This window comes from Pseudomonas sp. GW823-FHT02C02 (genome assembly GCF_058797635.1).
In genome coordinates this window covers 55,783-137,336 of sequence record NZ_JBXAJV010000020.1, presented here as the reverse complement: position 1 = coordinate 137,336, position 81,554 = coordinate 55,783, and the positions used below count along the sequence as shown (strand labels likewise).

Here is an 81,554-nt window from a genome sequence, read left to right as displayed (position 1 = left end):
CCCCCCCCCCCCCCCCCCCCCCCCCCCCCCCCCCCCCCCCCCCCCCCCCCCCCCCCCCCCCCCCCACTCCTACAGGGTTATGCGGTGTTTGATAGATTTACTTACGGGCCACGATGACGGCACGCATCGGCGCCGGCAGTCCTTCAATCGTTTTGCTGTGATCGTCCGGATCCAGGAAGTCACTCAACGACTGATACTTCATCCACTCCGTCCCGCGCTGTTCCTCGACCGTGGTCACGCTGACGTCAACGCAGCGAACGTCCGTAAACCCGGCACGTCGCAACCACAACTCCAGCGCCGGCACCGACGGCAGGAACCACACGTTGCGCATCTGCGCATATCGGTCTTCCGGCACCAGCACCTGCTGTTGATCGCCTTCGATCACCAACGTCTCCAGCACCAGTTCACCTCCCTTGACCAGGCAATCCTTCAGCGCCAGCAAATGTTCGATCGGTGAACGGCGGTGGTAGAACACGCCCATGGAAAATACCGTGTCGAAGCCTTCCATGTTCGGTGGCAGGTCTTCGAAAGGGAACGGCAGGTGCCAGGCATTGGGTTCTGACAAGTAACGCTGCACCGCCTGGAACTGGCAGAAGAACAGCCAGTTAGGGTCGACGCCGATCACGCTGTCGGCGCCAGCACCGAGCATGCGCCACATGTAATAACCATTGCCGCACCCCACATCGAGGATGCGTTTGCCCTTGAGGTCCAGGTGCGGCGCGACCCGAGACCATTTCCAGTCCGAACGCCATTCCGTGTCGACGTGCACACCAAACAGGTCAAACGGTCCTTTGCGCCATGGCGACAACCCCATCAACGCGGTGCGCATTTGCGCGCGGGTCTCAGGGTCGCAATCGGTGTCCAGTGTCAGACCGTTCAACAAGTCGACTTCACTCGGCTGAATCTTCGGCAACGCATCCAGCGCACTTTGCCAGCGCTCCAGGTCGCCGTGGCCCTTTTCCATTTTCTTGTCGAGTTGCGCTTGCAGGGTGTTGGCCCATTCGGCCAGCGGCGTGCCGGCCAGACGGCGGGCGAGGGGGGACAGATCAATCATGGCAAGGCAATCAACGAGGCAAAGTTAAGACACTGGAACCACGGCACGACTTTCGAGAAACCGGCCGCCAACAGGCGCTCGCGGTGTTCTTCGAGGCTGTCGGGCTTCATGACGTTTTCGATGGCGCTGCGCTTCTGGGCGATTTCCAGTTCGCTGTAGCCGTTGGCGCGTTTGAACGCGACGTGCAAATCAGTGAGCAACGCATGTTCTTCGAGGTCGTTGAAGCGCAGCTTCTCCGAGAGGATCAACGCACCGCCAGGCAGCAGCGATTGGCGGATGCGCGAAAGCAACGCGGTGCGCTGGTCCGGGGCGATGAATTGCAGAGTGAAGTTCAGTGCCACCACCGAGGCGGGCTGGAATTCGAGGGCGAGGATGTCACCTTCGATCACTTCCACGGGCAGCAACTCCTGGAACATCGAGTCTTGACCGTTGAGGTATTCACGGCAGCGCTCGACCATCGCGGCGGAGTTATCCACAGCGATCACTCGGCAACCGTCGGTGCGCACGTGGCGGCGCAATGCTTGAGTCACGGCGCCCAGGGACGAGCCGAGGTCGTAGAGCACGCTGTTGGGCTGGGCGAATTGCGCGGCGAGCACGCCGAGGTTCTCGACGATGGTCGGATAACCCGGCACCGAGCGCTTGATCATGTCCGGGAACACCCGCACCACGTCCTCGTTAAAGGCGAAGTCGGGCACCTGGGCCAAAGGCTGGGCGAAAAGGCGATCGGGTTCTTTGCTCACGGCGGTTCCAGCGGCGTAGGTGGAAAAGGCCGGCATTTTAGCCAAATTGACGGGGGGATGCGCGGGTTGTCTGACGAATTCAACGCGGTTTCGGTCCAAACGCAGACGCCGCAATCCCCCATTGCCCCAGCCAGTAACTGAGAATGATCACGTAGGGCGCCGCATTGAATGGCACAGCAAAGCGACTGATGCCAATCACGCTATCGGAAAATACAAACGCCACCGCGCCACCGCGCCACCCGCCGCCAGCAGCGCCGAGCGTTTTGGCACGTCGGTCCCGAGCCGGGCCAGCGCCCGCCAGAGCATCGCACTGATGGCCAAGCCGTAGACGATCACCGGAATCAACAGTGGGCCCAGTCCGTGGGAAATCAAAATCCCCAACAGAACCGCGCCAACTCCCAAGGCAATCACCAAGGGCAACAACGCCAACCGCCGGCAATCGCTCAAGTAAGCTTTCAGATACGCCAGGTGGGCGACCAGAAATGCCCCAAGGCCAAACACAAACAAATCCCCCGGCCACGCCAGCAACACATCGCCGAGCAGGGAAAAAATCAATCCAAGGCTGATCCAGCGCCGATACTCAGTGGGCGGTGCGTCGTGCAGCCAGCCGAGCAGCGCCAAGACCGGCAACGGTTTGACCAGCAGGCACAGCAGCGCAGCGTGCACGCTCAAGCCATACAGAAAGGTCACTGCGCCCATCAGCGCCAGAATCAGCCAGCCCACGATCAGTTAACCGCAATCGCGCAATCGAAGGTTTTCACGGCCGGCACTTCCGGGGCCCATGGCTGTGAGTAGGTCAGGCGCAAGCGGCCTGTACCGGTGGCAAATGCCTGGAAGCGCCAGGTCGAAATACCGGCGCTGCCGACGATCCCGGCGTCTTCCGGGTTGCTGTACACCTCGGGGCTGAGCGCATGCAGCACGCCACCAGCCGAATCCTGGATCGACCAGCGATAACCCGTGGTCGGGTTGCTTGGCAGGGTCAGGATGAGGTTCTGTCCATTGTGCATTTGCACCGGGCATTCGCCTTGTTTTTCCACGGTCACGTTCTGTTTCGGTTGCGTGGCGCAAGCGGCCAGCAAGGTGAGGGCGAGGGGGACAAACAGGCGAGTGGGGGACATAAGGTCAGTGGCTCCGGCATTCACGACGAACGGCGAGCATAACTGAAGATGAGACAAATTGTGACGGAAGGGACTACGGGCGCGATCTTCTGGTACCTGTTCAGCGCCCGTAGAGGTGCAGTCAGGCCTATTTCGCCGTGGTGTAAGTCATGTGGCTTTGAAATTCTCCGGAAAGATCAATGCTTTTACCGGTAGTCGACGACTCCAGAGTTAGATTGAAACCAGTGACAATATGACTGGTTTGATCAGGTGAGTTGTCCAAAAGAACCAGGTTTACCGTGCCGTTGGTTGCTTTGTAATGCTCGGGGGATTGCATGCCCAGTTGATTGTTAAGCACTTCATGGAAATTCGCCGCGAGGAAGGGGCCCGCTTGCGCAAGTTCGTGAGTGCCACTTTTAATGTCTTTGCTGAAAGTAAACGACAGGTGCTTTTCGGCAGGACGGTTCCGGTTCTGATAAAAACCAATCGTCGTTTCGTTCAGGATTAAAAGTCGAATCTCCAGATCATTCGATCTGAACTCAAGCCGACCGGGCCCCATGAACGTCATGTTGCCATCCAATGCGAATAGTTCTTCGGTAGAGGGGCTGATTTTATCTGTGGTCATGTGCTAATTCCTTTTGATGATGAGCCATTCTCGAGTGGGAAGTTTGGCGATCAATTCAATAGGAGGTAACTGTCATGTCTGACAGTTACTTAGCTTTATTAGGAATAAGAGTGGTTCGCCAGCACACCTGCAGTGCAGGCATGATGGCGAACATTCATTCAGAACAAAATCTTCGCCACATCCGCAAAGCGCTTGGCAAAGTGCACGGTAATCCCTTCCTTCAGGTAGTCCGGCAGTTCGTCAAAGCTGCCACGGTTCGGCTCCGGCAGGATCAATTCGAAGATTTTCTGGCGCCGCGCCGCAATCACCTTCTCACGCACCCCGCCAATCGGTAGTACATGCCCGGTCAGCGTGAGTTCGCCGGTCATGGCGATGCCTTTTTTCGGCGCCTGGTTTCGGGCGAGCGAGAGCAGGGCGCTGGCCATGGTCACGCCGGCGCTCGGGCCGTCTTTCGGGGTGGCGCCTTCCGGGACGTGCAGGTGGACGAAGGCTTCGTCGAAGAATTTCGGATCACCGCCAAACGACTTCAGATTCGAGCTGACATAGCTGTAGGCGATTTCCGCCGACTCTTTCATCACGTCGCCCAGTTGCCCGGTGAGTTTGAAGCCACGGTTGAGCGTGTGAATGCGCGTGGCTTCGATCGGCAACGTCGCGCCGCCCATGCTGGTCCAGGCCAGGCCGGTGATCACGCCGGTGCCGGACAGCACTTGCTCGTTGCGGAACACCGGATGGCCGAGCGAGGCTTCCAGGTCTTTCGGCCCGATTTTGATCACCGCTTTCGGCTCGTCGATCAACTTCACCACGGCTTTGCGCACCAGTTTGCCCAGTTGTTTTTCCAAGTGGCGCACCCCGGCTTCGCGGGCGTAACCATCGATCAGGGCTTTGAGCGCGCTGTCGCTGATGCTCAAGCTGCCTTTGGACACGCCGGCCTTTTCCAGCTGCTTGGGCCACAGGTGACGCTTGGCGATGGCGATTTTTTCTTCGGTGATGTAACCCGACAGGCGAATCACTTCCATCCGGTCCAGCAATGGGCCGGGAATCGAATCCAGGGTGTTGGCGGTGCAGATGAACAGCACTTTCGACAGGTCCATCCGCAGGTCGAGATAGTGGTCGAGAAATTCGACGTTCTGTTCCGGGTCCAGCGTTTCCAGCAGCGCCGAGGCCGGGTCGCCCTGGTAGCTTTGGCCCATCTTGTCGATTTCGTCGAGCATGATCACCGGGTTCATCACTTCGACGTCTTTCAACGCTTGCACGAGTTTGCCCGGTTGCGCGCCGATGTAGGTGCGGCGGTGGCCCTTGATCTCGGCTTCGTCGCGCATGCCGCCGAGGCTGAAGCGGTAGAACGGCCGGCCGAGGGATTCGGCGATGGATTTGCCGACACTGGTTTTACCCACGCCCGGCGGGCCGACCAGCAAGACGATGGAACCGCTGATCTCGCCTTTATAAGCACCGACCGCAAGGAATTCGAGGATGCGGTCCTTGATGTCGTCGAGGCCGGCGTGGTGTTTGTCCAGCACCTTGCGCGCGTGCTTGAGGTCGAGTTTGTCCTCGCCGTACACACCCCACGGCACCGAAGTCGCCCAGTCGAGGTAGTTGCGGGTGACCGCGTACTCCGGCGAGCCGGTTTCGAGGATCGACAGCTTGTTCATTTCCTCTTCGATGCGTTTCTGCGCCTGGCTCGACAGCACCTTGCCTTCCAGGCGCTGCTCGAACTGTTCGATGTCGGCGCTGCGGTCGTCTTTGGTCAGCCCCAGCTCTTGCTGGATGACCTTGAGTTGTTCCTTGAGGAAGAACTCGCGCTGATGCTCGCCGATCTTGCGGTTAACTTCGGCGGAAATCTCTTTCTGCAGCCGCGCAACTTCGACTTCCTTGCGCAGCATCGGCAGGACTTTTTCCATGCGCTTGAGCATAGGCACGCAGTCGAGCACTTCTTGCAGCTCGCTGCCGGTGGCCGAGGTCAGGGCGGCGGCGAAGTCGGTCAGCGGCGACGGATCGTTGGGGCTGAAGCGGTTGAGGTAGTTTTTCAGCTCTTCGCTGTACAGCGGGTTGAGTGGCAGCAGTTCCTTGATCGCGTTGATCAGCGCCATGCCGTAGGCCTTGACCTCGTCGGTCGGCTCGGTGGGCTGGTGCGGGTATTCGACTTCCACCAGATACGGCGGGCGATGGTGTTTGAGCCAGGTGCGGATGCGCACGCGGGTCAGGCCTTGGGCGACGAATTGCAGTTTGCCGTTTTCGCGACTGGCGTGGTGCACCTTGACCAGGGTGCCGTACAGCGGCAGGGCCGAGGTGTCGAAATGGCGCGGATCTTCCTGGGGCGTGTCCATGTAGAACAGGGCCAGGGAGTGGTGATCGGATTTACTCACAAGATCCAGCGTTTCAGCCCACGGTTCTTCATTGACGATGACCGGCAGCACTTGGGCCGGGAAGAACGGGCGGTTGTGGATCGGGATGATGTAGACCTTGTCCGGCAGGTTCTGGCCGGGCAGGGCGAGGCCTTTGCCGGTGGAATGGTGTTCGGCGTTCTCTGGGTCGGCGTATTCGCTCGGGTCTTCAGGGAATTCTTGCTGGTCGCTCATGGGGCACCTGCGCAATGGGGTATGGGTCTTAGATGGGGCAGGTGGGGGGTGGTTTCAATGGGGCAGGATATTTCTGGGTGTGTGTTCAGGGTTTGGACAGGTGCTTTTGACTTGGCGGCCTTTGGGCCGACCATGTTCTTGGGGGTTGGGTACATATCCGTTTCTGCGGCAACGGCCACTTATGGTTTCGCCCTTACGGCGAGTCCCTTTTGTCAAACGCCACAAAAGGAACCAAAAAGTCTCGCCCCAAGCGTCCGGCCCCTCGCTAAGGCTCGGCGTACCTTCGCTCCGGTATCCATCCGGGGACACTGCCCTCCGGTCTGCTTCGCGACGACCTACATGCAGCGTGTTCGACTGCGTCGAACGGCGCTACGCGCCACTCCCCGGATGAACACCTCCACTCAGCCTCCCGAAGGGGCGGGTGGATCAAGATCAAGAGCTGCAGGCGAGCTAACGCTCGGCCTGATGAGTGGTGAGAATCAAAAGCTGTACGCTGAATTCTTGTAGGAGCGAGGCTTGCCCGCGAAGGCGGCCTGACAGCCGACCAATCTCTTGCAGATACCCACATTCCACTGTAGGAGTGAGCCTGCTCGCGATGGCGGAGTGTCAGACGACATTGATGTTGAATGACACACCGCCATCGCGGGCAAGCCTCGCTCCTACAGGGGATCAGCAGTGTGGCGCAGGTTTTGTGATGGCGACGTTATCGAGCATCCGGTTCGCCGCCAGTTCCGCCAGCATCACGATCTGCTGAATCGCCATTGCCTTGTGCCGATGCGGGCCTTCCAGATAGTCCGCGAAATCACTCGCCATCACGCTGGCCTGGGCCAATGACTCGCAGGTGTGGGCCAGCAGGTCTTCGTCCTTGATATCCGGAGCAATCAAAAACATCGTGCTGGGTTTGCGGGTAGCAGGGGATTTGAGGGCTGCTGGGTTGAGGTAGTGATCCAATGCGCGCTCGGCGGCATCGTGGAGTTTTTTGGAGTCGAGGGATTCGTAGGGGGAAACGTCGTCGGTTTGCGGGGGATTCGGGGTTTCTTTGAACATGGTGAAGCTCCAAGTAAGTAATGGAGCCGCCACTGATCGCCGCGACGCGATGGTAGGTGGCAGCTGTACGCAGGTTCGCGGACCGAGCTACTTGGAAACCCGGCATACCCGAGGGTATCCCGCGCACAGCCACCATAAGACCAAACGACACGCACAGAAGGCTGGTCGGTTGAGGCGGGTGATTATGCACCAAGTAAGCTGATTCAGGCCGCGACGCCCGGTCGCTGATGTGCAGCGACTCCGAAAGCCTATCCCCCTGGCTTCCGACAAGACAACCGCCAGAACTTGTCGGAATCCTCCTCCATAAAAGTCACGGCTGTAGGACGCTGGCAAAAAAATTCAGGCCCGACACGACCCAATGTGGGAGCGAGCCTGCTCGCGAAGGCTGTTTAACATTCGACATTGAAGTCGTCTGACTCACCGCTTTCGCGAGCAGGCTCGCTCCCACAGGGAAACAGTTCACACCGGGGATCAGCAGTGTGGCGCAGGTTTGGGTACGGCGACGTTATCGAGCATCCGGTTCGCCGCCAGTTCCGCCAGCATCACGATCTGCTGAATCGCCATCGCCTTGTGCCGGTGCGGGCCTTCCAGATAGTCCGCGAAATCACTCGCCATCACGCTGGCCTGGGCCAATGACTCGCAGGTGTGGGCGAGCAGCTCTTCGTCCTTGATATCCGGAGCAATCAAAAACATCGTGCTGGGTTTGCGGTTAGCAGGGGATTTGAGGGCGGCGGGGTTGAGGTAGTGATCCAATGCGCGCTCGGCGGCATCGCGGAGTTTTTTGGAGTCGAGGGATTTGTAGGGGGAAACGTCGTCGTTTTGCGGGGGATTCGGGTTTTCTTTGAGCATGGTGAAGCTCCATTCGGGGACTGGAAGTTCGCCACGACTGCGACCAAGCAGTTGGGTGGCGAACCATACGCAGGTTGGTCGACCAGGGAATGGAACCCGGCAGGGCCGGAGCCCTCCCACGCACAGCTCGCCATGAAGCAAGCACGAAAAGTGCGCCATTCTAAACCCGGGCGACCAAACCCGGCCGCTGAATTTGCAGCGACCCCGAAAGCCTATCGAACGGGCTTCTGACACGCCAACCGATAGAACTTGTCGGAATCCTCCGCCAGAACAGCAACGGTTGTAGGGCGTTGGAAAAAATATTCAGGCCCGACACGACCCAATGTGGGAGCGAGCCTGCTCGCGATAGCTGTTTAACATTCAACATCCTGGGTGGCTGACAGCCCGCTATCGCGAGCAGGCTCACTCCTACATTTTGATGTGCAGCGATGCAAAAAAAAGGCGACCCCCTCGCAGGAGTCGCCTTTCCTTTAACCGCCGCTAAACCTTATTCGGACAGTTTGTACGCAATCACATAGTCACCTTGCTTGGTGCCCAGCGACCCATGACCGCCCGCAACGACGAGCACGTATTGCTTGCCGTCCTTGCCGGTGTAGGTCATTGGCGTGGTTTGTGCGCCGGCAGGCAGGCGGCCTTCCCACAGCTGCTTGCCGTTTTTCACGTCGTAGGCGCGCAGGTACTGGTCGAGGGTGCCGCTCAGGAAGCCAACGCCGCCAGCGGTGGTGAAGGTGCCGCCCAGGCTAGGCACGCCCATGCTCAGCGGGATCGGAACCGGTGAGCTGTCGCGCACGGTGCCGTTTTTGTGTTTCCAGATGGTTTTTTGGGTGGTCAGGTCGACCGCGGCCACATAACCCCAGGCCGGCGCCTGGCACGGCAGGCCCATTGGCGAGAGCAGGGCTTCGAGGACGACGCCGTAAGGCGCGCCTTTGTTCGGCTGCACGCCTTCGGTTTCGCTTTTACGCGGGCCTTGGGCGGCGATTTCGGCGGCCGGGATCATTTTCGATTTGAACGCCATGTAGCTCGGGTTCACGAAAGCGATCTGACGCACCGGGTCAACCGCGATGCCGCCCCAGTCGAACACGCCGAAGTTGCCGGGATAAACGATCGATCCCTGCAACGATGGCGGCGTGAACGGGCCGTCGTAGCGCATGGATTTGAAGTCGATCCGGCAGATCAGTTGGTCGAACGGGGTCACGCCCCACATGTCGCGCTCTTGCAGCGGCGGCGGCATCAGGTTGAGGTCGGATTTGGGTTGGGTCGGCGAGGTGTGATCACCAGCGACAGCGCCTTGGGGCACCGGCACTTCGTTGATCGGCACAATCGGCTTGCCGGTGCTGCGGTCCAGCACGTAAATGCTGCCTTGCTTGGTCGAAGCGAGTACCGCTGGCTTCACACCGTCAGCGGTTTTCAGGTCCATCAGGGTAGGCTGGCCACCGACGTCCATGTCCCACAGGTCATGGTGGGTGAACTGCATGTGCCAGCGCACCTGGCCGGTCGCGATGTCGAGGGCGGTCAGGCCGGCGGCGTGCAGTTCCGACTCAGGGGTGCGATCGCCACCGAACTGGTCCGGGGTCTGGTTGCCCATCGGCAGGTAAAGCATGCCGAGCTTTTCGTCGACGGCGAACATGGACCACATGTTCGGCGAGTTGCGCGTGTAGACCTGGCCTTCGGCAATCGGCGTGGTGTCGTCCGGGTTACCGCTGTCCCAGTTCCACACCAGTTTGCCGGTGTGCACGTCGAACGCGCGGATGACGCCGCTGGGTTCGTCGGTAGAAACGTTGTCGGTGACGTGGCCGCCGATCACCACCAGGTCTTTAGTGACCGCTGGAGGCGAGGTGGAGTAGTAACCGCCGGCATTGAAGCCGCCGATGTTGGCAGTCAAGTCGACCTGGCCTTTGTCGCCGAAGTCTTCGCACATCTTGCCGGTGTCGGCGTCGAGGGCGATCAGGCGGGTGTCGGCGGTCGGCAGGAAGATCCGGCGTGGGCAGACGGTGCTGACCGGCGCAGGGCTGGCGGTGCCGGTCGGGCTTTGCTCGGACGCGTAGACGGCGTCATCGTGATAGGTCACGCCACGGCATGTCATGTGCGCCCAACCCTTGAAGTTCGCCGCGTTTTGCGTGGAGAGCTTCGGATCGAAACGCCAGATTTCCTTGCCGGTGTCCGGGTCCAGCGCGATCACCTGGCTGTGCGGCGTGCACACGTAGAGCATGCCGTTGACTTTCAGCGGGGTGTTTTCGGCGGTGGTTTCACCCGGATCGTTCGGCCCTGGCAGGTCGCCAGTGCGATAGGTCCAGGCGGGAACGAGCTTGTTCACGTTCTGCGGGGTGATCTGCGCCAGTGGAGAGTAACGATCACCATGAGCGCTGCGACCGTAGGAATTCCAGTCACCGTCGGGCATGGCCGGGGCGGTGTTGGTCATGCCGGGCACGCTGTCGCGGTCCAGTTCGCCTTTGATTTCACCCGGGTTGGTGAACTGGCTGGCCAGTGCGGCAACGCCCGCGAGTACCACTGCCACGCTCAGTGCGCCAGTGCCCATCGGCGCAGGGCCGGTGATCAGCAACGGACGGCGGAACCACGGCAGCAACATGACGAGGCCCAGCGCAAACAGCATCGCCAGGCGCGGCACCAGTTGCCACCAATCGAGGCCGACTTCCCACAAGGCCCACACGGTACTGGCGAACAGCACCAGTGCGTAGAGGCCCAGTGCAGCGCGGCGGGCCAGGATCAGCAGCACGCCGGTCAGCGTCAGGCCGATACCGGCCAGCAGGTAATACAACGAGCCGCCGAGCAGGCTCAGCTTGATCCCGCCGGCCAGCATGGCCAGGCCCATTAGCAGAAGCAGAATGCCGAGCAGGGTCGGCAGTAGACGGCTTCGACTCAAAGCACCATCAGTGCTCATAGTGTGGTTCTCCGTGACGTTTCAAGTAGTCCCGCGCAAGTTCACTGTAGATGACGATCCTGTGCGGGCATGGTTCAGATAAAAAAGGTTCGGTTGGTGCGTTCCCTGCAGGAGCGAGCCTGCTCGCGAAAGCGATGGGACAGTCGGCATTGATGTTCAGGCTGACGGCCCTTCGCGAGCAGGCTCGCTCCCACAGGTTTTGTGTGTGTCTTAAAAGGACGAGGTGATTTTTATCCCGCCAATCAGCGCGTCATCGACCTTGTCCACGCCACCGGGGTGGCGGATGTATTGCAGGTTCGGGCGCACGGTCAGCCAGTTCGTGACGTGCACGCCGTAATAGAGTTCGGCGCTGTATTCGGTGTCCTGAGGCGGCAGGAACGAGGGATCGTCGTAGTCATGGACGACGCGGGCCTGGTTGGTCGCTTCGGCGTTCTTGCGATAGGCCGGGTTGACGTGAACCCGGGCGAGGGCAAAGCCGATGTCGTCCTTGGCGCGCGCATCGAACAGGCCTTTGTAGACGACGCCGGCCTGGACATAGTTGTCGATGGCGTTGGTTTTCTTGTCGTGCATCGTGCCGTTGGCGAACACGCTCAGGCCGCGCGAATTGTCGCTGGCGCGGCTGGTGATCTGCTGCTGCACACCCAGCCACACGCCGTGCTTGCTCGATGCGCTGCGGTAAGCCTCGCCGCTCAGGGCTGCCGGCTGACCATTGCTGTCCTTGTAGGCATCCGTGGCCTTGGCGTTGCTGTAGTAATAACCGGCGCGGTATTCGCCCGGCAGGCCGTTGAGTGTTGGTGACCACACCAGTTCGACCGGCAGAATCGCGCCCTGGGTGCCGCTGCCGCTGAGCTTGAAGCCGTTGCCGCGATCAAGGTTCGACGGGTTTTGCTCATACGCGCCGATTTGCGCGTAGAGCTCCGGCGTCAGGTGATATTTCACCCGCATTGCCCACTGGCTGACGGGCCAGTTGTACCAGATGCCGCCGACCCAGTTACCGACCTGCGAGCCACAAAACGCCAGGTTCTGGAAGTCGCATGGGAAGCTGTTGAAGTCTTCGCCTTCGCCGAAGCGGCCGACTTTGATGTCGAGTTTCTGGTCGAAAAATTTCTGCTGGTACCACATCTGCGTCAGGCGCCAGGTTTGCCCACGGCCCCAGACTTCCTGCGCCGAAGTGAAACCGCCGACACGCGGATCGTTGATCCGGTCGTTGCTGATGTTGTTGCCATTGCGCTCGGTGATGGTCAGCTGAAATTCAGCGTCGTCCCAGCCGAGGATTTTCTGCAAGTCCAGGTGCGTGCCGAAACCGAACTGGTCGCTGTAGCGTGCGGTGCGGTCGTGGTCGTAGCCGCCGTGCAGATTGCTGCCCATTTCGCCGGTGTAATCGACTTTGAAGTCGTAGCCTTTTTCCGAAAGTTCGGTGCGCGTGCCATTCCAGTCGCCGAGCATCCAGGGCGATTCGCTATCGAAGGCGGGCGCGGCCTGGGTGCAGGTAGCCAGGCCAAAAGCAGTGAAACCACCGATCAGGTTCAGGGCTTTTCGACTGGCAATAGCGATGCAGACAGCGCTGTCTCGCGGAGTTGGGAAATCAGGCATAGAGAAGGAATTCTTGATCTTTTCTGGGGGGTGAACTGAAAGCGGCACTATGTCGCGCCTGGATGAAGCGTTTCAGCTTGACGGGCGCAAGGATAATGTTCTGTTACAAATAGAGAAAGCGCTTTTCGTGACATGAATTATTTCGTATTCGGTAACAGTGCCGGACAGCGATCGGTTCAAGTTCACCTACATTTACCAGAGAGCGCACAGAGCGCTTCCACCCGGCGACACCCTCGGCTAAGGTGCGCGGCTTCCAATCCCCTTCATCGCTCAAAGGCCCGGCATGACCGAACAGAACAACAACCCGCTGCACGGCGTGACGCTGGAGCAAATCCTCAACGCCCTGGTGGAACATTACGAATGGTCGGGGCTGGCCGAGCGCATTGATATCCGCTGTTTCAAGAGTGACCCGAGCATCAAGTCGAGCCTGACCTTCCTGCGTAAAACCCCATGGGCGCGGGAGAAGGTTGAACGCTTGTACGTGAAGCTGATGCGCACCAAGCGCCCGCTCTGAACATGGGCTTTCTGTCGACGCCAGGTTCTGCCGCGAGGCGTCGTTTTGTGGCAGTGGCCGCTGTGCTGGGCTGGGCCGGGCTGGCCATTCAGTTGTACCTGATTCTGTACTCGCGCTGGACACTGGAAGCGAGCTTGATCGGTGGGCTGCTGAGCTTTTTCAGCTATTTCACCGTGCTGACCAATACGTTGGTGGCGACCGTGTTGACCTGCGAATGGACGTCCCGTGAGTCGGCGGCGCGACGCTGGTTCTTGCAGCCGTGGGTCAGTAGCGCCATTGCCGTGAGCATCGTGGTCGTCGGTCTGGCGTACAGCCTGTTGTTGCGCCATTTGTGGCATCCCGAAGGCTGGCAGTTTCTGGCCGATGAGTTGATGCACGACGTCATGCCGCTGCTGTTCCTGGCGTATTGGTGGTGGTGCGTGCCCAAGGGCACGTTGCGCCTGCGGCATCTCGGGTTGTGGGTGATCTATCCGCTGGTGTATTTCGCCTATTCATTGCTGAGGGGGCATGAGTTGGCGGTTTATCCCTATCCGTTCATTGACGTCGGCACCTTGGGTTATCCACAGGTGTTTTTGAATGCGGGTGGATTGTTGGCGGGGTTTGTGGTGATTGCTCTGATAATGATCGCATTGGACCGGTGGCGCGGTCGGTGAATACTGAGGGTGATGTGAAGGGCTTTTGTGGCGAGGGAGCTTGCTCCCGCCGCGCCGCGAAGCGTCGCTAAAACCTGCAACCGAGTTTTAACCAGTACACCGAGTGAGCGGATTTTGGGCGGCGTTGCAGCCCGGCGGGAGCAAGCTCCCTCGCCACAGGAAGGTTGCCAGCCTTCGGTCACTCCTCGTCGCTGCCCTCCGCCCGCCAGTACCCCACGGCCTTGACGAATTGTTCATTCAAACCGTGCTCATCAAGCAGCACACGACGAATCTGCCGTGACACCTTGGTCTCGGTCGCCACCCACGCATACAGGTTGCCGCTCGGCACTTGCAGCTGCTTCACGGTGGTCAGCAAGTTGTCTTTGCCACCCTCGCGCAAGACCCAGATCACATTGACCTGCGCGGCGCTTTCCAGGCGTTGCTGCTCGGCGCCGTTCTCCACTTCCACAATTACCAGCGCACGACGATTGGCCGCCAGACCTTCGAGCCGGCGGGCGATGGCGGGCAGGGCGGTTTCGTCACCGATCAGCAAATAGCTGTCGAACATGTCCGGCACGATCATCGAGCCACGCGGCCCGCCGATGTGCAGGAACTGGCCGGGCGTGGCCTGCTCGGCCCAGGTCGAGGCGGGGCCGTCGCCATGCAGGACAAAATCGATGTCCAGTTCCAGGGTGTCGAGGTCGTAGCGACGCGGCGTGTAGTCGCGCATCGCCGGCATCGGCCCGTTGTCTTTGCCGGCACCGAGTACCAGGGTTTCCAGCGCGGCGTGTTCGGCTGCGTTTTGCGGGAACAGCAGTTTGACGTGGTCGTCCGTGCCCAAGCTGACGAAGCCGGCCAGCTCCGGGCCACCCAGGGTGATCCGACGCATCCGCGGGGTCAGGTCAACCACCCGCAGCACTTGCAGACGACGGCGTTTGATCTCGTGCATGACACGGTGAATGGTGTGCACAACTTCAGTCATTCGGCTTTCTCCTGGACGGGTTGAACGGCAGGGCCATCGACGATGGCTTTGGCGGTGTTGTTGAGCAGGTCGCGAACCCGCAGGATTTCTTCCGGGCTCCAGCGGCCGTGATGCATTTGCAGGGCGTGACGCAAGTTGTGCACCGCCTCGTGGATCTCGGCCGGACGATCATGGCCGCGCAATGAGCGCTTGCTGACCTCGATGCGCATTCGCACGCCGTCCAGCGCAATAGCCTGTTCGGTCAATGACAGACGTCCGGCGTCGGTGATGGTGTAGCGTTTTTTGCCGCCCTCGGCATCGCCCAGGATCATTTCGCTTTCTTCGAGAAAGGTCAGGGTCGGGTAGATCACACCGGGGCTGGGGCAGTAGGCGCCGTCAAACATGCTTTCGATCTGGCGGATCAGGTCATAGCCGTGGCAGGGCTGCTCCGCGATCAACGCCAACAGCAGCAGTTTCAGGTCGCCGGGGGCGAACACCCGGGGGCCGCGGCCGCCGCGTTCACGGCCGGGGCCTGGGCGTTTTTCGAAGCCGTCGCGGCTGTCGCTGTGGTCGCGATGGGAATGATGGTCTCTCATTTCTGCGTCTTCTCTCGTCGTGTTTAGATACAACTTAAGATATATCTTTAGGCTGGCGCAACCGTTCTGGACCAACGGTCGTTCTCGGCCACCGCTGGAGGTCCAGACGCGATCAGCGATGAGGAATGCGGTATCGGTTGCTCTTTTAGAGCAATTGAACTAATCATGAAAGTTCATCGATTGATAATTATTCCACTGTCGCAAAGATAAGTAGTCTTCGTCTGACGGAATTCAACTAGTTCGTATCTGTGTGCTTTTTCAGTTAGAACTGTGTGTAGTCTTTCTCTGAGGGTAAAACAATCGAGTTAGCGTTTTTTCAATGTTTTTCCTATTGTTCGAACGCCATTGTTACTACATGTTCTTGGGAAGTTGCGTACTTACTTTTTCAAGGGATTGGACGATCATTCTTCGGCGTCGAAAGTTAAGTGAAATCGCCATCACCGTATGGAGAGATGTCGGCTTTCCAGACTTTCCTCGGCCCAATCCTTTGAAAAAATACAGGTACTCAATAATGTTCAAGACGTTTGCAATCGCCGTTCCCATGACCCTCCTGGCCCTGAGCACTTCGATGGCGTTCGCGGCGGAAGAATCGCGCACCTCCATCAACATTACCGCTGATATTCCGAGCAAGGTCTTCCACGCTCAGCCTGTAGACAAAGACTTCGGGAAAGACGAGAAAATGCAGTATCTCGTCGGCTCCGGCACCCTGACGGAAGTCCGTGGCACCTATGATATTCAACACACCAACGGCTCGGTCGGCGCTTATGTCGTGGGCGGTCCTACTCCGCTGTTCAACGGTAATCCAGCCTTGAACATTCCTCTGACCTATACCTTCAATGGCACGGAGTTGACCGCTGATTCTCAGGAAGTGGTCGGCGACACCGAGTCCAACGGCGGCATGCGCGCCGACCTGGTGATTACCGCAGAGAAGCCGGGCAACAGCCAGGTGGGGATCTACACCGCCAACCCGGTCGTCATCTTTGATGCCATTCCGCGCATCTGAAGCAAACGCGTGCTGTAAGTAAGTTCTGTCTTACTTGGCAACGTTCACCGATCGCCAGGGAGGTTGTGCCTGTCGATCGGGTTTCAACGAATTTATCTTCAGAGTATTTCGTTCATGTTCCCGATGACTCCCATCGCGACGGCGCTTGCCCTATGTTTTTGTGCGACTGCCCTGGCTGCGCCAGCGGACAACGGCCACACACCCCGAAGTCTGCTTGCGCAAGCCAAGGGATTACCGAGCGAGTTCGAAGAGCACTTCTTTGATGTGCCGCTGGCGGTGCGCGTGGAACTTGATCAGCAGTTTCTCGGTGAGGCGATGGTTGTGCTGACCCGCGACGATCGCATCACCCTCGTTGACTTCACCGATGTCAGCGATAGCACGATCAAAGCCAGCGAGCGCGACATCTGGGCCAACTACCTCAAACATGGCGTGGTGCTGGGCGCCTGCCAGGCCAATTGCCCCGAACAACTGCTGGCCGTGCACTACAGCCTGGAAAACTCGCTGGTGTCGATCCTCACGGAAAACGCCGAGCACGATGATCAGGTGCAGCGCTATTACAACCAGCCCGAAGACGGCAGCACCGGGTTGATCGTGCGCAACCAGCTGAACCTCAATGGCGGCCAGAACCAGGACCTCGGTGGTCGATACGGTCTGGAAGCGAGCAGCAGCCTGGGCAACTGGACCCAGGCGGTGAACATGCAGTTGTCCCGCCTGGGCGGTGTGGACAATCAGCTCTATCACGCCGTGCATGAGCTCTTTACCCAGCGTGAACTGGAAGGCAACTTCCTGCGCCTGGGCTTGTTCACGCCCACCTCGGAAGGCCTGACGCGCCAGCCGCGCTCCTTCGGCGCCAGCCCTGACACCGCGCTCGGCGTCATGTACGGCAGCTCCGACAGCCTGGCCATCAATAACCCGAAACCGGCGGTCTACCCGATCTACGTCACGGCCAATCGCCAGGGCTCGGTGGAAATCTATCGCGACGGTTTGCTGATCAATACTCAGGCGATACCGGCTGGTTTGCAGACCCTCGATACGCGGCCATTGCCCGGCGGCATCTATGAAGTGGAAGTGCGGCTGATCGAAGACGGCCAGATCACCTCCAGCACGCAGGAGCTGGTCTACAAACCCAACAACTGGCGCAATCATGACGAGCGCTGGCGCTACAACCTGTTTGCCGGGCGTGAATCGAAAATGCTCAGCAACTGGGATGAGCAGGCCGATGGCGACATGACTGCCGGCGCCGCCTTCAACTTCCTGCTGCACCCGCGGGTGATCCTCGGCTTGTCGGGTCGGCAAGTGAAAGACACCCTGCAATACGGCACGTCGGTCGATTGGGCCATCGTCAACAACGCCAGCGTCTTCGCCAACGTCTACAAGACTCAGGACTACGGCACCGGTTTCGACGTGCAGGGGCTTTATTCCTACGGCAGCGGCAGCCTCGTCGCCAGCCATAACCGCAGCTGGCTCGACACCACGCGGCTCTACGACACCTTGCCCGACGGCACGCGCGTGCGGCAGCGCAATGTATTTATCGGCCAGACCAGCAACTCGTCCTTGTCACTCAATCATCGCCTCACCAGCAAAAGTTCGGTCAATGCCCGGGTGTCCCACAGCGAAGGCAACACCGAAGGGGTCGGCGTGGATCTGGGCTGGACTCAACGCACGCAACTGTTCGGCAGCGACGCCAATTGGCGCCTGTCGCTGTTCGACAGGCCGGGCAGCTTCAGTTCGGGCAATGATCGAAATCGCGGCCTTGACCTGAGCGTGAGCGTGGCGCTGGGTGGCCCGGGAGAGCAGCTCTCCGGCAGCATCGGCACCCGCACCGATCGCGATGGGGGGCGTGATAACAATGCCTCGATCACTTACCGCAAAGACTTGCAGGACCACCTGCTGCAAAGCGTTTCCGCCACGGCCATCACCGACACCTATGGCCTCGGTTTGAATGCGCTGGCGACGATGCAATCGGACCGGGTCAACGGCGACGGATTTATCCAGCGCTCGTCCTACAACAACGACCTCACCGGCGGTCTCAACCTCGACAGCACCGTGGCGGTCGGCGGGCAAAAGATGATCGTGACCAGCCAATACCACCGCAATGGCGCGGGCATGATCATCGATGTCGAGTCAGACATCGACGACATCACTTTACGCGCCGACGATCTGAGCGGTGGCAGCGCAGTCCTCAAGCCCGGACGCAATTTTGTGCCGATCACGGCTTACAAAAGCAGCTCCGTCAGTTTCGATTTCGAAGGCAATCACGTGCCTGCCGCGACCATCCAGCCGGCCCGTTCCAGTTATCACCTGAACAAGGGCGGCGTGGATTATCGCCAGATTCGCGTGATGCGAACCCTCACTGTCCTCGGTCGCCTGATCGACCCCCAGGGCAACCCGCTCAAGGGCCATCACATCATCAACCACGCCAGTCGCGGGGTCAGTGAGGTGGACGGCTTCTTCTCCATGGAAATGAACGCCGGTTCACCGACCCTGGAAGTGCGCCACGGCAACCAGTTGCTGTGCCAGTTCCGCCTCGACCCGAGCCGTGGCCACACGGAAAACAACGTGCTGATGATTGGTGATTTGCGTTGCACGCCGGACACGCTGGCGGACCTGACGCTTGAGACGCCGACGGCAGGCTGATGCCCGGCACCCCGCATTTTTTTATGAGGTAAATGACGATGAAACGTCGGTTGGCACTGATTGGTTTTTGTTTGTTCACCCAGACGGCACACGCCGGGCCGAACATCAATATCGGCACGGTCTACGACTACCTGGACGGCGACAAAAGTACCTTTTTGAAACGCGTCTATAACGGCGGCGACAGCACCGCTTTCGTCAAGGTCAACATCCTTGAAATTCTCTACGACGCCGATGGCAAGTCGCGGGAGGTGCCGCTCAAATCCAATGCCGAGGGCAATTCCCGGGATGGCTTGATGGCCAGCCCGGCGCGACTGATCGTGCCCGCCAGTGGCATGCAGGGCACGCGGTTGCTGTACATGGGCGAGCGCGATAAAGAGCGCTATTTCCGTGTGCGTTTCATACCGGTGGTGCCCGAGAAGGAAGACGAATTCGCCGTCTCCGGCGAGGAGCGTGAGCAGTACAGGAAAGCCCTGTCCGCCGGGGTCACGGTGCTGGCCGGGTATGGCGCGGTGTTTTTCGTTCGCCCCAAGGACCCGCGTTACGCCAGCGTGATCGAAAACGAGGCGGCCAGGTACCGGATTCGCAATACCGGCAACACCGTGGTGGTGATCGATGAGTTCAAGGATTGCTCGGTCAAGAACGACCAGGACTGCCAGCCGACCACCAAGCATCATGTTCTGGCCGGCCGCCATTTCGAGTTCGAGAAACAGGCTGGCCGCGAGTACCGCTTCACCCTGGTTGAAGGCGAGAGCCGCAAGAAACTCGATGTGAAGGGCTGATGACTATGTTCAGACAACTGACGGTCCTGATGGTGTCGGCGATGGCCTGCCATGGTGCGTTCGCGGCCCGCGAAGTGCAGCACTTTGAAGTATTCGTGACGATCCCGAGCCAGGCGTTCTACGTCATTCCCGCAGACCCCGGCTGGATTCACCGCGAACAGTCATTGCCATGGAATCTGACGACCTCGACCCTGGGCGGCTTGCGCAAGTATTTCGATGTGAAGAGCGAAGCCGGTTCCATCGAAGCCCGCCTTGAGGGCCGGCCTTACTTGTCTAACGGGACGCAGGCCCATGACATTGGATTGCGCGTGCTGTTCAACGAAAAGTTGTTGAGCGAGGGGGAAAGCCGCGAGGTGGTTTCGCTGGTCGACGCCGCGCAGGGCAAGCGGGTTTTACTGGAAGTGCTGCCTGTGCCACCCGCCGATGGGGTTTACAAACCCGGCAACTATTTTGGAAGCGTCAACATGGTCTTCAACGCGGTGTTGCCCAAATGATGAATTTATTGAATAAGCGATCAGCCCGGACGTTGAAGGGTGCTGCATCGGCCAGCCTGCTGTGTGCGGTGTTTGCCCTGCCCATACAGGCCGCTGTGATGGACATCGAAGCGGTATTCGAGCCGGATTCCTCGAATCCGAATAATAACGTGTTCGTCAACATGACCCCGTCCGAAGGTTTTTGCCGGCAGATTCCACAGGCCTGTGCGCCCTATAAGCTGTTCAGCCTTATTGCGCCTATTTCCTTCACGGCGAATGCGCCAATCCTGGCCAACCATGCGGACCCGCGGCAAGGAGGAATGGCCCGCGTTCCCTCGGACTGGAGAGAGGTGGTGGTCACCCACGAGTCGGGTGATACCGAGGTGCTTTCCATTCGTATCGGCGGGATCGGGCACGAAGCCGCAACTCCCCGCCCTGTCACTGAACTGACCGGAGGAGGTTGGTGGGATGACTTGTGGGTAGGTGGCGGTTGGGCCTATGCGCCTATACCCTGTTCAAGTGTGGGTTGGCACTCGGCAGGGCCCTCGGGCTACAACAGTTTCTGGCGAGTCGCCAGAGGAGTGGGCGTGTGCAGCAAGACGGCGAGGTTCGATATTCCGCTTTCCTTTCGCTACCTGTACTTCGTGTTCGCTTATGAGCTGCGCACGCCTAACCCCCTGACCATGAAGACGGGCAAATACACCGGCACCATGCCGTACACCGTCGGTCCGCGTCAGGACTTCGACATGGGCGATGTCATGATCCCCAGTGACAACCAACTGACCCTCAACTTCTCTCTGGATGTTCGGCACACCCTCAAGGTCGAGATTCCACCCGGTGGCAATCGCGTTGAACTGGTTCCGCAGGGCGGCTGGCAAGCCTGGCTGACCCAAGGGCGCAAGCCCACACGGCTGTTTCGTGATCAGACGTTCAATGTGTCTTCATCGAGTCGCTTCAAGATGAGCCTGGACTGCCAGTACAGCACCGATGGCAACCGCTGCTCGGTGCGCGACCCGGCTTCAGGCCATGTCGTGCCGCTCGACGTCAGCGTGACCCTGCCCAATGGCTTGGTGGATGCCACCGATCAACCGGTCAGCCGTCGGCTGTTACGGCGCGACGGCAGTGGTACCGAGCTGTTCCAGCCGCGCTTTTATGTCGATCGCAAACCGGGCACGTTGCACTTCGAGATTGCGCAGGATGAGGTCGAGGAAATGATCAAGCCCGGTGTCGCCAGAACGTACTCGGGCACTGTCACGGTGGTTTGGGATTCGGAAGTGGGTTAAGCGTGACCCCTGATACATCACCCGATGCATCAGGGGTTGCCGATTACGACTGTGCGTCTTTTTGCAGCGCTGCGCGGGTGAGTTTTCTGCTCAGCTCTTTTTCTTCGTAACCCATGTCGTGCAGCAATTGGCCGTAGACCTCATCGGTCATGTCCTGGTCCGTCAACACCACACTGTCATCGATATTCAGGCGCCGGGCGAGGTCTTGCAGACGCTGTTTGAGGGCGCGTCGTTGTGCAATTTGCTGGCCCTTGGAACTGGCCCAGGTGTGTTGGACTTCGCGTAACTCATCGAGCAAGTCGCTCTTGGTTTCGTAAAACCGGGTATTGCGCCGGAATTCGTTCGGATAAGTGTCCTGCAGGTATTTCTGCCAGAACGGCTGTTCGATCATGTCGTTGACCAACCCATCGCCGGCCTCCATCGACATCACCGTCTCGAAGGCGGTGTCGATGGTTTTGGTGTTCACACCGGCGATGGTGCGAAACAGCATCGTCTCCGATTGCCACGGTAAACCGAGGCGTTGAGCCAGGCCGGTTTCGTAGGCAAGGTACACCTCGACCTCATCCGGATTGCCCGGGCGGCTGCCGAAATCGGCACGGGCAATGTCATCCACGCGCGCGAGGCGAGCGGCACCTCTGGCCAGGTTCACCAGTTTGCTTTCAAGCACGGCGTTGGACGTCGACAAGGCATAGGCTTCGGAGGCGAGCACCTTGATGCCCATGTGGTTGAACACCTGGGCCCCGGCATCGGCACAGGTGGTAGGCGCCCTGGCCATTTCGAACAGATCCTTGCGCAGCTCGGTGTCCAGGTCGATGGCTTCAATCATGCGCCATACCCGGCTGCTGAGTTGTTGGCGCAATTCACCACCGGCCTTGTAATCGGCCGAACGGGTCTGCTTCTGGATCAATGCAAAGAAATCCTTGGCGCCGGGCTCGGTCATCAATTCGTGCCAGGCTTCCTCGCGGAAGGTCCCCAACCCTGAGACCTCGGCACTCCACCAGACCGAATCGTCTTGCATCGGCCACAGTTCTATCGCGTCACGCGCCGCGTCGATGTAGACCTGCTCGGGCGCGAGGCCGACTGACCGTCGATACGCCTTGAAGGTGATCAGGTTGGCGTCCGAGAGCTGCTCTTCGTACAAGCGGGTCCGGGCCAGGAGGAAGGCATCTTCCGAGCCGGGCACGACTTTCGGAATGACCCTGATCGGGTTCTCCTGCATATCCAGAAAGAAGCCGCGCGGTCGACGTTTGTTGGAGGGCCCGAACAGGCCGTCGGGCCAGGTGGTAGCGCCCGTGTTGCTCAAGCTCAGGATTCTCAGCCTGGGCATGCGTCCGACGTCCGGAAGCAGGCCCAGCTTCGCGTTGTCATCGAGCCTGAGGGTTTCCAGGCGGGTCAGATTTCGCAGTTGCTCGACAGCGGAGGGGGTCAACGTGATGTCGTTGTTCATCAGTCGCAACGTGCGCAGGTGGTGCATCTTGCCGATGGTGTCGGGAAGTCGCGTCAGGCCGCAGCTACGGGCGCTCAGTTGTCGCAGATGAGGGAAGGCGCCCAAGAGGCCGGAGGTGGTTTCGGAAAAGGTCGTGCGGTCCAGATTCAAGGTGCTGATCTGATCGAGGTAGCGTTTGATATCCGGCAGTTCCTTCCACCAGCGTTCGAGGTCGAGCACCTGGAACTCTGTGGACAGGTCCAGCGCATACCCGCCGTCGGCCGTGATGCTGCGTTCACCAAAGACCGTGGGCTTGCGTTTGAAACAGTCGATAAAGCGTTCGGCAATGTGCAACCCGCCACTGTTGACGAACCCGCGCTGATCCGGCCCCCAGTTATCCGGCTGCTGGTAGCGCCAGCGATTCAACAGTACTCGCAGGTCGTCCAGTTCGCGGTCCAGTCGGGTCAGTGTCTGGTGCCCTTGCTCCTGCGAACCGAGGGATCGAACGAAGGTATTGACCTCGCGGTCGTTGAAGTGAGGGTAAATGTCCTGCACCCGTTGGGTGAGCGTGGGGGCGACTGTGGAGAAGCCGGGACCGCGCAACAGGATCATGTCTTCATGGTCAGCCAGCGGACGGATCGGCGGGGCGGCGAGCGCCGTGCGGCGCTGCGCCGGTGTCTCGGTCTTGGCCATCACCCATTGCTTGAAGAACCCCCCCTGGCCTGGCCGATAACCCAACTGCGCCAGTTTGTTTTTCGGCAGGGCGTTGAGAACGGCTTCGTAAAAGTCAGTGGCGTCGTGCAGTTTTCGGTTGTCACCGTCCCAGACTTCGAACCGGTTGCCATCGTCCTTGACCAGCACCCGGACCATCGACGCGTCTTCGGCCCCTACACGGCTACGCAAGGGACCGGCATCGTTGCCTTCACGAACCTCGATGCGCAATTGCGCGAACGTGTCGGTATGAATCCTCAAGGCGTTCAGCACCAGGCTTTCGGTTTGCGCCACCCACTGCGCGCCGTCCTGGAAGCCTTCATAGGCGTGGTTGGTCCGGGCTTCGAAGGCCGCCTCACGGGCGCGGCTCTTGAGGCTCAAGGGCAGTCGTTGCGTTTGGGTCATGCGCTTGAGGTCGGCAGCGTCAGTGGTGTTCAGCAGCGTCGCGGCGGCACGGGACGGTAACTCGGGAAAGGTGTGGCGCATGAGTCGCAGCGGCGGATCGTCGAACGCCTGGGCCCCTTGGTAAAGCTGATTGATGATGTCTGGGGTCAGCCGATCGGCTTCGTCCGCCAGTCGATTGCGCAAGGCTTGCACCCGTTCACGTTGGGCGGTGGACCGACCGAGCACGGCGTGCAGTTCTTCTTCGTTGAGAAACTCGACAAGGTCTGGCGCAAATTGCTCGCTCATGAGGTTGGACAAACTGGTGGACAGGGTCTGTTCGGCCGTCGCATCGGCATTGCCGTACTGGCGGAACCGGCCGCTCATGTCGGCGTTTTCGTAGACCTTCAGGGCTTTGTCCGCGGGCCAGCCGTCCAGGTAAGTCGCCAGCGGTTCAAACCAGTAGGAGGAGGGATCCAGAGGCTGGCCTGAACGAATCCTCTCGATGGCCTGGCGGGTCTGGCGCTGGATGTTCAAGCGGGTGAGGCTGTCGTCGAGTAACGGTGGCGGGGCCGTGTTGTCGACGTACATCCGGCGCAGCGCACCGTCGTCGGTACCGCTGGCGATGCGAACGGCTTCGAGTTCCGCGTCGCTGAAGCCCTCCACGGTGTGGCCGAGACGGCGCATCAACGTCGGACGATTCCAGGCTCGCGGGTTCTCGGCTTCATGGGTCCAGGCGCCGAGGCCGTTGTGTTTCAACTCGGGCAGGTAAGCATTGTCGCGATGCGGGTGTTTGACCCGGTAGTTGCCGGTTTGCGGATCCTTTTGCACGGCGTAGTGCTTGTCATCCAGCGGCAGAACAGCCTCGCCCTCGTGAGCGTGCAGCCCCAGCGCGTCAGGTCTGGAGTCCGGCGATAACTGCACATCCGGCCATTCATAAGGTTTGAGGTCGGGGTGCCACAGCCGGGGTTCGCCATTGGGCAGGGTGACCGGTTTCATGCCTTCGATCAGCGGCGACAGTTTCAGGCGTGCCAGCGCACCGATCTGCGCACCGGCGGCGAACGCTTCCAGCTGAAGAACATCGGTGACCAGGCCGACAATGTGTTCGGTGGCTTCAGTCCACAGTCCCAGGGTCATGTCGACGAGGCCTTCGATGGCGTCGCTGGCCATCTGATAAGCCATGTAGCCCATCATCAGCTGGCCCAGTCCGGGCACGAACGGCGTGACGACCATCAGGGCGATGTTGAAGATGTCCGAGACGATTTTCTTGAAGTTCTCCCACCAGGCCCATCGTGCATGGGTATCGGCATCGGCGGTGGACACGGCGATGTGACGGGCGTCATTGAGGACCTTGTTGAGCTTTTGCTCGAACAGGTACTGCCACAGTTCGCCGCTGATCGGTGCGGTGTTGAACTGCAGACGAGGGGCAGTGATAGCCTCTTCGCGCCAGCTCGGCCTCGGGTCAAGCGGCTCTTTGCGATGCCATTTCACTTGGAACAGGCGTTGTTGCAACCCGCCGAAAAAATGCCCCCGATCGGATTGATCGACGAACCGGCTGAAGAATTGCTGGTAGGTCATGCCGGTGGAGGAGATGACAGCGTTGTCGCGCAGCTGACGCGTCAGCTCTTTCATCAGCGCGAGGGTCGAGGGGTACTCTTTCAGCGGGTGCTCGGGGTCTTGTGGGACATACGCGAAGATCGGCACTACCTTATGGACCCGGTTCAGATCCGGCGTAATCAAGACGATGCCGGTCAGCAGGCTGTCGAGCATGGACAGTTTGGCGAACTGCATGATTCGGCCTTTGCGGGTGAGGTTGCGCTGGCCATCGAGCATCATCAGGATCAGGTCACCGGCATCGGCGTCGATGTCGCCCTTCAGGACGGCCAGCTGAGCGGCCGCTTTAAACGCGGCTTTCTCGTTCTCGATGATCTTGTGTTTCAAAACCACTTGGGCGAGGCCATCCCTGGGCCGCAATTGTTCTTCGAGGTATTTCGTGTAGCGCGCGCCAATGTCCAGCGTGCGACACAGGGTCTGGAACTGGGCGATGGACATTTTGCGTTTGATCGCCAGGGTGTCGAAATGCCCGCGGGCATCGGGCTGGCTGATGAAGTTCGAGTCCGCCTCGCAGGTTTCGCGGCTCGCGAAGTTATGCAAGGCCGCGTCCAGCAGCGAAACGGTGCGGGTCACCACGCCGTTGAGGTTGCTGGCATACCAGGGGAGCTGTTTGGGTAGATAAAGGTGCAGGTAAGTGGTCTTTACATCGACGTCGACACCGAACTGTTCCAGCAACGCCCTGGTCAGCAACGGTTCGGCGAATTCGTAAACGCCTTGGATCTTGTCCATGACCCGGTCGACAGTGTTTTGAGCGGACCAGAGTTCGAGGTTGGCGTGTTGTAGCGGGGTGTGATCGAAACCCTTGGTGCTCTGTACCCAATACCCTGAAGCCGTTTGCGTGAGGCTCAGTTCCCGGATCCGTCGCAGTGACGCGTCCTTGAACGTGGGGTGGATACGGCTTTTGATGAAATCGTAGTGGCGACCTTTATTGTCATCCGCCCCCCGTGTCGGTCGCGCTGATATACGTCCGTGTAAGTCAGTCATGCTTTTAATAAACCTTGAGCGTTAAGTGGAATGACCAGCCTAACGCCCGAGGCTCAAAGTAAAAGCCTGAATTACCGCTGCTTAATCAGTGTCAGCCGCCCATAAACATTGGAATTACCAATGCCGAAAATAGGTAATTACCGCCTTTTTTCAGCGCCGTGCGACCTCCACCGGCAGGCATTGTGTATGCGCACCCGGTTGCAGATAGGGCGTGAGAATCGGTGCCATGCCTTTGAGCACTTGCACGGGCAGCGCCGAGGTGAACTTGAAGGCCTCGGCGGTGCGCCCGGGCACGAAGGCAGTCAACGTACCGAAGTGGCTATCACCGATATAGAACACGAAAGTGGCGGTGCGGTTGATCGACTTCGAACTCAGAATCCGCCCGCCGGAACCAATGGCTTCGATGCGGTTATCCCCGGTCCCGGTCTTGCCGCCCATCGCCAGGGGTTTGCCATCGGGGGTGATGAAACTGCCGGACACCCGTTTGGCCGTACCGGCATCCACAACCTGCGACAACGCCTCGCGCATGGCCGTGGCCACTTCGGACGGCATCACCCGTTTGCCGGCGACCGGGTCATTGATCAGTTTGGTTTCGTACGGGGTGTTCGCCGCGAAATGCAGGGTGTCGATGCGCAGTGTCGGCATGCGCACACCGTCGTTGAGGATGGTGCCGATCAACTCGCCCAAGGCGGCCGGGCGATCGCCGGAACTGCCGATGGCGGTGGCCAGCGACGGTACCAGGTGATCGAACGGGTAACCGACTTTCTGCCAGCGCTGATGAATGTCGAGGAACGCTTCGATTTCCAGCATGGTGCGAATACGGCTGTCGCGGGCGCCCTTGTGACGACTCTTGAACAGCCAACTGTAGACTTCCTGACGCTCGAACTGGCTGGCTTTGACGATCTGGCTCCACTTGGCATCCGGGTTGTTCAGCAGGTAGCCCATGAGCCACAGGTCCAGCGGGTGAACCTTGGCGATGAAACCCTGATCCGGCAAGTCGTAGGCGCCGGGGCTGTAATTTTCGTAGAGCCGTTGCAGGCGTTCGTCGGTGAGTTTTTCGGTGAGCTTGGCGCCTTTGAGGTGTGCCCGCACGAAGGCATTGAAGCTTTCCTGGCTGGCCTGCGGCAGCAAATAGCGGTGCACCGCCGCCAGGCGAATCGGCGTCGGACGCATGCTGTCCAGAAAGGTGTCGAGTCGCGCCTGGGTGTCCTTGTTTTTGTATTTCTTCCAGAACTTGAGCAGGAACGAAGTCCCTTCGCGGTCGGCGAAACTGGCCAGGTATTCCTGACGCCGCGGGTCGCGATCGTCCTTGAGCAATTCGGCGCTGTTGTTGGGGCCGGAGTACGTGGTGTAGCGCACCAGGTCACGCATCAGGCGAATGAACGGCAGGTTGATCGACTCACGCAACGCATCACGCAGGGTCGGAATGCGACCGTTGTCTTCCTTGCGGAAGTTGACGAAGGTGTGCAGCCCGCCTCCGGTAAAAAACGCTTCGCCGGGGCTGGCCGAATATTTACGATCCAGCGCGGCACCGAGCATGGCCGGCAGGTTGCGGTCCTTGTTCTCAATCAGGTAGTCGATGGCCCAGCGGCTCAGGCGATCCTGATCCGGGATGTCGACTTTCTTCAGTTCCGGGACGGTCATTTCGGCATATTTATCGTGCAGCTCGGCCATGATTTGCAGGTAGGTGGTGAGCACGCGCATTTTCGCGGTAGAGCCCAGTTCCAGCTTGCTGCCTTCATTGATGTCGAACGGCTGGTCGGTGCTGTCGGTCTGTACCCGCACACGCGCGCCGTCCGGTGTCAGCTCAAACAATGTGAAGCTGTAGCGCACCTGAGTGGTGCTGGTGGGGGTGAGCAAGCGTTCGCCCATCAGCCCGATTTGTGTGGCGAACGCCGGGTCGGCCAGGCGCTTGAGATACTCGGTAGCCTGGCTTTGCAATTCACCTTGCAGGGTGCTGGTGGCGGAAAGGTCGAGGCGGTCGAGATCGTACAGCGGACGATTGAGCAACCCGCCCAGACGGCTGCGCGCCACGCTGATGCCTTTGTTGGTTTCAATCGGCTGGATGGTCGGTTGGGTCTGCCAGTCGCGGTAGGTCACCTGGCTGGCCAGGGCGGCGGCGGCGAAGGGTGCGTCGATCACGCCATTCGCCGCCAGCAGGCGGATGTGGCTGTCGGTGAGGTCGGCCAGTTCATCATGACCCTTGGTCAGGTAATGAGAAGGGCGGCGCTGGGCGATCATCAGCGAGAGCATTTCACGCAGCGCCAGGCCTTTTTCGGCCATGCTCTTGGGGTCCGTGTCGGTGCTGGCCAGCCGTTCGTTGGCCTTGTTGAAGTCGGCGCCGTACCAGACGCGCAACCCTTCGGCCATGCCATGCACTTCACCGTGTCCCGGTACCGCCGACAGCGGCACGCTATTGAGGTAATCGCGCACCACATTTTGCCGGACCTGCAAGGTTTCCGGCCCCGCTTGATAAGCACGCACGGTGGCGGAAATCATCTGCCGGATCTTTTCCGCGCCTGACACCGTCAGGCCATCGGGCGAGTGCCGGTATTTCTCCAGTTGCGTCGCCAGCGTACTGCCGCCCGCCGACTGCCCTGGTATATGCAGCAGCTTGGCAACCTGGGACCAGATCGCCATGCCGAACCGTGGCCAGTCCACGGCGGGGTTGGCCAGGGGCTGACGAGGATCGAGCAAAAAGCGGTTTTCAATAAACAGCAGGCTGCTGACCACCACGGGCGGAATCGACTCAAAGCTTGAATACAGTTGTTGGGGGTATTTGTACTGGTACAGCGGCGCCGCACGGCAATCGGTGATCGACAGTCCAGCCTGTATTTTCTCCGCGTAAGGCACGAAAAAGCCCTTGTCGGTGTAGTTCATCAGCTTTTCAGAGAAGCGGGTTTGCGACGCAATAACGTAGTCACGCTTGAGCAATCGCGGCAGAAACTCACCCAGCGAGCTGTAGCCCAGACGCAAGTCGAAAGGGCCTGCGCCTGGATAACGAATCGCGTCGCTGGGGCCGGGTTTCATTTCGTAACTCAGGGAGGCGGCGAATTTGCTGACCTCGCGGGATTGAAACTTCGAGGTACGCATTTCCTTGGCAGCGGCAAGCCCCAAGACAATCAGGATAATAATCAGCAACAACCAAAACGCCCCCCAGCCATGCTTTGTGCGACTGCCAGGGGGTTTTTCAGGAATAGGCGCTTCATCCACACGTTCAGTCGGGACCACAGTTTTACTCGTATCGGTTTGCCATAACGCGCCCATAGTCGACTGATCCATTCACGCAGATTGATCTGACTTGTCTGAAGCTTAGTCGGTGGTTGGCGATGGTGAAGAAATTGTGGACGCACAGATCTCAAATATTCCCCATTCCCTGTGGCGAGGGAGCTTGCTCCCGCTGGGCTGCGAAGCAGACCCGAATTTGCCATCTCGGTCTTTCAGCAGAACCGCGATCACCGGTTTTGCGACTGCTGCGCAGCCGAGCGGGAGCAAGCTCCCTCGCCACAGGCTAGTGCCTGCCTGAAATGCCCTTCCTAGACACGTCGAATAGCAAATAAGGCCCGCCCAGGGGCATGACGATGCACCAATGCTGTGCAATACTCGGCGGCGTTTCAGTTGGTGAAAGATCCTACAAAAGTCAGGTAATGCCCCTCCGCTAACCGGGCTTTTCCCGAGAGTTCTGGCTGAATGTTGTGGTTTATAGAGTGAAAAACCCTGTACGAAGCTTTTTATACTGCACGCCCCGCTGATCTTGCCGGTGTTGTCCTGCAAGACGGGTTTGCTCACGAAGCAGGCCCGGTTTCTCAGAAGCAATGGCTTACCGGTCAGCGCTTTGTTACTCGGTGGTCATATCCAATAACAAGACGAGGTTGTACCCCTATGCCAGTCGGCAATCATCTGCCCCATGGCGAGACCGCTCAGGGCGGCCCGCTTAAACGCGAACTCGGCGAACGGCATATCCGCTTGATGGCGCTCGGAGCGTGTATCGGCGTCGGTCTGTTCCTCGGTTCGGCCAAGGCCATCGAAATGGCCGGCCCCGCCATCATGCTGTCCTACATCATCGGCGGTCTGGCGATCCTGGTGATCATGCGCGCCCTCGGTGAGATGGCCGTGCACAACCCGGTCGCCGGCTCCTTCAGCCGTTACGCTCAAGACTACCTCGGCCCCTTGGCGGGCTTCCTGACAGGCTGGAATTACTGGTTCCTGTGGCTGGTGACCTGTGTCGCGGAAATCACCGCCGTGGCGGTGTACATGGGCGTCTGGTTCCCCGATGTGCCGCGCTGGATCTGGGCACTCGCCGCGTTGATCAGCATGGGTTCGATCAACCTGATCGCGGTGAAAGCCTTCGGTGAATTCGAGTTCTGGTTCGCCCTGATCAAGATCGTCACCATCATTGCGATGGTGATCGGCGGTATCGGCGTGATCGCGTTCGGTTTCGGCAATGACGGCGTGGCGCTGGGGATTTCCAATCTCTGGGCCCACGGCGGCTTCATGCCCAACGGCGTGCAAGGCGTATTGATGTCGCTGCAGATGGTGATGTTCGCCTACCTCGGTGTCGAGATGATCGGCCTGACCGCCGGTGAAGCGAAGAACCCGCAGAAGACCATTCCCAACGCGATCGGCTCGGTGTTCTGGCGGATTCTGCTGTTCTACGTCGGTGCGTTGTTCGTGATCCTGTCGATCTACCCGTGGAACGAAATCGGCACCCAGGGCAGTCCGTTCGTGATGACGTTCGAACGCCTGGGGATCAAGACCGCGGCCGGCATCATCAACTTTGTGGTAATCACCGCAGCGCTGTCGTCCTGCAATGGTGGCATCTTCAGCACCGGGCGCATGCTTTACAGCCTGGCGCAGAATGGCCAGGCCCCGGCCGGTTTTGCCACGACATCGAGCAACGGCGTGCCCCGTCGCGCGTTGCTGTTGTCGATCTTCGTGCTGTTGCTGGGCGTGCTGCTCAACTACATGGTCCCGGAAAAAGTCTTCGTCTGGGTGACGGCGATTGCCACTTTCGGCGCGATCTGGACCTGGGTGATGATCCTGCTGGCCCAGCTCAAATTCCGCAAAGGCCTGAGTGCCAGCGAACGTGCCGGTCTGAAATACAAGATGTGGCTGTACCCGGTCAGCTCGTACCTGGCGCTGGCGTTCCTGATGTTGGTGGTCGGCCTGATGGCTTACTTCCCGGAAACCCGCGTGGCGCTGTACGTCGGCCCGGCGTTCCTGGTGCTGCTGACGGTGTTGTTCTACGTGTTCAAGCTGCAACCGACCAATGTGTCGCAAGGTGCGGTGCGTTCGGCTGCGTAAGTCGTAACGCCTGAAACGCAAAAGCCCCGGTCCATTGGCCGGGGCCTTTTTATTGGCTGACGAAATCTCCGGTGGCGAGCGAGCTGGCTCGCCACAAAGGTGCGGTGTTTCTTAACGGACGGCGACCGGTTGAATCGGTGCGGTCAGGCGCTTGTTGAAATCCAGCCAAACCCCCAACAACCCCATCAATCCTGCACCCACCAGCGCGGTGAAGATTTGCATGGCAAACGCATCGTCGGTCAGGGCATTGATCATGTCTGCCAGCGGCGCGAGCAACACCCCGAGGCAGAACACTTCCAGCGAATAACGGCCCATGCGACTGCATTGCCGGGCCAGCCAGTTCTGCGTCCAGCCAGTGTCCGGCAACAGTTTCGCCGTGACATACGCCAGCGCCAGGAAGTGCAGCAGTCGCACCGGCGACAGGTCGGTCTTGCTGATCGGGTACAACAGATTGCTCAGGCTGGTCGGTACCATCGCATCATGCAGTTGCGGCCACCGCCACAATACGGTCAGTACACCGGCGACGCCTGCGTATAACGCCGCACTCACAAACAATGGCTGGCGCAGCAACGGGCGCCTGTCGGGCAAGCGTGGGCGCTGCGTGTGAATCGCAGCGGCACCGCCGAGTACAAACAACAGTTGCCAGGCGACGGGGTTGAAGTACCACACGCCGTCCTTGATGGCCGCCAGATTCCAGCCGAACAACGGCACCGTCAGGTACACCGCAAACGACATCGCCACCACCACCCATGGTTTGCGCACAAATATCGGCAGAACCAGCGGCAAACCGGCCAGCAGCACGATGTAGAGCGGCAATGGGTCCATCAGGTTCGGTTTGAAGCGCAACAGCAACTCATCGATCAAGGCTTGCTGCGGATTGCTGATGAAGTGGTGCATGCCCATCTCCTCCACCAGATCTCGGGTCTCCACATGGCTGTTGGCGAAGAACACGATGCCCATCAGCATTGCCAGCAGGAAAATATGCACCACATACAGCACCCAGGCGCGGCGCAGGATTTTCACGCAGGCAATCAGGTAACCGTCGCGGGCCAGGATCTTGCCGTAGGCCAGGACCGCCGCGTAACCGGCGAGAAACACGAAGACTTCGGCGGCATCGCTGAAGCCGACGTTACGCAGAGTGATTTGACCCAGCGGGTTGTGGGGCACGTGATCCCAAAAAATGAAGATCAGCGCCAGGCCTCGGAAAAAGTCGATCCGGTGATCGCGTTCAGTCGTCATGGCTGCGGGCTCTGGAACGGGGTTTGAAGTAGGAGCGCCGGCGACACAAAAGGTTGCGCGCTGTACATTGGCGGCGCGCAGGGTGCAGGGATTCGGCGGCAATTGCAAAGTGCGGATATTACGGAGTGTCTCTGTGCACTGCCGAGGCGACAACCGCCTGTCTAAAAGACACGCAGGTCGGCGATCTCTGACGACCGTCGAGGTTCAAAGCTTTATTGATTGAAGGCGGAATTCCCTTGAGGCGCCGGCATGCAGATCAGCGAATGGCTCGACAAAGAACTCACCGGCCGCCAAGTCTGGTTGTTGTTTCTTTTCGCGACGCTGGTGTACATCCTGCCGCTGATCCTCGCGGATTATCCCTACATCGATGACAACTGGCGTGCCCTGGCCGCGGGTACCGGCTGGGCGGAGGACGGCCGGCTGTTCGCGCAGTGGTTCTACAACCTGCTGACCTTCAGCGGCGCCGCGCCGAACATCTTCCCGCTGCCGCTGTTGATCGCCACGCTGGCGATGAGCTGGGCCCTGACCCGGCTGACGTTTCACTATTTCCCCGAACCGACGTTCGCCCATTGCCTGGTGGTGCTGCCGCTTTGGTACAACCCGTTCTTCCTGCAAAACCTGTCGTACCAATACGACGGACCGAGCATGGCGCTCAGCCTGGTGGCGGTGATCTACGCGATCACCTTTCAAAGCCCTTCTCGCGTTCAGCACCTGCTGATACCGGCCGCGCTGATCGCCTTGGCCATCGGGCTTTATCAGGTCAGCTTTAATGTGTTTCTCGGTCTGTGTTGTATGGAGTTGCTGCGGCGCACGGACGACCCATTGGCATGGCCTGCGTGGTGGCGATTGATCGGCTGCAAAGTTGTACAGGTGGGTCTGGCAGGGCTGATCTATTACGCCACCGCCTATTCCTTCATGACTCAGAAGCGCACCTCATTGTTGAACGGGGCAGCAGCGCCGTTGCAGCAAATTGAAACCAGCGCGGGCTGGGTGCTGGAAAAAATCGTGCTGCTGTTCCATGGCGGCTTTGCCTGGGTATTCGCCGCGCTGTTGCTGTGCGCCCTGTTCGGTGCCGTGCGCGTGGGACAGCGCGTGCTGGAGCGTGCCGGTACTGGGCTGAACAAAACCATGATCGGCCTGCTGTGCCTGTTGATCTTGCCCGTCCTGATGGTGCTGGTGCCGGGCGTCTCATTGTTTTTCCGCGACTTCAATGAAGGCGCCCGCACCTTGATGGGCTTTGCTGTCGTGCTCGTATTGCTGTTCTACCTGAGCCATCTGGCGCTGGCGTCGGTGCACGGAAAGCTGCCGCTGCTGTTGCTGGTTCCATTGTTGGCGATGCTTTCGCTTTCCTTCGCGTATGGACGGGTGCTGACGTTACAAAAAACCTTCGCGACGAATGCGCTGTACGCCTTGAGTGCCGACATTGCTTCGCGCCCGGCGTTGCGCGAAGCCAAGCGCATTTATATGTCGGTGACGTACTCCGATCACTGGCTGGTGGGGGCCGCCGGGTCGTTCAAGCAGATGCCGGTTTTGCATTACTTGTTGAACATCGATTTCTACATGCTCGCGGAAAATCTGCCGAAAACAGGTATCACTAATGTGGTCAGGGAAAAGGAACGGCGTAACGCGACGCTGGTGGGTTATCAGGGGTATCCACCGCTGGTGGACAGTCTGTTTTATCGGATTTATCTGCTGGGGGACTACGGCTTTATTGTCATGAAAGAACCCGCCCGGGTCCGCTCTCTCCAGTGGTGAACCCCGTGACCATTGGTCTGGAATGCCGCGCTACCTGTTAGTTCTTACAGTAGACGCGCACCTGTCCTCGACTTTAGGTTTGAGCCGCACCTGAAACAACGACAGTTCAAGGACCGAACATGAAAGCCTTATGGAAAGAGTTCTCCACGTATGCGGTTGTTGGCGTAGCCAATACGTTGATCCATTGGCAGATATTTTACGTACTCACCATCGCGGCCGACCTGAGTCAGGCCGCCAGTAATTTTTCGGCGTTTTGTGTGGCCGCGACGTTCTCATTCTATGTGCATGCGCTCTACACGTTTGAGGCCGGGGCGTCGGTACTTCGTTATCTGCTGTATGTGTTTTTCATGGGGGGCATGAGTTTCGTCGTCGGACATTACGCTGATGTCTGGAAAATCCACGGGCTGGTGACCGTAGGGTCGTTCTCGCTGTTGAGTCTGATCTGCGGGCTCTTTTTTTCGAGATTTGTCCTGTATGGCGAGCGCGAAGCGTAAACGGTTTTCAGCGCGCGGCGCACCCAATGAATCGACTCACCGTGCCGCCCCGACCGTTTGTTGTCGATCTGGATGGAACACTCCTAAGGTCCGATCTTCTGTTCGAAAGCGCCATGGCTTTTGTTCGTAGCAATCCCTGGCACTGCTTGAAACCTCTGGTTTGGCTATGTCGCGGCAAAGCGTTTTTGAAAGAACAGTTGGCCGAGGCGACGGATATCGACGTCACCTTGCTGCCCTTCGATCCTGAAGTGCTGGCCATGATCGAGGAGCAGCGCAAGCAAGGGCGGATAATTGTGTTGGCCACAGCCAGTCATCATTTACTGGCGATGCGTATCGCCGAGCACTTGAAGGTGTTTGATGACGTCCTGGCTACGAGCCTGGAGTGCAATCTATCGGGCACGCACAAGCGTGATTTGCTGGTCGCGTTGTACGGTGAGAGCGGTTTTGATTACGTTGGCAATGCTCTTGATGATCTGCCGATATGGCGTTCGGCAGAACGGGCCTATGTCGTCAATCCTCTGCCAGGCGTCGGGCTGGCCATCGAGAGTCTGGACAACGTCGTTGAAGTGGTTCGTTCAGGCGCGACGAATTTCAGGGATTGGTACAAGGCGATTCGCATTCATCAATGGGCGAAAAATGCCCTGATATTTGTACCGCTGCTGGCCGCGCATCAGATCAGCAATCCGCTCCTGCTCTTGCACAGTTTGTTGGCTTTCGTATTTTTCGGGTTATGCGCCTCCGGGGTGTATGTTCTGAATGACCTGCTGGACCTGGAGCATGATCGAAGACATCCGAGCAAACGCAATCGACCCTTTGCCAGTGGACGGTTGTCGATCAAGTCCGGCCTGGTCGCATTCCCCTGTTTATTGTTTATCTCTTTTGCTGGCGCCTGGTGGTGGCTGCCCCGGCAGTTTGCCGCCGTACTGGCCACTTACTACGTGTTGACGCTGATCTATTCGCTGGTGTTGAAACGGATCATGGCGTTGGATGTGATTGCTCTGGCCTTGCTTTATACCCTGCGGATCATTGCCGGCGGTGCGGCGCTCGAACTGGAGCTGACGGTCTGGATGCTGGCGTTTTCGATGTTCATGTTTTTGAGCCTGGCACTGGTCAAGCGTTATGCCGAACTCCAGGCGGCACTGCGTAATGGCATTACCGGGAAAACCGGTGGCCGTGATTACTATCCTGCCGACCTGGCGATGCTTTCCTCATTAGGGGCCGCGTCGGGATACCTGTCGGTGATGGTTCTTGCGTTGTACATCCATGACAACGCCACAATCGCGCTCTATGCCTTTCCGCGGATGATCTGGTTCGCCTGTCCATTGTTGCTGTTCTGGATCACCCGTATCTGGATGCTGACTCATCGCGGCAGGATGAACGACGACCCTGTGATCTTTGCGCTTAGGGATCGCCTGAGTCTGGCGATGGGCGCGATGTTTGGCCTGATTTTCTGGTTAGCGGCATGAAGCGCTGCTTTGGGCGTATGCGCGCTTGCTCGGCGGCGGTTTCCATTTTTACCGATGCCGGTTCGAACGATGAATGATCAATTGACCTCGTGGGGGCATTACCCTTCGGCACCGCAAACAGGCCATTCATGCGCATGGCGAAGTGATCTGGAACAACACCTGCAACGGTTGAACGATACCTACGGCACGACGTTGCCGTTTGGTAATGGTCGCAGTTACGGTGACAGCTGCCTGGCCAGCAGCGATCACGTGCTGCACCTGCGCTCCTTGAACCGTTTTGTCGAAGCGGACTGGCAAACAGGAGAGATTTGTGCCGAAGCGGGGGTCACGCTCGGTGAAATTTTGCAACTGTCGATCCCCCGTGGGTGGTTTCTGGACGTCACGCCGGGGACGCGCCATGTCACGCTCGGAGGCGCTCTGGCCAATGACGTTCATGGCAAGAATCATCACAGGCGCGGAACGTTTGCCTCCTCGGTGCTGAGCTTTGGCCTGCATCGTTCCGCGCAACCGCCCATGGTGTGCTCACCCGTGGAAAACCCGCAGTGGTTTGCCGCCACGATCGGCGGATTGGGCCTGACGGGCATCATCAGTTGGGTGAGCATCCGTCTGCGCAAAATCGAATCCAGTCTTATCGATACGATTCGGATGCGGTTTGATCATTTGGGCGAGTTTTTCGCGCTGTCCGCTGAACTGGATCCTGTGCACGAGTACAGCGTGGCCTGGATCGATTGCATGGCAAAGGGACGCGAACAAGGGCGTGGTGTCTTTACCGTTGGCACGCATAGCGAACAGGGGCCGCTCCAAGTCGAGTCGTCCCGCTCGTTGCGAATCCCGATCAGGCCGCCATTGTCCCTGGTCAACCCGCTTTTTCTGAATATCTTCAATCGCAGTTATTGGCATCTGCAGCCGGCGGGGCGAGAACGCCAAACCACTCCGTATAGTTCGTTTTTCTATCCGCTGGATCGTATCGAGCGCTGGAATCGAGTCTACGGGCGCAAAGGTTTTCAGCAGTTTCAGTGCGTATTGCCTGAATCAGTTGCCGAAGTCGCCTTGGCTCAGTTGCTCAAATCCATTGCCGCCAGCGGCACGGGATCTTTTCTCGCGGTACTCAAGCGCTGTGGCGATTTTGTTTCGCCGGGGCTGCTTTCATTTCCGATACCGGGGACGTCGCTGGCGCTGGATTTTCCACAGAACAGCGTGCTGACGAACACACTGCTGCCTCGTCTTGATGCCATCGTTCGGGAGGCGGGTGGCCGGCTCTATCCGGCCAAGGATGCGCACATGAGCGGCAGCGATTTTCGCCGGGCCTATCCGGCTTGGGAGCAGTTGGAGACGATGCGCGATCCAGCCCTCATTTCTCGCTTTTGGGAGCGAGTCACCCGATGAAAAAAATACTGATTGTGGGGGCTACTTCAGCCATCGCGACCGCTTGCGCGCGACTTTGGGCGGCAGACCACGGCGAGTTTTTTCTGGTCGCGCGCGATCCGCAAAAACTGCAGCATACCAGCGCCGACCTGTTGACTCGAGGCGCGAGGGGGGTGACGTCCTATTTGTTGGACGCCACCGACACTGCCGCGCATGCCGTCATGCTGGAATGCTGTCTGGATGCCTTGCAATCGATCGACATCTGCCTGATCGCTCACGGTACCTTGCCGGATCAATCCGCTTGCGAACAAAACGTCGAACTGGCACTGACGGAGTTTGCCAACAACGGCACTTCGGTGATTGCGCTATTGACGGTGTTGGCCAGGCAAATGGCCGTTCAGTGCAGCGGTACTCTGGCAGTTATTTCTTCCGTCGCGGGTGATCGAGGGCGTCCTTCCAACTACTTGTATGGTTCAGCCAAGGCGGCCGTCTCGACCTTTTGCGAAGGCTTGCGTGCACAGATGTTCAAGTTGGGTGTGCACGTGATGACCATCAAGCCCGGCTTTGTCGATACACCGATGACCCAGGGGCTGGCGTTGCCGACATTGCTGGTTGCGCAACCAGAGGTGGTCGCACAGCGCATTGTCGGGGGCATCGAGCGTCGGGTGTCGGTTCTGTATGTGCCGGGGTTCTGGGCCTGGGTCATGTGGCTGATTTGCCGATTGCCACAGCCATTGTTTAAGAGGTTGAACCTGTGAGCCAGGTGCTGTTCCTCTCCGGGTGGCGCTATCGGGTCTTGATCGGTTCGGTGGCCTTTTCGGCACTGGCTTACCTGGGCATTTCCCTTTGGGGCGGATGGCAGGCGGTGGGCGGTGCCGTGAGCCGAGTCGGGTGGCTCGGTGGGGCGCAGATTGCCGCACTCATCCTGATCAGCTATGGCCTGCGCTTCTTGCGTTGGCAGGTTTACCTGAATGCTCTGGGGCATCCTTTGCCGTGGCGACCTGGCCTGAAAATCTACCTCGCGGGGTTTGCCTTGACGACCACACCGGGCAAAGCCGGCGAAGCTCTGCGCGGGGTGTTGCTCAAGCGCTGGGACGTTCCTTACGGCAGCAGTTTCGCCGCGTTTGTCAGTGAGCGTCTTTCGGACCTGATGGCCATGGTGTTATTGGCCTTGCTGGGTCTTAGCCGCTATCCCGAGTGGCTTTCGATGATTGTCGCCTGTCTGGTGATGGTGACCTGCGGTTTGTTGCTCGTCTCTCGACAACAACTGATTGACGCTGTTGAACGGCGTATTTCCCGGGGACGCGGATGGATGTTTCGGCTGTTGCACAACGTTATTTACGTGCTGCGCCAATCCCAACGTTGCCACAGCCCTCAGCGTTTGATTGGCACAGTGGTGTTGAGCCTGTCGGCCTGGAGCCTCGAAGCGCTGGCGTTTTACTGGATATTGAATGCGATGGGCGTCGATGTTCCGCTGACGTTCGCGATGTTCGTTTATGCGGTTTCGATGCTGGCTGGCGCCTTGAGTTTTATGCCGGGCGGGCTTGGCAGTGCCGAAGCGGTGATGGTGACGTTGTTGGTGTCCAGTGATGTCGCGGTGGCTGATGCGATTGCGGCGACTGTTTTGCTGCGGTTGGCGACGTTGTGGTTTGCGGTGGGGTTGGGGAGTGTGGTGTTAATCAATATCAACAATAACAATAGGCGCCTATCGGATGAAGCTTAGATTGAACAGGGAAAGTTTGACGGTTTACATGATTTTGGTAGTGGCCATTATTTTTGGTGGTTACTTACGATTGCGTAATATTACGGTTGATGCTCTGTGGCTTGATGAGGTTTTCAGTGTTGCCACCAGTCATCCCGATAACAGTTTTCTTGAGGTCTATCAACGATCACTGGTGGACGTGCATCCACCTTTTTATCAGTTGTTTTTATGGTTTTTTTACAAGTTGTTTGGTTTTGGCGAGATGGTTGGAAGGTACCTGTCGGTTATTTTCGGGATCCTGTTGATCCCGGTTGCATTCCTTCTTGGAAGGCAAATGTTCAATTGTCGAGTAGGGTTGATTGCTGCCTGGCTTGTGGCAGTTAATTTCTATTTGATTACGTATTCTCAAGAGACACGCTCTTACGAATTGTTGGCTTTATTGACCACAGTTTCGTTCGTCACTTTCATCAAGGCGATTGGAGGCCTTGATGGACGTCACGTCGCTATTTATGCGCTATCGGCGGCACTGCTTGTCAATACGCACTATTTCGGATTTTTGGTGGTGACCGCCCAAGCGTTATTGGTGTTATCAAGATGGGTTGAGACGTCATTCGATAAAAGGCTTTTGTATCGCTTTGGCTTGGCAGGTTTGTTTATATTGCTGAGCATCGCACCGCATGTTTCGTATGTTTATTTAAATTTTCACCGTCAGGGATTTTGGGTCCCACCACCCAATAACCGGTTTTTTATCGATCTCTTCAACCTGTATTTTGGAAGTTTACCTTTGTCTGTGATGTGTGCCGCGCTGTTAATGATAGGCAGTGTGTGCCTGATGAAGGCAGAACGACACCGTGAAGTACTTCGACTAATTATTTTCTGGCTCGTGACGTGTACCGTCATTCCTTATGTGCGTTCCCTTTATGTTCAACCTGTTTTGACCATGCGAAGCTTGATAATCTTGCTGCCGGCGCTATTGATAGTGCTCGCGTTTGCCATCAGTCTTTTTAAAGATCAATGGGCTCAGGTGGCAGTTGGAGTTGTCGTGTTATGTTTTTCGATGACGCCGTTGTATACCCATGAGAGACCCATATTTACGCTTGAAAATCAGTTAAAGCCCGTCAGTCAAATGCGTGATCTGGTTAAGGATGTGATCGAACAGCAGATCCGTGAGCCACTCTATGCAAGCCAGTTTATAGAGTTTGATCAGTACTTCAGATTATTAGGCTCGTCAACAACAGTCAGAAGTTTCAAGCAGCTGGAAAGCGACTTGCTGTCGCCAGATCGTCCGGCCGTGTTTTATTTTCTCGGAACGCGTGAGGTACAACTTCCTGGCGAAAGGTTTATGAAGGAATACTGCGTTGATTTACTGAAGGAAACAAAAAAAGGTGATTCGGTCATACTTGAATTTCGGTCCAATCCTCCTTGTCTATGAAAAAGTAGGGAGAAGCTGACAGCCGCTTTAGCGACGCGGCTGACAGCGTGTGATTTACGCAGCAACCACCTCATTAGGCTCAAAACTATCCGCCCGCGCCATCTGCCACATCCGCGAGTAAAACTCGCCATTCACCTCACCGGTGAGCAATTCCCCCGGCTTCAAGAACACATGTAACTGCGAGAACAGCTTGATCTCGGTCGCCGACATGCGCCGTACCAGATGCTTGGCCGACAGTTGTGACGGATGATCGAGGCCGGCCGCCGCGAGCATTTCCGCCAGGGCCTTGAGTGTGTTGCGGTGGAAGTTGTAGACCCGCTGGGCCTTGTCCGGGACCACCAGCGCACGCTGGCGCAAGGTGTCTTGAGTGGCGACGCCGGTCGGGCATTTGTTGGTGTGGCAGCTTTGCGACTGGATGCAGCCGATGGCGAACATGAAGCCACGCGCCGAGTTGGCCCAGTCGGCGCCGATGGCCAGGACGCTGGCGATGTCGAAGGCACTGACGATCTTGCCGCTGGCACCGAGTTTGATTTTGTCCCGCAGGTTCAGGCCCACCAGGGTGTTGTGCACGAATAGCAGGCCCTCGCGCATCGGCACGCCGATGTGGTCGGTGAACTCTACGGGCGCGGCGCCGGTGCCGCCTTCTTTGCCGTCGACCACGATGAAGTCCGGAAGGATGCCGGTTTCCAGCATGGCCTTGGCGATGCCCATGAATTCCCACGGGTGACCGAGGCAGAACTTGAAGCCCACCGGTTTGCCGCCGGACAATTCACGCAACTGCTGGATGAACTGCATCAGTTCGATCGGCGTGGAAAACGCACTGTGCCGCGACGGCGAGATGCAATCTTCGCCCATCAGGATGCCGCGGGTTTCGGCGATTTCCTTGGTGACTTTGTGCTTGGGCAGGATGCCGCCATGCCCGGGTTTGGCCCCTTGCGACATCTTGATTTCGATCATCCGCACTTGCGGCGTTTGCGCTTGGGCGGCGAAGCGTTCCGGGTCGAAGCGGCCATCGGCAGTGCGACAGCCGAAGTAGCCGCTGCCCAGTTCCCAGGTCAGGTCGCCGCCGTTTTCCCGGTGATACGCACTGATGCTGCCTTCGCCGGTGTCATGGGCGAAGTTGCCGAGTTTGGCGCCCTGATTCAACGCGCGAATGGCGTTGGCACTGAGCGAGCCGAAACTCATGGCCGAGATGTTGAACACCGAGGCCGAGTACGGCTGGGTGCACTGTGGGCCACCGACGATGACGCGGAAATTGCTCGGATCGCTCAACGGCGCAGGGCGCATCGAGTGGCCGATGAATTCGAAACCCGATTGGTACACATCGATCAGCGTGCCGAAGGGTTTGTCAGCGCTTTCATTCTTGGCCCGGGAATAGACCAGCGAGCGCTGGGCCCGGGAGAAGGGCAGGGCGTCGCTGTCGGATTCGAGCAGGTACTGGCGGATCTCCGGGCGAATGCCCTCCACCAGATAGCGAATATTGCCCAGGATCGGGTAGTTGCGCCGCACTGCGTGAGGGCTTTGCAGCAGATCGAACAGGCCCACCAGACTCAGGACGCCCGTCACGGCGGTGATTGGCCAGAGCCAGTCGTGTTCCAGGAAGGGCAAGCTGGCGAGGGTGAAAATCACACAGGCAGCAAAGAAGGCGTAGCGGCTCAGGAGTGACAGGCTCATACGGGTTCCTTGGTTCGGACTCAATAATTTCAACGCAGCAGGTGCATGGATACACACAGATCCCTGTGGGAGTGAGCCTGCTCGCGATTGCGGTGGTTCAGTCGACATCAATGCTGAATGAAAGACCGCAATCGCGAGCAGGCTCGCTCCCACAGTAAAAAGCACTCCGCGTTGCAATCAGGCATTTTGCGCCTGGAGAAATATCGAAAACAGCTCGGACTGGGATTTGATCCCCAGCTTGCTGTACATGTGTTTCTTGTGGACTTTCACGGTTTCAACAGAGATTTCCAGCTTACGGGCGATTTCTTTACTGGAGCAACCGCTGAGCATCAAGCGCCCGACATCCAGTTCCCGGGCGGTCAGTTGCGCGCCCTTGAGTTGTTGCACCGAGGCTTCCAGCTGCACGCGCCAATCGCCCTGGATCGGTGCTGGCGCGAGGGCCACGGCCTCGTTGATTTCGTAGGGCAGGCGCTGGCGCAACAGGCCGAGCACCCAAGGCTGGATCAGCGACAGCAAGGCAATCTGCTGGCCGCTGAAACGCTGCTTGCTGCCCAATGACAGGCACAGCGTGCGGTCCCCTTCGAGCTGGCAATTGAACTGGATTTCGTCGGCCACCACATTCAGACGAAAGTATCGTTGGTAATACTCGGTCAGCTCGAAGTGCTCCGGCGCCACTTCCGACAGGCGATAGAGGCCGGTGCGCGATTGCTCGCGGCAGGCGATGTAGAACGGATCAAGCAGATAGAGCCCGCGCAGGTAATCCTGAAACAGCTGATCAGGGCTGCCGTCCTCGCCCGGGCACTCGGCGAAGACCTGCGGGTGCTGGTCCGCGCTGAAAAGCAGCGCCACCCAGCTGTCGAAGGTCACGTACTGATCCAGCAGGCGCACCAGCTGCGTCCAGAAGTTGGGCTTGTCGAGGGCGTCGATCAGTTGCCCGACCGAGCGGTGCCACGCGATGTCGTCTAACGAAAGTGTCATGCCTCTACCCCTATCGGGTTACCCCAGCGGCGTGATTCCCCGGCCGGTGGCTTGCTGCGCATACTGGCGCACAGACACAGACCGGGCAATCTTTCTGCCGCTCGGCCCAAAACAAGGAATACCCATGAAAGTCGAACTCGCCCAGTTGGCGGGCCGTGACAACGGCACAGCGTACAACCTCGAACGTGCCCTGGCGGCCATCGCTGCCTGCCACGCGGATACGCAACTGATCGTCTTCCCGGAAACCCACCTGATGGGCTTTCCGACTGCCGACACCGTGGCCCAGACCGCCGAACCGCTGGACGGGCCGACGGTCAGCGCCGTCGTGGCGGCTGCCCGCGAACGCAACATCGCCGTGGTGATCGGCATGGCCGAGAACGACAACGGCCGCTTCTACAACACCACGCTGCTGATTACCCCCGAAGGCATCGCCCTGAAATACCGCAAGACGCACCTGTGGGCGTCGGATCGCGGCGTGTTCGAGGCGGGCGACCGTTACGCCACTTGCGAGTGGAACGGCGTGCGCGTCGGTCTGCTGATCTGCTACGACATCGAATTCCCGGAAACTGCCCGCGCCCTGGCGCAACTGGGCGCCGAATTGCTGATCGTCACCAACGGCAACATGGACCCTTACGGCCCCACTCATCGCACCGCGATCATGGCCCGGGCCCAGGAAAACCAGGCCTTTGCGCTGATGGTCAATCGGGTCAAAGAGAGTGATGACGGATTGGTGTTTGCCGGTGGCAGTGCGCTGGTGGATCCGCTCGGCACCCTGTTGTTTGAGGCCGGACGCGATGAAGGGCAGTTTGCGGTTGAGCTGGATTTCAGCCGGCTGGAGGCGGCACGCAAGGATTACCGGTATCTGGATGACCAGCGGCTGAAGTTGCCGGGTGAGATTGTCGAGCAGGCTTCTGGTGTGCGGGAGTTGCTGATTCCTTCGCGCTGATCCGGATGTTGCATTGCTCCGAGTGGCCCTTTCGCGAGCAGACTCGCTCCCACATTGGATTTGTGTCCACTGCAGATCCCCTGTGGGAGCGAGCCTGCTCGCGAAGAGGTCCTGACAGACAACACACCTGTTTGACCGATCACCCAAAACAACAACGAAACACCCGAAATTTAGCGCCGAACTCGGCTCTGCCATAAATCTAATAAATTCGGAGTAGTCGCTCATGGCTCGTTTGCAACGCACCCTGTCATTGGGTTCGGTGGTGCTGTTCGGCATCGCCTACATGACGCCGATCATTGTGCTCGGCACCTTTGGCATCCTCGCTCAATCCACCACCGGCATGGTCCCGGCCGCGTATCTGGCGGCGTTGGTGGCGATGTTTTTCACCGCGATGAGCTACGGTCGAATGGCCTCGGCATTCCCCGTCGCCGGTTCCGCCTACAGTTATGTACGCAAGGCCATCAGCCCGAAGCTGGGGTTCATCGCCGGTTGGGCGGTGCTGCTCGACTATCTGTTCCTGCCGATGGCGATCTGGCTGATCGGTGCGGCCTACCTCAATTCCGCTTTCCCGGCCGTGCCGCAGTGGATCTGGGTGCTGGCGTTCATCGGCATCACCAGCGCGATCAACATCGTCGGCCTGAAACTGGCCAACGGCATCAATGCCTTGCTGATGCTGGTGCAGTTCCTGGTGCTGATCGCCTTCGTCGCGCTGTGCATCCACTACGTTGGGGGCGATGCGAGCACGCCGTTGTGGTCGATCAAGCCGTTCTTCAACGGCGACATGCAGATGCCGCTGATCATGAGTGGCGCGGCCATCGCCTGTTACTCGTTCCTCGGGTTCGACGCGGTCAGTACCCTGACCGAAGAAACCCGCGACCCACGTCGTACCATCCCGCGGGCGATCATGTTGATTACCCTGATCGGCGGCCTGATCTTCGTCAGCGTCTCGTACTTCGTGCAGATCGCCCATCCCTCGTTCCAGTTCGACAGCGTCGACTCGGCGGCTTATGAAATCGCCCGCAACATCGGTGGCGACCTGTTCGTGACGATCTTCCTGATCGGCCTGATCGTTGGCCAGTTCGCCTCGGGCCTGTCGGCTCAGGCCAGTGGTTCGCGTTTGTTGTTCGCCATGGGCCGCGACGGCGTGCTGCCTAAATCATTTTTCGGCAGCTTGCATGAGCGCTTTGGCACACCGGTCAACAGCATCCTGCTGTGCGCCGTGGTCGCGTTGCTGGCGCTGAAACTGGACGTCACCACTTCGACCTCGTTCATCAACTTCGGCGCGTTCCTGGCGTTCAGTCTGGTGAATTTGTCGGTGATCTTTCATTACTGGATCGGCGGTGCAAACAAAGGCCTGCGCGAGTTCGTGCTGTTCCTGTTATTCCCGTTCATTGGCCTGGCGGCAGATTTGTGGCTGATGGTCAGCCTCGATCACCTGGCGATTTACCTGGGCCTGAGCTGGCTGGCGATTGGCGTGGTGTACCTGGCGGTGCTGACCGGTGGCTTCCGCCGCCAGCCACCGGAGATGGATTTCCAGGAAGCCACCTGACCTCGGACCCTGCAAAACCCCCTGTAGGAGTGAGCCTGCTCGCGATAGGGCCATGTCAGTCCACATCAAGGGCGACTGACATACCGCCATCGCGAGCAGGCTCACTCCTACATTTTCCTGCATTTATTACGGTGTTCAGGTGGCTGAGTGTGTCTGGTGCACGGGCAGTTCGACTCGGAACGTGCTGCCCACGCCCACTTCACTGCGCACCGAAATATCCCCCCGGTGCTTCTTGACGATGCCATAGGACAAGGACAACCCAAGCCCTGTCCCCTGGCCCACCGGTTTGGTGGTGAAGAACGGATCGAAGATTTTCTGCAGGCTGTCCGGCGCGATACCGGAGCCGGTGTCGGCCACCTCAATCCACACCCGTTCACCCTCAAACCCGGTGCGCAGGGTGATGGTGCCCCGCTGTGGGCCCATCGCCTGGGACGCGTTGACGATCAGGTTCATGATCACCTGGTTGATTTGCGATGGCAGGCACTCGATGTCGGGCAATGGCTGATACTCCTTCAGCACATCGGCCTTGTACTTGAGTTCATTGGCGACGATGTTCAAGGTCGACTCGATGCCCTGTTGCAGATTGGTCCACTGCCATTCCTGGTTGGAATCCACCCGGGAGAAGTCCTTCAGGTCCTTGACGATCTGCCCCACCCGGTTGATGCCCTCCTTGGATTCCTTGATCAGCAACGGAATGTCCTCGCGCAGAAATTCCAGTTCGATGCGTTCCCGTAACTGACCAAGCCGCTCGATCACCTCATTTGAAGCAATCGCCTCTTCGGCCTCGCGATAGGCATCGAGCATGTCTTGCAGTTGCTTGAAGTAGCCATCAAGACTGCCAAGGTTGGAAGAAATAAAGCCGATGGGGTTGTTGATTTCATGGGCAACGCCGGCCGCCAATTGCCCCAGGGACGCGAGTTTTTCCGATTGCACCAGTTGCGATTCAAGCTGTTTGCGCTCGTCGATTTCCCGCTGCAACGCCTCGCTGGCCTGTTTGAACTGCGTGGTGCGCTGGTCCACCAGATGCTCCAGATGGCTCATCTGCACGGAGGCGCGTTCGGTCATCTCCCATTTGGTCAGCAGGGTGTTGGCCATCTGCTGGACTTCGATGTTGTCGAACGGTTTTTTCAGGATCAGCAACCGATCATGGGCTTGCAGTCGGTCCAACAGCTCATCCCAGGAATAGTCGGAATACGCGGTACACACCACCACTTGCAGGTGCGGATCTTCCTGCCACAGATGTTCGATGGTTTGCGCGCCGTCCCAGCCTTCAGGCATGCGCATGTCGACGAACGCGAGGGCGTAGGGCCGGCTTTCCTGCAAGGCCTGAGTGAGTTTGCCCAGGCCTTCCTGGCCGCCATACGCCGAATCCAGTTCGAACAGGGCCGTGGTGGTTTTGATTTCACGGCCAAACAGCGTGGCTTCCATCTCGTCCAGTTCCAGATGCTCCACCGGAACCGGGGTGAGGATCTTGCGAAAGTCGTCATGAATCGACGGTGTGTCGTCGATCAACAGAATGCGTCGGTTCGAATGCTCACTCATGCCTCCTCCGGGACGGTTTTCAGCGGAATCTGCAAGGTGAACTGCGCGCCCTTGCCGGGCCCGTCACTGTGGGCGCTGAGATGGCCGTTCATCTCTATCGCCGCGAGTGCGCAGCTGTGCAGACCAAAACCGTGGCCTTCCTTGCGGGTGGTAAAACCGTGGGCAAAGATGCGCGTCATGTTCTCCGGCGCGATGCCTTCGCCATCATCCTTGACGCTGATTTGCAGGGTGGAGTCTTCGACGATTTTCACCCCCAGGGTCATTTGTCGCGGACGATTGCTGAGGTCGGACATGGCGTATTTGGCATTGCTGATGAGGTTGATCAGGATCAGCAGCAACCGGTGTTTGTCGCCCATGACCTGCGGCACCTCGTTGTACTCCTTGACCACGGTGACGTGGTGCCGGGTCAGGGCACCGGAGTTCATGCGCAGGGCGTCTTCCAGCAGTTCACTGATGTGCAGCGGTTCCATCAGGCTGTTGGCGCCAGCGTAGGACTGCTGGGTGGCGACGATGTCCTTGATGTGGTCGACGCTTTTGGTCAGTTGGGCGAGTTCGTCGGTCATGCTTTGTTGTTCGAGCGCGATGGCGTCGACCAGTTGATTCAGATAGCCGGGCAGCAATTTGCCTTTCGCGTCCTGGGTCAGAAAGGCCCCGAGGTCGCCTTGATGCTCGTTAATCAGCTGCATCGCCTTGCCCAGCCCCTGGGCCTTGCTGCTGCGCAGTTTGCGGCTGACCAGGTCGGCGGAGATGTTCACGCTGTTGAGTACGTTGCCGACGTTGTGCAACACATTGGTGGCGATTTCCGCCATGCCGGCCTGGCGCGCGGTGTCCAGCAGTTCGCTCTGGGTATCCTTGAGTTCGCGGGTGCGTTCTTCGACCCGTTTTTCGAGGTCATCATTGGCGGTTTTCAGGGCCTTGTTGACGCGATTGATCACGGTGAAACTGCGCATCAAGTGAATCGCCAGGTACACCAGCAACAGCACCAGCAGCACCGAAAACACCAGCATGTAAAAGTGATAACGCTGGTCGACCGCATCGGTGCGCTGCTGATCGTTGTTCAGCAGATCGGTGATGCCGTCGAGCCGCTCGGCCACGGGAATCGCCTCGATGTTTTCCAGCAAGCGGTTGACCACCGGTTGCTCACGCAGAATCAGCTCAATATGGTTATTGAGCACATCCAGCGGACTGTGGAACTCCTCCGGCAGTCGCAGTTTGTTCACTTTCAGTTTGCTCAATCCCACCAGGATTTCGGCGGCCTTGTCGTCAGAGGTAACCATGGCGAACTCCATGGTGCTGAGTACCAGGTCATAGGTGTCGTTGGCGATGTTCTGCAGTTGCAGTTTGTCGCCGTCCTGCAACTGGGCGAGGGGTTCCTGAATGTCGTCTTCGGCGGTCGGCAGAAACGCCAGTGAGTTGCGCAACACAGCATTGTGGGACTTGAACTGCTCAACCAGCCGGATCTTTTCCTCGAAGGCGCTCAGGTACGCATCATGGCTGGTCAACCAGACGGGCGAGGTGTTGCGGCTGTGATTCGACGACATTGTGTCGAACCGTTCCCACAGGCGCGTCATCTCGGTCAGCGGTGTGACCAGCGGATCGTAGTTGTGGTTGATCGCAATCCTGGCCTTGAGGATTTCCGTTTCCCACTGCGCATTCAGCTGTTTCATCCGGGAAATCAGATCCCGGGATTCGGTGTAGGTCGACGTCTGATTGGAGTTGGATTTGAGGTACAGAAACAGCAGTGTCGAGGCCAGTATCAGGGCCATGATACCGAGGAGTGCCACACTGCGTCGGCGGGATATTTTCATAATGGTTTGCCCTCCCATTCACCGGTCAGGGTCTTGAGGAATTTGATGATCAGCACCTTGTCCTCGACAGAGGGGATGCGTCCCAGTTGAAATGAGAACATCACCTCCACGGCGTCTTCGAGGGTTTTGGCCGAGCCGTCGTGAAAGTACGGCGCGGTCACAGCGACGTTCCTAAGGCTCGGGACCTTGAACACGTAGCGGTCCTCTTCGTCCTTGGTCAGCAGGTAGCGGCCCAGGTCGGTGTCGGTCGGGTTGCCTCGTGTCTTGAAGTAATCGCCCATCACCCCGAATTTCTGGAACATGTTGCCGCCAATATTGATTCCCTGATGGCAGGCGATACAGCCGTAATCCTTGAAGCGTTGGTAACCGTATTTCTCCTCGCGGGTGAGAATGTCGGTGTCGCCCAGCAGGTATTGGTCGAAACGCGAGTTGGCACTGATCAACGTGCGCTCGTAGGTTGCCAGGGCGTTTTGCACATTGATCATGGTCACGCCATCCGGGTAGGCGTTGCCGAACGCGGTTCGATAAGCGGCGTCGGCGGACAGCGTCTGCACCACGTGTTCCCAGTTGCTGCCCATTTCACTGGGGCTTTGCACCACGGCGTGGACCTGGGTTTCCAGGGTGTCGGCGCGGCCATTCCAGAATTGCCGGAAGTTCAGGCTGGCGTTGAACACGCTCGGAGTATTGACCGCCACTGGCTGGCCGTTGAAACCGATGGAAAACGCCTTGTTATCGGCGCCACCGCTTTCCAGGCGATGGCAACTGGCACACGAGAGGCTGCCGTTGACCGACAAACGTGGCTCGTTGAACAACTGGCGACCGAGTTCGACACGCAGAGGGTTTTGCTGCGGCACGGCCGGCAGCGGTTTGAGTGGTTCGTCCAGTGGCGCGCCGCTGGCCGTCAGACAGACTCCGAGCAGAGGCATCAAGAGCAAGCGGTAGAGAAATGGCGACATCCTGTAATTCCTTGGCGGATAGCCCGTGTGTCGCTGCTTATCGGTCATGTGGCGGCAGGGGGAGGGGATTTCACCGACGTCAGGTAGTGCACGAAGTCATCCGGCGCCACGGCTTTGCTGAAGTAGTAGCCCTGGCCTTCCTCGCACTGATGGGCCTTGAGGAAATCCAGTTGTTCGAGGGTTTCCACCCCTTCGGCGATGATGGTCAGTTTCAGGCTCTTGCCCAGGCTGATGATGGCGCTGACCAGCGCTGCGTCGTTGATGTCACGGCTCAGGCCACGAATGAACGACTGATCGATTTTCAGCACGTCGATGGGAAAACGCCGCAGGTAACTCAGGCTGGAATAACCGGTGCCGAAGTCGTCGATGGCCAGCCGCACCCCCATGGCCTTGATCCGGTTCAGGGCGGTGACCGTGGCATCGACGTTCTGCATCAGCACGCCTTCGGTGATTTCCAGCTCCAGCAATGACGGGTCCAGACCGGTTTGTTTCAGAACCTGTTCAATGCCTTCGACAAAGCCTCGTTGGCGAAAGTCGATGGCCGACACATTCACCGACATGCACAGCCTCGGCAGCCCCGCCGCCTGCCAGGCGCAGGCTTGCCGACAGGCCTGGGCCAGCACCCATTTGCTCAACGGTACGATCAAGCCGCTGTCTTCGGCCACGCCAATGAAGTCCGTCGGGTAGACCCAGCCATGCCCCGGTTTCTGCCAGCGAATCAAGGCCTCTGCGCCGACTACCTCACCGGTGCCCAGGTCGAGCTTGGGCTGGTAATGCAGGACAAATTCGTCCCGCTCCAATGCCAGGCGAATGCCCGACTCGATGGTCTGCTGGTCCCGGGCGCGCTGGTTCATTTCTTCAATGAAGAAACGGAAGTCGTTGGGGCCGCTTTCCTTGACGTGACGCATCGCGGTTTCGGCTTTCTTGATCAGCGCGATCGCATCGAAGCCATCATCGGGGTAGATGCTGATGCCCAGGCTGGCGGTTACGCTCAGGTCATGGCCGGCGATGTGCTGGGTCGTGCCAATGGCGTTCAAGAGTTTTTCGGCGATGCCTTTGGTCTGCTGGGGATGGCGGATGTCAGCGAGGATCACCACGAACTCATCAGCGCCGTAGCGAAACACCGAATCGGATTCGCGCACCGTGGACACCAGGCTTTGCCCGACCCGTTTAAGCATCTCGTCACCGGCCGGATGGCCCAGGGCATTGTTGATGCGCTTGAAGCGATCAAGGCCCAGGAACATCACCGCCAGCTGCTTGTCATGGCGGCGCGACAACGCCAGGGACTGGTTCAGTCGATCTCCGAGCAACGTGCTGTTGGGCAGCTCGGTCAGTACGTCGTATTGCAACAGGTGGGACACCTTGAGCAGTTCGTGGACCCGCGCCTCGATGGTTTGCTCCAGGCTTTGCACTTTTGTCTCCGCGTCCTGGGTCATCTGCCATTTCCAGGTCAGGGCGCTGGCCATCTGGCGGATTTCCAGACTGTCGAAGGGTTTTTTCAACACCAGTAACTGGTCGCCGAACTCCAGCCGTTCAGCCATGTCCTCCCAGCTGTAATCCGAATAGGCGGTGCACAGCGCGATTTGCAGGTGCGGGTCGATCTTCCAGAGCTGTTCGATGGTTTCCAGCCCGTCCCAACCCGGCGGCATGCGCATGTCGGTGAACGCCATGGCGTAGGGGCGACCTTCGGCCTGGGCCCGCTGGACCAGCTCAAGGGCTTCCTGACCCTGGTAGGCGGAATCGAGCTGGAAGGTCAGCCGGGCCGGTTGTTGCGTGCCGAACAGCGCCTCTTCCGTGCCGGCCAGGGTCTGCTCATCTTCAGAGTCAGGGCCGAGGATCTTGCGAAAATCCTCATGAATCGAAGGCGTGTCGTCGATGATCAGGATGCGCCGGTTGGTCCGGACGGACGACGTTTTCATCACTTGTCCTCCGTGGCGTGCGGGTTGTCCAGGATCGGTCCGTGGCTTGCGGGCACGATGCTGCCGGCTTTGAGCAACTGGGCGGCTTGTTGGCTGCTGACCGCTTTACTGAAAAAGTAACCCTGTGCGTTCATTGGCGAGCCTGTGGCCATCAGCGAACTACGCTGTTCCTGGGTTTCGACACCTTCGGCGATGATTCCGATCCCTACTTCTCGAGCGAAATTGATGATTGCGCGCAACGTGTTGGCACTTGCCGGGTCGCGGGCAGCGGTGTCGATGAAAGCCTGGGCGAGTTTCAGGTGATTGACCTGGTAGGTCTTGAGGTAGTCGAACGAGGAGTATTCGGTGCCGAAGTCGTCGATGGCGATCTTCACCCCCAGCTCGCGCAAGCGCGGCAGCACGTCGTTGTGGGTCCATTTGGTCTGGGCCAGGGTGGCTTCGGTGACATCGAAGCGCAGGTCCCAGGCGCACAATTCCCAGCGCGCGGTGGTGCGCAGTACGTCATAGATCAGTTCGGGCCCGCTTTTCAGTTGGGCCAGGGACAGTTTGATGGCAATCACCGGGGGCGCCATGCCTTCGTCGCGCCACAGACGCATTTGCTGGCAGGCGCGATCCAGCACCCAGTGCCCGAGGGGGATGATGGCGCCGGTTTTTTCCGCGGCCGGCAGGAACGCCGACGCTTCCAGCAAGCCGCGCTCGGGGTGGTTCCAGCAGACCTGAGCTTCCATGCCGAGGATCTTGCCGCTGCTCAGGTCGACTTCCGGCCAGTATCGGAGTTCGAGTTCTTCATGGTCGATGGCCGTGCGCAGTTCGCTGGCGATGGTCATGCGCTCGACCACCTCCTGATTGATCTCCTCGGAGTGGAAGTGATACTGATTGCGGCCTTTTTCCTTGGAGCGATACAGCGCCATGTCAGCCTGGCTGAGCAAGCCGTCGGCGCTGGTGATGCGCGGCGAATAGCTGCTGATGCCGATGCTGACCGACACCCGCACGTCATTGCCGTCCAGGGAGTAGGGCAGCACCAATGCGTCGCGGACCTTGGCCGCCAGGGACGCGGACTGGGTCGGGTCGCTGACGTCCAGTTGCAGGATGGCAAACTCGTCGCCGCCGAGGCGGGCGACCACGTCGTTTTCGCGCACACAGGCTTTGATGCGCCGGGCCACTTCCTGCAGCAACAGATCGCCCACCGGATGACCGAGGGTATCGTTGATGCGTTTGAAGTGGTCAAGGTCCAGGTAGAACATCGCGAACGGTGTTGCCCCCCGGCGCGCAGCGGCGAAGGCCTGATGCAGGCGCTCGATCAAGGTGGCACGGTTGGCCAGCCCCGTCAGCCCGTCGGTGCGGGCCAGCAGGGCGATTTTCTCCTCGGCGACCTTGCGTTCAGTGACGTCGATGATGATGCCTTCGACTTCCAGTAAACGTCCTTCGGCGTCTCGCACCGGAATATAGCGGTTTTCGACCCAGCGCCAGGCACCGTCGCCGGTGCGCATCCGAAACTCGATGGACGCGCCCCCCGCATGGCGATCCAGCACTCGGGCCATGGCCGTGTCGACTTTCGGCTGGTCGTCGGGATGGATCAACTCCCGGGCCCAGTTGGCCGAGGCGACCAGATTCGCCGCGACATGACCGTACTTGGTGATGTTGTGGGAGATGTACATCAGCGGAAACGACGGTTCGCCCCGCAGGCGATACAGAATGGTCGGGCTGTTCTGCACGATGATGTTGGCGTCGGACAGCTCCCGGGTGCGTTCTTCCACGGCCTGTTCCAGCAACGACATCTTCAGTTCGGCGTCTTCGGTCATTTGCCATTTGGCGGTCAGGGCGCTGGCCAGCTGACGGATTTCGATGGCATCGAATGGTTTTTTCAGGATCAGCAGGCGATCGCCCAGTTCCAGGCGTTCATCGATGTCTTCCCAGGAATAGTCGGAATAAGCGGTACAGAGCGCCACTTGCAGCTTGGGATCGACCTGCCACAGCCGTTCGATGGTTTCCAGGCCGTCCCAGCCCGGCGGCATGCGCATGTCGATGAAAGCCATCGCATAGGGCAGGTCGTTGGCCAGCGCTCGTTCAACCTTGTCCAGTGCTTCCAGCCCCTGAAACGCCGAATCGAGCATGAAACTTTGCAGGGTTGCCGTCGCTTGCGTCCCGAACAGGGCTTTTTCGGCGCTGATCAGGTCGTCGTCTTCGGGCGATGGCGGGCTGAGGATCTTGATGAAGTCCGCATGAATAGACGCGGTGTCGTCGACGATAAGTATCCGACGGTTGGTTCGTGCCAGCAGCGTATTCATAGGCATACGCCGGGAGCGGTGGCAATGTGGTGGTGCGGTGTGCTCATAGGGGCATCCTTTCCCTGATCACGTGGCCAAGCGCATAAAGTGGATCCGAGTGAACTGAGCATAGTCGCCTGTGCAGCACTTCGCCCGGTCGCCTGAAACGAATCATTTCCAGAGGCGTCGCTGGAAATCATCTAGCCTGTAGCTCAGGCAGCGCCAGAAACGGAATGTTCTGGCTGATGATTGACGCGACGACGCCCGTTTTGCTTGAGGTAATGCCATGGAAGAGCAACTCCCCACTACTTTTGCCGATAAACCCACGATTCTGCTGGTCGACGACGAGGAGTCTATCCTCAACAGTCTGCGCCGGCTCTTGCGCGGCCAGCCCTACGAAGTATTGCTGGCCACCAGCGGGGAGCAAGCCCTGGATATCATGGCGAAACAGCCCGTCGACCTGGTGATGAGCGATGCGCGCATGCCTAACATGGACGGCGCCACGCTGCTGGCGCACATTCACCAGCGCCATCCCGACACGCTGCGCATTTTGCTGACCGGTTATGCCGACCTGACGATGATCGTCAAAGCAATCAACGACGGGCAGATTGACCGATACATCAGCAAACCCTGGCACGATGAGGAATTGCTGCTGACGTTGCGACAATCCCTCGCCTACCAGCGTTCCGAGCGCGAACGCCTGCATCTGGTGCAGGAGACCTGGGAGCAAAACGAAGAATTGAGGTTGCTCAACGCGACCTTGGAGAAACACGTTGCGTCCCGCACCGCCGAGCTGCAGCAGACCGCCGACATGCTCGACCTGGCCTACGAAGAGCTCAAACACAGCTATGTCACCGGCACCGAGGTGTTCTCGCTGCTGGCCAACCTGCGTTTGCCACCGGCCAAGCAGACGAACCGGCAGATCATCGAACTGGTGCGGGTGTACTGCAAACTCCATGGCGTGGACGAGGGCAGTACCCGCGACCTGACCATGGCCGCGGCGCTTTACAACATCGGCAAGCTGAGCTGGACCGACAGCATGATGACCGCGCCTGCGGACTTGCTGCACCACAACGATCAGGAACGCTATCGCGGTTATCCGAAGCAGAGCGAATCGTTGCTGATGACCCTCGATCCGATGAAGGATGCGGCGCGCCTGATCCTTCACCATCAGGAGCGCTGGGATGGCACCGGTTTCCCCGACCGGCTCAAGGGCGAGGCGATTCCGCTCGGGGCGCGGTGGCTGAAACTGGCGGTGGATTTCATCGAGTTGCAGCGTGGGCTGATCCTTGAGCGCCAGATGAACAGCGATGAAGCCCTGGTCTATATTCGCCAGTACGCCGGTCGTCTCTACGATCCTGATCTGGTGGAGGACTTCATTCAGGTCTGCGCCGCCTACCAGAGCGATGTGTCACTGGCCGATCCGACGGTCAAGGTACTGACCACCCGGGACCTGGCGACCGGCATGATTCTGGCGCGCAACCTCAATGCCGATAACGGCATGCTGTTGCTCAATGCGGGGAAGGTGCTGAGCGGGCCGCTGGTGGAGAAACTGATCGCGTTCGAGGCGATGGAAGGGGCGAAATACAGCGTTTTTGTGAAAGTGCCGGAGGAGGTGGAAGCCGCAATCCTCGAAGCGCCGCTGGTGGTTCAAACTCAGCCCTGATCCCCCTTTGGAAGACTCAACACTGACCCCTGTGGGAGCGAGCCTGCTCGCGAAGACGGCCTGACATTCACCATGGATGTCGACTGAAAGACCGCTATCGCGAGCAGGCTCGCTCCCACAAAGGGCTAGACCGCTATTTTCCCCCGTGACGCCGGCGCGACACCCATGTGATCCTTTGCGCCTTTCACTCAAGGCACACTCAGATCCATGACGCTTTCATCCGCCCCATCCCCCCGCACCATCCGCATCGCCGCCGCCCTGCTGATCGGCCCTGACGGTCGCACGCTGTTGGTCCGCAAACGCGGCACCGAAGCCTTCATGCAACCCGGCGGCAAGATTGAGGCCCATGAACAACCGGTTCACGCCCTGGCCCGTGAGCTGGAAGAAGAGCTTGGACTGGTCATCGACCCCGCGCACGCCACCTACCTGGGCCGCTTCTCGGCACCGGCGGCCAACGAGCCGGGTTTTGTCGTCCAGGCTGAACTCTTTCTGCTGACCATCGATTCAGACGTCTCGCCCGCCGCGGAGATTGAAGAGGTGCGCTGGATTGATCCGGCCACCGACGGCGATCTCTCGTTGGCGCCATTGACACGGGACCTGATCCTGCCGTTTTATCGAGCTTCGCTGACTGCAATCGCCTGATCATCCACGGACTAGGACTGCCCCATGATCCCACTTCAAGACTTGCTGATTTTCGCCGCTGCCGCGTTGCTGATGGTGCTGACGCCGGGGCCGAACATGATCTACCTGATCTCCCGTTCGATCTGCCAGGGGCGCAAGGCCGGCGTGACTTCGTTGCTCGGCGTGGTGGCGGGATTCTTCGTGCACTTGTTCGCCGCTGCGGCCGGTTTGACCGCGGTCTTTCTGGCCGTGCCGATGGCCTACGAAGTGTTGAAATGGGCCGGCGCGCTGTATCTGTTGTGGCTGGCCTGGCAGGCGGTCAAACCCGGCGCACGTTCACCCTTCGAAGCGCAGCAGTTGCCGCCGGACTCGTCGCGAAAACTGATCACCATGGGGTTTCTCACCAGCGCGCTGAACCCGAAGATCGCGGTGTTTTACCTGTCGGTGTTTCCACAGTTCATCACGCCTGAGCATGGCTCGGTGTTCACCCAGAGCATCGTGCTGGGCCTGACCCAGATCAGCGTCAGTTTCTGCGTCAACCTGCTGATCGCGATCTTCGCGGCAGGCATCGCGTCGTGGTTCGTCAACAACCCGACCTGGCTGGCGCTGCAGCGTTATTTCATGGGGTTTGTCCTGTCCGCGCTGGCGGTGCGGCTGATGCTTGAGCAACGACGGACGGCCTGATCATGTGGATTGAACGACTGGATGCCAGCCATGCGCTGGACTATCGGGCGCTGATGCTGGAAGCCTACGACCTGCATCCACAGGCCTTCACTTCGAGTGTGCGCGAACGCGCAACAATGCCGCTGAGTTGGTGGGAGTCGCGCCTGACCAGCAAGCTGGATGTGGTGTTCGGGGCGTTCGAGGACGGCGCGTTGTCAGGCATCGTCGGCCTGGCCTTCGAACCCCGGGAAAAGGCCCGGCACAAGGCGACGCTATTTGGCATGTATGTGTCCGGCAAAGTCCGGCAGCGCGGGTTGGGTCAGCAACTGGTGCAAGCCGCGCTGGATGAAGCGCAGAACCATAAAGGCCTGCGGCTGATCCAGCTCACCGTCACCGCCGGCAATGAGGCGGCGTTCAACCTGTACCAGCGTTGCGGCTTCGTACAGTTCGGCCTCGAACCTATGGCGGTGCGCGTCGGCGAAGACTACTTCGACAAAATCCACATGTGGCGCGAGCTCTAAACCCACCACAGACCCCTGTAGGAGCGAGGCTTGCCCGCGAAGGCGTCGTGACAGTCGATATCTACTTGGCTGATACACCGCTTTCGCGGGCAAGTCTCGCTCCTACAGCGGTTGCGGTGTGTCAGCGGACTGCGCTGACGCCGTCGAGTGTCGAGAACGATGTGTCCTTGGCCGTCAGCAAGAAGTCGCGCATGTACGGCGCATCCAGCATGTCCGCACGAATCCCCGCATACAGCGTCGCAAACAATCCTTTCTCGCCCAGCCGCTTGGCCTTCACGTAACCCCGCGAGCTGTATTCATGCAGCGCCCAATGGGGCATGCCGCAGACGCCGCGTCCGCTGGCGACCAACTGCATCATCATCACCGTCAGTTCCGAGGTGCGGACCTGCGCCGGTTCGATGTCGGCCGGTTCCAGGAAACGGGTGAAGATGTCCAGCCGGTCGCGTTCCACCGGGTAGGTGATCAGCGTTTCCGTGAGCAGGTCTTCCGGCACGATGTAGGCCTTGTTCGCCAAACGGTGCTGATTGGCCACCGCGAGCATCGCTTCATAGGTGAACAACGGCACGTAGGTGATCCCGGCCAGTTCCAGCGGATCGGAGGTCACCACCAAATCCAGATCGCCACGGGCCAGGGCCGGCAGCGGCGCGAAGGAGAAGCCCGAAGCCAGGTCCAGCTCGACTTCCGGCCAGGCATCGCGGAACTGATCGATGGTCGGCATCAGCCACTGGAAGCAACTGTGGCACTCGATTGCCATGTGCAAACGGCCCGCGGTGCCGCCCGCCAACCGCGCGATATCGCGTTCGGCACCGCGCAGCAGCGGCAGGGTGGCGTCGGCCAGTTGCAGCAGGCGCAACCCGGCGCTGGTGAACCGCACCGGTTTGGTCTTGCGCACGAACAACGGCATGCCCATGCGCTCCTCCAGTTCCTTGAACTGGTGGGACAGGGCCGATTGGGTCAGGTGCAGACGGTCGGCGGCATCGACCAGGCTGTCGGCTTCGCGCAAGGCGTGCAGGGTCTTCAGGTGGCGGATTTCAAGCACCGGGGGCTCCATGAGGAAAACTTGTGATCAACACGAAAAGGTTGAGTTTGTCTCATGTTGGGTTGGCTGTCGACAATAGCGCCATCTTTTACAGGGAGAAATTCACCATGGCTCTGGCCCACACACTTGGTTTTCCGCGCATCGGCGCTGACCGCGAACTGAAAAAAGCCCTCGAATCCTACTGGAAGGGCGACCTCGATCAGGACGCGCTGAAAAGCGTCGGCCGCCAACTGCGCGCCACCCACTGGCAGTTGCAGAAAGATGCCGGCATCGACCTGCTGCCCGTCGGCGACTTCGCCTGGTACGACCAGGTGCTGACCCATTCCCTGACCTTCGGCGTGATCCCCGAGCGTTTCGACAGTGCCAAGGATGCGCGCGGCCTGCCGACCCTCGACACCCTGTTCGCCATGGCCCGAGGCGCCACGGCGGCCTGCTGCGGTGGCGAACACACCCAGGCCCAATATGCCCAGGAGCTGACCAAGTGGTTCGACACCAACTACCACTACCTGGTCCCGGAATTCACAGCTGACCAACAGTTCAAACTGAGCTGGGAACAGTTGTTCGACGAGGTCGACGAAGCCAAGGCCCTCGGCCACAACGTCAAACCCGTCATCATCGGCCCGCTGACTTACCTGTGGCTGGGCAAGGCCAAAGGCAACGACTTCGACAAGCTCGACCTGCTCGAACGCCTGCTGCCGATCTACGGTGAAATCCTCGGCCGCCTCGCCGCCCAAGGCGTGGAATGGGTGCAGATCGACGAACCGATCCTGACCCTCGACCTGCCACAAGCCTGGAAAAACGCCTTCGAGCGCGCTTACCACATCCTTCAATACTCGCCGCTGAAAAAGCTCGTGGCGACCTACTTCAGTGGCCTGGAAGACAACCTCGGCCTGGCAGTCGGCCTGCCGGTGCAAGGCCTGCATATCGACGCAGTGCGGGCGCCGGATCAACTCGGTCAGGTGCTGGACCGTCTGCCGACCTACAAGATTCTTTCGGTGGGCCTGGTCAACGGTCGCAACGTCTGGCGTTGCGAACTGGAGCAAGTGCTCGCGCAACTGCAACCGGCGCAAGAGCGCTTTGGCGACAACCTGTGGGTCAGCAGTTCCTGCTCGCTGCTGCACAGCCCGGTGGACCTGGAACGGGAAGACAAACTCGATCCTGAACTGAAAAGCTGGCTGGCCTTCGCCGTGCAGAAGTGCGGTGAAATTGCCGTGCTGCGCGATGCCCTGAACGACCCGCAATCGCCCAAAGTACAAGCGGCTCTGGCCCAGAGCCGAGTGATTCAGACGAGCCGCGCCGAGTCGCCGCGTATCCATAAAGCCCACGTGCAGGCACGCATCAATGCGATCAGCGCAGCGGACAGCCAACGTCACTCGCCGTTCGCCAAGCGCATCGAGCAGCAACGCGCTCGGCTGAAACTGCCGGCATTCCCGACCACCACCATCGGCTCGTTTCCGCAGACCGGTTCGATCCGTCTGGCCCGCCAGGCGTTCAAGCAAGGCAAGCTGTCGGCCAACGATTACACCGACGCCATGCGCAGCGAAATCCGTCACGCCGTGCAAGTCCAGGAACGCCTGGGCCTGGACGTGCTGGTGCACGGTGAAGCCGAGCGCAACGACATGGTCGAGTACTTCGCCGAGCAACTGGACGGCTACCTGTTCACCCGTTTCGGCTGGGTGCAGAGCTACGGTTCGCGCTGCGTCAAACCGGCGATCATCTACGGCGACCTGAGCCGTCCGAACGCCATGACCGTCGACTGGATCACCTATGCGCAAAGCCTGACCGACAAGGTCATGAAAGGCATGCTCACCGGTCCCGTGACCATGCTGATGTGGTCGTTCCCGCGCGAAGACGTCTCGCGCAAAATCCAGGCGCAGCAGTTGGCGTTGGCCCTGCGTGATGAAGTGGTCGATCTGGAAAACGCCGGCATCAAGATCGTGCAGATCGACGAAGCCGCGTTCCGCGAAGGCTTGCCGCTGCGTCGGGCGCAATGGCAGGAATACCTGGACTGGGCGGTGGAAGCCTTCCGCTTGAGCGCCTCCGGCGTGCGCGACGAAACCCAGATCCATACCCACATGTGCTACAGCGAATTCAACGACGTGATCGAGTCCATCGCGGCGATGGATGCCGATGTGATCACCATCGAAACCTCGCGATCGGACATGGAATTGCTCGAGGCCTTCGAAGCGTTCGACTACCCGAACGACATCGGGCCGGGCGTCTACGACATCCACTCGCCACGGGTGCCGGACACGGCTGAGATGGTCAAGTTGATGAGCAAAGCCGTGAAGCGCATTCCGGCGGAGCGGTTGTGGGTGAACCCGGATTGCGGGCTGAAGACCCGGGCGTGGCCGGAGACCGAGGCGGCGTTGGTGAACATGGTGGCGGCGGCGCGGCAGTTGCGCAGTCAGTTGGCTTAGCCGATGTAGCGTCTGTTCGGACGCCATCGCGAGCAGGCTCACTCCCACATTGGATCTAGGTCGATCACAAATATTGTGTACGACATCGATCCTGTGGGAGTGAGCCTGCTCGCGATGAACGATAACGCGGTCCCGAAAATGACCGCTCGGCAATCTTCATCAAACTGTCACGTAACTGTGGCAGCGCGCTTGATCAAACTTCATCAGACTCGCGCTCTACTGGGGTTCTGCGTTTCGGTGTTTTTTCATGCGTGCATTCATTTTTCTGGCCTTGCTGTTGTTTGGCCTGCCGTCTTTGGCGGCATCTCGTTGCGATGTCAATGTTCCCACCCAACAGGCCGATCTGGCGCAGGTGAGCCTGGCGTACCAGAGCATCGGCCGTGCGTCCGACCCGGCGTTGTTGCTGGTGATGGGCCTGGGCGGGCAGTTGATTCACTGGCCTGACGAGGTGGTGGTCGCGCTGTGTCAGCAGGGTTTTAGGGTGATTCGTTATGACAATCGCGACGTCGGCCTCTCGACCTGGCGGCAAACGCCCGCCGACGCCAACCTGACCTTCGAAGTGCTGCGCTACAAACTCGGTCTGCCGGTGGCGGCGCCGTACACCTTGACCGACATGGCGGACGACGCCTTTGGCCTGATGGATGCGTTGAAGGTTGAGCAGTTTCACGTCCTGGGCGCAAGCATGGGCGGGATGATTGCCCAGCACATGGCGGCGATGGCGCCGCAACGGGTCGAGAGCCTGACCCTGATCATGACCAGTTCCGGGGCCGAAGGCTTGCCGGCGCCGAGTGCGGCGTTGGTGCAGTTGTTGTCGCGGCGCAGCGCGCCGAATCGCGAAGTGGCGCTGGAACAGCAGGCCGATTTGCTGGCAGCGCTGGGCAGCCCGACCGTCAGTGATGATCGGCAAGCGTTGCTGCATCAGGCGGCGCTGTCCTATGACCGGGCGTTCAACCCGGAGGGCGTGAAGCGCCAGATCATGGCGATCCTCGCCGAGCGCAGCCGCGTGGCGCTGCTTAACCAGTTGCGCGTGCCGACGCTGGTGGTTCACGGCACGGCGGATCCGCTGTTGCCGGTGATGCATGGCGTCCATCTGGCGGCGCATATTCGTGGCAGTCAGTTGAAGCTGATTCCGGGGTTGGCGCATCGGTTCCAGGAGGCGTTCAAGGCGCCGTTGCTGGCGGCGGTTTTGCCGTATTTGCAGGCCCACCGCGAAGACACTTCGCATTGGGCACAGATCGATCCGGTTCCCACTCCGAACCTCCTGTAGTACCCAGTACCAATGTGGGGGCGAGCCTGCTCGCGATGGCTGTGTGTCAGTCAACATCAATGCTGAATGTCACACCGCCATCGCGAGCAGGCTCGCTCCCACAGTTGGATCTTCTTCGTTAGTGGAACCTTGTCAGCCAATCAGGTCGCGGCGCTTGGTGGAACGAAGTTATCCAGCATCCGGTTCACCGCCAGTTCACCCAGCATGACGGACTGCTGAATGCCGAGCACAGTGTTGCGCTGCGGGCCTTCCAGCAACCCGGCGAAATCACTCAGCATCACGCTCGCTGACGCCAGGGATTCGCAGGCGTTGGCCAGCAGGGTTTCTTGATCGATGTCGGGGGCGATGGTGTAGATGGTGCTGGGTTTGCGTGGGGTGTCTTTGGGAATGACCGGTTTGAGGTAGAAATCGAGGGCGCGGTCGGCGGCTTCGTTGAGTTTTTTGGAGTCTGGGGTTTCGTAGGGGGAGACGTCGTCGGTTTCCGGTGGGTTCGGAGTAATTTTGAACATGGGGTATTTTTCCTAATAGTAGAGCCGCAACCTGTCTCGCTACTAAACGGAGGGGTGGCAGCTGTGCGCAAGTTAGTAGACCGGTAAAATACGCCCAAAACCCGGCGCGCCCGAGGGCGCCATGCGCACAGCTACCATCAAGTGCAGGTGAAAACCTGACTGGATGACACTTGTGCAACCGTAAGCGTATTAGCCGGGCTACTAAACCCGATCACTGGGAATCAGTGACACGAACCAAGTTACCGACGGCCACCCAGGCGCACAAGCCAGCGGATTCTGACGTTGTTGTAGGCGACGGCGCAAGGCGCTGTAGCTTTCAGGAAGTAACCTTAAACAGAACTAAACACCCCCTCCCAAACACCCCCGATCCCTGTAGGAGTGAGCCTGCTCGCGATGGCGGTGTATCAGTCAACATCAATGTTGAATGTCAGACCGCAATCGCGAGCAGGCTCGCTCCTACAAGGGACCTGCGCGCGCCAGTCTTCGGGTGTATTGTTCCAACTTTCCGCGCGATCCAAGCCTGCGAGGTGAATGATGAGTACCCCCCTGAAAATCGATTTCGTCAGCGACGTGTCCTGCCCATGGTGCGTCGTCGGTCTGTATGGCCTGACCCGGGCCCTGGATTTGCTGGGCGATGAGGTCCAGGCCGAGATCCGTTTCCAGCCGTTCGAACTGAACCCGAAAATGGGGCCGAAAGGGCAGAACATCACCGAACACATCACTGAAAAGTACGGCTCGACCCCGGAGCAGTCGCAGAAGAACCGCGAGATGATCCGCGCCCGTGGCGCCGAGGTCGGGTTCGCGTTTCGCACTGATGGCAACAGCCGCATCTACAACACCTTTGATGCGCATCGGTTGTTGTTTTGGGCGGGGTTGGAAGGGTTGCAGTTCAATCTGAAGGAAGCGCTGTTCAAGGCGTATTTCACTGAGGGCGGCAATCCGTCGGATCACAAGCAGTTGGCGCTGATGGCTGAAAGCGTGGGGCTGGATCGGCAGCGGGCGGAGGCGATTCTGGCGTCCGATGAATTTGCCAAAGAGGTGCTCGAAGAAGAGAAGTTGTGGCTGGCGCGCGGGGTGAGTTCGGTGCCGACGGTGGTGTTCAACGGGCAGTACGCGGTGACGGGCGGGCAGCCGGTCGAGACCTTTGTCGGGGCGATTCGGCAGATCATGAGTGAATCGAAGGGCGGGACCGTGAGCTAATTACCGGGAGTGCTTCTGTGGCGAGGGAGCTTGCTCCCGCTGGGCTGCGAAGCGGCCCCAATGTCAGCACCGTTGTAGCCAGGCTGACCGCATTCGCTGGATTTACGACTGCTGCGCAGCCGAGCGGGAGCAAGCTCCCTCGCCACAGGGGGGAGCGGTTACCTGACGATTTTGTCGACGTGGATGCCCAGTTTCTTCAGGCGATACCAGAAGCTGCGCTCGGAGATCCCGATCAACTGCGCCGCCGCAGCCTGTACACCATTGCTCTGCGCCAGCGCCGCCAGAATGTAAGCCTTCTCGACCTCCGCCAACGCCGCTTCCAGATCCGCCGGCACGCTGCCTTCGGTGACCAGCGCACCGCTGGTGCCGGCATTTGAGGCAAACAGATACGCCGGCAAATCTTCCTCTTCAATCACCGCCCCCGACGCGACAATCGTCGCTCGTTCCACGCAGTTCTGCAGCTCACGAATATTCCCTGGCCACGAATAATGGGCCATGGCCTGCAAGGCTTCCGCGCTGAATCCGGTAAAACGCTTGCCTGCCGTGGCGCCCAGGGTGTGGGCAAAATGCCTGGCCAGCGGCGCGATGTCTTCCACACGTTCGCGCAGGGCCGGCAAGGGAATCGGGAACACATTGAGGCGGTAATAAAGGTCCTCGCGAAACTCCCTGTTGGCCACCGCGTCCAGCAGGTTCTTGTTGGTCGCGGCAATCACCCGCACATCGACCTTGCGCTCGCGCGGATCGCCCACCGGCTCGATCACCCGTTCCTGCAAGGCCCGGAGGATTTTCGCCTGCAAGGCCAGCGGCATTTCGCCGATTTCATCAAGGAACAACGTGCCTTTGTCAGCCTGCATGAAGCGCCCGACGCGATCCGCCACGGCGCCGGTAAACGCGCCTTTGCGGTGACCGAACATTTCGCTTTCCAGCAACCCTTCCGGGATCGCCGCACAGTTCACCGCCACAAACGGTTTGTCAGCGCGGTTACCGTGTTTGTGTATCGCCCGGGCGACCATTTCCTTGCCGGTGCCGCTTTCGCCGGTCAGCAGAATCGTCGCGTTGCTTTCGCGCACGGAATCGATGGCGTGCAGCACCCGGCGAAAACTCGGGCTGTCGCCGATCAGGCTGTCAATCTGCTGATGCTCATCGAGCTCGGCACGCATGCGCTGGTTGTCTTTGAGGATGTCGCGAAATTGCAGGGCCTTGCTGACGGTGATGTCCAGTTCGTCGATGTCGAACGGCTTGGCGATGTAGTCGAAGGCGCCGTTGCGCATCGACTGCACGGCGTTTTTCACCGTGCTGTAGGCGGTCATGACGATCACCGGCAGCTGCGGAAAACGGCTTTTGATTTCCGCCAGCAACTGCGGGCCGTCCATGCCGGGCATGCGCCAGTCGCTGATCACCAGGTCAATGTCCTCGCACTCCAGCACCTTGAGCGCGTGCAAGCCGTTGCCGGCGGTGAACACCTGGATGCTGTTCTGACCCAGGGCCGATGCCAGCAAGTCGCAGAGCTTGGGCTCGTCGTCCACCACCAGTACGTTATGTGTCATCGCTGCCCTCGTCGAAGTCTTCACCGTTGGCCGGAATGTACAGCGTGAAGGTGGTCCCGGCATCTTTTTCACTGACGCATTCGATGCGCCCGTCATGACCTTCCATGATCGAGAACACCTTCGCCAGCCCCAGGCCGGTACCCGAAGCCTTGGTGGTGACGAACGGCGTGAAGATCCGTTCGAGCATATCCGGTTCGATGCCCTGGCCGGTGTCGCTGATGCTGATTACGGTGTACGGCGATTCGCTGCTGATCGCCACGGTCAGCCGTCCACCGTCGGGCATGGCGTCGATGGCGTTGACGATCAGGTTCAGGCCGGCCTGCTTGAGTTGCCGCGCGTCGACATGAAGGGTCGCGCCGGGGGCCTGATCGTCGATGTGCACATCGATGTTATGGCTGGCCAGCTCCGGGGCGCAGAAGCCGACCAGGTCATCCACCAGCGGCCGCGCCGCCTGGGTCGAACGCATCGGCGCGCTGGGCTTGGCGAAGTCGAGGAAATCGGTGATCAGGTCGTTGATGCGGCTGACTTCGCTGACCACGTATTCCAGGTGACGCTTGTCGGTCTCGGGCAAATCGGCGCGCCGGTGTAGCAGTTGCGTGGCGGTCTTGATGATGCCCAGCGGGTTGCGGATTTCATGGGCCAGGCCCATGGCGACTTCACCCAGGGCATGCAGACGGTCGCGGCGGCGCAGTTGCGATTCCAGGTGCTGCAACTCGCCGAGGCGTTCGCTCATGTGGTTGAAGGTGCTGCTCAATTCCGCCAGTTCGTCGCCGCCGGTGACCGCCAGGCGTTGGCGGTAATCCCCGGCAATCACCGCTTGCACGCCCTTGGACAACCCGCGCAACGGCTTGGTCAGGCGTTGCGAAACAATCCAGCCGACCGCCAGGGACGCCGCCGAGCTGAGCAGGAAAATCAGGATGAACAGGTTGCTCTGGTTCACCAGCCCGACCAGGCTGGTGTGGCGCAGCAGACCGCTGAAAATCACGCCTTGCAGCTCACCGCTTTCATTGAGGATCGGCCGGTAGATGCCGCTGTAGCGATTGGTGAATTGTTCAATCGGCTGCTTGGTGTTGCGCAGGGTCTGTTCGATTTTTTCCGGTACCGCCGCCGGGTGATCTTCGAAGCGCTGGGTGGAAAAGATCTCCGAGAAGTCATCTGCCTTGGCCAGGTACAGGCGCAGGTCGAGGGAGTGCACATCGGCGACGCTGGTGAGGAAACTGCTGTCCAGGTAGGTGGCGATCACCAGTTTGTAGTCGACGCCGTCCTGATCGGTCTCGAAGGTCGAGACCACCGTGCCGGTGGGGATGCCGCCGACTTGCAGGGTCTGCAACAACGCCTTGGACTCGGTGCTGATTTGCCGGACGATGTCATCGGCGGCGGTGCTGAACACCACTTTGTGATCGCTGTTGCGCACCAGCGCCACCACGTCGATACCCATGGAATCGGCGATGTCGGTGGTCAGTTTGTCGTGCTTGCTCGATAACCGGTCCGTCGGCGGGCGGGTGTAGCGCAGGAACAACTGCGCGGCCCGGGCGTTATCCCGGCGGATCTCGGTGATCTCGTCCTCGACGATCTGGGTCGATTCCTGCAGCCAGATCCGCACGTTGCTGTCGAAAATCTGCGACAGGGTGGTGGCCGCCAGTTCTGCGGCGATCATGGTCGGAATCACGCTGACCAGCCAGAACGCCAACACCAGTTTGCGCTGCAGGCTCCAGCCGGAGAGGGCGAAAGGTCGGGCGGTGGCGGGGCGGTTTTTGATCATGAAGTTTCGCTTAATGCAGCAGCCATGGCAGGGTCGGAGCGGTCCGGTCGAATGAACATTTTCACCAGTCGCAACAGACCGTCGAGCACTCGGTTGCGATGGCGGAAAAACACGGTGTTGCCGGTGAACGAGCAACCCAGGCGCAGCTTACTGGCATAGCCGGCCTGACCGCACGCATAGATCGGGATGCCGTGTTCAATACAGTAGTCGACATTGGCCAGCCAGCTGCGCACGTACAGATTGTGCTCGCGGGTCCGGGTCAGGTCATGGGCGAAGAATTTGTCGACCAGGCGTTGCTCGTCCAGCAGCACGAGGTTGAACGCTACCAGCTCATCGCCGACCCAGTACAGCACGCACGCGGCGCGTTCATCGAGGTATTCGAGGACTTGGCGGAAGTAGTCCGATGGCAAGCGTTCAAAGGTCAGGTCGCTGCGTGAAAGGGTGGCTTCGTAAAGCGCCATCATGTGTGGGAGCAGGTCTTCCACAGTGCGCCGCCATTCGATGCGCGGACCTTGCCCGCGCAACGTGCGGCGCAGGTCTTTACGGGTGGATTTGCCGAGCGTGCCGAGGTAAGCGTCCACGGAGCCAAAACGGATCGGCAGTTCGGCGCTGGGCAGGCCGGGCATGCTTTGCAGACCGGCCGCCTGACACACCTGCAACCACTGTGGATCGCGATGGGACGCGTCCTTGACCGCCAGCAGACCGATTCCGGCCTGGTCGGCGTCGTTGCGCGCCAGGATTAACAATTGCTCAAGCAAGGCCGGACGCCGTGCGGGGTCGATCTGGCGTGTGGTCCCCACATGGCATTGCTCGGCCACCGGCGAACCGAGGGCGTACAAGCGGACGTCCAACAGCCCCGGCCACCAGCGGCGCAACTGCTCGGTGACGCGTTTACCCGGTCCCTGAACCGTGGTGTCCAGCGAATACGCGGTGGTGAATGCCACTGCCGCCGCGACCAACACCTCGTCTTCGTACAGCGCCAGATAGCGCCACCGGAAATCCGCAATGCCTGCCTGTTCAACGGCCCGGTAATAATCCCAGTCCTCCAGTTCGCCGGGGAAACAGGCATTCCAGGCACTGCGGTCGATGGCTTCGATGGTTGAATAGGCAAGGGCAGTGATCACATCGTTTCCTTGTAGGAGCGGGCCTGCTCGCGATGGTCGTTAACGATAACGTGGGGTTACAGAAGAAACGCGGCGCTCTTGAGTGCATCGCGAGCAGGCTCGCTCCTACAGGGGTTGGGGGACGGCTGCCATGGTGGGTAACAGGGTGGGCATGCGTAGCTTCTTCAAATGTGTTCAGGCCAGTTGCCGATAGTCCTGGCGCATGGGTTGCGGGGCGGTGACTTGTTGCATGAACCGGTGCTGGATAAAGTCCGCACTCAGCTCCACGACCCGGCGGTATTGCAGGTCGACGGTGATCATGTGATAGCAATCGTCGAGCAGGACTTTCACTACCGGGCCGCCGAGTTTGCGTTCGACATAGTCGGCGTTCCAGCGGCTGGTGATGTCGTCTTCCCGTGAGTGCAGCACCAGCGCCTGGGTGGTGATCTGCGGCATGCGCTTTTTCACCGCGGCCACCAATCGATGCAGTTCCCGGACACTCACGCCGGACATGGTCAGCAATCCGGCATTGGCGCTTTCACCGGCCTTCATCTGCCGTTCGACAATGGCGCGCAAGCGTTCGTCCTTGATGCCGAACGGTGATTTTTCGTTGAAGCGGCACAGGTGCACGCCAAACGGAATCGACATCACCAGGCTGCTCAGTTTGGCGACCCAAGGCATGTTCCAGCCGTCGTAGCGCAGGGTGGTCGAATACAGCAGCAAGCCTTTGATCTGCCCCGGATGCTCGGCCGCCAGGTACATCGCCAGCACCGCGCCCATCGACAAGCCACCGACGAACACATGCTCATGCTTGCGTCGCACACCAACGAAGGTGTTGCGCGCGCTCTCGTACCAGTCGTGCCAACCGGTGGCTTGCAGGTCGGCGTTGTCCCCGCAGTGGCCGGCCAGGGTCGGCACGTAGACCGTGCAGCCGGCCTTGGCCAGGCCCATCGCGACCCGTCGCAATTCGGTCGGCGTGCCGGTGAGGCCGTGGATCAACAACACCGCGACCTCGCCGTTGCCGAGAACGAAACCGGCGCTGCCTTCGCCCATGTCGATCTCGTCTGCCCTTGAAAAAGAGGGGTTCATCGTTTCATCGCCCGATCAAGCAGACGGTCGAGCAGCGCGATGCCGAGGTCGATCTCCGGGTAGCTGATTTCCAGCGACGGCGCGAGGGTGATCACGTTCTTGTAGTAACCGCCCACATCGAGGATCAGGCCCAAGCGTTTGCCGTCAATTTCGATGTCACCTTTCATGCCTTCTTCGACCATGAAGTCGAGCGTTGCCTTGTCTGGCGTAAAGCCGTCCGGACCGCAGATTTCACAACGCAGTGCCAGGCCCAGGCCATCGACGTCGCCGATGATCGGGTAGCGTTTCTGCAAGTCTTTCAAGCCTTCGAGGAAGTATTTGCCCTTGTTCATGACCCTCTTGCCGTAATCGACTTCGCTGGTCATCTTGAACATTTCCAGGCCGACCGCCGTGCCCAGCGGATTGGAGGCGAAGGTCGAGTGGGTCGAGCCTGGCGGGAAGATTTTCGGGTTGATCAGCTCTTCCCTGGCCCAGATGCCGCCCAATGGGTTGAGACCGTTGGTCAAGGCTTTACCGAAGACGATGACGTCCGGTTTGACATCGAAGTGCTCAATCGACCACAGCTTGCCGGTGCGCCAGAAGCCCATCTGGATTTCATCGACCACCATTAAAATGCCGTGCTGGTCCAGCACATGCTTGAGTTCGCTGTAGAAATTCATCGGCGGAATCACGTAGCCGCCGGTGCCCTGGATCGGCTCGACGTAGAAGGCGGCGTATTCGCTCTGGCCGACTTTCGGGTCCCAGACGCCGTTGTATTCGGTCTCGAACAGGCGGGCGAATTGCTGCACGCAATGGCTGCCGTACTCTTCCTTGGTCATGCCTTTCGGGCCCCGGAAGTGATACGGGAACGGGATGAAATTGGCGCGCTCGCCGAAGTGGCCGTAGCGGCGGCGATAGCGGTAGCTGGAGGTGATCGACGACGCACCGAGGGTGCGACCGTGGTAACCGCCCTCGAAGGCGAACATCAGGCTTTTGCCATTGGTGGCGTTACGCACGACTTTCAGCGAGTCCTCGATGGACTGCGAACCGCCGACGTTGAAGTGCACCCGGCCGTCGAGGCCGAACTTCTTTTTCGCGTCCACGGCGATCATTTCCGAGAGCTCGATCTTGCCCTTGTGCAGGTACTGGCTGGCAATCTGCGGCAGGGTGTCTATCTGCTGTTTCAGCGCATTGTTCAGGCGCGGGTTGGCATAACCGAAGTTGACCGCCGAGTACCACATTTGCAGGTCGAGGTAGGCCTGGTCTTCGGTGTCCCAGACGTAGGAGCCTTCGCAGCGGCTGAAAATGCGCGGCGGATCGATGTAGTGAACGGTGTCGCCGTAGGAGCAGTACTTGGCTTCTTTATCCAGAAGAACCTGGTCTTCAGGTGTGGCGATTCGAATATCAGACATGGTGGAAGCGTTCCTGTGTTTCTACGTTGAAAGAGGTGGCGTTGGCGGCGCTGGCGCTTGGCAGCAGGGCGAGCAACGCAGGCAGATCGGCGAAGCTGTCGAAGCGGGCGTAGGCGATGCCGTTGCGCTCGCAATGCTCGGCCAGGCGATCCTTGGCGAATACGAAATCGGCGGTGGCGGCCACGCACATGTCGGACTGCCCGTCGCCGATCACCAGCACCCGTTTGGCGCTGGGGGTGGATTTGCATTTACAGTTGCCGGACGCGGCGCGGCAGGCATCGCTTGCGTGAGGGAAGTCGATGCGCCAGCTCTGGTGGTCGAGCTGCCGCAGGCGGTTGGCGAGGATCGGCAAAAGGCTGACGTAGTGGCGCGCCAGGATCCGTGCAATGCCTTGCTCGATGCCGTCGCTGACCACTTCAAGGGAAGCGCCGAGGCCGATGACGTGGTCGACGAAGTCAGGGAAGTCCGGGTCGATCTCGATGGTGTCGAAGAACCCGAGCAGTTCGCCCGGTGTGGCCTTGACCAGCGAGAGCTGGCGGCTGAGGCATTCACGGGAACCGATGTCACCCGCCAGCCACTCGTTTTCGATCGCTTCCCAGCTCGGGTCGGCGAACCGTTGGAGGATGCTGTCGATCACGTCGGTGCGGGTGATGGTCCCGTCGAAATCACACACGATATGCCAGTCAATCATCTGTTGTACCTATCTTGGCAGGAGGCGCTGTTTGCGCTTGCCAAGGGGGTAGAGCAGGGACTGTGCCAACCGGGTTTGGCCCAGCGGGGCTGGGGTTCAGGCGGGTGTGGATGGCGGTGAAGCTACAATTTTTGTAGGTCGCTACAAACAACATGAGTGCTTGCGCGAGAGGGGCGATTCGGGGATTGATGCGCGCACATCCAGTTCAAGGAATGGCCTCATGTCGAGGATTACTGTTGCTCTATTTGCCGCGCTGACGTGCCTTTCGGCCAGCGTTTCAGCGGACGGCATCACCGGTGAGGCGGGGGCTGGCCTCAGCTATCAGCCCCACGATCCGACCGGTAGCCGCTACGAAACCCGGCCGGTGCCTTACCTCGATCTGGATTGGGGCGATGTCAGCCTCAGTACGGACGACGGGCTGACCTGGGACGCATTGAACACCAAGGGTTTCAGCGCCGGACCGTTCGTGAATTACCTGCCGGGGCGCACGTCCAACGGCGAACTGCAGGGGTTGCGCGATGTGCCGGACATGGGCGAGGTGGGGGGCTTTGTGCAGTACGCGCCGGCTGACTTCTGGCGGGTGTTTGCCTCGGTCGGGCAAGCGGTTGGAGGGCGCGGCGGCCAGGGCGGGGTGTTGGGGCGTGTTGGCGGGGAGGTGGGTTATCCACTGGGTGGCGGGGTGATTGGCAGCTCCGGTCTGACCGCGCATTTTGCGGATGCGCGGCAGAGTCAGACGTTCTTCGGCGTCAGTGCCAATGAATCACAAGCCTCGGGGATTCGGCCGTACAACGCGGGCGGTGGTTTGCAGAATGTGACGTTGACTCAGAGTTTCGAGTTTCCGCTGGCGCCGCAGTGGTCGTTGTTGACCAGCGCGAGCTGGATTCACCTGACGGGTTCTGCGGCGGACAGCAGCCTTGTCAAAGAGCTCGGTGAGACCAACCAAGGGGAAGTGCAGGCGGCACTGGCCTACAAGTTCAACTAAGCACTTGTGGCGAGGGAGCTTGCTCCCGCCGGGTCGCGAAGCGGCCCCCAAACTTGGCAAGTCATTCTTCCAGAAATACCTCGCCAGCCTGTTTTACGACTGCTGCGCAGCCGAACGGGAGCAAGCTCCCTCGCCACAGGAATTGCGGTGATTTTCAGGTTTCTTCGCCCTCGGCCAGCAACGCAATCCCGCCCATGATCACCGCCACCCCCACCCAGTGCAGCACGCTGATCTGCTCGCCCAGCCCCAGCCACGAACCGAGCAACACCCCGACAAACACTAGCGAACTCAGCGGGAACGCCAGGGACAGACTGCTGCGCCGCAAGATCAGCATCCACACGAAAAACGCGCCGATGTAGCAGGCAATCGCAAACCACACCCCGGGATTGACCGCCACAGCCAGCAGCCATTGCAGGTTGAAATCCATCTGCCCCAGCTGATCTCCACCGACCTTGGTGGCGATCTGGCCGGCGCTTTCAAACCCGATCAACAACGCCCACAGCACCACCGTACCGAGGCGTTCATGCAGCCAGTCGGTCTTGTTCCTGATCATCGCTTGAGCCTCATGCATGGGTGACACACACGAGCATCACGCCCGCCGTAATCACTAAAGTGCCGAGCCAGCGCCGCCGGCTGACGGTCTCGCCGAGGATCAGTTTGCCGGCCAGCACCACGCCGCAGTACGCCAGCGCCGCCGCTGGAAACAACAGGCTCAGCGGCGCCCGGGACAGGGCTTCGAGCCAGACGAAAAATTCGATTACGTAGGCGCCGATCCCGCACCACAGCAGCGGCGCGTTGAATACCTGGCCCCAGAACGCATTCAGGCGAAACCCGCCTTCGAGCGCCGGTAAACGATCCAGGCCGAGCTTGAAACAGAGCTGGCCGATGACGTCCAGCACAATGGAAAACGCCACCAGCACAATCACGGTGAAGGTCATGGAAACAACTCCTCGAACAGATCGATCAACGCCTGGTTGGTCGTCGCGTTGCGCAGCAGATCCGCTTCGCTCCAGCGTTCGGCCGGGGGCTGGTCCGACTTGGCTTCCCAGCGCTTGAGGGCGTTGCTGAAGGCCGGTCGGGCGTACTCGCCGCAGATGTCGATGCCGAGGATTCGCTTGCTGGCCGCCAAGGCTCTGATGGCTTGCAGCAAGTGGCTCAAGCGCATGCCGCCCTGGTCCCAATTGGTCGCCGCGTCTTCGCAGGCCAACACGTCTTTGTCGAGGGTGATCCACACTGCGCGGGTGGGCAGGCTGGCGATCATCTGTTCGAGAAACACCGGCCAGTCGAGCTCCGCCAGATTGCGCCAGTGCAGCAGGTTTTCCTGCTGTCGATGGCCAGCGCCGTCACCGACCCGGCCCCACACTTTCGAGGGCGGGCGCTGCCACGGAAACAGCTGCAACACGCCGCGTTTGAGCGCCCGGACATTGCCGCCCTTGAGCTGTGGATTCTGCAGGTCATCGCTGCACGGGCCGAGGGTGACGATGCGCTGGATGTTCGGCAGTTTCAGTGCCTGATTGACCCACGAACCGCAATGCCGACGGGGGGCGAAGCGGACCCAGTCGGGGTGGTTGTCGAAGTGAATCAGGCTTGCCGGCTCCGGCAAATCAGTCAGAAACGCCGGGGTCAGATGGTGGTAATCACCGGAACCGACGAAGAAGATTTCCGGTTGCGGGCCGCTGTGCCGGGGCCGTTGCTGCAAGCGTTCGGCGAACCGCCGCCAGGTCCGTTCGCTGGACCACAGCCGCAGTTTCGGGCCGAGGTCGAGCAAGTCGAGGCGTTTGGCACGGCCGCTTTCCAGCAGCCGCGAGATGGGCGCCTGGGCCGTCAGGCTGTGGTCGAGATCTAAAATGTTCAAGGTCGCAATTCACCCTTGGCAGACCCTCCCAGACACCGGCTTCATCCATCATGAAAGCCGGCCGAGGGGGCTTTTGGGGGTAAATGCAAGGGGCGGGCCAGCCGTCTGCTGCACTGAAATTCATTGTGGCGAGGGAGCTTGCTCCCGCTGGGCTGCGAAGCAGCCCCTAAGCGGTCAAGGAGGTTTCTCTGCTGAAACTCGATTGCAGGTAATGGGGTTGCTTCGCAACCCAGCGGGAGCAAGCTCCCTCGCTACAGGGGGGGATGGTCAAGCGTGGAGGCGGACCCAGACGGTGACGAGGACGGTGGCAGCCATCAGCCACGCCACTGCCGCGATGGCGAGCGACGCTTCTAGCCGCATCCGGTCGACCATCACGTACAACGTCGCCAGGTAAACGAAGTACGGAATGATCGACCACATCCCGAACACGATGGTGGTCTTTAAATCCTCCAGCGAACGCCCCTTGCCGACGATGTAATGCGCAATCAGCGCAAAGGTCGGAAACAGCGGCACCAGGCCTGCGATGTAATAGTTTCGGGTCTTGGCCAGTGCGGCGAGGATGACGACCACCGCCGCACCCAGCGCTGCTTTGAGGATCAGGTCCATCAGTGGCTCAGCCCGTATTTCTTCACTTTGTCGAACAGCGTGGTCTTGGCCATTCCCAGTTCCAGGCTGGCCTGGGTCAGGTTGCCGCCGCTGCGTTGCAAGGCGTCGCTGAGCAGGTTGCGTTCGAACGCTTCCACTGCTTCGGCGAAGGCCAGACCCTGATTGCTGCCACTGGTGCCGGATTTCTTGAAGGCCGGCAGGCCAAGGGCAAAACGCTCGGCGACGTTGCGCAGTTCGCGCACGTTGCCCGGCCAGTCGTGGCTCATCAGGTTCGACAGGGTCTGGTTGTCCAGTTCCGGCACGGCGCGGTCGAAGCGCAGGGACGACTGCTGCAGGAAGTGTTCGAACAGTTGCAGGATGTCTTCGCGACGTTCGCGCAACGGCGGCAATTCGAGGGTCACCACGTTCAAGCGGTAATACAGGTCGCTACGAAACTCGCCGGCCTTGCTCGACTCGTCGAGGTCGGACTTGGTCGCGGCAATCACCCGGCAATCCACGGCCACGCTCTGGTTCGAGCCCAGGCGTTCGAGGGTGCGCTCCTGCAACACCCGCAGCAGTTTGATCTGCAAGGGCAGGGGCATGCTTTCGACTTCATCCAGGAACAGCGTGCCGCCGTCGGCGTGTTCGATCTTGCCGATCCGTCGTTTACCGGCGCCGGTGAACGCGTTGGCTTCATGGCCGAAGATCTCGCTTTCGAACAGGTTCTCCGGCAGGCCGCCGCAGTTCAGCGCGACGAATTGCTTGGTGTGGCGGCGACTGAAGTCGTGCAGGCAGCGCGCAACCAATTCCTTGCCGGTGCCGGTTTCGCCTTCGATCAGCACGTTGGCCGAGGTATCGGCGACGTTGGCGATCAGTTCGCGCAGGTTCTGCATGGCCGGCGAGCGGCCGATGATCCGACCTTCGAGGGAATCGCGCTCCGCCAGTTGCCGGCGCAACGAAGACACTTCCCGGGCCAGGCTGCGTTGCTCCAGCGCGCGGCGGGCGACGTCCACCAGGCGTTCCGGGGAGAAAGGTTTCTCCATGAAGTCATAGGCGCCTTTCTGCATTGCGCCGACGGCCATGGTGATGTCGCCGTGGCCGGTGATCAGCACCACCGGCAAGCTACGATCGCGCGCCTTGAGCCGGGTCAGCAGTTCCAGGCCGTCGATGCCCGGCAGACGGATGTCGCTGATGACGATGCCGGCAAAATTGTCGCCAACCCGCTCCAGCGCTTCTTCGGCGCTGCCAACTCCCACGCAGGGAATGTCTTCCAGGGTCAGCGCCTGTTGGCAGCCGAGCAGCACATGGGGGTCGTCTTCGACGATCAGCACACTAAGGTCGTTGTTCATATTGGCTCGGCGTGAGTGGGGCTTACCAACGGTAAACTGAGGACGAAGGTGGTGCCACCGCTGGCCGGGTGTTCGACACCCAGGTGCCCGCCGGTGGCGGCGGCCAGGCTGGCGGATAGTGTCAGGCCCAGGCCCAGGCCTTGTTCGCCGGGTTTGGTGGTGAAGAACGGTTCGAACAAATGCTTGCGTGCTTCGGCGTCGATACCGTGGCCGTTGTCGCGCACGCGCAGGCGATATTTGCCATCAAATGCTTCGCCTTCCAGCCACAACTCGGGCAACGGTTGTGCCTGCATGGCATCGAGGGCATTGCCGATCAGGTTGACCAGGATCTGCTCGAGACGGGTCTGGTCGATCTGCACCTGCACGTCTTTGAAGTCACGATGCAGTTGCAGATGGACACTTTCCACGCGACCTCCCAGCAGTTGCAACGCGGCATCTACCGCTTTGCCAAGGCACGCCTGGCCCTTGTCGTCACCGCGACGGGCGAAGGAGCGCAGGCTGGCGGTGATCCGGCCCATGCGGTCGATCAATTCGTTGATGGTCTTCAGGTTGGTGCTGGCCACGTCCAGTTGACCGCGCTCGAGAAAGCGCACGGTATTGCCGGACAAGGTGCGCAGCGCCGCCAGCGGCTGGTTCAGTTCGTGGGCGATGCTGGTCGACATCTGGCCGATAGCGGCGAGTTTTCCGGCCTGCACCAGCTCATCCTGGGCGCGGCGCAACGTCTCTTCAGCCTGACGCCGTTCGCGGATCTGCCCCTTGAGGCGTTCGTTGCTGGCGCGCAGGTCCGTGGTGCGTTCGGTAATCCGACGCTCCAGTTGATTATTGGCTTGCTGCAGGGCTTCACGGGCGGCGAGGCGGGTGGCGATCACCTTGCGCCGCTCGTTCCAGGCAATCAGCAGGAACGCCACCAGGGCAAACGCCACTGCCACCAGAATCCCTTGATTGATCGCTTCACGGCGCAAATCCTGGAGCGGCGTGAGCAGGGTGAAGTTCCACGGGGTGTCGCTCAGGGGGCGGGTCTGCGAGAGGTAGCTGATGTCCTCTTCGTCTGACTCCACTTCACTGTTGGCGGGGAAGGTCAGTTTTTCTTCACCTTCGGCCAGTTTTTCCCGGGCCAGTGGCTGCAATTCGTTCAGCGGGAACCAGTAGTACTGCAGGCTGCGGGCCAGTTTTTCCTTGGTTTCTTCGCTCAACGGAACCACCGATTTGAGCCGTCGCGCGGGATCGCTGGACAGAATGATGATGCCGTTCTCGTCGCTGACAAAGGCTTCGAGGCGCGCACGCTGCCAGCGTTCTTCCATGGCTTCCAGGCGGACTTTGACCACCGCGACGCCGATGATCTTGCCGTGTTCTTCCAGGCCGTGGGCCAGGTAGTAACCGGGTTCGCCGCTGGTGCTGCCGATCCCGTAGAAGCGTCCCGGTTGACCGCGCACGGCGTTCTGGAAATAGGCGCGAAAGGACAGGTCTTCGCCCAGGTAACTGTCGACATCGCGCCAGTTGCTGGTGGCCATGACGCGGCCGGTGGTGTCCATCACGTAGATGGCCCGACTGCGGCTGCGCCGGTTCAGGCCTTCGAGGTAATCATTGACCGTCTGCCGGTGTTCCGGTGACGGGTCGGCCAGCAGTTTTGAAACACTGGATTCAAGTTCCAGCAGGCTGGGCAGGTAGGTGTACTTGCTGATCTCGCTCTCGACGGCGCGGGCGTGCAGTTCAAGCTGACGCTGGCCGTTCTCGCTGAGGCTGCGAATCCCGTAGTGCTCACTGACCCAGAAGCCGAGGTAACCCAATCCGATCATCAGGGCGATGACCAGGGGGGGCAGGAACAGATGGCGAATCAGACGGGGTTTCACGGCGAGTGATGGCGGCGCAGCGCGATAGAGAGTGGGGTCGCATTTCATCACAGATGCCTTGGGTCAACCACAACACTTACTTGTAAATCGCCGCGGACCCTTGTGGGAGCGAGCCTGCTCGCGAAGGCGGCGGATCAGCCAAGGTCGATGTTGACTGTTAAGCCGTCTTCGCGAGCAGGCTCGCTCCCACAGGGGGGCGGTGGTAGAACTTAGTGCTGCAGAATCTTGTTAAGGAAGTGCTGTGTACGCTCGGCGCGGTGGGTGATATCGCCGAAGAAGTCCTCTTTCTTGCAGTCTTCGATGATTTTGCCCTGGTCCATGAAAATCACGCGATCCGCCACTTTGCGGGCAAAGCCCATTTCGTGGGTCACGCACATCATGGTCATGCCTTCGTGGGCCAGTTGCACCATCACGTCGAGCACTTCGTTGACCATTTCAGGGTCCAGCGCCGAGGTCGGTTCGTCGAACAGCATGACGATCGGGTCCATCGCCAGCGCACGGGCAATTGCCACACGCTGTTGCTGGCCACCGGAGAGCTGGCCCGGGTGCTTGTGGGCATGAGCCGAGAGGCCAACGCGCTCAAGCAGTTGCAGGCCTTTCTTGGTGGCTTCTTCCTTGCTGCGGCCCAACACCTTGATCTGCGCAATGGTCAGGTTTTCGGTGATGGTCAGGTGCGGGAACAGTTCGAAATGCTGGAACACCATGCCGACGCGCGAACGCAGTTTCGGCAGGTCGGTCTTCGGGTCGGCGATGGACGTGCCATCGACCACCACGTCGCCTTTCTGGAACGGTTCCAGGGCGTTGACGCATTTGATCAGGGTGGATTTGCCGGAACCGGACGGCCCGCACACCACGATCACTTCGCCTTTTTTGACCTCGGTGCTGCAATCAGTCAGTACCTGGAAGTCGCCATACCACTTGTTGACTTGCTTGATAGAGATCATACGGCAAACCTTTTTTGCAGACGCTTGACCAGCAGCGAGGCGGCAAAGCTGATTGTGAAGTACGTGAGACCTGCAAAGATCAGGAACTCATTGGAGCGACCGATGATGTCGCCACTGGCACGGGAAGCATTGAGGAAGTCCACCAGGCCGACCGCGTAGACCAGCGAAGTGTCCTGGAACAGGATGATGCTCTGTTGCAGCAGCAGCGGGGTCATCTTGCGGAACGCTTGCGGCAGGATGATCAAACGCATCATCTGGCCATACGTCATGCCCAAAGCCTGGGCAGCCCCCATCTGGCCCTTGGGAATCGACTGCACGCCGGCCCGGACGATTTCGCAGAAGTACGCCGCTTCGAACATCATGAAGGCCACGATGCAGGAGGCGAACGCGCCGATCGGGGTGTCTTCGCCGGTGATCCAGCGCAGCACGAACGGCACCGCCAGGTAGAACCAGGTGATGACCAGCAGCAGCGGGATCGAACGGAAATAGTTGACGTAGGCGCCAGCCAGGTTCGACAGCAGTTTGCTGTGGGACAGACGGCACAGCGCAAGGATGGTGCCGAGGATGATCCCGCCGACGACGCCCAGCGCCATCAGTTGCAGGGTCATGACCATGCCGTTCCACAAGCCTGGCAGGGACGGGACGATACCCGAGAAGTCGAATTCCATCATTTACCCCCTACGGAGATCAGGCCCGGTACGGCGACTTTCTTCTCGACCCCACGCATCAGCAGCATCAGGCTCATGTTCAGGGTGAAGTAGATCAGGGTGGCCAGGGTGAACGCTTCGAACAGGTTGGCGGAGAACTCGGCGGTCTGTTTGGTCTGCGCGAGCAACTCCATCAGGCCGATCAGCGACGCCACGGAGGAGTTCTTGAACACGTTCAGGAATTCCGAGGTCAGCGGCGGAATGATGATCCGGTAGGCCTGGGGCAGCAGCACGTTCCAGTAGATCTGCGGCAGTTTGAAACCCATGGCGCGAGCGGCGGCTTCCTGGCCGCGAGGCAGCGCCTGGATGCCGGTACGCACTTGTTCGCATACACGAGCAGCGGTGAACAGGCCCAGGCAAACGACGACGCTGAGGAAAGCCGAGGTGGTCGGGTTCAGGTCCTGTTTGTACCAGTCCTGCAGGTTTTGCGGCAGCAGATCGGGTACCAGGAAGTACCAGATGAACAGCTGAACCAGCAGCGGCACATTACGGAAGAGTTCGACGTAGCAGGTCGCGATGCCCGATACGATGCGATTCGGCACGGTGCGCATGACACCCAGAATCGAGCCCAACAGCAGCGCGATGATCCAGGCGGCGACGGCGATGGCAATGGTCCAGCCCAAACCGGAGAGGTACCAGTCGAGATAAATCTCACTGCCCACGCCGGTGGACTTGAAGAACACGCTCCAGTCCCAGTTGTAATTCATTAGGGTCTCCCCTCAGATCGTTCGATGTACAAGTGCCCGCCTGGGGAAGCTCCGTTCCCGCCCGACTCTGATGGTCAGGCACACACGAGCGGCTCGACAGCCACCGGTTCGAGTGTTTCCAAAAATGCCAGCAGGGAGTGACTATCCCCTGAAAGGGCAGTGGCCCTCTCAGGAGATAAGGTTAGTCAGAATTCAGGACTTTTTTTCTACAGGCTT

General features: G+C 59.7%; 64 protein-coding genes and 1 pseudogene (1 of these 65 running past the window's edge). 25 read left to right on the top strand and 40 right to left on the bottom strand.

Annotated features, from left to right (window positions below; genetic code table 11):
* Nucleotides 1-97 precede the first annotated feature (97 nt).
* The 10 genes and pseudogenes from cmoB to AC1ROI_RS28495 all read right to left on the bottom strand — a co-directional run bounded on the left by cmoB (nucleotide 98) and on the right by AC1ROI_RS28495 (nucleotide 12,480).
* Nucleotides 98-1,054: a tRNA 5-methoxyuridine(34)/uridine 5-oxyacetic acid(34) synthase CmoB gene (gene cmoB / locus AC1ROI_RS28540; protein ID WP_010457799.1), complete on the bottom strand. Its 957-nt coding sequence runs from the start codon at nucleotides 1,052-1,054 to the stop codon at nucleotides 98-100.
* The gene (gene cmoA / locus AC1ROI_RS28535; protein ID WP_154501569.1) at nucleotides 1,051-1,830 is read right to left on the bottom strand and encodes a carboxy-S-adenosyl-L-methionine synthase CmoA; all 780 of its coding nucleotides are present in this window, start codon (nucleotides 1,828-1,830) and stop codon (nucleotides 1,051-1,053) included. The genes cmoB and cmoA overlap by 4 nt, the downstream gene beginning before the upstream one ends.
* Nucleotides 1,831-1,873: 43 nt before the next feature.
* A pseudogene (locus tag AC1ROI_RS28530) lies at nucleotides 1,874-2,517 on the bottom strand (lysoplasmalogenase).
* A 2-nt stretch (nucleotides 2,518-2,519) separates the two neighbouring features.
* Nucleotides 2,520-2,912, bottom strand: coding sequence for a protease inhibitor I42 family protein (locus AC1ROI_RS28525; RefSeq protein WP_010457792.1), 393 nt, complete (start codon nucleotides 2,910-2,912; stop codon nucleotides 2,520-2,522).
* A gap of 127 nt (nucleotides 2,913-3,039) precedes the next feature.
* Nucleotides 3,040-3,516: a hypothetical protein gene (locus tag AC1ROI_RS28520; protein WP_102595876.1), complete on the bottom strand. Its 477-nt coding sequence runs from the start codon at nucleotides 3,514-3,516 to the stop codon at nucleotides 3,040-3,042.
* A 158-nt stretch (nucleotides 3,517-3,674) separates the two neighbouring features.
* The gene (gene lon, locus AC1ROI_RS28515) at nucleotides 3,675-6,092 is read right to left on the bottom strand and encodes an endopeptidase La (protein WP_010457788.1); all 2,418 of its coding nucleotides are present in this window, start codon (nucleotides 6,090-6,092) and stop codon (nucleotides 3,675-3,677) included.
* Between the two features lie 669 nt (nucleotides 6,093-6,761).
* Nucleotides 6,762-7,139, bottom strand: coding sequence for a DUF6124 family protein (locus tag AC1ROI_RS28510; protein WP_102594192.1), 378 nt, complete (start codon nucleotides 7,137-7,139; stop codon nucleotides 6,762-6,764).
* Between the two features lie 471 nt (nucleotides 7,140-7,610).
* The gene (locus tag AC1ROI_RS28505) at nucleotides 7,611-7,988 is read right to left on the bottom strand and encodes a DUF6124 family protein (RefSeq protein ID WP_102594191.1); all 378 of its coding nucleotides are present in this window, start codon (nucleotides 7,986-7,988) and stop codon (nucleotides 7,611-7,613) included.
* A gap of 487 nt (nucleotides 7,989-8,475) precedes the next feature.
* Nucleotides 8,476-10,887, bottom strand: coding sequence for a glucose/quinate/shikimate family membrane-bound PQQ-dependent dehydrogenase (locus tag AC1ROI_RS28500; protein ID WP_083375822.1), 2,412 nt, complete (start codon nucleotides 10,885-10,887; stop codon nucleotides 8,476-8,478).
* Between the two features lie 210 nt (nucleotides 10,888-11,097).
* The gene (locus AC1ROI_RS28495) at nucleotides 11,098-12,480 is read right to left on the bottom strand and encodes a carbohydrate porin (RefSeq protein WP_102594190.1); all 1,383 of its coding nucleotides are present in this window, start codon (nucleotides 12,478-12,480) and stop codon (nucleotides 11,098-11,100) included.
* A 283-nt stretch (nucleotides 12,481-12,763) separates the two neighbouring features.
* Between AC1ROI_RS28495 and AC1ROI_RS28490 the strand changes: the two genes are divergently transcribed.
* Nucleotides 12,764-12,994 carry a VF530 family protein gene (locus AC1ROI_RS28490; RefSeq protein ID WP_007903672.1) on the top strand — a complete coding sequence of 77 codons (231 nt, stop codon included), beginning with the start codon at nucleotides 12,764-12,766 and terminating at the stop codon, nucleotides 12,992-12,994.
* Between the two features lie 2 nt (nucleotides 12,995-12,996).
* Nucleotides 12,997-13,647 carry a Pr6Pr family membrane protein gene (locus AC1ROI_RS28485; RefSeq protein ID WP_102594189.1) on the top strand — a complete coding sequence of 217 codons (651 nt, stop codon included), beginning with the start codon at nucleotides 12,997-12,999 and terminating at the stop codon, nucleotides 13,645-13,647.
* 178 nt (nucleotides 13,648-13,825) lie between these two features.
* Here the strand turns inward: AC1ROI_RS28485 and AC1ROI_RS28480 are convergent, their stop codons facing one another.
* On the bottom strand, nucleotides 13,826-14,608 hold the full coding sequence (locus AC1ROI_RS28480; protein ID WP_010457772.1) for a siderophore-interacting protein: 783 nt from the start codon (nucleotides 14,606-14,608) through the stop codon (nucleotides 13,826-13,828).
* Complete coding sequence (locus tag AC1ROI_RS28475) at nucleotides 14,605-15,183, bottom strand: PadR family transcriptional regulator (RefSeq protein ID WP_010457769.1); 579 nt, start codon at nucleotides 15,181-15,183, stop codon at nucleotides 14,605-14,607. Before AC1ROI_RS28475 ends, AC1ROI_RS28480 begins: the two co-directional genes overlap by 4 nt.
* 511 nt (nucleotides 15,184-15,694) lie before the next feature.
* On the opposite strand from AC1ROI_RS28475, the gene AC1ROI_RS28470 reads away from it, so the two are divergent.
* The 5 genes from AC1ROI_RS28470 to AC1ROI_RS28450 all read left to right on the top strand — a co-directional run bounded on the left by AC1ROI_RS28470 (nucleotide 15,695) and on the right by AC1ROI_RS28450 (nucleotide 21,358).
* Nucleotides 15,695-16,186 (top strand): CS1 type fimbrial major subunit, encoded by a 492-nt coding sequence (locus AC1ROI_RS28470; protein ID WP_010457768.1) that lies wholly within the window; start codon nucleotides 15,695-15,697, stop codon nucleotides 16,184-16,186.
* Between the two features lie 114 nt (nucleotides 16,187-16,300).
* The gene (locus tag AC1ROI_RS28465; RefSeq protein WP_077749809.1) at nucleotides 16,301-18,823 is read left to right on the top strand and encodes a TcfC E-set like domain-containing protein; all 2,523 of its coding nucleotides are present in this window, start codon (nucleotides 16,301-16,303) and stop codon (nucleotides 18,821-18,823) included.
* Between the two features lie 38 nt (nucleotides 18,824-18,861).
* Nucleotides 18,862-19,602, top strand: a complete 741-nt coding sequence (locus AC1ROI_RS28460) for a hypothetical protein (RefSeq protein ID WP_010457763.1) — start codon at nucleotides 18,862-18,864, stop codon at nucleotides 19,600-19,602.
* A 5-nt stretch (nucleotides 19,603-19,607) separates the two neighbouring features.
* Nucleotides 19,608-20,096: a CS1 type fimbrial major subunit gene (locus AC1ROI_RS28455; protein ID WP_042933024.1), complete on the top strand. Its 489-nt coding sequence runs from the start codon at nucleotides 19,608-19,610 to the stop codon at nucleotides 20,094-20,096.
* Nucleotides 20,093-21,358 (top strand): hypothetical protein, encoded by a 1,266-nt coding sequence (locus AC1ROI_RS28450; protein ID WP_102599731.1) that lies wholly within the window; start codon nucleotides 20,093-20,095, stop codon nucleotides 21,356-21,358. The genes AC1ROI_RS28455 and AC1ROI_RS28450 overlap by 4 nt, the downstream gene beginning before the upstream one ends.
* Before the next feature lie 43 nt (nucleotides 21,359-21,401).
* Here the strand turns inward: AC1ROI_RS28450 and AC1ROI_RS28445 are convergent, their stop codons facing one another.
* Both AC1ROI_RS28445 and AC1ROI_RS28440 read right to left on the bottom strand, forming a co-directional pair.
* A complete protein-coding gene (locus AC1ROI_RS28445; protein ID WP_102594187.1) occupies nucleotides 21,402-26,474 on the bottom strand; it encodes an NEL-type E3 ubiquitin ligase domain-containing protein in 5,073 nt (1,690 codons plus the stop codon).
* A 150-nt stretch (nucleotides 26,475-26,624) separates the two neighbouring features.
* On the bottom strand, nucleotides 26,625-29,741 hold the full coding sequence (locus AC1ROI_RS28440; protein WP_102594186.1) for a transglycosylase domain-containing protein: 3,117 nt from the start codon (nucleotides 29,739-29,741) through the stop codon (nucleotides 26,625-26,627).
* A 615-nt stretch (nucleotides 29,742-30,356) separates the two neighbouring features.
* On the opposite strand from AC1ROI_RS28440, the gene AC1ROI_RS28435 reads away from it, so the two are divergent.
* Nucleotides 30,357-31,778: an amino acid permease gene (locus AC1ROI_RS28435; protein ID WP_102594185.1), complete on the top strand. Its 1,422-nt coding sequence runs from the start codon at nucleotides 30,357-30,359 to the stop codon at nucleotides 31,776-31,778.
* Between the two features lie 111 nt (nucleotides 31,779-31,889).
* Here AC1ROI_RS28435 and AC1ROI_RS28430 read toward each other — a convergent pair whose 3' ends face one another.
* Nucleotides 31,890-33,017 carry an OpgC family protein gene (locus tag AC1ROI_RS28430; RefSeq protein ID WP_102594184.1) on the bottom strand — a complete coding sequence of 376 codons (1,128 nt, stop codon included), beginning with the start codon at nucleotides 33,015-33,017 and terminating at the stop codon, nucleotides 31,890-31,892.
* 249 nt (nucleotides 33,018-33,266) lie between these two features.
* On the opposite strand from AC1ROI_RS28430, the gene AC1ROI_RS28425 reads away from it, so the two are divergent.
* From AC1ROI_RS28425 to AC1ROI_RS28395, 7 genes are all read left to right on the top strand, one after another.
* A complete protein-coding gene (locus AC1ROI_RS28425) occupies nucleotides 33,267-34,772 on the top strand; it encodes a glucosyltransferase domain-containing protein (protein WP_077749814.1) in 1,506 nt (501 codons plus the stop codon).
* Between the two features lie 119 nt (nucleotides 34,773-34,891).
* A complete protein-coding gene (locus AC1ROI_RS28420) occupies nucleotides 34,892-35,266 on the top strand; it encodes a GtrA family protein (RefSeq protein WP_083375832.1) in 375 nt (124 codons plus the stop codon).
* 26 nt (nucleotides 35,267-35,292) lie between these two features.
* Nucleotides 35,293-36,732, top strand: a complete 1,440-nt coding sequence (locus tag AC1ROI_RS28415) for a UbiA family prenyltransferase (RefSeq protein ID WP_102594183.1) — start codon at nucleotides 35,293-35,295, stop codon at nucleotides 36,730-36,732.
* Between the two features lie 69 nt (nucleotides 36,733-36,801).
* Nucleotides 36,802-38,118, top strand: a complete 1,317-nt coding sequence (locus AC1ROI_RS28410) for an FAD-binding oxidoreductase (RefSeq protein WP_102594182.1) — start codon at nucleotides 36,802-36,804, stop codon at nucleotides 38,116-38,118.
* Complete coding sequence (locus AC1ROI_RS28405; RefSeq protein ID WP_102594181.1) at nucleotides 38,115-38,855, top strand: SDR family oxidoreductase; 741 nt, start codon at nucleotides 38,115-38,117, stop codon at nucleotides 38,853-38,855. Before AC1ROI_RS28410 ends, AC1ROI_RS28405 begins: the two co-directional genes overlap by 4 nt.
* Nucleotides 38,852-39,820: a lysylphosphatidylglycerol synthase transmembrane domain-containing protein gene (locus AC1ROI_RS28400; protein ID WP_077749818.1), complete on the top strand. Its 969-nt coding sequence runs from the start codon at nucleotides 38,852-38,854 to the stop codon at nucleotides 39,818-39,820. Before AC1ROI_RS28405 ends, AC1ROI_RS28400 begins: the two co-directional genes overlap by 4 nt.
* Nucleotides 39,810-41,231 (top strand): glycosyltransferase family 39 protein, encoded by a 1,422-nt coding sequence (locus AC1ROI_RS28395; RefSeq protein ID WP_077749819.1) that lies wholly within the window; start codon nucleotides 39,810-39,812, stop codon nucleotides 41,229-41,231. The genes AC1ROI_RS28400 and AC1ROI_RS28395 overlap by 11 nt, the downstream gene beginning before the upstream one ends.
* 54 nt (nucleotides 41,232-41,285) lie before the next feature.
* Here AC1ROI_RS28395 and AC1ROI_RS28390 read toward each other — a convergent pair whose 3' ends face one another.
* Nucleotides 41,286-42,905, bottom strand: a complete 1,620-nt coding sequence (locus AC1ROI_RS28390; RefSeq protein WP_010457746.1) for an FMN-binding glutamate synthase family protein — start codon at nucleotides 42,903-42,905, stop codon at nucleotides 41,286-41,288.
* A 177-nt stretch (nucleotides 42,906-43,082) separates the two neighbouring features.
* Nucleotides 43,083-43,883, bottom strand: a complete 801-nt coding sequence (locus AC1ROI_RS28385) for a helix-turn-helix transcriptional regulator (RefSeq protein ID WP_010457744.1) — start codon at nucleotides 43,881-43,883, stop codon at nucleotides 43,083-43,085.
* 124 nt (nucleotides 43,884-44,007) lie between these two features.
* Between AC1ROI_RS28385 and AC1ROI_RS28380 the strand changes: the two genes are divergently transcribed.
* Together AC1ROI_RS28380 and AC1ROI_RS28375 are read left to right on the top strand one after the other, a co-directional pair.
* Nucleotides 44,008-44,829 (top strand): carbon-nitrogen hydrolase family protein, encoded by an 822-nt coding sequence (locus AC1ROI_RS28380; protein ID WP_077749821.1) that lies wholly within the window; start codon nucleotides 44,008-44,010, stop codon nucleotides 44,827-44,829.
* 223 nt (nucleotides 44,830-45,052) lie between these two features.
* The gene (locus AC1ROI_RS28375; RefSeq protein ID WP_102594180.1) at nucleotides 45,053-46,378 is read left to right on the top strand and encodes an APC family permease; all 1,326 of its coding nucleotides are present in this window, start codon (nucleotides 45,053-45,055) and stop codon (nucleotides 46,376-46,378) included.
* Nucleotides 46,379-46,513: 135 nt separating this feature from the next.
* On the opposite strand, the gene AC1ROI_RS28370 is transcribed toward AC1ROI_RS28375, so the two are convergent.
* From AC1ROI_RS28370 to AC1ROI_RS28350, 5 genes are read right to left on the bottom strand one after another with little or no spacing between them, the layout of a single operon-like run.
* Complete coding sequence (locus AC1ROI_RS28370; protein WP_010457738.1) at nucleotides 46,514-47,920, bottom strand: ATP-binding protein; 1,407 nt, start codon at nucleotides 47,918-47,920, stop codon at nucleotides 46,514-46,516.
* On the bottom strand, nucleotides 47,917-49,728 hold the full coding sequence (locus AC1ROI_RS28365; protein WP_077749824.1) for a DAHL domain-containing protein: 1,812 nt from the start codon (nucleotides 49,726-49,728) through the stop codon (nucleotides 47,917-47,919). The genes AC1ROI_RS28370 and AC1ROI_RS28365 overlap by 4 nt, the downstream gene beginning before the upstream one ends.
* Nucleotides 49,725-50,684: a cytochrome-c peroxidase gene (locus tag AC1ROI_RS28360; RefSeq protein ID WP_102594179.1), complete on the bottom strand. Its 960-nt coding sequence runs from the start codon at nucleotides 50,682-50,684 to the stop codon at nucleotides 49,725-49,727. Before AC1ROI_RS28360 ends, AC1ROI_RS28365 begins: the two co-directional genes overlap by 4 nt.
* Nucleotides 50,685-50,728: 44 nt before the next feature.
* Nucleotides 50,729-52,603: a putative bifunctional diguanylate cyclase/phosphodiesterase gene (locus AC1ROI_RS28355; RefSeq protein ID WP_102594178.1), complete on the bottom strand. Its 1,875-nt coding sequence runs from the start codon at nucleotides 52,601-52,603 to the stop codon at nucleotides 50,729-50,731.
* Nucleotides 52,603-54,897 (bottom strand): putative bifunctional diguanylate cyclase/phosphodiesterase, encoded by a 2,295-nt coding sequence (locus AC1ROI_RS28350; RefSeq protein WP_042932615.1) that lies wholly within the window; start codon nucleotides 54,895-54,897, stop codon nucleotides 52,603-52,605. Before AC1ROI_RS28350 ends, AC1ROI_RS28355 begins: the two co-directional genes overlap by 1 nt.
* Nucleotides 54,898-55,156: 259 nt before the next feature.
* On the opposite strand from AC1ROI_RS28350, the gene nosR reads away from it, so the two are divergent.
* The 4 genes from nosR (at nucleotide 55,157) to AC1ROI_RS28330 (ending at nucleotide 58,341) form a co-directional block, all read left to right on the top strand.
* On the top strand, nucleotides 55,157-56,536 hold the full coding sequence (gene nosR / locus AC1ROI_RS28345; RefSeq protein WP_102594177.1) for a response regulator c-di-GMP phosphodiesterase, NosR family: 1,380 nt from the start codon (nucleotides 55,157-55,159) through the stop codon (nucleotides 56,534-56,536).
* 207 nt (nucleotides 56,537-56,743) lie between these two features.
* Nucleotides 56,744-57,178: an NUDIX hydrolase gene (locus AC1ROI_RS28340; RefSeq protein WP_102594176.1), complete on the top strand. Its 435-nt coding sequence runs from the start codon at nucleotides 56,744-56,746 to the stop codon at nucleotides 57,176-57,178.
* A gap of 24 nt (nucleotides 57,179-57,202) precedes the next feature.
* A complete protein-coding gene (locus AC1ROI_RS28335) occupies nucleotides 57,203-57,841 on the top strand; it encodes a LysE family translocator (RefSeq protein ID WP_010457727.1) in 639 nt (212 codons plus the stop codon).
* 2 nt (nucleotides 57,842-57,843) lie between these two features.
* On the top strand, nucleotides 57,844-58,341 hold the full coding sequence (locus AC1ROI_RS28330; protein WP_010457726.1) for a GNAT family N-acetyltransferase: 498 nt from the start codon (nucleotides 57,844-57,846) through the stop codon (nucleotides 58,339-58,341).
* Nucleotides 58,342-58,462: 121 nt separating this feature from the next.
* Here AC1ROI_RS28330 and metR read toward each other — a convergent pair whose 3' ends face one another.
* Nucleotides 58,463-59,380 carry a transcriptional regulator MetR gene (metR, locus tag AC1ROI_RS28325; protein WP_010457725.1) on the bottom strand — a complete coding sequence of 306 codons (918 nt, stop codon included), beginning with the start codon at nucleotides 59,378-59,380 and terminating at the stop codon, nucleotides 58,463-58,465.
* Nucleotides 59,381-59,487: 107 nt separating this feature from the next.
* On the opposite strand from metR, the gene metE reads away from it, so the two are divergent.
* Nucleotides 59,488-61,800: a 5-methyltetrahydropteroyltriglutamate--homocysteine S-methyltransferase gene (metE, locus tag AC1ROI_RS28320; RefSeq protein WP_102594175.1), complete on the top strand. Its 2,313-nt coding sequence runs from the start codon at nucleotides 59,488-59,490 to the stop codon at nucleotides 61,798-61,800.
* A 247-nt stretch (nucleotides 61,801-62,047) separates the two neighbouring features.
* Nucleotides 62,048-63,067: an alpha/beta fold hydrolase gene (locus AC1ROI_RS28315; RefSeq protein WP_010457723.1), complete on the top strand. Its 1,020-nt coding sequence runs from the start codon at nucleotides 62,048-62,050 to the stop codon at nucleotides 63,065-63,067.
* Between the two features lie 140 nt (nucleotides 63,068-63,207).
* Here the strand turns inward: AC1ROI_RS28315 and AC1ROI_RS28310 are convergent, their stop codons facing one another.
* A complete protein-coding gene (locus tag AC1ROI_RS28310) occupies nucleotides 63,208-63,576 on the bottom strand; it encodes a DUF6124 family protein (protein ID WP_010457721.1) in 369 nt (122 codons plus the stop codon).
* Nucleotides 63,577-64,110: 534 nt separating this feature from the next.
* On the opposite strand from AC1ROI_RS28310, the gene AC1ROI_RS28305 reads away from it, so the two are divergent.
* Complete coding sequence (locus AC1ROI_RS28305) at nucleotides 64,111-64,776, top strand: DsbA family oxidoreductase (RefSeq protein ID WP_102595831.1); 666 nt, start codon at nucleotides 64,111-64,113, stop codon at nucleotides 64,774-64,776.
* Between the two features lie 158 nt (nucleotides 64,777-64,934).
* Here the strand turns inward: AC1ROI_RS28305 and AC1ROI_RS28300 are convergent, their stop codons facing one another.
* The 6 genes from AC1ROI_RS28300 to AC1ROI_RS28275 all read right to left on the bottom strand — a co-directional run bounded on the left by AC1ROI_RS28300 (nucleotide 64,935) and on the right by AC1ROI_RS28275 (nucleotide 72,359).
* Nucleotides 64,935-66,323: a sigma-54-dependent transcriptional regulator gene (locus AC1ROI_RS28300; protein WP_083375839.1), complete on the bottom strand. Its 1,389-nt coding sequence runs from the start codon at nucleotides 66,321-66,323 to the stop codon at nucleotides 64,935-64,937.
* The gene (locus AC1ROI_RS28295; protein ID WP_102595828.1) at nucleotides 66,313-68,085 is read right to left on the bottom strand and encodes a sensor histidine kinase; all 1,773 of its coding nucleotides are present in this window, start codon (nucleotides 68,083-68,085) and stop codon (nucleotides 66,313-66,315) included. Before AC1ROI_RS28295 ends, AC1ROI_RS28300 begins: the two co-directional genes overlap by 11 nt.
* Complete coding sequence (locus tag AC1ROI_RS28290) at nucleotides 68,082-69,209, bottom strand: GNAT family N-acetyltransferase (RefSeq protein ID WP_102595829.1); 1,128 nt, start codon at nucleotides 69,207-69,209, stop codon at nucleotides 68,082-68,084. Before AC1ROI_RS28290 ends, AC1ROI_RS28295 begins: the two co-directional genes overlap by 4 nt.
* Nucleotides 69,210-69,383: 174 nt before the next feature.
* Nucleotides 69,384-70,277 carry an alpha/beta hydrolase gene (locus tag AC1ROI_RS28285; protein ID WP_042932618.1) on the bottom strand — a complete coding sequence of 298 codons (894 nt, stop codon included), beginning with the start codon at nucleotides 70,275-70,277 and terminating at the stop codon, nucleotides 69,384-69,386.
* Complete coding sequence (locus tag AC1ROI_RS28280; protein ID WP_010457715.1) at nucleotides 70,274-71,668, bottom strand: aspartate aminotransferase family protein; 1,395 nt, start codon at nucleotides 71,666-71,668, stop codon at nucleotides 70,274-70,276. The genes AC1ROI_RS28285 and AC1ROI_RS28280 overlap by 4 nt, the downstream gene beginning before the upstream one ends.
* Nucleotides 71,661-72,359 (bottom strand): MtnX-like HAD-IB family phosphatase, encoded by a 699-nt coding sequence (locus AC1ROI_RS28275; protein ID WP_010457714.1) that lies wholly within the window; start codon nucleotides 72,357-72,359, stop codon nucleotides 71,661-71,663. The genes AC1ROI_RS28280 and AC1ROI_RS28275 overlap by 8 nt, the downstream gene beginning before the upstream one ends.
* A gap of 220 nt (nucleotides 72,360-72,579) precedes the next feature.
* On the opposite strand from AC1ROI_RS28275, the gene AC1ROI_RS28270 reads away from it, so the two are divergent.
* Nucleotides 72,580-73,341: a MipA/OmpV family protein gene (locus tag AC1ROI_RS28270; protein ID WP_102668199.1), complete on the top strand. Its 762-nt coding sequence runs from the start codon at nucleotides 72,580-72,582 to the stop codon at nucleotides 73,339-73,341.
* Nucleotides 73,342-73,495: 154 nt separating this feature from the next.
* On the opposite strand, the gene AC1ROI_RS28265 is transcribed toward AC1ROI_RS28270, so the two are convergent.
* From AC1ROI_RS28265 to AC1ROI_RS28220, 10 genes are all read right to left on the bottom strand, one after another.
* Nucleotides 73,496-73,894, bottom strand: a complete 399-nt coding sequence (locus AC1ROI_RS28265; RefSeq protein WP_010457712.1) for a DMT family transporter — start codon at nucleotides 73,892-73,894, stop codon at nucleotides 73,496-73,498.
* A 10-nt stretch (nucleotides 73,895-73,904) separates the two neighbouring features.
* A complete protein-coding gene (locus AC1ROI_RS28260; protein WP_083375843.1) occupies nucleotides 73,905-74,279 on the bottom strand; it encodes a DMT family transporter in 375 nt (124 codons plus the stop codon).
* On the bottom strand, nucleotides 74,276-75,196 hold the full coding sequence (locus AC1ROI_RS28255) for an arginase family protein (protein WP_083375844.1): 921 nt from the start codon (nucleotides 75,194-75,196) through the stop codon (nucleotides 74,276-74,278). The genes AC1ROI_RS28260 and AC1ROI_RS28255 overlap by 4 nt, the downstream gene beginning before the upstream one ends.
* Nucleotides 75,197-75,463: 267 nt before the next feature.
* Nucleotides 75,464-75,793, bottom strand: coding sequence for a GlpM family protein (locus AC1ROI_RS28250; protein ID WP_169857921.1), 330 nt, complete (start codon nucleotides 75,791-75,793; stop codon nucleotides 75,464-75,466).
* Between the two features lie 8 nt (nucleotides 75,794-75,801).
* Entirely contained in the window at nucleotides 75,802-77,130 is a 1,329-nt protein-coding gene (gene aauR, locus AC1ROI_RS28245) for a two-component response regulator AauR (protein ID WP_102594570.1), read from the bottom strand.
* Nucleotides 77,127-79,028 carry a two-component sensor histidine kinase AauS gene (aauS, locus tag AC1ROI_RS28240; RefSeq protein ID WP_102594571.1) on the bottom strand — a complete coding sequence of 634 codons (1,902 nt, stop codon included), beginning with the start codon at nucleotides 79,026-79,028 and terminating at the stop codon, nucleotides 77,127-77,129. Before aauS ends, aauR begins: the two co-directional genes overlap by 4 nt.
* A 161-nt stretch (nucleotides 79,029-79,189) precedes the next feature.
* Entirely contained in the window at nucleotides 79,190-79,924 is a 735-nt protein-coding gene (locus tag AC1ROI_RS28235; protein ID WP_102594572.1) for an amino acid ABC transporter ATP-binding protein, read from the bottom strand.
* Nucleotides 79,921-80,592: an amino acid ABC transporter permease gene (locus AC1ROI_RS28230; protein ID WP_010457704.1), complete on the bottom strand. Its 672-nt coding sequence runs from the start codon at nucleotides 80,590-80,592 to the stop codon at nucleotides 79,921-79,923. The genes AC1ROI_RS28235 and AC1ROI_RS28230 overlap by 4 nt, the downstream gene beginning before the upstream one ends.
* Entirely contained in the window at nucleotides 80,592-81,338 is a 747-nt protein-coding gene (locus AC1ROI_RS28225; protein WP_010457703.1) for an amino acid ABC transporter permease, read from the bottom strand. The genes AC1ROI_RS28230 and AC1ROI_RS28225 overlap by 1 nt, the downstream gene beginning before the upstream one ends.
* Nucleotides 81,339-81,530: 192 nt before the next feature.
* Nucleotides 81,531-81,554, bottom strand: partial view of a glutamate/aspartate ABC transporter substrate-binding protein gene (locus tag AC1ROI_RS28220; RefSeq protein ID WP_042933025.1) — the 3' end only. 903 nt of this gene lie beyond the right edge of the window; only the last 24 of its 927 coding nucleotides appear in the window; the start codon falls outside the window, past its right edge; its stop codon occupies nucleotides 81,531-81,533.

Excerpts from the sequence above, each read along its gene's own strand:
- AC1ROI_RS28520 (WP_102595876.1), bottom strand. The coding sequence starts at position 3,516 with ATGACCACAGATAAAATCAGCCCCTCTACCGAAGAACTATTCGCATTG.
- AC1ROI_RS28405 (WP_102594181.1), top strand. The coding sequence starts at position 38,115 with ATGAAAAAAATACTGATTGTGGGGGCTACTTCAGCCATCGCGACCGCT.
- AC1ROI_RS28355 (WP_102594178.1), bottom strand. The coding sequence starts at position 52,603 with ATGAAAACGTCGTCCGTCCGGACCAACCGGCGCATCCTGATCATCGAC.
- AC1ROI_RS28510 (WP_102594192.1), bottom strand. The coding sequence starts at position 7,139 with ATGTTCAAAGAAACCCCGAATCCCCCGCAAACCGACGACGTTTCCCCC.
- AC1ROI_RS28450 (WP_102599731.1), top strand. The coding sequence starts at position 20,093 with ATGATGAATTTATTGAATAAGCGATCAGCCCGGACGTTGAAGGGTGCT.
- AC1ROI_RS28420 (WP_083375832.1), top strand. The coding sequence starts at position 34,892 with ATGAAAGCCTTATGGAAAGAGTTCTCCACGTATGCGGTTGTTGGCGTA.
- AC1ROI_RS28360 (WP_102594179.1), bottom strand. The coding sequence starts at position 50,684 with ATGTCGCCATTTCTCTACCGCTTGCTCTTGATGCCTCTGCTCGGAGTC.
- lon (WP_010457788.1), bottom strand. The coding sequence starts at position 6,092 with ATGAGCGACCAGCAAGAATTCCCTGAAGACCCGAGCGAATACGCCGAC.
- AC1ROI_RS28295 (WP_102595828.1), bottom strand. The coding sequence starts at position 68,085 with ATGATCAAAAACCGCCCCGCCACCGCCCGACCTTTCGCCCTCTCCGGC.
- aauS (WP_102594571.1), bottom strand. The coding sequence starts at position 79,028 with ATGAAATGCGACCCCACTCTCTATCGCGCTGCGCCGCCATCACTCGCC.
- aauR (WP_102594570.1), bottom strand. The coding sequence starts at position 77,130 with ATGAACAACGACCTTAGTGTGCTGATCGTCGAAGACGACCCCCATGTG.
- AC1ROI_RS28440 (WP_102594186.1), bottom strand. The coding sequence starts at position 29,741 with ATGGGCGCGTTATGGCAAACCGATACGAGTAAAACTGTGGTCCCGACT.
- cmoB (WP_010457799.1), bottom strand. The coding sequence starts at position 1,054 with ATGATTGATCTGTCCCCCCTCGCCCGCCGTCTGGCCGGCACGCCGCTG.
- AC1ROI_RS28305 (WP_102595831.1), top strand. The coding sequence starts at position 64,111 with ATGAGTACCCCCCTGAAAATCGATTTCGTCAGCGACGTGTCCTGCCCA.
- AC1ROI_RS28370 (WP_010457738.1), bottom strand. The coding sequence starts at position 47,920 with ATGAGTGAGCATTCGAACCGACGCATTCTGTTGATCGACGACACACCG.
- AC1ROI_RS28390 (WP_010457746.1), bottom strand. The coding sequence starts at position 42,905 with ATGAGCCTGTCACTCCTGAGCCGCTACGCCTTCTTTGCTGCCTGTGTG.
- AC1ROI_RS28375 (WP_102594180.1), top strand. The coding sequence starts at position 45,053 with ATGGCTCGTTTGCAACGCACCCTGTCATTGGGTTCGGTGGTGCTGTTC.
- cmoA (WP_154501569.1), bottom strand. The coding sequence starts at position 1,830 with ATGCCGGCCTTTTCCACCTACGCCGCTGGAACCGCCGTGAGCAAAGAA.
- AC1ROI_RS28475 (WP_010457769.1), bottom strand. The coding sequence starts at position 15,183 with ATGAGAGACCATCATTCCCATCGCGACCACAGCGACAGCCGCGACGGC.
- metE (WP_102594175.1), top strand. The coding sequence starts at position 59,488 with ATGGCTCTGGCCCACACACTTGGTTTTCCGCGCATCGGCGCTGACCGC.
- AC1ROI_RS28410 (WP_102594182.1), top strand. The coding sequence starts at position 36,802 with ATGAATGATCAATTGACCTCGTGGGGGCATTACCCTTCGGCACCGCAA.
- AC1ROI_RS28230 (WP_010457704.1), bottom strand. The coding sequence starts at position 80,592 with ATGGAATTCGACTTCTCGGGTATCGTCCCGTCCCTGCCAGGCTTGTGG.
- AC1ROI_RS28330 (WP_010457726.1), top strand. The coding sequence starts at position 57,844 with ATGTGGATTGAACGACTGGATGCCAGCCATGCGCTGGACTATCGGGCG.
- AC1ROI_RS28265 (WP_010457712.1), bottom strand. The coding sequence starts at position 73,894 with ATGATCAGGAACAAGACCGACTGGCTGCATGAACGCCTCGGTACGGTG.
- AC1ROI_RS28225 (WP_010457703.1), bottom strand. The coding sequence starts at position 81,338 with ATGAATTACAACTGGGACTGGAGCGTGTTCTTCAAGTCCACCGGCGTG.
- AC1ROI_RS28500 (WP_083375822.1), bottom strand. The coding sequence starts at position 10,887 with ATGAGCACTGATGGTGCTTTGAGTCGAAGCCGTCTACTGCCGACCCTG.
- AC1ROI_RS28340 (WP_102594176.1), top strand. The coding sequence starts at position 56,744 with ATGACGCTTTCATCCGCCCCATCCCCCCGCACCATCCGCATCGCCGCC.
- AC1ROI_RS28455 (WP_042933024.1), top strand. The coding sequence starts at position 19,608 with ATGTTCAGACAACTGACGGTCCTGATGGTGTCGGCGATGGCCTGCCAT.
- AC1ROI_RS28435 (WP_102594185.1), top strand. The coding sequence starts at position 30,357 with ATGCCAGTCGGCAATCATCTGCCCCATGGCGAGACCGCTCAGGGCGGC.
- AC1ROI_RS28280 (WP_010457715.1), bottom strand. The coding sequence starts at position 71,668 with ATGTCTGATATTCGAATCGCCACACCTGAAGACCAGGTTCTTCTGGAT.
- AC1ROI_RS28505 (WP_102594191.1), bottom strand. The coding sequence starts at position 7,988 with ATGCTCAAAGAAAACCCGAATCCCCCGCAAAACGACGACGTTTCCCCC.
- AC1ROI_RS28335 (WP_010457727.1), top strand. The coding sequence starts at position 57,203 with ATGATCCCACTTCAAGACTTGCTGATTTTCGCCGCTGCCGCGTTGCTG.
- AC1ROI_RS28395 (WP_077749819.1), top strand. The coding sequence starts at position 39,810 with ATGAAGCTTAGATTGAACAGGGAAAGTTTGACGGTTTACATGATTTTG.
- AC1ROI_RS28445 (WP_102594187.1), bottom strand. The coding sequence starts at position 26,474 with ATGACTGACTTACACGGACGTATATCAGCGCGACCGACACGGGGGGCG.
- AC1ROI_RS28380 (WP_077749821.1), top strand. The coding sequence starts at position 44,008 with ATGAAAGTCGAACTCGCCCAGTTGGCGGGCCGTGACAACGGCACAGCG.
- AC1ROI_RS28270 (WP_102668199.1), top strand. The coding sequence starts at position 72,580 with ATGTCGAGGATTACTGTTGCTCTATTTGCCGCGCTGACGTGCCTTTCG.
- AC1ROI_RS28260 (WP_083375843.1), bottom strand. The coding sequence starts at position 74,279 with ATGACCTTCACCGTGATTGTGCTGGTGGCGTTTTCCATTGTGCTGGAC.
- AC1ROI_RS28365 (WP_077749824.1), bottom strand. The coding sequence starts at position 49,728 with ATGAAAATATCCCGCCGACGCAGTGTGGCACTCCTCGGTATCATGGCC.
- AC1ROI_RS28465 (WP_077749809.1), top strand. The coding sequence starts at position 16,301 with ATGTTCCCGATGACTCCCATCGCGACGGCGCTTGCCCTATGTTTTTGT.
- AC1ROI_RS28235 (WP_102594572.1), bottom strand. The coding sequence starts at position 79,924 with ATGATCTCTATCAAGCAAGTCAACAAGTGGTATGGCGACTTCCAGGTA.
- AC1ROI_RS28490 (WP_007903672.1), top strand. The coding sequence starts at position 12,764 with ATGACCGAACAGAACAACAACCCGCTGCACGGCGTGACGCTGGAGCAA.
- AC1ROI_RS28485 (WP_102594189.1), top strand. The coding sequence starts at position 12,997 with ATGGGCTTTCTGTCGACGCCAGGTTCTGCCGCGAGGCGTCGTTTTGTG.
- AC1ROI_RS28470 (WP_010457768.1), top strand. The coding sequence starts at position 15,695 with ATGTTCAAGACGTTTGCAATCGCCGTTCCCATGACCCTCCTGGCCCTG.
- AC1ROI_RS28315 (WP_010457723.1), top strand. The coding sequence starts at position 62,048 with ATGCGTGCATTCATTTTTCTGGCCTTGCTGTTGTTTGGCCTGCCGTCT.
- AC1ROI_RS28425 (WP_077749814.1), top strand. The coding sequence starts at position 33,267 with ATGCAGATCAGCGAATGGCTCGACAAAGAACTCACCGGCCGCCAAGTC.
- AC1ROI_RS28300 (WP_083375839.1), bottom strand. The coding sequence starts at position 66,323 with ATGACACATAACGTACTGGTGGTGGACGACGAGCCCAAGCTCTGCGAC.
- AC1ROI_RS28525 (WP_010457792.1), bottom strand. The coding sequence starts at position 2,912 with ATGTCCCCCACTCGCCTGTTTGTCCCCCTCGCCCTCACCTTGCTGGCC.
- nosR (WP_102594177.1), top strand. The coding sequence starts at position 55,157 with ATGGAAGAGCAACTCCCCACTACTTTTGCCGATAAACCCACGATTCTG.
- AC1ROI_RS28350 (WP_042932615.1), bottom strand. The coding sequence starts at position 54,897 with ATGCCTATGAATACGCTGCTGGCACGAACCAACCGTCGGATACTTATC.
- AC1ROI_RS28480 (WP_010457772.1), bottom strand. The coding sequence starts at position 14,608 with ATGACTGAAGTTGTGCACACCATTCACCGTGTCATGCACGAGATCAAA.
- AC1ROI_RS28495 (WP_102594190.1), bottom strand. The coding sequence starts at position 12,480 with ATGCCTGATTTCCCAACTCCGCGAGACAGCGCTGTCTGCATCGCTATT.
- AC1ROI_RS28430 (WP_102594184.1), bottom strand. The coding sequence starts at position 33,017 with ATGACGACTGAACGCGATCACCGGATCGACTTTTTCCGAGGCCTGGCG.
- AC1ROI_RS28310 (WP_010457721.1), bottom strand. The coding sequence starts at position 63,576 with ATGTTCAAAATTACTCCGAACCCACCGGAAACCGACGACGTCTCCCCC.
- AC1ROI_RS28285 (WP_042932618.1), bottom strand. The coding sequence starts at position 70,277 with ATGAACCCCTCTTTTTCAAGGGCAGACGAGATCGACATGGGCGAAGGC.
- AC1ROI_RS28385 (WP_010457744.1), bottom strand. The coding sequence starts at position 43,883 with ATGACACTTTCGTTAGACGACATCGCGTGGCACCGCTCGGTCGGGCAA.
- AC1ROI_RS28460 (WP_010457763.1), top strand. The coding sequence starts at position 18,862 with ATGAAACGTCGGTTGGCACTGATTGGTTTTTGTTTGTTCACCCAGACG.
- AC1ROI_RS28275 (WP_010457714.1), bottom strand. The coding sequence starts at position 72,359 with ATGATTGACTGGCATATCGTGTGTGATTTCGACGGGACCATCACCCGC.
- AC1ROI_RS28415 (WP_102594183.1), top strand. The coding sequence starts at position 35,293 with ATGAATCGACTCACCGTGCCGCCCCGACCGTTTGTTGTCGATCTGGAT.